The sequence below is a fragment of the Streptomyces sp. NPDC033845 genome, assembly GCF_055576225.1.
The window spans coordinates 222931-334495 of the sequence record NZ_JBVIRI010000008.1; the positions used below are offsets into that span (position 1 = coordinate 222931).

Annotated in this window: 100 protein-coding genes and 1 pseudogene (2 of these 101 running past the window's edge); 53 read left to right on the forward strand and 48 right to left on the reverse strand. The window is 74.8% G+C overall.

Annotated elements, in window-relative coordinates:
• Positions 1 to 167 carry the end of a geranyl diphosphate 2-C-methyltransferase gene (locus ACZ50K_RS19575; protein ID WP_468904443.1) on the forward strand. It extends 724 nt beyond the left edge of the window, so the window shows 167 of its 891 coding nt (coding positions 725-891); the start codon falls outside the window, past its left edge; its stop codon occupies positions 165 to 167.
• Between the two features lie 82 nt (positions 168 to 249).
• Here the strand turns inward: ACZ50K_RS19575 and ACZ50K_RS19580 are convergent, their stop codons facing one another.
• Both ACZ50K_RS19580 and ACZ50K_RS19585 read right to left on the reverse strand, forming a co-directional pair.
• A complete protein-coding gene (locus ACZ50K_RS19580) occupies positions 250 to 756 on the reverse strand; it encodes a nucleoside 2-deoxyribosyltransferase domain-containing protein (RefSeq protein ID WP_468904445.1) in 507 nt (168 codons plus the stop codon).
• Positions 757 to 818: 62 nt separating this feature from the next.
• Positions 819 to 1382 carry a dihydrofolate reductase family protein gene (locus ACZ50K_RS19585; protein WP_468904447.1) on the reverse strand — a complete coding sequence of 188 codons (564 nt, stop codon included), beginning with the start codon at positions 1380 to 1382 and terminating at the stop codon, positions 819 to 821.
• A gap of 112 nt (positions 1383 to 1494) precedes the next feature.
• Between ACZ50K_RS19585 and ACZ50K_RS19590 the strand changes: the two genes are divergently transcribed.
• On the forward strand, positions 1495 to 1896 hold the full coding sequence (locus tag ACZ50K_RS19590; RefSeq protein WP_468904449.1) for a hypothetical protein: 402 nt from the start codon (positions 1495 to 1497) through the stop codon (positions 1894 to 1896).
• Between the two features lie 7 nt (positions 1897 to 1903).
• Here the strand turns inward: ACZ50K_RS19590 and ACZ50K_RS19595 are convergent, their stop codons facing one another.
• Entirely contained in the window at positions 1904 to 2593 is a 690-nt protein-coding gene (locus ACZ50K_RS19595) for a TetR/AcrR family transcriptional regulator (RefSeq protein ID WP_468904451.1), read from the reverse strand.
• 178 nt (positions 2594 to 2771) lie between these two features.
• Between ACZ50K_RS19595 and ACZ50K_RS19600 the strand changes: the two genes are divergently transcribed.
• Positions 2772 to 3764 (forward strand): phosphatase PAP2 family protein, encoded by a 993-nt coding sequence (locus tag ACZ50K_RS19600; RefSeq protein WP_468904453.1) that lies wholly within the window; start codon positions 2772 to 2774, stop codon positions 3762 to 3764.
• Positions 3761 to 4756, forward strand: a complete 996-nt coding sequence (locus ACZ50K_RS19605; RefSeq protein WP_468904456.1) for a hypothetical protein — start codon at positions 3761 to 3763, stop codon at positions 4754 to 4756. Before ACZ50K_RS19600 ends, ACZ50K_RS19605 begins: the two co-directional genes overlap by 4 nt.
• A 38-nt stretch (positions 4757 to 4794) precedes the next feature.
• Here the strand turns inward: ACZ50K_RS19605 and ACZ50K_RS19610 are convergent, their stop codons facing one another.
• Complete coding sequence (locus tag ACZ50K_RS19610; RefSeq protein ID WP_468904459.1) at positions 4795 to 5814, reverse strand: N-acetylglucosamine kinase; 1020 nt, start codon at positions 5812 to 5814, stop codon at positions 4795 to 4797.
• Complete coding sequence (locus tag ACZ50K_RS19615; protein WP_468904461.1) at positions 5814 to 6218, reverse strand: hypothetical protein; 405 nt, start codon at positions 6216 to 6218, stop codon at positions 5814 to 5816. The genes ACZ50K_RS19610 and ACZ50K_RS19615 overlap by 1 nt, the downstream gene beginning before the upstream one ends.
• A 264-nt stretch (positions 6219 to 6482) precedes the next feature.
• Between ACZ50K_RS19615 and ACZ50K_RS19620 the strand changes: the two genes are divergently transcribed.
• Complete coding sequence (locus tag ACZ50K_RS19620; RefSeq protein ID WP_468904463.1) at positions 6483 to 6962, forward strand: hypothetical protein; 480 nt, start codon at positions 6483 to 6485, stop codon at positions 6960 to 6962.
• Positions 6963 to 7088: 126 nt separating this feature from the next.
• A complete protein-coding gene (locus ACZ50K_RS19625; RefSeq protein ID WP_468904466.1) occupies positions 7089 to 8435 on the forward strand; it encodes an LCP family protein in 1347 nt (448 codons plus the stop codon).
• Between the two features lie 140 nt (positions 8436 to 8575).
• Here the strand turns inward: ACZ50K_RS19625 and ACZ50K_RS19630 are convergent, their stop codons facing one another.
• From ACZ50K_RS19630 to ACZ50K_RS19640, 3 genes are all read right to left on the reverse strand, one after another.
• Positions 8576 to 8941: a PRC-barrel domain-containing protein gene (locus ACZ50K_RS19630; protein WP_468904467.1), complete on the reverse strand. Its 366-nt coding sequence runs from the start codon at positions 8939 to 8941 to the stop codon at positions 8576 to 8578.
• Positions 8942 to 9089: 148 nt separating this feature from the next.
• Positions 9090 to 10529 (reverse strand): M1 family metallopeptidase, encoded by a 1440-nt coding sequence (locus ACZ50K_RS19635; protein ID WP_468904469.1) that lies wholly within the window; start codon positions 10527 to 10529, stop codon positions 9090 to 9092.
• Between the two features lie 158 nt (positions 10530 to 10687).
• Positions 10688 to 11359: a DUF4097 family beta strand repeat-containing protein gene (locus ACZ50K_RS19640; RefSeq protein WP_468904471.1), complete on the reverse strand. Its 672-nt coding sequence runs from the start codon at positions 11357 to 11359 to the stop codon at positions 10688 to 10690.
• A 362-nt stretch (positions 11360 to 11721) separates the two neighbouring features.
• On the opposite strand from ACZ50K_RS19640, the gene ACZ50K_RS19645 reads away from it, so the two are divergent.
• The 7 genes from ACZ50K_RS19645 to ACZ50K_RS19675 all read left to right on the forward strand — a co-directional run bounded on the left by ACZ50K_RS19645 (position 11722) and on the right by ACZ50K_RS19675 (position 26204).
• The gene (locus tag ACZ50K_RS19645) at positions 11722 to 12582 is read left to right on the forward strand and encodes a DUF4132 domain-containing protein (protein ID WP_468904473.1); all 861 of its coding nucleotides are present in this window, start codon (positions 11722 to 11724) and stop codon (positions 12580 to 12582) included.
• Positions 12579 to 17609 carry a DNA-binding protein gene (locus ACZ50K_RS19650; RefSeq protein WP_468904475.1) on the forward strand — a complete coding sequence of 1677 codons (5031 nt, stop codon included), beginning with the start codon at positions 12579 to 12581 and terminating at the stop codon, positions 17607 to 17609. Before ACZ50K_RS19645 ends, ACZ50K_RS19650 begins: the two co-directional genes overlap by 4 nt.
• A gap of 126 nt (positions 17610 to 17735) precedes the next feature.
• Positions 17736 to 18911, forward strand: a complete 1176-nt coding sequence (locus ACZ50K_RS19655) for an ATP-binding protein (RefSeq protein ID WP_468904478.1) — start codon at positions 17736 to 17738, stop codon at positions 18909 to 18911.
• A gap of 77 nt (positions 18912 to 18988) precedes the next feature.
• On the forward strand, positions 18989 to 22663 hold the full coding sequence (locus tag ACZ50K_RS19660; RefSeq protein WP_468904480.1) for a DUF5682 family protein: 3675 nt from the start codon (positions 18989 to 18991) through the stop codon (positions 22661 to 22663).
• 2 nt (positions 22664 to 22665) lie between these two features.
• Positions 22666 to 24621 (forward strand): hypothetical protein, encoded by a 1956-nt coding sequence (locus tag ACZ50K_RS19665; RefSeq protein ID WP_468904726.1) that lies wholly within the window; start codon positions 22666 to 22668, stop codon positions 24619 to 24621.
• A 226-nt stretch (positions 24622 to 24847) separates the two neighbouring features.
• On the forward strand, positions 24848 to 25261 hold the full coding sequence (locus ACZ50K_RS19670) for a rodlin (RefSeq protein WP_468904483.1): 414 nt from the start codon (positions 24848 to 24850) through the stop codon (positions 25259 to 25261).
• 154 nt (positions 25262 to 25415) lie between these two features.
• Positions 25416 to 26204 carry a VOC family protein gene (locus ACZ50K_RS19675; RefSeq protein ID WP_468904485.1) on the forward strand — a complete coding sequence of 263 codons (789 nt, stop codon included), beginning with the start codon at positions 25416 to 25418 and terminating at the stop codon, positions 26202 to 26204.
• On the opposite strand, the gene ACZ50K_RS19680 is transcribed toward ACZ50K_RS19675, so the two are convergent.
• Complete coding sequence (locus ACZ50K_RS19680; RefSeq protein WP_468904488.1) at positions 26164 to 27450, reverse strand: MFS transporter; 1287 nt, start codon at positions 27448 to 27450, stop codon at positions 26164 to 26166. The two genes, ACZ50K_RS19675 and ACZ50K_RS19680, sit on opposite strands and share 41 nt — an antisense overlap.
• A 148-nt stretch (positions 27451 to 27598) precedes the next feature.
• Between ACZ50K_RS19680 and ACZ50K_RS19685 the strand changes: the two genes are divergently transcribed.
• Positions 27599 to 28564, forward strand: a complete 966-nt coding sequence (locus tag ACZ50K_RS19685; protein ID WP_468904490.1) for a LysR family transcriptional regulator — start codon at positions 27599 to 27601, stop codon at positions 28562 to 28564.
• On the opposite strand, the gene ACZ50K_RS19690 is transcribed toward ACZ50K_RS19685, so the two are convergent.
• The gene (locus ACZ50K_RS19690) at positions 28524 to 28769 is read right to left on the reverse strand and encodes a helix-turn-helix domain-containing protein (RefSeq protein WP_468904492.1); all 246 of its coding nucleotides are present in this window, start codon (positions 28767 to 28769) and stop codon (positions 28524 to 28526) included. The two genes, ACZ50K_RS19685 and ACZ50K_RS19690, sit on opposite strands and share 41 nt — an antisense overlap.
• Positions 28769 to 29356, reverse strand: coding sequence for a DUF2975 domain-containing protein (locus ACZ50K_RS19695; protein ID WP_468904493.1), 588 nt, complete (start codon positions 29354 to 29356; stop codon positions 28769 to 28771). Before ACZ50K_RS19695 ends, ACZ50K_RS19690 begins: the two co-directional genes overlap by 1 nt.
• Positions 29357 to 29514: 158 nt before the next feature.
• Here ACZ50K_RS19695 and ACZ50K_RS19700 point away from each other — a divergent pair, with 158 nt between their 5' ends.
• Positions 29515 to 30804 carry an RICIN domain-containing protein gene (locus ACZ50K_RS19700; protein WP_468904495.1) on the forward strand — a complete coding sequence of 430 codons (1290 nt, stop codon included), beginning with the start codon at positions 29515 to 29517 and terminating at the stop codon, positions 30802 to 30804.
• Between the two features lie 220 nt (positions 30805 to 31024).
• Positions 31025 to 31432, forward strand: a complete 408-nt coding sequence (locus ACZ50K_RS19705) for a PPOX class F420-dependent oxidoreductase (protein WP_468904496.1) — start codon at positions 31025 to 31027, stop codon at positions 31430 to 31432.
• A gap of 63 nt (positions 31433 to 31495) precedes the next feature.
• On the opposite strand, the gene ACZ50K_RS19710 is transcribed toward ACZ50K_RS19705, so the two are convergent.
• Positions 31496 to 33115, reverse strand: a complete 1620-nt coding sequence (locus ACZ50K_RS19710) for a right-handed parallel beta-helix repeat-containing protein (RefSeq protein WP_468904499.1) — start codon at positions 33113 to 33115, stop codon at positions 31496 to 31498.
• A 55-nt stretch (positions 33116 to 33170) separates the two neighbouring features.
• Positions 33171 to 33713 (reverse strand): cupin domain-containing protein, encoded by a 543-nt coding sequence (locus tag ACZ50K_RS19715; RefSeq protein WP_468904501.1) that lies wholly within the window; start codon positions 33711 to 33713, stop codon positions 33171 to 33173.
• Positions 33714 to 33963: 250 nt separating this feature from the next.
• Here ACZ50K_RS19715 and ACZ50K_RS19720 point away from each other — a divergent pair, with 250 nt between their 5' ends.
• The gene (locus tag ACZ50K_RS19720; protein WP_468904728.1) at positions 33964 to 34584 is read left to right on the forward strand and encodes a CatB-related O-acetyltransferase; all 621 of its coding nucleotides are present in this window, start codon (positions 33964 to 33966) and stop codon (positions 34582 to 34584) included.
• A gap of 440 nt (positions 34585 to 35024) precedes the next feature.
• A complete protein-coding gene (locus ACZ50K_RS19725; RefSeq protein WP_468904504.1) occupies positions 35025 to 36362 on the forward strand; it encodes a hypothetical protein in 1338 nt (445 codons plus the stop codon).
• Positions 36363 to 36383: 21 nt separating this feature from the next.
• Here ACZ50K_RS19725 and ACZ50K_RS19730 read toward each other — a convergent pair whose 3' ends face one another.
• The gene (locus tag ACZ50K_RS19730) at positions 36384 to 37862 is read right to left on the reverse strand and encodes an FAD-dependent monooxygenase (protein WP_468904730.1); all 1479 of its coding nucleotides are present in this window, start codon (positions 37860 to 37862) and stop codon (positions 36384 to 36386) included.
• A gap of 142 nt (positions 37863 to 38004) precedes the next feature.
• Between ACZ50K_RS19730 and ACZ50K_RS19735 the strand changes: the two genes are divergently transcribed.
• The 5 genes from ACZ50K_RS19735 to ACZ50K_RS19755 all read left to right on the forward strand — a co-directional run bounded on the left by ACZ50K_RS19735 (position 38005) and on the right by ACZ50K_RS19755 (position 42514).
• Positions 38005 to 38673: a TetR/AcrR family transcriptional regulator C-terminal domain-containing protein gene (locus tag ACZ50K_RS19735; protein ID WP_468904505.1), complete on the forward strand. Its 669-nt coding sequence runs from the start codon at positions 38005 to 38007 to the stop codon at positions 38671 to 38673.
• Between the two features lie 256 nt (positions 38674 to 38929).
• Positions 38930 to 39946: a winged helix-turn-helix domain-containing protein gene (locus ACZ50K_RS19740; RefSeq protein ID WP_468904507.1), complete on the forward strand. Its 1017-nt coding sequence runs from the start codon at positions 38930 to 38932 to the stop codon at positions 39944 to 39946.
• A gap of 213 nt (positions 39947 to 40159) precedes the next feature.
• Positions 40160 to 40657, forward strand: coding sequence for a SigE family RNA polymerase sigma factor (locus tag ACZ50K_RS19745; RefSeq protein WP_468904510.1), 498 nt, complete (start codon positions 40160 to 40162; stop codon positions 40655 to 40657).
• Complete coding sequence (locus tag ACZ50K_RS19750; protein ID WP_468904513.1) at positions 40650 to 41168, forward strand: hypothetical protein; 519 nt, start codon at positions 40650 to 40652, stop codon at positions 41166 to 41168. The genes ACZ50K_RS19745 and ACZ50K_RS19750 overlap by 8 nt, the downstream gene beginning before the upstream one ends.
• Before the next feature lie 95 nt (positions 41169 to 41263).
• Positions 41264 to 42514 (forward strand): mannosyltransferase family protein, encoded by a 1251-nt coding sequence (locus ACZ50K_RS19755; RefSeq protein ID WP_468904515.1) that lies wholly within the window; start codon positions 41264 to 41266, stop codon positions 42512 to 42514.
• Between the two features lie 2 nt (positions 42515 to 42516).
• Here ACZ50K_RS19755 and ACZ50K_RS19760 read toward each other — a convergent pair whose 3' ends face one another.
• Positions 42517 to 43479: an aldo/keto reductase gene (locus tag ACZ50K_RS19760; protein ID WP_468904517.1), complete on the reverse strand. Its 963-nt coding sequence runs from the start codon at positions 43477 to 43479 to the stop codon at positions 42517 to 42519.
• On the reverse strand, positions 43476 to 44924 hold the full coding sequence (locus ACZ50K_RS19765) for an MFS transporter (RefSeq protein WP_468904519.1): 1449 nt from the start codon (positions 44922 to 44924) through the stop codon (positions 43476 to 43478). The genes ACZ50K_RS19760 and ACZ50K_RS19765 overlap by 4 nt, the downstream gene beginning before the upstream one ends.
• A 137-nt stretch (positions 44925 to 45061) precedes the next feature.
• Here ACZ50K_RS19765 and ACZ50K_RS19770 point away from each other — a divergent pair, with 137 nt between their 5' ends.
• Positions 45062 to 45694 carry a TetR/AcrR family transcriptional regulator gene (locus tag ACZ50K_RS19770; protein ID WP_468904520.1) on the forward strand — a complete coding sequence of 211 codons (633 nt, stop codon included), beginning with the start codon at positions 45062 to 45064 and terminating at the stop codon, positions 45692 to 45694.
• Between the two features lie 70 nt (positions 45695 to 45764).
• Positions 45765 to 46550: an SDR family NAD(P)-dependent oxidoreductase gene (locus ACZ50K_RS19775; RefSeq protein ID WP_468904522.1), complete on the forward strand. Its 786-nt coding sequence runs from the start codon at positions 45765 to 45767 to the stop codon at positions 46548 to 46550.
• A 61-nt stretch (positions 46551 to 46611) separates the two neighbouring features.
• Here the strand turns inward: ACZ50K_RS19775 and ACZ50K_RS19780 are convergent, their stop codons facing one another.
• Together ACZ50K_RS19780 and ACZ50K_RS19785 are read right to left on the reverse strand one after the other, a co-directional pair.
• On the reverse strand, positions 46612 to 48054 hold the full coding sequence (locus tag ACZ50K_RS19780) for a phosphatase PAP2 family protein (RefSeq protein WP_468904525.1): 1443 nt from the start codon (positions 48052 to 48054) through the stop codon (positions 46612 to 46614).
• Positions 48055 to 48204: 150 nt separating this feature from the next.
• Positions 48205 to 48477 (reverse strand): hypothetical protein, encoded by a 273-nt coding sequence (locus ACZ50K_RS19785; RefSeq protein WP_468904526.1) that lies wholly within the window; start codon positions 48475 to 48477, stop codon positions 48205 to 48207.
• 140 nt (positions 48478 to 48617) lie between these two features.
• Here ACZ50K_RS19785 and ACZ50K_RS19790 point away from each other — a divergent pair, with 140 nt between their 5' ends.
• Positions 48618 to 49322 carry a 2-phosphosulfolactate phosphatase gene (locus ACZ50K_RS19790; RefSeq protein ID WP_468904528.1) on the forward strand — a complete coding sequence of 235 codons (705 nt, stop codon included), beginning with the start codon at positions 48618 to 48620 and terminating at the stop codon, positions 49320 to 49322.
• 23 nt (positions 49323 to 49345) lie between these two features.
• On the opposite strand, the gene ACZ50K_RS19795 is transcribed toward ACZ50K_RS19790, so the two are convergent.
• The 3 genes from ACZ50K_RS19795 to ACZ50K_RS19805 all read right to left on the reverse strand — a co-directional run bounded on the left by ACZ50K_RS19795 (position 49346) and on the right by ACZ50K_RS19805 (position 52861).
• Positions 49346 to 50539: a serine hydrolase domain-containing protein gene (locus ACZ50K_RS19795; protein ID WP_468904530.1), complete on the reverse strand. Its 1194-nt coding sequence runs from the start codon at positions 50537 to 50539 to the stop codon at positions 49346 to 49348.
• An 80-nt stretch (positions 50540 to 50619) separates the two neighbouring features.
• On the reverse strand, positions 50620 to 51102 hold the full coding sequence (locus tag ACZ50K_RS19800; protein ID WP_468904532.1) for an RICIN domain-containing protein: 483 nt from the start codon (positions 51100 to 51102) through the stop codon (positions 50620 to 50622).
• Positions 51103 to 51196: 94 nt separating this feature from the next.
• Positions 51197 to 52861, reverse strand: a complete 1665-nt coding sequence (locus ACZ50K_RS19805) for a PLL family lectin (RefSeq protein WP_468904534.1) — start codon at positions 52859 to 52861, stop codon at positions 51197 to 51199.
• A gap of 200 nt (positions 52862 to 53061) precedes the next feature.
• Between ACZ50K_RS19805 and ACZ50K_RS19810 the strand changes: the two genes are divergently transcribed.
• From ACZ50K_RS19810 to ACZ50K_RS19830, 5 genes are all read left to right on the forward strand, one after another.
• Positions 53062 to 54051 carry an alpha/beta hydrolase gene (locus ACZ50K_RS19810; RefSeq protein ID WP_468904537.1) on the forward strand — a complete coding sequence of 330 codons (990 nt, stop codon included), beginning with the start codon at positions 53062 to 53064 and terminating at the stop codon, positions 54049 to 54051.
• Positions 54048 to 55556: a DUF8189 domain-containing protein gene (locus tag ACZ50K_RS19815; protein WP_468904539.1), complete on the forward strand. Its 1509-nt coding sequence runs from the start codon at positions 54048 to 54050 to the stop codon at positions 55554 to 55556. Before ACZ50K_RS19810 ends, ACZ50K_RS19815 begins: the two co-directional genes overlap by 4 nt.
• A gap of 111 nt (positions 55557 to 55667) precedes the next feature.
• Complete coding sequence (locus ACZ50K_RS19820; protein WP_468904540.1) at positions 55668 to 56477, forward strand: FHA domain-containing protein; 810 nt, start codon at positions 55668 to 55670, stop codon at positions 56475 to 56477.
• Complete coding sequence (locus ACZ50K_RS19825; protein ID WP_468904542.1) at positions 56474 to 57904, forward strand: serine/threonine-protein kinase; 1431 nt, start codon at positions 56474 to 56476, stop codon at positions 57902 to 57904. Before ACZ50K_RS19820 ends, ACZ50K_RS19825 begins: the two co-directional genes overlap by 4 nt.
• 38 nt (positions 57905 to 57942) lie before the next feature.
• Positions 57943 to 58671: an SOS response-associated peptidase gene (locus tag ACZ50K_RS19830; RefSeq protein ID WP_468904544.1), complete on the forward strand. Its 729-nt coding sequence runs from the start codon at positions 57943 to 57945 to the stop codon at positions 58669 to 58671.
• Here ACZ50K_RS19830 and ACZ50K_RS19835 read toward each other — a convergent pair.
• Both ACZ50K_RS19835 and ACZ50K_RS19840 read right to left on the reverse strand, forming a co-directional pair.
• The gene (locus ACZ50K_RS19835; protein ID WP_468904546.1) at positions 58668 to 59018 is read right to left on the reverse strand and encodes a DUF6247 family protein; all 351 of its coding nucleotides are present in this window, start codon (positions 59016 to 59018) and stop codon (positions 58668 to 58670) included. The genes ACZ50K_RS19830 and ACZ50K_RS19835 overlap by 4 nt on opposite strands.
• Positions 59019 to 59101: 83 nt before the next feature.
• A complete protein-coding gene (locus ACZ50K_RS19840; protein ID WP_468904547.1) occupies positions 59102 to 59821 on the reverse strand; it encodes a DUF4232 domain-containing protein in 720 nt (239 codons plus the stop codon).
• A gap of 550 nt (positions 59822 to 60371) precedes the next feature.
• On the opposite strand from ACZ50K_RS19840, the gene ACZ50K_RS19845 reads away from it, so the two are divergent.
• Positions 60372 to 60791, forward strand: a complete 420-nt coding sequence (locus ACZ50K_RS19845; RefSeq protein WP_468904549.1) for a subtilase-type protease inhibitor — start codon at positions 60372 to 60374, stop codon at positions 60789 to 60791.
• A gap of 26 nt (positions 60792 to 60817) precedes the next feature.
• On the opposite strand, the gene ACZ50K_RS19850 is transcribed toward ACZ50K_RS19845, so the two are convergent.
• Both ACZ50K_RS19850 and ACZ50K_RS19855 read right to left on the reverse strand, forming a co-directional pair.
• Positions 60818 to 62149 carry a chloride channel protein gene (locus ACZ50K_RS19850; RefSeq protein ID WP_468904552.1) on the reverse strand — a complete coding sequence of 444 codons (1332 nt, stop codon included), beginning with the start codon at positions 62147 to 62149 and terminating at the stop codon, positions 60818 to 60820.
• Entirely contained in the window at positions 62146 to 64038 is a 1893-nt protein-coding gene (locus ACZ50K_RS19855) for a glycoside hydrolase family 15 protein (RefSeq protein ID WP_468904554.1), read from the reverse strand. The genes ACZ50K_RS19850 and ACZ50K_RS19855 overlap by 4 nt, the downstream gene beginning before the upstream one ends.
• A 222-nt stretch (positions 64039 to 64260) precedes the next feature.
• Here ACZ50K_RS19855 and ACZ50K_RS19860 point away from each other — a divergent pair, with 222 nt between their 5' ends.
• Positions 64261 to 64452, forward strand: a complete 192-nt coding sequence (locus ACZ50K_RS19860; RefSeq protein ID WP_468904556.1) for a DUF6381 family protein — start codon at positions 64261 to 64263, stop codon at positions 64450 to 64452.
• Between the two features lie 22 nt (positions 64453 to 64474).
• Positions 64475 to 65050, forward strand: coding sequence for a hypothetical protein (locus tag ACZ50K_RS19865; protein ID WP_468904559.1), 576 nt, complete (start codon positions 64475 to 64477; stop codon positions 65048 to 65050).
• 126 nt (positions 65051 to 65176) lie between these two features.
• Here the strand turns inward: ACZ50K_RS19865 and ACZ50K_RS19870 are convergent.
• Positions 65177 to 66376, reverse strand: a pseudogene (locus ACZ50K_RS19870) (amidohydrolase family protein); the annotation flags it as partial.
• A complete protein-coding gene (locus tag ACZ50K_RS19875; RefSeq protein WP_468904562.1) occupies positions 66304 to 67662 on the reverse strand; it encodes an MFS transporter in 1359 nt (452 codons plus the stop codon). The pseudogene ACZ50K_RS19870 and the gene ACZ50K_RS19875, both read right to left, overlap by 73 nt.
• Positions 67663 to 67764: 102 nt before the next feature.
• Between ACZ50K_RS19875 and ACZ50K_RS19880 the strand changes: the two genes are divergently transcribed.
• Positions 67765 to 68799, forward strand: coding sequence for an ArsR/SmtB family transcription factor (locus tag ACZ50K_RS19880; RefSeq protein WP_468904564.1), 1035 nt, complete (start codon positions 67765 to 67767; stop codon positions 68797 to 68799).
• A gap of 10 nt (positions 68800 to 68809) precedes the next feature.
• Positions 68810 to 69982, forward strand: coding sequence for a UDP-N-acetylglucosamine--N-acetylmuramyl-(pentapeptide) pyrophosphoryl-undecaprenol N-acetylglucosamine transferase (locus ACZ50K_RS19885; protein WP_468904566.1), 1173 nt, complete (start codon positions 68810 to 68812; stop codon positions 69980 to 69982).
• Between the two features lie 35 nt (positions 69983 to 70017).
• On the opposite strand, the gene ACZ50K_RS19890 is transcribed toward ACZ50K_RS19885, so the two are convergent.
• Both ACZ50K_RS19890 and ACZ50K_RS19895 read right to left on the reverse strand, forming a co-directional pair.
• Complete coding sequence (locus ACZ50K_RS19890; RefSeq protein WP_468904568.1) at positions 70018 to 72027, reverse strand: CASTOR/POLLUX-related putative ion channel; 2010 nt, start codon at positions 72025 to 72027, stop codon at positions 70018 to 70020.
• A gap of 118 nt (positions 72028 to 72145) precedes the next feature.
• A complete protein-coding gene (locus tag ACZ50K_RS19895; RefSeq protein WP_468904570.1) occupies positions 72146 to 72886 on the reverse strand; it encodes a hypothetical protein in 741 nt (246 codons plus the stop codon).
• 160 nt (positions 72887 to 73046) lie between these two features.
• Between ACZ50K_RS19895 and ACZ50K_RS19900 the strand changes: the two genes are divergently transcribed.
• Positions 73047 to 73526 carry a hypothetical protein gene (locus tag ACZ50K_RS19900; protein WP_468904572.1) on the forward strand — a complete coding sequence of 160 codons (480 nt, stop codon included), beginning with the start codon at positions 73047 to 73049 and terminating at the stop codon, positions 73524 to 73526.
• Between the two features lie 7 nt (positions 73527 to 73533).
• Here the strand turns inward: ACZ50K_RS19900 and ACZ50K_RS19905 are convergent, their stop codons facing one another.
• On the reverse strand, positions 73534 to 74823 hold the full coding sequence (locus ACZ50K_RS19905; RefSeq protein ID WP_468904574.1) for a YhgE/Pip domain-containing protein: 1290 nt from the start codon (positions 74821 to 74823) through the stop codon (positions 73534 to 73536).
• Between the two features lie 406 nt (positions 74824 to 75229).
• Between ACZ50K_RS19905 and ACZ50K_RS19910 the strand changes: the two genes are divergently transcribed.
• Positions 75230 to 76249, forward strand: a complete 1020-nt coding sequence (locus tag ACZ50K_RS19910; RefSeq protein ID WP_468904576.1) for an AraC family transcriptional regulator — start codon at positions 75230 to 75232, stop codon at positions 76247 to 76249.
• On the opposite strand, the gene ACZ50K_RS19915 is transcribed toward ACZ50K_RS19910, so the two are convergent.
• The 3 genes from ACZ50K_RS19915 to ACZ50K_RS19925 form a co-directional block, all read right to left on the reverse strand.
• Positions 76221 to 77027 (reverse strand): polysaccharide deacetylase family protein, encoded by an 807-nt coding sequence (locus ACZ50K_RS19915; RefSeq protein ID WP_468904578.1) that lies wholly within the window; start codon positions 77025 to 77027, stop codon positions 76221 to 76223. The genes ACZ50K_RS19910 and ACZ50K_RS19915 overlap by 29 nt on opposite strands.
• Before the next feature lie 113 nt (positions 77028 to 77140).
• Complete coding sequence (locus tag ACZ50K_RS19920) at positions 77141 to 77809, reverse strand: response regulator (protein WP_468904580.1); 669 nt, start codon at positions 77807 to 77809, stop codon at positions 77141 to 77143.
• Complete coding sequence (locus ACZ50K_RS19925; RefSeq protein WP_468904582.1) at positions 77806 to 79104, reverse strand: sensor histidine kinase; 1299 nt, start codon at positions 79102 to 79104, stop codon at positions 77806 to 77808. Before ACZ50K_RS19925 ends, ACZ50K_RS19920 begins: the two co-directional genes overlap by 4 nt.
• A gap of 262 nt (positions 79105 to 79366) precedes the next feature.
• On the opposite strand from ACZ50K_RS19925, the gene ACZ50K_RS19930 reads away from it, so the two are divergent.
• Positions 79367 to 81601, forward strand: a complete 2235-nt coding sequence (locus ACZ50K_RS19930) for an MMPL family transporter (RefSeq protein ID WP_468904583.1) — start codon at positions 79367 to 79369, stop codon at positions 81599 to 81601.
• On the opposite strand, the gene ACZ50K_RS19935 is transcribed toward ACZ50K_RS19930, so the two are convergent.
• Together ACZ50K_RS19935 and ACZ50K_RS19940 are read right to left on the reverse strand one after the other, a co-directional pair.
• Complete coding sequence (locus ACZ50K_RS19935; RefSeq protein WP_468904584.1) at positions 81598 to 82137, reverse strand: AAA family ATPase; 540 nt, start codon at positions 82135 to 82137, stop codon at positions 81598 to 81600. The genes ACZ50K_RS19930 and ACZ50K_RS19935 overlap by 4 nt on opposite strands.
• A 10-nt stretch (positions 82138 to 82147) precedes the next feature.
• Positions 82148 to 83062, reverse strand: coding sequence for an MBL fold metallo-hydrolase (locus tag ACZ50K_RS19940; protein WP_468904586.1), 915 nt, complete (start codon positions 83060 to 83062; stop codon positions 82148 to 82150).
• A 100-nt stretch (positions 83063 to 83162) separates the two neighbouring features.
• Here ACZ50K_RS19940 and ACZ50K_RS19945 point away from each other — a divergent pair, with 100 nt between their 5' ends.
• Positions 83163 to 84332 (forward strand): cupin domain-containing protein, encoded by a 1170-nt coding sequence (locus ACZ50K_RS19945; protein WP_468904588.1) that lies wholly within the window; start codon positions 83163 to 83165, stop codon positions 84330 to 84332.
• A gap of 305 nt (positions 84333 to 84637) precedes the next feature.
• Here ACZ50K_RS19945 and ACZ50K_RS19950 read toward each other — a convergent pair whose 3' ends face one another.
• Entirely contained in the window at positions 84638 to 85537 is a 900-nt protein-coding gene (locus ACZ50K_RS19950) for a hypothetical protein (protein ID WP_468904589.1), read from the reverse strand.
• Between the two features lie 196 nt (positions 85538 to 85733).
• Between ACZ50K_RS19950 and ACZ50K_RS19955 the strand changes: the two genes are divergently transcribed.
• Positions 85734 to 90332 (forward strand): AAA family ATPase, encoded by a 4599-nt coding sequence (locus ACZ50K_RS19955; protein ID WP_468904591.1) that lies wholly within the window; start codon positions 85734 to 85736, stop codon positions 90330 to 90332.
• A gap of 7 nt (positions 90333 to 90339) precedes the next feature.
• Here ACZ50K_RS19955 and ACZ50K_RS19960 read toward each other — a convergent pair whose 3' ends face one another.
• Positions 90340 to 90738 carry a VOC family protein gene (locus ACZ50K_RS19960; RefSeq protein WP_468904593.1) on the reverse strand — a complete coding sequence of 133 codons (399 nt, stop codon included), beginning with the start codon at positions 90736 to 90738 and terminating at the stop codon, positions 90340 to 90342.
• 211 nt (positions 90739 to 90949) lie between these two features.
• Between ACZ50K_RS19960 and ACZ50K_RS19965 the strand changes: the two genes are divergently transcribed.
• The 3 genes from ACZ50K_RS19965 to ACZ50K_RS19975 all read left to right on the forward strand — a co-directional run bounded on the left by ACZ50K_RS19965 (position 90950) and on the right by ACZ50K_RS19975 (position 93973).
• Positions 90950 to 92308 carry a hypothetical protein gene (locus ACZ50K_RS19965; protein WP_468904595.1) on the forward strand — a complete coding sequence of 453 codons (1359 nt, stop codon included), beginning with the start codon at positions 90950 to 90952 and terminating at the stop codon, positions 92306 to 92308.
• Positions 92305 to 93225 carry a hypothetical protein gene (locus ACZ50K_RS19970; protein WP_468904596.1) on the forward strand — a complete coding sequence of 307 codons (921 nt, stop codon included), beginning with the start codon at positions 92305 to 92307 and terminating at the stop codon, positions 93223 to 93225. The genes ACZ50K_RS19965 and ACZ50K_RS19970 overlap by 4 nt, the downstream gene beginning before the upstream one ends.
• Positions 93226 to 93310: 85 nt before the next feature.
• Positions 93311 to 93973, forward strand: a complete 663-nt coding sequence (locus ACZ50K_RS19975; RefSeq protein WP_468904598.1) for a helix-turn-helix domain-containing protein — start codon at positions 93311 to 93313, stop codon at positions 93971 to 93973.
• A 274-nt stretch (positions 93974 to 94247) separates the two neighbouring features.
• On the opposite strand, the gene ACZ50K_RS19980 is transcribed toward ACZ50K_RS19975, so the two are convergent.
• From ACZ50K_RS19980 to ACZ50K_RS19990, 3 genes are read right to left on the reverse strand one after another with little or no spacing between them, the layout of a single operon-like run.
• On the reverse strand, positions 94248 to 94568 hold the full coding sequence (locus ACZ50K_RS19980) for a hypothetical protein (RefSeq protein ID WP_468904600.1): 321 nt from the start codon (positions 94566 to 94568) through the stop codon (positions 94248 to 94250).
• The gene (locus tag ACZ50K_RS19985; protein WP_468904602.1) at positions 94562 to 95254 is read right to left on the reverse strand and encodes an Asp23/Gls24 family envelope stress response protein; all 693 of its coding nucleotides are present in this window, start codon (positions 95252 to 95254) and stop codon (positions 94562 to 94564) included. Before ACZ50K_RS19985 ends, ACZ50K_RS19980 begins: the two co-directional genes overlap by 7 nt.
• Entirely contained in the window at positions 95245 to 95832 is a 588-nt protein-coding gene (locus tag ACZ50K_RS19990; protein WP_468904604.1) for an RNA polymerase sigma factor, read from the reverse strand. The genes ACZ50K_RS19985 and ACZ50K_RS19990 overlap by 10 nt, the downstream gene beginning before the upstream one ends.
• A gap of 171 nt (positions 95833 to 96003) precedes the next feature.
• Here ACZ50K_RS19990 and ACZ50K_RS19995 point away from each other — a divergent pair, with 171 nt between their 5' ends.
• The 4 genes from ACZ50K_RS19995 (at position 96004) to ACZ50K_RS20010 (ending at position 99074) form a co-directional block, all read left to right on the forward strand.
• The gene (locus tag ACZ50K_RS19995; RefSeq protein WP_468904605.1) at positions 96004 to 96507 is read left to right on the forward strand and encodes an Asp23/Gls24 family envelope stress response protein; all 504 of its coding nucleotides are present in this window, start codon (positions 96004 to 96006) and stop codon (positions 96505 to 96507) included.
• Between the two features lie 44 nt (positions 96508 to 96551).
• Positions 96552 to 97817, forward strand: a complete 1266-nt coding sequence (locus ACZ50K_RS20000) for a DUF6286 domain-containing protein (RefSeq protein WP_468904607.1) — start codon at positions 96552 to 96554, stop codon at positions 97815 to 97817.
• On the forward strand, positions 97801 to 98394 hold the full coding sequence (locus tag ACZ50K_RS20005; RefSeq protein WP_468904609.1) for a hypothetical protein: 594 nt from the start codon (positions 97801 to 97803) through the stop codon (positions 98392 to 98394). The genes ACZ50K_RS20000 and ACZ50K_RS20005 overlap by 17 nt, the downstream gene beginning before the upstream one ends.
• A gap of 140 nt (positions 98395 to 98534) precedes the next feature.
• Positions 98535 to 99074 carry a DM13 domain-containing protein gene (locus tag ACZ50K_RS20010; protein ID WP_468904611.1) on the forward strand — a complete coding sequence of 180 codons (540 nt, stop codon included), beginning with the start codon at positions 98535 to 98537 and terminating at the stop codon, positions 99072 to 99074.
• A gap of 46 nt (positions 99075 to 99120) precedes the next feature.
• On the opposite strand, the gene ACZ50K_RS20015 is transcribed toward ACZ50K_RS20010, so the two are convergent.
• Entirely contained in the window at positions 99121 to 100542 is a 1422-nt protein-coding gene (locus tag ACZ50K_RS20015) for a lamin tail domain-containing protein (protein WP_468904613.1), read from the reverse strand.
• 126 nt (positions 100543 to 100668) lie between these two features.
• Positions 100669 to 101925, reverse strand: a complete 1257-nt coding sequence (locus ACZ50K_RS20020; RefSeq protein ID WP_468904615.1) for a hypothetical protein — start codon at positions 101923 to 101925, stop codon at positions 100669 to 100671.
• 168 nt (positions 101926 to 102093) lie between these two features.
• Between ACZ50K_RS20020 and ACZ50K_RS20025 the strand changes: the two genes are divergently transcribed.
• The 3 genes from ACZ50K_RS20025 to ACZ50K_RS20035 all read left to right on the forward strand — a co-directional run bounded on the left by ACZ50K_RS20025 (position 102094) and on the right by ACZ50K_RS20035 (position 104437).
• Positions 102094 to 102363, forward strand: a complete 270-nt coding sequence (locus ACZ50K_RS20025) for a hypothetical protein (protein ID WP_468904617.1) — start codon at positions 102094 to 102096, stop codon at positions 102361 to 102363.
• A gap of 49 nt (positions 102364 to 102412) precedes the next feature.
• Positions 102413 to 102823, forward strand: a complete 411-nt coding sequence (locus ACZ50K_RS20030; protein ID WP_468904619.1) for a peptidase inhibitor family I36 protein — start codon at positions 102413 to 102415, stop codon at positions 102821 to 102823.
• Between the two features lie 132 nt (positions 102824 to 102955).
• Entirely contained in the window at positions 102956 to 104437 is a 1482-nt protein-coding gene (locus ACZ50K_RS20035; RefSeq protein ID WP_468904621.1) for a glycoside hydrolase, read from the forward strand.
• Between the two features lie 61 nt (positions 104438 to 104498).
• On the opposite strand, the gene ACZ50K_RS20040 is transcribed toward ACZ50K_RS20035, so the two are convergent.
• The 4 genes from ACZ50K_RS20040 to ACZ50K_RS20055 form a co-directional block, all read right to left on the reverse strand.
• Positions 104499 to 106169, reverse strand: a complete 1671-nt coding sequence (locus tag ACZ50K_RS20040) for a carbohydrate binding domain-containing protein (RefSeq protein WP_468904623.1) — start codon at positions 106167 to 106169, stop codon at positions 104499 to 104501.
• 224 nt (positions 106170 to 106393) lie between these two features.
• Positions 106394 to 106630, reverse strand: coding sequence for a DUF6296 family protein (locus ACZ50K_RS20045; protein ID WP_468904625.1), 237 nt, complete (start codon positions 106628 to 106630; stop codon positions 106394 to 106396).
• A 72-nt stretch (positions 106631 to 106702) separates the two neighbouring features.
• A complete protein-coding gene (locus ACZ50K_RS20050) occupies positions 106703 to 107014 on the reverse strand; it encodes an SCO5918 family protein (RefSeq protein WP_468904627.1) in 312 nt (103 codons plus the stop codon).
• Between the two features lie 87 nt (positions 107015 to 107101).
• Positions 107102 to 108601, reverse strand: coding sequence for a DEAD/DEAH box helicase (locus ACZ50K_RS20055; protein WP_468904630.1), 1500 nt, complete (start codon positions 108599 to 108601; stop codon positions 107102 to 107104).
• Between the two features lie 430 nt (positions 108602 to 109031).
• Here ACZ50K_RS20055 and ACZ50K_RS20060 point away from each other — a divergent pair, with 430 nt between their 5' ends.
• On the forward strand, positions 109032 to 109658 hold the full coding sequence (locus ACZ50K_RS20060; RefSeq protein ID WP_468904632.1) for a TOPRIM nucleotidyl transferase/hydrolase domain-containing protein: 627 nt from the start codon (positions 109032 to 109034) through the stop codon (positions 109656 to 109658).
• Between the two features lie 27 nt (positions 109659 to 109685).
• On the opposite strand, the gene ACZ50K_RS20065 is transcribed toward ACZ50K_RS20060, so the two are convergent.
• Positions 109686 to 110117 (reverse strand): VOC family protein, encoded by a 432-nt coding sequence (locus tag ACZ50K_RS20065; RefSeq protein ID WP_468904635.1) that lies wholly within the window; start codon positions 110115 to 110117, stop codon positions 109686 to 109688.
• Between the two features lie 153 nt (positions 110118 to 110270).
• Here ACZ50K_RS20065 and ACZ50K_RS20070 point away from each other — a divergent pair, with 153 nt between their 5' ends.
• Positions 110271 to 110603: a hypothetical protein gene (locus tag ACZ50K_RS20070; RefSeq protein ID WP_468904637.1), complete on the forward strand. Its 333-nt coding sequence runs from the start codon at positions 110271 to 110273 to the stop codon at positions 110601 to 110603.
• Positions 110604 to 110728: 125 nt separating this feature from the next.
• Here the strand turns inward: ACZ50K_RS20070 and ACZ50K_RS20075 are convergent, their stop codons facing one another.
• A protein-coding gene (locus ACZ50K_RS20075) for a DUF6545 domain-containing protein (RefSeq protein WP_468904639.1) crosses the window boundary here: on the reverse strand, positions 110729 to 111565 show its 3' portion. It continues 402 nt past the right edge of the window; 837 of the gene's 1239 nt are visible here — the last part of the coding sequence; the start codon falls outside the window, past its right edge — the gene reads right to left on this strand; it ends in the stop codon at positions 110729 to 110731.

Sequence of the window (111565 nt, forward strand, 5' to 3'; positions counted from 1 at the left end):
ACAACCGCCTCGTCCCGCAGGCGGTCATCGACCTGACCCCCGAGACCCTGCCCTACTGGGAGCTGCGGGCCACCTCCCAGCTGGTCACCGGGATCGAGGAGGCGTTCATCAACTCCTACAAGGACGGCTCCTTCCAGTACGTCCTGATCGCCGCCGACCGGGTCTGACCCCCGGCGCCCGGAGTCCCACGGCCCGCCGGTCCGCCCGCGCAGGGGTGGGCCGGCGGGCCTTCCGCCTGCCCTTGACCGGTCACCGGGCAGCGCGCGTCCGGAGGAGGTCCAGGGCGGCGGCCACGGTGTCGCGCAGGGTCTCGCGGACCGGCACGCCGTGGCGGTGGGCGACATGGATGAGGTAGCGGTTGCGTTCGGGGTTGGGGCAGTCGGGCGGGCAGCCGAGCACCGCCCGGCCCGTGCCCACGTCCAGGCCGAACTCGACGTTGGTGGTGAAGCCGGGCAGGGAGACCAGGTCGCGGGGGATCCAGAAGAGGATCGCGTCGGCCTGCCGGCGGGCCTCGGTCTCCCAGTCGACCTGGTCGTCGTAGTGGACGGGCCGGAATCCGCCCCGGGACTCGGGGTTGAGGACCGTCAGGGTCCGCCGGTCCTTCCACTGGGCCGCCAGTTCCCCGATGGCATCGGGTCTCCAGGAGGGGACCGGGCCGTTGGAGCGCGGGCTGGGGCCGGCCAGGAAGACGCTGGGCCCCGGGGCGGCGGGGAGGGGTTCGCGGGCGTACACGAGGTTCGGGGTCACGATCGTCATGACCGGATCCTCCCCCGCATCCCGGATCCGCACGCCGCCCCGCGCCCGCCCGTGGGCGCGCCCTAGGAACGGGTGTAGCGCAGCTGGACGACGCCGTTGGCGAAGGTGTGGGTGCCTTCCAGGCGGAGCGGTACCGGTCCGCCGTCCAGTTGCGGGAAGAGCGGTGTGCCGCGGCCGATGCGTACCGGATGCACGTAGATCCGGAAGGCGTCCACCAGGTCGTGGGCCAGGAACTCGGCGGCCAGCCGGGCGCCCCCGAGGCCCAGCGGTCCGCCCGGGGCGGCCTTCAGGGCGGCCACCTCCTCCGGGACGACCCCGCGGACCAGGGTGGCGTTGTGGCCGACCTGCTGGAGGGTGCGCGAGTACACGTACTTGGGGGTGTCCCGCCAGATGCGGGCGAAGTCGGCCATCGGAGCGGTGTCGGCCGGGTCCGTGTCGACGGTCGGCCAGAACTCCTCCATCAGCTCGTACGTGACACGGCCCTCCAGGAAGCCGCCCATCGCGCGGGCCTCGTCGTTGAGGTGCCGGTGCACTTCGTCGTCGACGAGGTGCCAGTCGATCTGCCGTTCGGGCCCTTCCGTGTATCCGTCGAGGGACACCGAGGCCATGAGGATGATCTGCCGCATGGCCCGCCACGCTACTCCGGGCCGGGCTCCCCCGGTGGGACCGGCGCCCGTCGGGCCCGCCTCCGGGCCCCCGGACTACGCTGGTCCGGGGGTCTCGATCAGGGAGGCCGTGGTGAGCGGTGGGAACGACCAGCGGTTCCATCTGGACCAGGACGGGCACTCGATCACCGTCGTCCGGGATGCCGCCGGGCGCCGGACCGAGCTCCTGGTGGACGGCAGGGTCGTCGACTCGGCCCGTACCCGGAACCGGGCGCCGACCGAGCTGCGCGGGGTACTCGACGGGGGCGGCGGCCCGGACGGCGGCCCGCGGCCCTTCAGCATCCGGGTCGGGCGGGCCGACATTCCCGGTGGGGAGCCGCTGTGCAGTCTGGAGAGCGGCGGACGGTCCTATCTGATGCCGCTCGTGCCGCTCACCCGGCGGGAGGAGTGGCCGGCCGAGCCGGTGCCCGATCCGCGCACCCCGGGCGAGCTGCTGGCCCGCTGGCGGGCCCGCCTGCGGCGGCGCCGCGCATGAGACCGGCTCAGGGCCCGTCGGTCACCGGACCGGACACGGGAACCGGAGCCGGAACGGATGCGGGCGCCGGTACGGGATCCGGTGCGGGGGCCGGGGTCAGCCCCAGGGCCGGCAGCAGGGCCGCGTCGACGAACCTGTGGAGGTAGTCGGCGTCCGCGTAGCGGCCCTCCAGGGTCGGCCGGATCCGCATCACGCCCATCAGCTGGGCTGGCAGGAACGCGGCGGCGGGATGACCGGCGGGGATCTCGCCGCGCTCCACCGCCCGCGCGACCATCGTGTCGAAGGCGGCGAGTTCCGGTTCCACCAGCGCCTCGCGCAGGGCGGCCTGGAGTTCCTCGTCGCCGAGTACGGCGTGGCCGAGGGCCTGGGTGAGCAGGGTGTCGCGGCCCGAGGTGCAGGCGGCGATCCGGGCGGCCTCGTGGAGGTCCCCGGCCAGTGAGCCGGTGTCCACGGCCGCCAGGGTGCCCTGGCGGCTGGCCCGGAGGGCGGCGGCGACCAGCCGGGGCTTGGTCTGCCACTGGCGGTAGAGGGTGGACTTGCCGCAGCTCGCGCGGGCGGAGACGCCCTCCATGGTCAGGGCCTCGTAACCGTGCTCGCGCAGTTCCTCCAGGACGGCCGCGAAGAACTCCCGCTCCCGCTCCGGCGTGATCTTGGAGCGGCGCGCGGTGGCCGGCCGCGGCGTCGACGTCGGCGTCATGGTGGTGCGGCTCTCCTCGGTCGAGGTTCGTCTGCGAGTCCGTCCCTCCCAGCATATCGGAACGGCAACGTATCGGTACATTGTCGTATCGATACTTCTGCGTATCGATACAGTGGTGTGTCGATGTGGATGCCATGTCGATGTGTCGACCGTGGGCAACAGGAAGAAGGACCGGGCCATGACCGCCCCCAGCACCGTGGCCGGACCCCCGGCCGCCCGGACCGGAGCCGCGCGTCGCCGACTCATACGCGAGCTGCTGCTCGTCGCCGGACTCTTCGCCGTCTACAAGGCCGGGCGGACGATCTCCACCGGCCGGACCGACGAGGCCTTCCGCAACGCCGACCGGATCTGGGACCTCGAACGCGCCCTGCGCCTGCCGGACGAGGGCTCGGTCCAGCGGCTGCTGCTGCACGGGGACGCCCTCGTGCACACCGCGAACACCTACTACGCGGCCGTCCACTTCCCCGCGACCGTCCTCTTCCTGGTCTGGCTCTACCTGCGGCGCCCCGCCCACTACCTGTGGACCCGCCGGGTGCTGACCGTCCTGACCGGCGCGGCCCTGGTCCTGCACCTGACCCTGCCGCTCGCACCCCCGCGCATGCTGGGGGCCGCCGGGATGGTCGACACCGCCCAGGTCTACGGGCCCTCCGTGTACGGGGCCTCACCCGCCGAGGACACCGTGGCCAACCAGTTCGCGGCGATGCCCTCGCTGCACTTCGGCTGGGCCCTGATGCTGGCCCTCGGCCTGATCGCGGCGACCCGTTCCCGGTGGCGGGCCCTCTGGCTGCTGCACCCGCTGGTGACCCTGCTGGTGATCGTGGGCACGGCAAACCACTACTGGCTGGACGCGATCGTGGCGGCCCTGCTGCTCGGCGCGGCCCTGCTGCTGATCCCCCGGCCGACCGGGGGACCCGATTCCGGAGCCGGTGCCGACGCCGGGGCCTGGGCCGGGGCCTGGGCCGGGGCCGGGGCCGGGGCCGGGGCCGACGACGGGTCCGCGCGCGGCTCCGGCTCCCTGCCCCGATCCCGGACCGTGGACTCCCCGGACAGCCCGGGCAGCATGGGCAGCCCGGGCAGCATGGGCACCGAACCGACCCCGGAGGCCGGACGGGCCCCCGCTCCCGCCCCGCCGCCGGACGGCGCGGCGCTCCCGGCGGGGGCCGTGCGGTGAACGCCACCGCCCTCGCCCTCGTCCTGTGCGTGGCCTCCGCCCTGGCCTACGCGGCGGCCGCCGTGGCCCAGGAGCGGCTCGCCCGGGCCGCCAGGGCCCGTACCGCCCGCACCCTGCTGCGCAGCGGTGGCTGGTGGGCCTCGGCCGGTCTGAACGCCGGTGCCGCACTGCTGCACGCCGCCGCCCTGCGCTACGGGCCGCTCACCCTGGTCCAGCCGCTGGGCGCGCTCACCCTGGTCGCCGCCGTTCCGCTCGGGGCGCGCCGGGCCGGGCGCCGGGTCGCCGCCACCGAGTGGCGGGGCACCCTGGCCACCGTCGCCGGGCTGGCCCTTCTGCTGCTCCCCGCCTCCGGCCCGGCTCCCGAGGACACCCTGACCCTCGCCGAGGCGCTGGCCGTCTCCGGGGCCATGACCGTGGCGATCCTGATGCTGACCGCGGTCCGGGACCCGCGCTCCGGGCTGCGGCACGCCACGGCGTCCGGGCTGGCCTCGGCCGCCGCCTCCGCCCTGACCCAGACCGTGGCCGTGGCGGGCGGCCGGGGCGGTTCGCTGCTGAGTCCCCGGGTGGTCGGGGTGGCCCTGCTGGTGGTCTTCTTCGCCGTCGGCGGTCTGCTGCTGTCGCAGCGCGCCTACCGGGGCGGGCTCGGCGCCCCCCTGGCCGTGGTGAACCTGGCCAATCCGCTCGCGGCGGCCGCGATCGGCATGATCCTGCTCGGCGAACGCCTCCAGGGCGGGGTGATGGGCGTGCTGCTGGCCGTCGCCGGGGCCGCGCTGGCCGCCCGCGGGGTGCTGCTCCTGACCCGCACCCCGGCCACCGCCTCCGAGCCGACCGCACCCGACCCCGTGCCCGTGGCCGTGGCCGCGCCGGTGACCGTGGCCGGCCTGGCCGGGGTCCCCTCCCCCGCGGTCGCTGCCGGCGTCGCGCCCGCCGTCGTCGCCGCGGATCTGCTCGGCACGCTGGTTCCCACCGTTCCGGCGGCGCGCGGCCGCTGACCCGTCACGGCGCCCGACCAGCCCGCGGACCCGCTCGCTCAGGGGGTGCGCACGAGGACGTACGGCGGGGCGTGCGGCAGCCGGTCCGGGGCCTCCACGGCCAGCCGGGCCAGCCGCTCCGCCCCGTCCAGGGAGGACCCGGCGGGCGGCACCAGCAGCGCTCCGGGGGCGGCGGTCCGGACCGCGGCCAGGAACGGTCCGGTGAGCAGCTCACCGGCCTCGAACAGCCGGCCGCACCAGGAGACCACGGGCGGCAGGCCCGGCGGCAGCGCCGAGACCACGGTGTCCGCGAGATGTCCGGCGGCCCGCTCCCACAGGGCGCGGGCGACCGGGTCGCCGCCGTGCGCGGCCTCGGCCACATCGGGGGCGAAGACGGCGGTGCGGCCGGCGATGTCGCCGTACGGGTAGAGCCGCGCGGGGAGCCCGGCGGGCGGTCCGTAGCGGCGTACGGCCCGTTCCAGGAGAGCGGGCGAGCCGCCCGGTCGGCCGTCGTGGGCGCGGAGTGCCGCCCGCAGGCCCTCGGCGCCGATCCAGTGGCCGCTGCCCTCGTCGCCCAGCAGATGGCCCCAGCCGTCGCGGCGCGCCCAGTGAGCGCGGTAGTCGGTGCCGAGGGCCACCGCGCCGGTTCCGGCGGCGATGACGGCTCCGGGCCGGAGGCCGAGGGCGCCGGCGTGCGAGGTGACCGTGTCGGAGGCGAGGACGGCGCGCCGCGTGCCGAACAGCCCGGCGAACCGCGTCAGCAGCGCGGCGGGGTCGGGGACCAGTGACAGCAGCCCGCTGAGTCCGACCGCCAGCGCGTCCACCGGCATGGCCGGGTCCGGGGCGCGCAGCGCGTGCAGGGCGCGGCCGGTGCCGTCGAGGAGGGCCCGTACGTCGATGCCCTCGGGGCCGACGGTCCGGCCGGGGGCCCTGCCTTCCCGGTGGGTGCCGTCGGGGCCGGTGAGCCGGAGCCGGGTGCCGGTGCCGCCGACATCGACGGCGGCGGTCCATCCGGCGGGGGCCGATCCGGCGGTGCGCTGTGCGGGGGCGGGCTGTCCGGCGGGCGCCCGGTGGTCCATCAGGTGCTCCAGATGCGTTCCGCGGCGGCGGCGTTGTGGGCGTTCTCCCGGGTGGTGGCCACGATGTGGGCGCACAGTTCGTCCAGGGTGCCGGGGTCCTCGGCCAGATGGTGTTCGACCACCGCCCAGCCGGGCGTGCCCTCGGGGTTGGGGAGGGCGACGAGGTGGTGGTCGGTGCGGCCGGTGATCAGGACGGCCAGCAGGGCCAGGTACTCGCGCTGCAGGACGGGGCCGAAGCCCTCGCCGTCGGGGCCGGACAGGACCGCGGGGTGCCCGTCGGCGAGGAGGACGCAGGTGGCGTCGGCGGCACGGATGACGGCTTCGAAGGCCGCCGGCCCGAGCCGGGCCAGGGCGCCCTCCAGGTAGACGTCGAGTAAGTCCGGACCATTGCCCGGTGCGTTCATCCCTGCCCCCTGCCCGCACTGCCTCCGTCGACAGTACGCCAGCTCAGGGGCGTCTGTCCGGCGGACGCCCGGCCTGCGCCACGGTGCGCCACCGGGCGGCCGGGGCGCGCGACGGAGTGCGCCGGAGCGCGTGCGCGCCCGCCCGTGCGCCGGTTCGGCCCGGTTCGACACCCGCCGTCGAGGGGGTGAGGATGAAAGGGAAGGACGTGGCCGGCCCCGCCCCCCCTCGCCGCCGTCCCCGTCTCCCGTCCGGGAGGAAGCATCATGAAACGACGCACGTCTCTTCTCCTGCTCGCGCCCGTGCTGGCCGGCGGTCTGGCCCTCGGGTCCGCCGCCCCCGCCCTGGCCTCGGCCCCCGCGGCGGTCCCCGCCGCCACCTGTTCCTCCTCGGGGGTGCTGCCCGACGGGACCGTGAACGTCTCCGGCGGGGGCTTCGAGACCGGGACCGCCTATCTGGAGTCCTCCTCCGGGGTCGGCACCAGCGTCACCATGGGTCCGGGCGGCACGTTCACGATCACCAAGCAGCAGCCGGGCGAGTACTCGCTGCGTCAGGGCACCACGGTGACCAAGTGCAGCGGCGGCAGCGCGACGACCACCACCGGGACCACTCTCAAGGCCGGCATCGTGGCCGGCTGGGACGCGGTCAAGGGGAACTGTTCGGCCAAGGCTCCGGCCTCGGCCAACCAGCAGTTCAGCAACGGCTGGAACAAGGGCGCCGCGGTGGCCCGCGAGGCCTTCTGCTGACCCTTCCCCACCTTCCGCTGACGCGCCGAGCCTTCCGCCGACCGCCGTCGGCGCGTACCGCCTGACGCACACCCCCCAGGAGCTACAGTCCGATTCGGCCTGTTTCCTCCCGATAAAGGGGTGTGCGTGCGTCGGGTTACCGTAGCGATCACTCTGCTGGCGACCGTTCTCTCCGGCACCTACGCGGGCTCGCGGGCCGTGTCGGCGGCGTCCGGTTCCGGCGCCGACGGTGGAGGCGGGGGCGGCCGGGGGACGAACATCCTCGTGGTCGGCGTCGACAGCCGGACCGGTATCTCCGCCGCCGAAAAGCGCCGGCTGCACGTGGGCGGCGAGGGCTGCGACTGCACCGACGTGATGCTGCTGGTGCACCTGTCCGAGGACGAGCGCCGGGCCAGCGTGGTCTCCATCCCCCGCGACTCCTACGTGACGTACGCGGACGGAGCCGTCCCCGCCCGCACCGGCAAGATCAACGCGGCGTACAAGCTGGGCGGCGGCAAGCTGGCGGTGGCCACCGTGGAGAAGGTCACCGGCCTGCACATCGACCACTACCTGGAGACCGGCTTCCTCGGCTTCGAGAAGACGATCGACAACCTGGGCGGTGCCACCGTGTGCACCGACCGGCCGCTCAAGGACGAGAACTCCGGGCTGGACATCGCGGCCGGCCGCCACCACACCGACGGGGACACCACCCTGCGCTACGCCCGTGCCCGGCACGTCGACGTGCGGCCCGGCGACCTCGGCCGGGTGCGCCGCCAGCAGCGGCTGGTGACCGACCTGGTGGACCGGCTGTCCGAGGGCGGGGCGCTGGCCGGGCCGGTGAGCACGGCCCGGACCGTGCGGACCGTGCTGAAGTCGGTGCGCACCGACGAGGGGACCGGCCTGGACGACCTGGTCCGGATCGGCTGGGCGCTGGGCCGACTGCCCACGGACCGGACCGAGTTCGCGACCGTCCCGATCCGGCTCTTCGACCACCGGGTGCCGGGGGTGGGGTCCACCCTGGTCTGGGACGAGGCCCGCTCCGCGGCCCTGTGGAGCGCGCTGGGCGCGGACCGGCCGATCACGGGCGACACCCGGATCCAGCCCGTCGCGGCGGTGGTCCAGCCCGGCACGGTCAGCGTACGGGTGGACGACGCGGCGGTGGCGGCGGCCCTGCGGGGCAGCGGGTTCAAGGTGACCGAGACCGCGGCACCGGCGGTCCGGCCGGCCGGTCCGCCGGTCATCCGGCACGCCCCGGGGCGGGAGGAGGCGGCGGCGAGCCTGGCGGCCGCGCTGCCCGGCGCCCGGCTGCGGCCGGTCCCCGGGCACGGCGCGCAGCTGGACGTGGTGATGGGCACCCGGCCGGTGAAGGTCGGGAAGGTCGCCTACGACCGGAACCTGGCGGACGGCGCCCCCGTCTCCGGGGAGCGGCTGCGGTGTGCGGAGGGCCCGGAGCAGCGGCTCCGGCCGGTCACCACGACGCCCGAGGACGACTGACCCGAGGACGACTGACCCTGGGGACCACCGACCCTGGGAGGACTGCCACCAGGACGGCCGACCGCGCCCCGGCGTGCCGCGGTCCCGCCCCCCGCTCGCTTTCCGCGGGGGGCGGGACCGGGACCGGCATGGTCGGACGGTCAGGCGGGGCGGCCGCCGAACGGCCCGCCGGGGCCGTAGTAGGTGCCGAGTTCGTCGCGGTAGCCGGGGTCGCCGAGGTGCTTGTCCCGGTGGAACTCCGGGGCGTGCTTGATCTGGTCCTTCGTCAGGTCGACGTAGACCTTCTCCTCCAGCGCCTCGATCCGGAGCACCGTGCTGGCCGGCAGCAGGACCTCCTTGCCGAAGATCCACACGCCGGTGTCGACGACCAGGTACGCGTCACCGACCTCGTCGGAGTGCTTGTCGACCTTGCCGATGCTGCCGTCGGTGGCCTCCACCTTGAACCCGGTGAGGTCACCCGCCAGGCGGCCCGCCGTCGACCGGTAGCTCCACACATTCTCAGTCACGCGAAAACAACTCCTCAGATATCGATCGGTTGTTTCTTCCTGTGGCGGGACGTGTGTTACCTCCCGCCACGAGACGCCTGCCCGGCATTCCCCGGCCCACACGCACCCGCCCCCGATGACTTCCGGAACCGGGGGCGGGGGGGCGGGTTCAGCCGGTGGTCGGGCGGATGCGGTGTTCGCGCCAGAAGGCGGTGAGGTCGGTGGAGGTGGCGGCCTGGGCCGCCCGCTGGAACGCGGCGGTGGTGGACACCCCGTACCAGTGGTCCCGCGCGTACTCCTTGAGCATGGCGGCCATCGCCGGGCCGCCCAGCACCTTCTGCAGGTCGAACAGGGCGCAGGCGCCGTAGGTGTAGACGAAGCGGGTCCAGCCGGGGCCGTAGGCCGCCCAGTAGGCAGTCGAGTTGGTGATCGCCTGGGTGTCGTTCTCCCAGTTGACGGCGTCGGCGCACCAGTCGCCGTCGTCGCCGGAGATGAGGAGGTCGGAGTAGGTGGCGAAGGACTCGTCGAGCCAGGGCTCGGCGTACTGGTCGTTCCCGACGATCCCGTACCACCACTGGTGGGCCAGCTCGTGGACCATTCCGCTGCCGTACTCGCCGACCAGGACCAGTACCAGGCCCGGGAACTCCATGCTGCCGATCGGGCCGAACCGGTCGCTGATGATGGTGTCGACCTCGCCGTAGGGGTAGCGGCCGAACCGTTTCCCCAGTTCGTCGACGGCGCGGATACCGTCGGCGCGCGCGGCCGCCAGCTGGTCGGCCGGGGTGCCTTCCGTCCAGTAGGAGCGGATCTTCACCCCGCCCGGGGAGGTGGCCACGGCGCTGTGGAAGGGGCCCGCCGCCCAGGCGAACTCCCTTACCTGGCGGGCGGTGCTGGTGGTGATCGTGCGGCCGGGGGCGCCGGGCCGGGTGGTGGTGGTGCCGGTGGCCGGGACCTTCAGGGCGGCCGGGTGGTCGAGGGTGACCTGGAAGTCGGAGGCCAGCGCGTAGTAGCTCTCGCCCACCGGGAACTGACGGTCCAGGTGCCAGCCGCGCGCGTCGCGGACGGCCAGGACCGGGAGGGCGTTGCCCAGGTAGCGGTGGGCGCCCTCGCGTCCGAAGCGGTGCAGCCGTTCGGGGACGGTGATGGACACGTCGAAGCCGACGGTGGCACGGTCGCCGGGCCGGAGCGGGGCGGGCAGGCGGATCTTCGCGGCGGTGCAGTCGACCGTCAGGGCGCCCCGGGTGCCGCCGGTCACCGCGCCGATGCGGACCGGGGAGGGGGCGGTGGGCGAACCGCAGCCGTCGGTGGCGTTGCCCCAGAGGCGGACGTACACCTCGCGCAGCGGGGTGCCGGACCCGTTGTGGAAGGTGACGGTCTCCCGGCCGGTCCACCGGGCGGCGGTGGCGTCCGCGCGCAGGGTGACGCGGTATCCGGGACGGGAGGGGGCCGCGCCGCCCGGGGTCCCGTCGTCCGGGACGGCCGTTGCGGTGGTGGGGTCCGGCCCGGTGGTTGCGGTGGTGGTGGTGGTGTCCGGCCCGGTGCCGCGGTCGGTGTCCGCGGCGGCCGGGGCGGAGAGCCCGGTCAGCCCGAGCAGCGCCGCGAGCGCCATGGTCGTGAGTTTCCGCCTGGTCCGTTTCACGATCGACCCCCGTTGTCGTGGTGTTCGGTTCACGCGCCGCCGACGCTACGGGACCGGCCGGGGCCTGCCCAGACCCGTGCGGCGGCGGCCGTTGCGGCCCTGCGCGATCGGGTACGGCGCGGTCCGGCTCACAGGCTGCGGGCGGAGATGTCCCCGTAGGAGGTGGTGGCGTGGATGCTCAGGGGGGCGCCGGCCCCGTCGGCGTTGGTGAGCGCGTTCTCGATCCGGCCGTAGGAGGTGGCGGCGTTCAGGGTGCCGGAGACGCCTCGGGCGGCGCCGACGGAGATCCCGCCGTGCTCGGTGCGCAGGGTGACCGTGCCGCCCTTGGCCTCGGCGATCCGGATGTCGCCCTTCTGGGTGCCGATCTCCGCCGGGCCGCCCAGCCGGCCCACCGTGATGTCGCCGGCCTGGAGGGTGAGGTGGGCGCTTGCGGTCTCGTCGAGCTTGACGGTGCCCTGGGCGCCGTCGAAGACCACGTCGCCGAGGCGTCCGACACCCCGGAGGTCGGTGGCGGCCGCCTTGGCCTCGACCCGGGATCCGGCCGGGAGCTGCACGGTGACCTCGACGGACCCGGTGGATCCGAGGATCTGGCTCTTGGGCTTCGGCGCCGTGATCCGCAGGACCCCGGAGTCGAAGGCCACCTCGGTCTGCTCCGCCGCCTTCACGTCGCGGCTCTTGGAGGTGTTCACGGGCAGGATCTCGACCGCGACGTCCGTGCGGTCGGCGGCGATGAACTGGATGCGTCCGGCCGGGATGTCGAGGACGGCGGTGACCGGGGCGGAGGTGTCGAACTTCTGCATGGCGCTGTCCTTTGACTCGTCGTTTCTGTTGACACAAAAGCTACGTTGCATTTCCCGTTTCCACAATCAGATCATTGCGCGATGAGCCCATTGCAGCAGTTCAACGAGCTGCATTCGTTGCATTGGTTCTGAATCTAATGCAACAAACCGAAGGGCATTCGTTGCAATGGGCTGTGCGCGAATGCCATGCGGAAGCTGACGGACGCTCTGTTTCCGGAGCCTGCGCTCCGGTTGCGGCGGCCCGGCCGAGGCGTTGTCGGTGGCTCTGGCTAGTCTCCCGACATACCGCAGCTCACCAAGGGTGTTGGCGCCCTGGTTCCGGCTGCGCGGATTCGCTCGGGACAGGTGGAGGGCAGCGACAGATGGCTTGGCTGGCAGCGGGTGAGGGGTACGAGATCACCCTCGGGGAAGACGGTCGGGTGGCCGCACGGCGCAGTGGGGGCCGGGAGCTGAAGACGGTGCCCAAGGCACTGCGCGACCATCCCGAGGTGGACCGGCTGCGCCGGCTCGGCGAGTGGCTGGACCGCCACGAGGCCGTCTGCGCGGCCCAAGTGGACACCTGGATGGTGTCCTCCCTGCCGGTGCCGACCGGGCTGATCGCCCGGGTGTGGCGGGACGAGGCCTGGCGGTCCGCCCTGCGGGACCTCGCCGTGGTCGGCGACGACCCGGACGAGGTGGGCTTCCTGCGGGACGTCGGCGAGGACGGCGGGCTGAAGGTGGTCGACCTGGACGGGGAGACCGTCCGGCTGTCCCCCCGCACGGTCACCCTCCCCCACCCGGTGCTGCTGCCCGACCTGGAGGACGTCCGGGAGTTCGCCGCCGAACTCGGCATCACCCAGAAGGTGGAGCAGATCCACCGGGCCACCTGGGCCAAGCCCGCCGAGGGCCCGGCCGCCACCGTCACCGAGGTACGGGACTACGCCGGCGGGAAGTACGCCTCCCGGTTCGGCCTGGCCGCCCGGGCCGCCTCGCTGGGCTACCGGGTCTCCGGCGGCTACGCCACCTGCAAGGTGCTGGACGGGGCCCGGTCCACCGAGGCCGCGGTGTGGATCGGCGAGCCGTACTGGGACGGGGAGTCCGAGACCGGCGGTCTGAGCTGGCAGGACGAGGAGGGCCGCACGGTGCGGCCGGCCGACGTGGGGCCGGTCGCCTGGTCCGAGGGGATGCGCATGGCCGCGGCGCTCTACGCCGGCCGACAGATCGAGGAGGGCCGGAACCGATGAGCAGCGCCACCGTCACCACCAGCACCACCGGAAACAGCGCCGGCACCAGCGGGAGCACCGCCGGAACCGCCGACGGGACCGGGCTCGGGCCCGAGGCCCTGCTCTCGGCCGGGGCCGTGCTCCCGCCCGGGACCGAGGGGGCCGGCCCCGCCGCCGTCGAACTGACCGCCCGCACCTACCGGCACCCCGCCCTCGGCGGGGACCGCCTCGTGGTCCGGCTGGCCGCCGCCGAACTCGGCGCCGCCGAGGACCTCGCCGCCGGATTCCTCGGCCTGGAGCCCGCCGAGGCCCCGGCCGTGGTCGGTCTCGGCCGCCGGCAGGCCCTCGGGTTCCCCGAATGGGTCCTGGTCCACCACCCCGGGGACGGGCACCACGCGCTGGCCGTGGTCCCCGAACTGGACCGGCTGGCCCGGCAGGCCAAGCCGAAGCCCAAGGCCGCGCTGGACGCCGCCCACGAGCTGGCCGGGCGGCTGGCCGCCGCCGTCCCGCACTTCCTGCCGGTGTTCTACGAGCAGGTCGCCCGGCTGTTCCTGGCCGTGGAGAACACCACGTACGCGGGCCAGCTGTTCGCCCGCGCCCGGACCAGCGAGGCCCAGCACGGGCTGCCGGTCGACGAGGACCGACTGGACGCCGTCCTGCTGGAGTTCGCGCTCGCCGGCGCCCTCCCGGTGAAGGTGCTCACCGGCTACGCCAAGGAGCTGTCGGCCCGGCTGGAGCCCGCCGTGGCCTTCGAGCGGTTCCGCCGGCTCTGCGTGCGCCGGACCGCGGGCGGTCTCGCCCCCTCCGCGCAGGCCGCCACCGAGCTGCGCCGGCTGGCCCGGGCCGCCGGACTGACCGGCTCCGAACCGGAGCAGGACTATCTGGCCGAACTGCTGCCGCTGCCCGCCACCCTGCGGGCCGCGGCCGGCTGGTGGAAGTCCCACCGGACGGCACTGGTCGCCCTGGCCCGCCGGAACCCGGCCGTCCGCGGCACCCTGCTGGCCATGACCCCGCCCGGCGACGGCGGGGAGCTCACCGAGCTGTGGCTGGAGGTCCTGGAGGAGTCCGGTGCCACCGCCGGACTGATAGACCCGGACCTCCCCGAGGAGCAGCGCTCCCCGGACGGCACGGCCGGCTGGCTGGAGCGCTTCCACACCGCCCGGTACCGCGGCTGGGGCAGCCGTCCCACCCCGCCGGGCCTGACCGACCTGGTCCGGCGGGCCGCCGGCCGGCTGCGGGTCGAGCTCCCGGCACGGCCCGAAGGCGAACGCGCCCTCCGGGTGGGCGTGGAGGACGTCAACCTCCTCGATCTGCTGCTGGCCCTGGACGTCCCGGTCGCCGACCCGCCCGTGCCCGACCGTCCCGGCCGCCGGCAGGAGGCCCTGCGGCTGTCCGACTGGGCCCGCGGCAAGGACCCCCGCGATCTGGTCGCCCTGGCCGCCGACCCGCGGTTCCGGCCGGCGTTCCAGGCCGGCGCGTACTCCTACGGGGACGCCTCCAGCGGAACCGATGTGATGCGGATGCTGGCCGCCTCCCCGGGCGGACGCCCGATGCTGGCGGAATGGATGGAGAAGGTGGCCCGCGAATCGGCGGCCAGCGGACTGCCCGCCCTGCCGGACGCCATCGAGCGGCTGGCCTGGCTGCCCGCCGAGGCGCTGGCCCTCGCCCCGGAGGAGGTGGCCGCCGCTGCCGCCGCCGACGTCGGCGCGATCCTCGCCCGCACCCTGCGCGGCGGCCTGTTCGAGGAACTCTCCTGGTCCGCCTGGGAGGAGGCGATCGCCGCCCTCACCCCCCGGCCCGACCAGCACGGCGCGCTGACCGTCGCCGAGGCCTGGCCCCACCTGATCGTGGCCAACACCGTCCAGGCCCGGGTCATCGGCCCCGAGGGCACCCTCCTCGTCCACGACCTGCGGGTACCGCGCGGCTCCGGCTACCGGTACGGCTACCACTTCGTCGACGGCGCGCTCCTCGTCTTCTGGACCTCCTGGGGCCAGGGCGACGTCCAGGCCTACTGGCACACCTCGCCGAACTCCGTGTTCACCCTCCAGGGCGAGGCCGACCACTGGTCGCTGCGCTCCGAGCACCTCAGCCTGGAACTGCCCGGCGGCGGCCGCACCACCGGCGGCGGGATCCTCTTCCCCGGCGACTCCCGGCTGCCCGGGGAACACGAGCTGCTGTCCGACGGCACCTCGTACTGGGTGTGGCAGCGCGGCGAACACCCCGAGCCCGGCGGCTGGGCCGAGTACGACCCGGTCGGCGGGGCCGTGGGCCGCCGCTCCCGCCCGGCCTTCCTCACCGACGGGGTGGCCGCCGCCAACGACCGCACCGGGGCCACCCTGTCCGAACGCTCCGGACGGCTGCGGCCCGCGCCGCTGGTCGAGGACTCGGCCCTCGGGCCGGCCGTCGGCGGCCTGCTGGGCTGGCGGGCGGTCCGGCTGCCCGGGAACGGCTGGCAGGCCGAGGACACCGGCGGCCGCACCGTCGTCCTCCCCGAGGGCTCCGACGCCCCGCACGCCGCCCTCGCCTTCCCCGGCGACGAACGGCCCCGCGCCCTCACCCGCAAGTGGCGGGAGAACCGGATCACCGACCCGGACGGCGTGGTCACCGCGACCGCAGACAGCGACGGCTCCGGACTCACCCCGACGGCCGGCGGCCCGCTGCCGCCGCAGGACTTCTGGTACGCGCTGCGGCCCCGCGACCCGCAAGGCTCCACCGCCCTGCGCACCGCGGACCCGGTGGTCTGCGGGGAACTCCTGGCGGCGGCCGGCCGGGCCGGGCAGCTCTCCGAACTCCCCGGCCTGGTCTCCGCCGCGTTCCCCGGGATCTCGGCGCCCGAACTGCTGGCCGGCGTGGTCAAGCAACTGCGGTTCGCGCTGCGGCAGCGGAAGTCCCTGGACTCCGTCGCCGCCCGGCTCGACCCCTCCTCCGCCCCCGCCGCGGAACGGCGGCGGGGCCCGGCGGACCGGCTGCTCGCCGAGGCGCTCAGCGGCCTCCTGGACGGCAACTACGGGCGGTACGGCAGCGAAGAGGACGTCACCCACCGCTTCCTGACCACCCTGCGGACCGCGACGGCGGACACCGCCGCCACCCCGGTACCCGGCCGCCTCCACTTCGACCTGCCCTCCCTCCCCTACACCCGGCTGCCGTTCACCGAACTCCTCGACGAACCCGCCGTGCTCGCCTACCGGGCCGTCGCCCCCGGCACCGACGAGGAGCACCGCTCCGCCCTGCTCTCCGTACTCGCGGAGGCCGAGGCCCTCGGACTGACCTCGGCCGCCTCCGCCGCCCCGTACTGGCGCCGGGCGCGGGTCCACCTCGCCTCCGCGCACCTGCGCACCCCGGACGGCGCCGACCACCCGCGCTGGCACCGCGGGGTGCTGCCGCTCGGCGCCGGCGCGGTCCTCGGCATCACCGAGGACTCCGAAGACGTCGCGGACGGAAGGGAGTTCGGGGCCCTGCTGCACGACCCGCAGGGACGGTTCGAGGTCCCCGGCCCCTACACCCTGCGGGGCACCTCGGGGATCGGCGGCGCCCCGGACCGGCCCGCCGACTGGGCGGCCGGTTTCCTCGCGGCCGCCCGCGAACACGGCACCGTGCCGTACCTCCCCGAGTCCGCCGCGGAGTTCTCCCGGCTGACCGGCGTCCCCGGTTCGGTGGCCGCGCTGCTGGTGTGCGGGCTGCCCGGGCTGGACGGCTGGGAGAACAACTTCCTCCCCGCCGAGCTCCGCAAGACCCTCGGCCTGAAGGTGGCCGAGGCCTCCCGGGCCCGCGACGAACTGCGCACCGTGAACGCCGGGGTGCGCCGCGCCCTGGTGGCAGCGCTGCTGCCCGCCGACCCGGCGCGGCTGTGGACCACCGGCCCCGACGTCACCGCCGCCGCCGAGCTCTGGAACGCCCGCGTGGGCCGCCGCACCCCGGTCCCCGACTGGCTCGCGGCGGAGGCGGTGCGCGCCGTCCCGAGCGGGTGGCCGGTGCACCGGGCACTGCCCGCACTGCTGGATCCGGCCGGCAGCGGGACGCTGACCACGGACGTGGAATGGCGGATCCACGAGGACCGGGCCGCGACCGCCGAACCGGCCGAAGCCCCCTTCACCTCCTCGGTGCTGACCGGGGCGGTGGCCGCGGCCGGCTGGCTGGCGCACCGGCTGCCGGTCGGGGACCCGCACCGGGCCGCCCTGCCGGCCGCTCTGGCCGCGCTCCGGGACCGGCTGTCCGCACCGGGCCTGCTGCTGCCCTACCCGCACTACGTGGGCCTGGCCGAGTTCCGGAAGGTGGCCGGCACGCCGACCGAGACCACCCCCGAGTACGAGCGGTACGGGGCGGTGCTGCTGGCCACCCACGACGACCGGCCCCAGCCCGCCGTCCGGCCCGCCCTGCTGGACTCCACCGGCTCGGACCCCTATCTGCCCGCCCTGCGCGGGGAGGACCAGTTGCCGGGCGCTCTGGAGACCGCGCTCCGGCTGGCCCGGGACCCGGCGTTCGCCCGCCTGCTGGCCGGACCGGACACCGCGACGGACGGGACGGCCGCGGCCGGGACCTCCGCTCCGGCTCCGGCTCCGTCGGCGGAGGCGGACGGCACCTGGTGGCCCCAGGACCCCTCCCGTTCGGTCCCCGGGCTGGTGGCCGAGGCCGCCGCGAAGTTCGGGCTGGCCCCCGACGAGGCCGTGCTGTACCTGATGCTGCTCGCCATGCCGGACCCGACCGACCGCAACACCGCGCGCTGGACGGGCTGGAAGCCGGCCCGGCTGAAGGCCGCCCGGGCCGGGCTGGAGGCCGGCCCCCTCGTGGTGCCGGGCGACCGGCGCCGGGCCGGACGGTCCCTGTTCCTGCCCGGCGGCTGGGCCGACCTGGCCGCTCCCGCGCTGCCGGTCGAGGCCTGGAAGCTGCCGATGTTCGCGCCGCTCGCGGCCGGCCGGCCCGTGTTCGGATCCCTGGTGCCGCTGGAGCCGGCCGCCGACCTGTACGCGCGGGCCTGGCAGCGGATCCTCGACGGCGACCTGCCCCGGTTCGAGGAACTCAAGGTGAAGCGCACCCGCCGCCGCCGCTGACCGGCCCGGCCCGCACCCCCGCGCCGTACGGACCGATCCGTACGGCGCGGGGCCCCGGCCGGACCGCCTCACCGCCACGCCCCACCCCCGCCATCGATCACCGAGACATCGCCCGAAGGAACCCGCGTGACCCAGACACAGCCCGACACCGCCGCCCTCGCCGCCGCCGTGCCCGCCCGGCAGACCCTGCCCGCCGAGGAGCGGTACGCCGCCGAACTGGCCTTCCTCGCCGCCCAGGACACCGGTCCCCGACCGCCCGGCTGGGCGCTGACCCCGCGCGCGGTGGTCACCTTCGTCTGCGGCAGCGACGGCCGTGAACTGCCGCTGCCCGAGAAGCGCGAGGGCCTGCCGTCCAAGCTGGCGATCGCCCCCAAGTTCGTCGGCGAACGCGCCCTCGTGGAGCGCTGTGTGATCACCCTGGCCGGGGAGCGCGGGCTGCTGCTCACCGGCGAGCCCGGCACCGCCAAGTCGATGCTGTCGGAACTCCTGTCCGCCGCCGTCTGCGGCACCAGCGCCCTGACCGTGCAGGGCACGGCGGGCACCACCGAGGACGCCTTCCGGTACGGCTGGAACTACGCGCTGCTGCTGGCCCAGGGGCCCACCCCGCAAGCCCTGGTGGACTCCCCCGTGCTCTCCGCGATGCGCTCCGGCCGGGTGGTCCGGGTCGAGGAGATCACCCGCTGCCTCCCCGAGGTGCAGGACGCCCTGGTCTCGCTGCTCTCCGACCGGCGGATCACCGTGCCCGAACTGACGGCCACCGAGGACGCGGTGGTGGCCGCGGCGCCCGGGTTCACCGTGATCGCCACCGCGAACCTCCGCGACCGCGGGGTCTCCGAGATGTCGGCCGCGCTGAAGCGGCGCTTCAACTTCGAAACGGTGGAGCCGATCGCGGACGCGGACGCGGAGGCGACGCTGGTGCGGCGGCAGGCGGTCGCCGCCGTGCAGCGGGCCGGGGCCGCCTTCGGGGTGGACGACGCGGTACTGGACGCCCTGGTCACCGTCTTCCGCGACCTGCGGTCCGGCCGCTCCACCGAGGGCTGGGACGTGGAACGTCCCGGTACGGTCATGTCCACGGCCGAGGCGGTGCAGGTGGCGGCCTCACTGGGGCTGGCGGCCGCCTACCTGCCGTCCGGTGACGTCCTGGACCTGCTGCCCGGCCATCTGCTGGGCGTGGTCCGCAAGGACGACCCGGCGGACCACGCACGGCTGCTGGGCTACTGGGACGGGCCGGTGCGCCGCCGGGCCGAGGACGGTTCCGCGATGTGGCGCCGGCTGTGGGATCTGCGCGGGAGCCTGCGGTGACGGCGCCGACCCGAACCGCGGCGGAGCCGCGAACCCCTGCCGGGCCGCGGATCGCGGCGGAGGAGCCGCGGGCGGCCGTGGAGGCGTTGGCCGCGGCCCGCGAACCGTACCTGCTGGGGGTGCGCCACCACAGTCCGGCGCTCGCCGCGGTGGTGCCGGCCCTGCTGGACGCGGCGGCGGCCGAGGTGGTCTGCGTGGAACTGCCCGCCGACTTCCAGCCCTGGCTGGAGCACCTGGCGGACCCCGAGACCATCGCCCCGGTCGCCCTCGCCGGGGAGGGTGAGGGCGGGCGGCTGGCCTTCTACCCGTTCGCCGACTTCTCGCCGGAACTGGCGGCCGTGCGCTGGGCGCGGGAGCGCGGGGCGGAGGTGCTGTGCTGCGATCTGCCGCTGGCCGACCCCGGCTGGTCGCACCCCGACCTCCCCGGCGATACGCCGGAGGCGGACGGGCCCCGTGCGTACGCGCGGGCGCTCGGCCGGGCCGGCACCGGCCGGGAGGGGGACGACCTCTGGGACCGGATGGTGGAGGTCCTCGCCCCCGGCTGCACCCCGGAGGCGGTCCGCCGCGCGGCCCTCGGCGTGGGCTGGGCGCTGCGTTCCGACGCGGCGGTCCCGGCCACCGATCTGGCCCGCGAGGCCAGAATGCGCGAGGTGATCGCCACAGCGTCCGCCTCGGGCCGCCGCGTAGCAGCCGTCATCGGCGCCTTCCACGCCCCGGCCCTACTGCCCGCACCCTCCGAGCCGGACGGCTGGGCCGGGCCGGACGGCTCGGGTGTTCGTACGCCCGGGCCCGGGGCGGGGCGGGCCGTTACCTCCTTCGTGGGGTACTCCTTCGATCTGCTCGACTCCCGGTCCGGGTATCCGGCCGGGATCCGGGATCCGCTGTGGCAGCAGGCCGTGTTCGAGGCCGGTGGGGATCCGGGGCGGCTGCGGGAGGCCGCCGGGACGGCGGTGACCGGGGTGTGCCGGGAGTTGCGCCGGGCCGGGCACACGGCCGGGACCGGGGAGGCCGCCGAGACCCTGCGGCTGGCCTGTGATCTGGCCGCGCTCCGCGGCCTGCCCGCCCCCGGCCGGGGCGAGCTGCTGGAGGCCGTCACCACCGTCCTCGGTCAGGGCGAACTCCTCGGCAGAGGTCGCGCGTTGGCCCAGGCCCTGTCGGCGGTCTGCGTCGGGACGGCGCGCGGCCGGATCACCCCGCGGGCTCCGCGTTCGGGGCTGGGGCCTTCGGTGGAGGAGGAGTTGGCCGGGCTGCGGTTGCCGTGCCCGGCGGAGCCCGAGCCCCGGGAGCTGCGCCTCGATCCGCTGCGGTCCCCGCTGGACGGCCGGCGCGAGGTGCTGCTCCAGCGGCTCCGGGTGATCGGTGCGGGCTACGGCGAGCAGTCGGCGGTGGCGGCGACCGGCGACGGCACCGCGCTGGGCAGCAAGTGGCGGCTGTCCTGGTCGCCGTCCGTTCCGGCCCGGCTGGATCTGGCCGGGGTACGCGGGGTCACCGCCGAGCAGGCCGCCGCCGGCACCCTGCGGGAGACCGCCCGCCGGGAGGCCGCGGAGGGTGGGCCCACCCCGGCGGGGATCCTGGCCGGGCTGACCGACGCGGCGCGCTGTGATCTGCCGGAGCTGGTGCGGGTGCGTCTGCGGGAGGCCTCCGAGGTACTGCCCGACAGTGCCACTCTGCCGGAACTGCTGGAAGCCCTCGACCTGTTGGAGTCGCTGCGGCGCGGTCACCTGCCCGGGGCCGGTGAGGAGGAGCGGGCCGAGGCCGGGCATCTGAGCGGGGATCTGCTGGACGCGGCGGTGCGTTCGCTGCCCGGGCTGGCCGGCAGCGAACGCCCCGCCGACGCGGCCGCGTTGGTGGCGCTGGCCGACCGGGCGGCCGCCCGTCGGCTGGGGATGCGGCTGGAGGGCGCCCTGGCGGGGCTCGCCTCCGGTGCGAGCCCGATGATGCAGGGCGCGGCGGTGGCGGTCCGGGTGCTGCTGGATCTGGATCCGGCCGCCGCGCTGGGCAGCCGGGTGGCGGGCTGGATCGACGCGGCGGGCTCTCCGGAGGCCCGGCGGGCGCTGTCGCGCCGGCTCGCGGGGACGCTCACGGCGGCGGGGCCGCTGCTGCAGTCCTCCCCGGCGGCCCTGGATCCGCTGCTGGACCGGGTGGAAGGGCTGGCCGACCGGGAGTTCCTGGCCCGGCTGCCGGCCCTGCGCGGGGGTTTCGACGCGCTGGCACCGGCCGCGCGGGAGCGGCTGCTGGCCACGGTGGCCGAGCGTCTCGGGGACCGGGTCGACGTGTCGCTGGACGCCGCGCCGGAGCTGCTGGCCCGGTGGGCGGCGGCCGACGCGGCGGGTCTGGCCGCGGTCGGCCTGCTGGCCCGGGCCCTGGCGGTGCCGGTCCCGCCCGTCTCGCCGGTCCCGCCCGTCTCGCCCGTCCCGGCGGACGCCCGGGTCGCGCCGGGACCGGCCGAGGGCGCGGCGGATGCCGTGACCGGCCCGGTTCCCGCCCGGACACCGGCATCGCCGGAAACGGAAACGGGAACGGGAGTGGGAGCGAGGACGGGGGCCGAGCCGGAATCGGAGCCGAAGTCGGCGGCCGAGCCGGCGGCGGAGGCGAGGGCCGGGGCGGTGCCGGAGACCGCGGCGGACGACGCGGTGGTGCGGCTCGTTCCGGCCGACCGCTGGCGGCTGCTCCTCGGCCGCCACCGGGACCGGCTCTCCGCCGGTGCCCGCCCCTACGCCCGGGCCCTGGACGAGCTCTACGGCGCCGGGCGCGGCGAAGGGTCCGCGGACCAGGACGGCGGCGCCGGTGGCGGGTCGGAATCCTCGTTCCCCACCGCGCGGGAGTGGTCCGAGGACCTGGAGGCGCTGTTCGGCGCCGAGGTCCGGGAGGAGGTGCTGGCGGAGGCCGCGGACGCCGGCCGTACGGATGTGCTGGCCCAGCTCGACCCGGCCACCGTGCGCCCCTCGGTGGAGCTGCTGGGTTCGGTGCTCGCGCTGGCCGGCGGGTTGCCGGAGGCCCGGATCGCCCGGTTGCGGCCGCTGGTGAGGCGCCTGGTCGAGGAGCTGGCCCGGGAGCTCGCCACCCGGCTGCGCCCGGCGCTGTCCGGGCTGGCCACTCCGCGGCCCACCCGCCGGCCCGGCGGCCGGCTGGATCTGTCCCGTACGCTGCGCGCCAATCTGGCGCACACCCGCCGTACCGGCGACGGCCGGGTGGTGGTGGTGCCGGAGCGGCCGGTGTTCAGCACCCGGGTGAGCCGGGAGGCGGACTGGCGGCTGGTCCTGGTCGTCGACGTCTCCGGTTCGATGGAGGCCTCGGTGATCTGGTCGGCGCTGACGGCCGCCGTGCTGGGCGGGGTGCCGACCCTCTCCACGCACTTCCTGGCGTTCTCCACCCAGGTGGTGGACCTGACCGACCGGGTCAGTGATCCGCTGTCCCTGCTGCTGGAGGTCCGGGTCGGCGGCGGTACGCACATCGCGGCGGGCCTGGCCCAGGCCCGGTCGCTGGTCACCGTGCCGAGCCGCACCCTGGTCGTGGTGGTGAGCGACTTCGAGGAGGGGGCCCCGCTGGGCGGGCTGCTCGGCGAGGTCCGGGCGCTGGCCTCCTCCGGGGTGCACCTGCTGGGCTGTGCCGCGCTCGACGATTCCGGCAACCCCCGGTACTCGGTCCCGGTGGCCCGGCAGCTGGTCGCGGCCGGTATGCCGGTGGCCGCCCTCAGTCCCCTCGCCCTCGCCCGCTGGGTGGGCGACCGTCTCCGTGGAGAGTCCCGTTGACCGTGCCCCGCGATCCGCTCACCGAGCCTTCGCCTTCACCATCACCATCCTCGCCGCCGCCGTCCCTGCCGCCCGTCGCCCCCGAGGTGCTGGCCGAGGCGGTGGAGCAGTTGACCGCCCGGTTGCGGAAGAAGCTGGATGCCGCCGTGGCGGACTGCCCGGCCGGGACCCCGTTGCCGGACGGCGGGATCGCCTTCGCCTTCGGGGCGGACACGGTGGTGGTGCTGCGGCCGGGCCCGTCGGGGACGGTCGGCACGGCCGCGCAGGCCGAGTGCAGTTGTCTGCTGGCGCCTCGCTGTCTGCACCGGGCGGCCGTGCTGGGCGCGGCCCCGCTCGCGGATCCGGCCTCCGCCGGCGCGGATCCGGCGGCCGGTCCGACGGGCGAGGCGTCGGAGGCCGGGTCCGGGCCCGGCGCCGTGCCGGACTCCCCCGACGCCCTCGGCACCCCTGACACACCCGGCACCCCTGGCACACCCGGCACCCCTGACTCCGCGGCCTCCCCGGATCCCGTCCCGGCCGGGCCCACGCCCGCGCAGGTGCGGGCCGCGGCCGGGCTCTGGGAGGCGGCGGCCGGGGCACTGGCCGCCGGGGTGACGGCCGGCGGGGCGGTCGTCCAGGCCGAGTTGCTGCGCGCCGCCCACACCGCGCGGCTCGCCGGGCTGCACCGGTCCGAGGCGAACGCCCTCCGGGTGGTCCGGGGACTGCGGGCGGCCCGGGAGCGCAGCCCCGAGCAGCGGCTGACCGATCTGGCGGCCGCGTTCCGGGAGTTGCTGACCGGGGCCGCCCTGGTCGCGGCGGGCTCGGCCGGACCGGACGCCGGCGGTGCCCGGCGCGCGTACGGGGACGGCGGCAGTCTGCGGGTGCACGGGCTGTGCCGGGAGCCGGTGCTGACCGCCTCCGGGTACGGGGGCGTGGTCACCCATCTGCTGGGCGCGGACGGCTCCCCGTACTCGGTGTCCGATGTGCGGCCGGGCGGCCTGGCTCGGGCGCGGGGTGCCGGTACGGCCTCGGTGGCCCTGGGCGGGGCCGTCCTGGACCATGCCGGGCTGGCCCGGGGCGGGTTGCGGATCGTCGGTGCCACGGTGTCGGCGGACGGGCGGCTCGGGGCGGGCCGCTCGGTCCGGGCGACCCCGCTGCCGGGCGTGGACTGGGCGTCGGAGCCGGCGGCGGCGCTGTTCGCCCGGCCGGTGGGCGAGGTCATGGCCGGGCTGCTGTCCCGGCCGGAAGGCCCGGACCAGGAGGGGCCCGCCGCCCTGCTGGGCTGCACGGCGGAGGTGATCGGTCCGGCCGGGGAGGACCTGCTGGTACGGGTGGCCGGTGGCGGGCCGGTACTGCGGCTGCGCCCGGCGCATCCGCACCCCGAGCTGCCGCACGCCGGGAACCTGCGCCGGATCGGCGCGCACCCGGGGCTGGAACTGCGGGTGCTGGGCCGGCCGGACCTGGACCGGGCCGCCGCCCTGCGACCGCTGGCCGTGGGCCCGGTGCCGGGTTCCGGGTACACGCTGCGGCTGCCCGAGGAGTGGCTGGGCCGTGCCGATCTGGGCTACGACCGGCTCCAGGGCGAGCACTTCCCGCCCGCCGACGGCGCCCCCGCCCCGGCGGGTCCGGTCGCGCCGGCCGCGGCGGCTCCGCCGGACCCGCTGGCGGAGTCCCCGCTGTGGCGGGTGCGGCGGCTGCTGGAGACCGGGGTCGCGGGCGGGCGGCGGGCCGTCGCCGAGGCGGCGCGCGGCGAGGCCGCGGCGGCCCTGTCCGCCCCGCTGCGCCGGGCGGGTCTCGGCGGGGCCGCGGATCTGGCCGCCGTGCTGGCGGCGGAGGCCGACCGCCGCCCGAGGGACGCGTTCGGCCGCCTCGCCGACCCGTCCCCGGACGCCTACGCGCGCGCCTGGCTGTCCTCCTCGGTCCATCTGGCGGCGGCCGAGCGCTCCCTGGTGTCCTCGTCCTGGGCGGCCGACACCTGAGGCCCCCCGGCGGCCCGGGGCAAGGGTGGCCCCTGGGCCGCGCGGCGCCGCGTCCGGCGGCGGGGCGGGCGGGCGCGCGGTGGCGCGGGGACGCGGTGGGTGGGGGGGACGGGGGTTGACGGGGGTTGGGCCGTATGGGTGAGGGGCGATAACCGTGGGCTTCCCCGCGAGTTGATGGAGGGTGTCCCGCAGGGGACAGTTCCACCCGACCAGAAGGATCCACACGATGCTCAAGAAGTTCATGGCCACCGCAGCGGTCACCGCCTCCGTCCTCGCCACGGGTGCCGTCGTGGCCTCCCCGGCCATGGCGATCGGCAACGACGACGGCGTCAACACCGTCAACGGCAACAACTCCGCGCAGATCTACGGCAACGCCGCGACCGAGGGCGCGATGAGCCCCCAGTTCAACGCGATCCAGGGCTCGCTGAACAAGCTCTGCGTCGGTCTGCCGGCCAAGGTCAACGCGCAGTCGCTGGTGGCGATCCTCGCCAACGTCGGCGTCCAGGACGTCAACGTCCTGGCCAACCCGCAGAACCAGCAGTGCGCCGAGAACTCCACCCAGGCCAAGGGTGACGAGCCGCTCTCCCACCTCGCGGAGAACATCCCGGTCCTGTCGGGCAACCTCTCCGCCCTCAGCTGACCCACCCCGGACGGCCGGGCCCCCGGACCGCGGCCGCGCCGCGGTCCGGGGCCGAAACCCGGATGCGGGTGCCCCGCCGCCGCCCGTAGGCTGCGCCGACGGTGGTGGCAGGGTGCCGCTTCCGGCGCCGACCGAATCGGAGACGCACCCCGGTATGACCAGTCGACTTTCCGCGATCTGCTTCCACGCCACCCGCCCCGCGGAACTGGCCCGGTTCTGGTCCGGGCTCCTGGACCGGGAGTCCGTCGAGGGGCCGGACGGCGCCCTCACAGTCCTGCCGTCGGAGGCCACCGGCTTCCCCCTTCGCGTACTGCCCGGCGGGGGGCCGAGGAACGGCCGCAACCGGACGCACTTCGATCTGACCAGCGCCTCCCCGGAGGACCAGTCGCGGATCGTGGCCCGGGCGCTGGAGCTCGGCGGGGAGCACCTGGACGTCGGTCAACTCCCCGAAGAGGGGCATGTGGTGCTCTCCGACGCGGACGGCAACGAGTTCTGTGTGATCGAGGCGGGCAACAGGTTCCTCGCCGACACCGGCGCCATCGGGGCGCTGGCCGGTGACGGCACCCGGCAGGTGGGCCTCTTCTGGAGCGCGGCGCTGGGGTGGCCGCTGGTCTGGGACGAGGGCGAGGAGACCGCGATCCAGTCCCCGGACGGTGGCACCAAGTTCACCTGGGGCGGTCCTCCGGTGGCGCCGAAGACGGGTGTGAACAGGCTGTTCTTCGAACTCTCCGTCCCCGGTGGCGCCGACCCGGAGACGAGGCCGGCGGCTGGTCCGGGGGCCGCTCTGGAGGCCGAGGTGGAGCGGCTGGTGGCGCTCGGCGCGACCCGCATCGCACCCGGCGAGACGTCTCCGGGATCTCCGGGATCTCCGGTGCTGATGCTGGACCCCGACGGCAACGAGTTCACCGTACGCGGCGAGTCCGGCGCTCCGGCGTCCCGGTAGCGGCGGCGGCCGGTCGCGGGAGCAGCAGCGGGGTGGCCAGCAGCAGGGCCCCGGCCAGGCCGATGGCGGGCCGCGGCCCGAGCAGCCCGCCCAGCAGGCCCCAGACCGCGGTCAGCAGCGCGGTGGCGGCCTTGGTGGTCACCGCCCAGGCGGTCAGGGTACGGGCCACCCGGTCGGTCCCGGTGCGTTCCAGGCGCTGGGTGGCGCAGACCGGGTTGAAGATCCCGCAGCAGAGGATGAGCCCGAGTTCCACGGTCACCACCAGCACCAGCCCGGCGGTGCCGGGCCCCAGGAAGGCCAGGCCGACGGGCCATACGGCGCGCAGGGTTCCGGAGGCGAGCAGGATCCGGCGCGGTCCGTAGCGGGTGACCAGCGGCCGGGCGAGCAGGGAGCCGAGCAGCCCGCCGACCGAGGGCAGGGCGAAGGCGAGGCCGTACTGCCAGGGGGCGAATCCGAGCGGGCCGAGCATCAGGAAGGCGAGCAGCGGCCCGGTGGCCATCACCAGGCCGTTGAACAGGGCGGTGTTCAGGAACAGCGGGCGCAGGACCGGGTCGGCGAGGATGTGCCGCCAGCCGTCCAGCAGGTCCGCGGCCCGGGCACCCGGGCGGCGCCCGGGATCCGGATCGGCATCCGGATCCGGTACGGGTTCTCGTACCGGTTCCGGTTCCGGTCCTCCGCCCATGGCCCGCAGGCCCAGGGCCGACAGGAGATGGCTGAGTGCGTCGGCCGTGACGGTGGCCACCGGGCCGAGCAGGGCGACCGCCGCGCCGCCCAGGGGCGGGCCGATGATCGTGGCGGTCCAGGAGGTGGCCTCGAAGCGGGCGTTGGCGACGAGCAGTTCCCCGGGCGGCAGCAGGGTCTTCAGATAGGCGCCGGAGGCGGCGCGGAAGGAGATGTCGGCGGCGGCCGTCACCACCGACACCAGCAGCAGCTGGAGGAAGGTGAGGGCGCCGAGCGCGTGGGCGGCCGGGACGGTCAGCAGGGCCGCGCAGCGCACCAGGTCCATGGTGATCAGTACCGGCCGTTTGCGGCGGACCTCCATCCACGGCCCGAACGGCACCGCCACCAGCGCACCCACCGCCGCGCCCGCGGCGGAGAGCGCGGCCACCCGGGCCGGTCCGGCCCCCAGGACCTCGACGGCGATCAGCGGGAACGCGCCGAAGGCGAGCCAGGTGCCGAGGGCGCTGGTTCCGTAGGCCCCCCAGAGCCAGCCGAAGCGCCGGTCCGGCCGGTGCCCGCTCTTCATCCCGTCACCTCTCGTCTCCACCACCGATCCGCGTACCGGTACGCACCGGTCCGCCCAGGCACGCATCAAAGCGAGCCGGGGTACCGGCGATCAAACAACCGGAGCGCCCCGAGCCCACAACGATTCGTTGTGGGACTAGGCTGAGGACATGGACCTCGACGCCGTACGGACCTTCGTCGTGGCCGCCGACACGGGGCGGTTCCAGGAGGCGGCCGCCGAGCTGGCGGTCACCCAGCAGGCGGTCTCCAAGCGGATCGCCGCACTGGAGCGGAACCTGGGCGTGCGGCTGTTCACCCGCACCCCGCGCGGCGCCGAGCTGACCATCGACGGGCAGGCGTTCCTGCCGCACGCCCGGGAGCTGCTGCGGGTCGCCGAGCGGGCGGTGGACTCGGTACGTACGGGCCGCCGGCCGCTGCGCGTGGACGTGATCTCCTCGCGGACGGCGCCGTCCGGTCTGCTGCGCGGCTTCCACCGGGCGCACCCGGAGATCGAGCTCGACGTGGTGATGCTGTTCGACGTGGAGACGGCGGTGGCGGCCATCCGGTCCGGGGCGATCGACGCCTCCTTCCGGGCCGTCGCCATGCCGGGCCGGCCGCTGCCCGAGGAGATCGGGTCCGTCCGGGTACTGGACGAGGCGCTCCAGCTGCTCACCGGTCCGGCGCACGCGCTGGCGGGCGCCCGGTCGGTGCGCCCGGCCGAGCTCGCCGGGCACCGGATCTGGATGCCGGGCATCGTCCCCGGCACCGAGTGGGCCGCCTACTACGAGGCCCTGGTGGCCGAGTTCGGTCTCTCCATCGAGGCGACCGGCCCCAACTTCGGCTCCGACGCGCTCCTGGACACCGTGGCCGACACCCCGGCGCTGTCCACCTTCATGGGCGCGCAGACCCGGCTGGTGTGGCCCGCCGGGCACGGGTTGCGCCGTATCCCGGTGACCGGGCCGACCCCGGTGTACCCGCATTCGCTGCTCTGGCACCGGGACAACCCTCATCCGGCGCTGACCGCCCTTCGGGCCCATCTGGCGGGCTTGGAAGGCGAGTTGGGTGCTGCCGGGACCTGGTCTCCGGCCTGGACGGTCATGCGGCAGGGCCGGCCGGTCCGCCCGGATCGTGGGTGATGAGCTCTCCCGGCTGGCATCCGAGGACCTCGCAGATCCTCGACAGGGTCGAGAAGCGGATGGCCTTGGCGCGTCCGTTCTTGAGCACGGACAGGTTGACCACGGTGATGCCGACCCGCGCGGACAGCTCCGTCAGGGTCATCCCGCGTTCGGCGAGCACCCGGTCCAGATGGATGTGGATCGAGTGGAGCTCTTCCTCCGACATCAGATGGTCCCTTCGAGGTCCTCCCGCATGCGCACGCCCTCGCGCATGATCCTCCCCATGATCACCGCGGCGAGGCCCGCGAGGACCAGAACCAGCGGACCGGACAGTTCGGGGCCGGATCCCACGATGGGCGCCATGCTCGCGACGAGCCAGGACTGCGACCAGCCGGCGGTCAGACCGGCCACCGGGGCGCCCAGGGTGACGAACCAGCCCAGCAGGGAGAGCCGGCCGGCGAACTCGGTGGTGAACGGGCCGTGCCGCAGTGCGGACTTGAGCAGCAGGGAGAAGAGCAGCAGGGCGAGGGTGCCGAAGAGCAGCCAGGGCAGCTCCACGCCCAGGTCGGCGGCGCGCTGGGCGCCGGAGGGGCCGTCCTGGCAGAGTCGGGTGGCGCTCGCGGAGGCCTGCACCCCCTCGGCGACGGGCAGGCCGCCGGGCGCCAGCGTGGCATTGCGCCAGAAGTCCGTCTGCACGCAGACGGCGCCGTCGTCGAACAGGTGCGTGACGCCGGTGCCCAGGAAGGCGATGCCGCTGAGCAGCGCGAGTCCGAAGGTCACCGAGGCCAGGGTCCTCGTCAGTCGGGTGTTCACCACAGCCCCCTCATATCGATATTCGATAGCCCGGAGATTAGAGGACCATATCGACATTCGACAAGTCCAGTGGATCGCGAGCCCCGCGCGTCTTGACGTGGGCATGACGCACACCTTGAATCAAGGAGTGAACTAAGAGGCTCCCGAACCCCGAGACGATGGTGATCACCGTGCACCTCATCCGGCACCGGCGCACACGCTTATGCGCCCTGGCCCTGACCCTCGCCCTCGCCTGCGGGGGCGGGCTGCTGGCCGCCCCCGCCACCGGGGCCGCCGCAGCGGCCCCCCGGCCCGCGGCCGCCGCCGCGGCGCTGACCTTCTCCGACGAGTTCGACGGACCGGCCGGGGCCGCCGTCGACCCCGGCAAGTGGCAGGTCGAGACCGGGGACAACGTCAGCAACCACGAGCGCCAGTACTACACCGCGGGGAACCGCAACGCCGCCCTCGACGGACAGGGCCATCTGGTCATCACCGCCCGCCGCGAGAACCCGGCCGACTACAGCTGCTGGTACGGCCGCTGCGAGTACACCTCGGCGAGGCTGAACACCGCCGGCCGGTTCACCCAGACCCACGGACGCGTGGAAGCCAGGCTCAAGGTGCCGCGCGGCCAGGGCATGTGGCCCGCTTTCTGGATGCTCGGCAACGACATCGGCCAGGTCGGCTGGCCGAACTCCGGCGAGATCGACGTGATGGAGAACGTCGGGTTCGAGCCCTCCACCGTGCACGGCACCCTGCACGGGCCCGGCTACTCCGGCGCCGGCGGCATCGGGGCCGCGTACTCCCTGCCCGGCGGCCAGGCCTTCGCCGACGCCTTCCACACCTTCGCCGTCGACTGGGCCCCCGGCTCGGTCACCTGGTCCGTCGACGGGGTGGTCTACCAGCGGCGCACCCCCGCCGACCTGGGCGGCCGCAGCTGGGTCTTCGACAAGCCGTTCTTCCTGATCGTCAACCTCGCCGTCGGCGGCTACTGGCCGGGCGACCCCGACGGCAGCACGGTCTTCCCTCGGCAACTGGTCGTGGACCACGTCCGGGTCACCGCGTACGAGGGCGGGTCCGGCGGCCGGACCGGACAGATCAGCGGGTTCGCCGGGAAGTGCGTGGACGTGGCCGCGGCGAACCCGGCCAACGGCACCCCGGTCCAGCTGTACGACTGCAACGGCACCGGAGCCCAGCGCTGGACCCTCGGCACCGACGGGACCATCCGGGCGCTGGGCAAATGTCTGGACGTGACCGGTGGCGGCACCGCCGACGGCACCCCCGTCCAGCTGTACGACTGCAACGGCACCGGGGCCCAGCGGTGGGCGGTCTCCGGGGCGCGGGACATCGTGAACCCGCAGGCGGACAAGTGCCTGGACGTGACCGGCGGCAATCCCGCGAACGGGACCCGGCTCCAGCTGTGGACCTGCACCGGTGCCGCCCGGCAGAAGTGGACGGTCCCGGCGGGCTGAGCCGCCCGGTCCGGTCGTACGGTCCGGCCGCCCGCCCGGGCCGGCCGCTCCGGTCGTACCGCCGAACGGCTGAAACACCCGCGGCGCCCTTCCTCCGGGGCGCCGCGAGTTGCCGGGAGGGGCCGTGGCTGCGCAGGCTGGGCACTGCCGGTCTCCACCGGAGACGGCACAGACAGCGAAACCGACAGCGACAGCGACACCCGAGGGAAGGAACCGCCCCGTGTCCGCCGAACTCTCCGACCAGTTGAAGCAGCTGATCGACGACAGCCCGGTCTTCGCGACCGTGGCCACCATCCAGCCGGACGGCAGCCCGCAGCTGTCGATCACCTGGCTCACCCGGGACGGCGACGACCTGCTGTTCTCCACGACCGTGGGCCGGCGCAAGGAGAAGAACCTGCGCGCCGACCCGCGGGTCACCGTCATGATCAACCCGTCGGACGCGCCCTACAGCTACGCCGAGGTCCGCGGCTCGGCCACGCTGACCACCCAGGGCGGGCAGGAGCTGATCGACGCCCTGTCCCGGAAGTACACGGGCAAGGGCTACGCGGAGTTCAACCCGGCGTCGAAGGACGATGCCGACCGGGTCGTCGTCCGCATCACGCCCCGCAAGGTCGTCGGCTCGATCTGACGCTCCGCCCCCGTGAGCCGGGCCCCGGCCCACGGGGCCCGGCCCACGGGGCCCGGCCCACGGTCAGAGGGCGTTGCCGTTGGCCACCGTGCCGGCGGCCCGGTCCAGGACGGCGGCGGTCCCGCCGCCCCAGCCCCGCAGGTCGTTGCCGGTGATCCAGGTGCCGGTGCAGCCCGGGAGCGCGACCACGGCGGCCTCGGCGGGCACCGCACCGTCCCCCTTGCGCACCACGTTGCCCTGGCAGGACGCGTCGGCGGCGTTCCCGCCGAAGCGGATGCCGTACGTGGCCGGGGTCCCGGCCCGGTTGGCGCCGGTGATCCGGTTGTCGCGCAGGGCGATGCCGTCGGTGCCCGCCGCGATCCCGTGCCCGGCCGGGTCGAGCACCGTGTTGTGGGCGATCAGCACGCCCGGCGCCTCGGTGTCCACCCCGATGCCGTCGCCCTGGGCACCGGTGACCGTGTTGCCGCTGATGACCGCGTGCGGTGCGTACCGGACGTGGATGCCCTGGGAGTTGGCACCCGGGCGGGAGGTCCCGGTGACGGTGTTCCCGGAGATCGTCACCCCGTCGCTCTGGGCCACGTAGATCCCGGCCTCGCCCTTGACCGTGCGGATCGTGTTGTCGGTGACGGTGATGCCGGTGTGCCGGTCCCCGCTGCTGGAGATGACCACGGCCCCGCCGCCGGAGGAATCCGTTCCGGTGTTGCGGATGATGTTGCCGGTGATGGTGATGTCGTTCAGGGAGTTGCCGGCCGGGGAGCTGACCTGGATCCCGGTGACTCCCGCGGATTCGATGGTGTTGCCGGAGATGACGGACTGCTGCCAGTCGGTGGCGCGGATGCCGTAGGCGGCGCTGCGTTCGATGTGGTTGCCGATGACCCGGACGTTCCGGTGGACCACGCCCTTCAGCCCGCCGTGGTCCCCGGCGAGCGCGCCGAACGGGCTGCCGCCGTCCGCGCCGGCCCGCAGGGTGCAGCCGGTGATCAGGACGTCCTGGCAGGGGGTGTTGTCGTACGCGGGCGCCGGGAGGCTGGCCGCCGAGACGGCTCCGGTGATCTGCACGGCCTCCCGGTTGGCGGGGGTGTCGGTGCCCTCGCCGCTCACGTGCAGCCCGTCGAAGAGGCAGTCGACGATCCGGGCCCGGCGGACCGCGTTCAGCTCCACCGCGTGGGCGGACGGGGTGTCCAGGACCGTGCAGTCCCGGACCAGGATCCCGTCGGCGTGGGCGAAGCCGATGGCGTCGCTCTGCTGCGGGTACTGGCTGCCCCGCATGTCCCAGATGCCGCCGAGCAGGGCGATGTCCCCGGCCCCCGCGTACCCGGCGGCCGGGGTGACCGAGTCGAAGTTCTTGACCAGGGCCCCGCAGTCCCTGGTACGGAAGACATGGGCGCCGTACGCCCACACGGTCATCCGGGCACCGAGGACCAGGCCCTTGGTGACCGGGTAGCGGCCCGGCGGGATCCGCAGGACCGCACCCGCCGGGACGGCGCGCGCGGCGGCCAGGGCCGCCTGGAACGCGGCCGTGTCATCGGTGGTTCCGTCGCCCTTGGCCCCGTACTCCAGCACGTCGTACACGCTGCGCGGGTCCCCGAACCCGGCGGCGGCCGGCCCGGCGGCCGCCAACTGACCCGCTCCCAGAGCCCCCATCAGTCCGCCCGCCGCCAGCATCAGCCCGCGTCGCTCCACTTGCTCTCCCCCGTCGATCCGTCCGGACATGCGGAACATGCCGGTGCACGGGCCCTCACGGCCCGGAGGGGAGGATATCGGCGATCTTGCGGCCACCGTCCGCGGGGAGCGGCAGCGGGGTGCCGCAGCGGCTGCAGAACCGGGCGTCCGCCTCGATCGCATGGCGGTGGCAGCGGGCGCACACCCGGTGGATCCCGCAGACGGGCAGCTGCCCGGCCGCCGGCCCCGGACCGGGGCGGATGGTCAGCCCGGCCCTTCTGCGGTGGACGGTCAGCAGGACCAGACCGTCCGCCGAGGCCGCCAGCGCCCGGGGAGTGCCACTGGGCAGCACCGTGAGGGAACCCCGGCGGACCTCGCGCGGCGCACCCGGCCCGGTGAGCCGTCCGGTGCCCTCGATGATCAGCAGCAGGACGTCCACCTCGGGCTCGGTGTGGGCCGCGACCTCCGCGCCGGGCGGCAACCGGATGACATTGGCGTCCAGTTGGCGCCCGGGATCGCCCAGCCGCCAGAGGGAGCCCCGGCTGCCATCCGCGGCGCCGCCGACGATCTCCGCCAGACTGGTTCCCTCGACGTCCGGGTTCTCGGACTTCACTGGCATCGCGAGCTCCCGCCCTGCACCTGCACCTGCACCTGCACCTGCATCACCTGTCCCGGGCCGACCTGTGCATGATCCCCCAAGCCGCCGGGCGGGGTGGCACGTTCAGGCCATCCCGCCGCCGGGTCCGCCGCCGGCCTCGCCGTTGCCCGGCCCGGCCCACGGCCCCCGCAGAATGGGAGTGCGCACCGCCGCACACCGTCCCGTCGCCGCACCGAAAGCGAACGCCGTGAACCCGCTGCCGCCCGACCCGATGACGCTCCACCCGATCGCCGGCCAGCCGCGCGTGGTCCTGCTGAAGCCGCTGGTGACCTCACCGCTGATCGAGGTCGGGGAGTTCTCGTACTACGACGACCCGGAGGACCCGACCGGCTTCGAGACCCGGAACGTGCTCCACCACTACGGGCCCGAGCGGCTGGTGATCGGGAAGTTCTGCGCGCTGGGCACCGGGGTGCGGTTCATCATGAACGGGGCCAACCACCGGATGGACGGCCCCTCCACCTTCCCGTTCCCCGTCATGGGCGGCGCCTGGTCGGAGCACCTCGACCTGCTCGGCGGTCTGCCGAACCGGGGCGACACGGTCGTCGGCAACGACGTCTGGTTCGGCCACGGCGTGATGGTGATGCCCGGTGTCCGCATCGGCCACGGTGCCGTCATCGCCTCCGGCAGCGTGGTCGTCGACGACGTCCCCGACTACGCGATCGCCGGCGGGAACCCGGCCCGCGTCATCCGGCACCGCTACGAGGCCCCCGACGTCGCCCGGCTGCTCCGGCTCGCCTGGTGGGACTGGCCCGCCGAACACCTCTCCGCGCACGTCCGGGTGCTGATGTCCGGGACGGTCGACGAGCTCGAAGCGATCGCCCCGCCCGCCTGACCGGCGAGGTGTGGCCGGGCACCACGGACACCCCGTCGGGCTACGGCCTCGCGGTCGACCTCACGGTCTCCCTGCCGGGCTGGACGGCCGCGGACCTGCTGCCGCTGCTGCACCGGGCCGATGCGGTCTGCCCCTACTCCCAGGCGGTCCGCGGCAACATCGAGCTGTCGCTGCTGGCCGTCGACGGCTGGGCCCGGGTCCGGTCCGGGGATCCCGCTGCCCGAGTGCGGCGGCTGGCTGCGGCGCGGCACCAGCCGGGCCGGAACAGGGCCCGGGAGAGCGGGGTTTCCGGCCACGGCAGGGGTGTCCGCCGGACACACCGCCCGGAGAGGGTGATGCCGTGGCCGTTCCGGGTTCCCGGTGCGCCCCGCGCTGACACAGTGACGGGTGCGCTCCGGCAGGGCCCCTGCCGGAGCCGCCCTACTCCGGAGGTGTCTTCCGTGCTCCATCCCGTACGCCGTCCCGCCCGGCGCTCCCGTCCCGCCGGGCGGCCGGTCGCGGCCGCCGCGGCCCTGGCCCTGGCCGCCGCGGCGGCCCTCGTCCCGGTGACCACGGCACAGGCCGCCTTCCCGGGCGCCAACGGCAAGGTCTACTACAGCGCGGCGAGCGCCTCCGGGAACACCGATGTCCACGCCATGAACGCGGACGGCAGCGGCGCCACCCGCCTGACCGGGGACGAGGGCACCGACACCGGTGCCGTGGCCTCGCCCGACGGCGGCAGACTCGCGTTCGTCAGCGACCGCGGCGGCCGCTTCCAGGTGTGGACGATGAACGCCGACGGCAGCGGCCCCGCCCAGGTGGGAACCCGGGGGGCGAGCGGCGGCCCCGCCAACTTCGGGCTGTCCTGGTATCCGGACGGCAGCCGGATCTTATTCACCTCCGGGGACGGCGAGATCACCCGGGTCGACGCGGACGGCACCGACGAGACCGGCACCGGACTCGTCGGCGACGACCCGGCCGTCTCCCCGGACGGCAGGACCATCGCCTATGCCACGTACGACTACGACAACGACGAGTCCGACCTGTGGACGGCGGGCATCGACGGCGGGAACCCCGTGAAGGTCCTCGACAACGGCCCGGGCGGGCTGTCCGTGCACCCCGAGTGGTCGCCCGACGGCCGCCGGCTGCTCTTCGGCCACCAGCACGGCGACCGGGCCGTGGTCCGCTCGATGAACCCCGACGGGACCGGGATCACCACCCTGACCCCCGAGACCCCCGGCAAGCTGTACCTGCTGCCGCAGTGGTCCCCCGACGGCACCAGGATCCTCTACACCGACCACTCCGACGGCACGATCCGCGTCAGCCCGGCGAACGGCGGCGCCGCCACCGTGCTCAGCCCGGGCGCGAACATCCCCGCCCAGGCCACCGACTGGGCGGTCGGTGACCTGGCCGATGTCGCCATCACCCTGACCGCCGCCCCCACCCATCTGCTGAGCGGCTCCCTCACCTACACCGTGAAGGTCACCAACAACGGCCCCGCCGCGACCACCGGCACCACCGTCGCGGTCTCCGTGCCCCCGACCACCGTGTCCGTGTCCGGGCTGCCGGCCGGCTGCTCGTACGACCCCGCCGCCAAGAAGGTCGGTTGCGCGATCGGCGCCCAGGCCGACCGCACCAGCCAGACCCGCACCTTCCACGCCCGGCAGGCCCTCCTCACCATCGGCCACACCCTCGCGGCCAGCGCGGTGACGACGAGCTCGCCCACCGACCCGAACCCGGCCAACAACACCGCCCGCGCCACCTGCCACGCCCTGACCAGCCTGCTCATCATCTGCTGACCCGGTGCCGCGCGGGCGTCCTCACGCCCGCGCGGCCCGTCCGCCGCCGACGGCGGTGCCGAGGCCGACGCGCGCCAGGTAGGGCACCAGGCCCTCCGGGCCGTGGCCCGCCCAGCCGAGGTACCCGTCGGGGCGGACCAGGAACAGGCCGTCGCCATAGGCCCCGTACGAGGGGATGCCGACGCGGTGGACACCGGGCAGCGGCGGCAGCGGCACACCGGAGTCCGTACCGGGGGCCGTGCCGGGGCCCGGGCCGCCGACGGTCAGCAGGGTCCAGTGCGGGCCGCGGAACTCGTCGAAGAGACGGATGCCGTCCAGCAGGCCGTCCGGTGCCCGGTCGCCCGCCCGCAGGGCCCGGTCCGGGAGGCCCGTACGGGTCTCCTCGGCGAGTACGGAGTCCCGGTAGCCGAGGCCCAGTTGGCGGGTCTCGGAGCCTCGCCGGGCCTCGCCCCGGTGGATCCTGGTGGAGAGGCCGAGCATATCGGCGGCGACGGGCCGCCGTTCCTCCTCGTAGGTGTCGAGGAGGGCTTCGGGGGCCCCGCCGCGCAGCACGGCCCCGAGCTTCCACCCCAGGTTGTAGGCGTCCTGGACACTGGTGTTGAGTCCCTGCCCGCCGGCCGGCGAGTGCACATGGGCGGCGTCCCCGGCGAGGAAGACCCGACCGGACCGGAACCGGTCGGCCAGGGCGGCCCTGGGACGGAACTCCGAGGCCCAGCTCAGCGAGACCAGGTCCCCGGGGGCGAGGTGGGAGCGGGCGGCGACCACCGCGCGGACCCCGTCGAGGGTGAGGTCCGGCTCGGCGCCCTGCGGGAACCGGGCCACGATCTGGAAGTCCCCGGTCCCGGCCAGCGGGCAGACGGCGAGCAGGTCGTGCTCGGCCGTGGGCGGGAAGATGTGCCAGTGGTCGCGGTCGAGGCCGTCGATCCGGACGTCGGCGACCAGGACCGGGTTCGGGTCCACGGTCTCCCCGGTCATGGGGACGCCGAGGGCGCGGCGCACGGTGGAGCGGCCGCCGTCGGCGGCCACGGCATAGCGGGCGCGGACCGGGGGCCCGGAGGAGAACACCGCCGTCACCCCGTCCCGGTCCTGTGCGAGTCCGGTCAGCCGGCGCCCGAAGGCCGGCCGGGAGCCGAACTCCGCGAGGCGGTCGGCGAGGATCCGCTGGGTGCGCCACTGGGGCAGCATCCAGGGGTCCCGGTAGGGGGAGTACGCGCTGCCCTCGTCGCTCTCGTCGAACATCCGGTGCTCCCCCTGGCGCCGGCCGTCCTGCCAGATCACGCCGACCGGATAGGGGCCGCCGGCCGCCCGGACCGCCTCCCCCACCCCCAGGTCGTCGAAGACCTCCTGGGTGCGGGGCTGGATCCCCTTGCCGCGCGAGCCGGGGAACAGCGCTTCGGCCCCTTCCACCAGCAGCGCGGGCACCCCGCGCCGGGCGAGGTCCACGGCCAGGGTGAGCCCGGTGGGCCCGGCGCCCACGATGAGCACCTCGATGTCCGGCACCTCGATGTCCGGCACCTCGATGTCCGGCACCTCGGTGCCCGGTACTTCGTCAGCGGTCTGCACGGCCACGGCGCATCTCTCCTTAACGTCGTTAAGTGACTACTTCCCGAAGGATTGCCTTAACGGTGTTAAGCTGTCAAGCGTGACGACGGCCAAGGACAAGCCCCCCAGGAAGGCTCCGGGACTCGACAAGCGACTCGTCGTGGACACCGCCCTGCGGCTCCTCGACACGGGCGGCCTCGACGGACTGACCCTGCGCGCCATCGCCCGCGAACTGGACGTGCAGGCACCGGCCCTGTACTGGCACTTCCGGAACAAGCGGGAGCTGCTCGACGAGATGGCCACCGAGATGTACCGCCGGATGGTCGCGGACACCGCGCTGCCGCCCGACGCGACCTGGCAGGAGCGGCTCACGACCGGCAACCGCGGGCTGCGCAAGGCGCTGCTCGCCTACCGGGACGGCGCGAAGGTCTTCAGCGGCTCCCGGTTCACCGGCATCGAGCACGCCGTCGAGCTGGAGGCGGCCCTCCGGTCCTTCGTGGAGGCGGGATTCAGCCTGCCGCAGGCGGTCCGGGCCACCACCACCGCCTATCTCTTCACCCTCGGTTTCGTCACCGAGGAGCAGGGCGTGGAACCGATGCCGGGCGACCGCCGCGAGGGGTTCGACATCGGGGAACGCGCCGGCCGGATGGCCGCGTTCCCGCTCGCAGCGGCCGCCGGCGCCGATCTGTTCCGGAACTTCGACGACGGCTTCGAGGAGGGCCTGGCCTTGGTGGTCGCCGGGATCGAGGCCCGCTACCGGGCCGGTTGAGCACCCCGCCGGAACGGACCGGCGGGTCCCGCTCCGTCAAACGGGACCCGCCGGAGCGGGGCGGCCGGCGCCGCGGGGGCCCTGCTCTCCCCCCGACCCGCGGCGCCGGCCGCACCCAGTCTCGGGGCGCCCGGGTCCGGCGGGCGACACCCTTCGACCGGTCCCGAATCCGGACAGCCGCCACCTAGGCGGCACGGGCGCGCCGGGCACCGCCTAGGGTGCTGGCGGGGCCGTCGGCCGTCGGGAGGAGAGCACGGTGTTACGCGTCCACTTCACGCCCGAGGACCTGGCCCGGGTGCGGCTGGCCCCGGCACCCGACCCGCTCGCCGAGACGGTCCTCAGCCTGTCCACCCTCCAGGACGGCGGAGCCCGCACCGCGGCCCTGGAGGGATGGCGCGAGCGGACCCGGGCGGAACTCCGGCCCGCGATGCGGCCGTTGCTCGAACTCGCGCCCGCCGGGCCGGGCGAGTACCTGCCGGAGGTGTTCACCCACGCCGCGACCGACGCCCTCGGGGACAGCCTGGACCACACCTGGTCGCTGCCCCGCCGCCAGTGGCACGCCGACTTCCGCGCCACCGAGCAGCTGCGCCCCGGGGCGCCGCGCTGGATCCACGCCCTGCACCACCAGGACCGCACCTGGGGCACGGTGGTCCGCCGGGCACTCCGGCAGTACCACTCCGTGGCCGTCGCCCCCTACTGGGCACAGCTGCTGGCGGCCGCCCAGGGGGACCGTGCCCGGCGGGCGCTGGTCCTCGCGGACACGGGGGTGGACGGGCTGCTGGCCGCCCTGCACCCGGAGATCCGCTGGACGCCGCCGGTGCTGCACGTCCCGTGCGGGATGGACGCGGACCTGCGGCTGTCGGGGAGCGGTCTGCTGCTGGTCCCGACGTTCTTCTGGCCGGCGCCGCTGGCCCTGCGGGACAACGCGGACCCGGACCGGCCGCTGGTGCTGCGCTTCCCGGTGGCCCTGGACGCCGCCGGGTACGGGGCGGTGTGGTCGGCCTGCCCGCCGCACGGCGGGGCGGACGGGGCGGACGGGGCGCTGGCCGCGCTGCTGGGCACCACCCGGGCGCGGCTGTTGAGGGCGGTCGAGTCTCCGGCGAGCACCGCCGAGCTGGCCCGGCGCACCGGCACCTCCCCGGCGACGGCCAGCCATCACGCCACCGTGCTGCGCACCGCGGGCCTGCTGACCACGGAGCGCGCCGGGGGCGGGGTGCGGCACGCGCTGAGCCCGCTGGGCCGGCTGCTGCTGGCCGGGCAGCGGGGCTGCTGACCTGCTGGCCGGGCAGCGGGGCTGCTGACCGGGGCCGGCGCCCGACGGCCGCCCCGGGGGTGCGACCGACCGGGCGGAGCCGCGGCGCCCGGCGCGTGTCCCCTTCGGTACGTGTGACCGCACTCACAACACTTCCCGGTGTCCGGTGTCGACCGAACGCGGCCCGGTGGGCGTATGCCCCGTGAGTGGGACACATGGATCCAGGAGCGATTTTTGACGGTCGAGGAGTTCGAACAGTTCTATGCGGAAACGGCACGGAGTCTGACCGGCCAGCTGTACGTGATGCTCGGCGATCACCACGAGGCCCAGGACGTGGTCCAGGAGGCCTTCGTCAAGGGGTGGGCGCGCCGCCGCCAGCTGGACCGGGACGGCCGCCCCGAGGCGTGGATCCGTACGGTGGCCTGGCGGTTGGCGGTGAGCCGCTGGCGGGGCCGGCGGCGGACCGCCGAGGCCTGGCGGCGGACCGGCGCGCAGGCCCGGGTGGAGGGGCCGGGGCCGGAGACGGTGGCCCTGGTGGCGGCGCTGGGGCATCTGCCGCCGAAGCAGCGCCGCACCCTGACCCTGCACTACGTCTGTGATCTGACCGTGGAACAGATCGCCGCCGAGACCTCGCTGTCGGCGAGCACGGTCAAGACGCATCTGGCGCGCGGTCGCGCCTCGCTCGCCCACCATCTGCGGGACCCCCGCGCCGAGGAGGCGCCCGATGCCTGAGTCCACCGATCCCACGGGATCCCCCGATCCCACGGGATCCCCCGATCCCACGGGTTCCGCCGGTCCCACCGGGTCCCCCGATCCGCTGCGCTCCCTGTTCCTGGAAGCGGCCTCCGCCGCCCGGTCGGAGGCGGTGTTCCCGGACGTCTCCGTGATCGTCCGGCGTGGTGAGCGGGTGCGCCGCCGCCGGATCGCGGGGTTCGCCCTCGCCGCCTGTCTGGTCCTCGCCGGTTCCGGCGCGCTGGTGGCCTCGCTCGTACCGGACGGGGGTTCGCCGACGCTCCCGGCGACCAGCCCCTCGCCGGGCGTGCCGACCCCGGCGCCCTCGCCCGGAGGCCCCTCGCCGGTGCCCACCACCGGCGGGCCGACGCCCACCTCGTCCGCCACCCCGACCGGCCCGCCCGAGGGCGGATCCCCGCCGCCCAGTGCGACCGGCACGGCCACCTCCACCACCGGGCCGACCGGGGAACCGTCGAGGAAACCGCCCGAAACGGGCTTCCCGCAGCCCTAGGACACCCCTCGACCCCGTACCGCGACAGGCGGATCCGCGGTCCGCGAGCCGGACCGGTGGTTCCGTGCGCCCTTCGTCCGAGCAGGAGTTCCCCTATGTCCCTCTTCGCCCCCGAGCGGCCGGCCGCCACCGGTACCCGCCGGCCCTTCCCCCGGGTCCATCAGGGGGAGGGGCCGGCCCGGTGGTGGTGGCGGTTCCGGTTCCGGCTCCGGCCGGCCGACCGCGAGGTGCTGTGGCTGTACGCGGCGACCCGCGCCGGGATCTGGGCCACCGCGCTGGCCGTCCGGTGGCTGTTCCCCGAGGACGGCGAGGCCCGCCGGCCCGGCGCGCTGCTCGCGCCCTGGCAGCAGTGGGACTGGTGGCACTACCTCCGGATAGCCGAGGAGGGCTACTTCCCCGGTACGGCCGGGCCGTGGTCCCCGGAGTGGGACAACCGGGAGGCGTTCTTCCCCGGTTTCCCGCTCGCCCTGCGCGCCGTGCACACGGTGGTCCCGGACTGGGCCGCCGCCGGGGCGCTGATCTCGTTCCTGGCGGGCGGTGTCGCCGTGCTCGCGCTGGCCCGGATCGCCCGGCTGTGCCTGCCCGGGAGCGGGGTCGGCGGTCCCGATCCGGGTCGGCGGGCGGTGCTGTTCCTGCTGCTGTCCCCGTGTGCGGTGTTCCTCGCGGCCGGCTATACGGAGGCGCTGTTCCTGGCGCTGGCGCTGCCGGCCTGGCTGGCCGGTCTGCGCCGGAACTGGCCGCTCGCGGCGGTGCTGGCGGCCCTGGCCTGTTCGGTGCGGGTGAGCGGACTGTTCCTGGCGGCGGCGCTCGCGCTGCTGTTCCTGCTCCGCGTCCGGGGGCGGGCGGGCTGGCGGGCGGCCCCGTGGCTGCTGCTGCCCGCGCTCGCCCCGCTGCTGTTCTGCTGGTTCCTGTACGCGCACACCGGGGACTGGTCGGCCTGGCAGCACGCCCAGGAGCGCGGCTGGTACCGGGAGTTCCACGCCCCGTGGGAGGCCTGGTCGAACACCTGGGAGGCGGCGAGCCGTTACTCCGAGCCGACCGGCTACGCCTGGATGTGGCAGGCCGAGCTGCTGGCCATGGTGGTGGGGGCGGCGCTGGCGGCCGTGCTGCTGGTCCGCCGCCGGTGGCCCGAGGCGCTGTACACGGTGCTGACGCTCTGGGCGCTGGGCACCTCGTACTGGTACACCTCGATCCCCCGGTCCACGCTGCTGTGGTGGCCCCTGTGGGTCGCCCTGGCGGGCTGGAGCCTGCGCCGGCCCCGTCTGGTGGGCGCGTACCTGTGCGTGGCGGCCCCGCTGTCCACGCTGGTCGCGATCACCTTCCTGACGGGGCGCTGGGCGGGCTGAGTTCAGGGCAGCGGGACGCCCCGGGCGGTGGTCCAGAGCCGGTACCACTCCTCGTGGGTGAGCTCGGGTTCGCGGAGCGCCGCGTCCCGGCAGGCGCGGATGCGGTCGGGGCGGGCGGTGCCGATGACCGGTGCCACCTGCGCGGGATGGCGCATCAGCCACCAGAGCAGGACCGTTTCGGGGGTGGTGTCCTTGCGGTGGGCGAGCTCGGTCAGGAGCTCGGCGGTGGCCCGTTCGGCGGGGGTCTCCTGGCGGCCGGTGAAGCGGCCCTGGGCCAGGGCGCCCCAGGCCTGGAGCCGGATGCCGTGGGCCCGGCAGTGTTCGAGGGTGCCGAAGGGGAAGCCGTTCCCGGCCGCTCCGGGGGTGTTGACGAGGACTCCGGCCTCCACCCAGTCCCGGCTGTGCAGGCTCATCTCCAGCTGGTTGGCGACCAGGGGGACGTCGAGTGCGGCCTGGAGGGCGGCGATCTGCGGGGCGCCCATGTTGGAGACGCCGAAGGCGCGTACCAGGCCCTGGCGGTGCAGGGAGTCCAGTGCTGCCGCGATCTCGTCGGGGTCGGCGAGCGGGTCCGGGCGGTGCAGGAGGAGGACGTCGAGGGTGTCGGTGCGGAGCCGGGTGAGGCTCTCCTCGACCCGGCGCAGGATGCTGGGGCCGCGCAGGTCGTAGTGGCCCGGGTGCTCCTGGTCGCCGAGCCGGATCCCGCACTTGGTCTGGAGGGTGATGCGTTCGCGGAGTCCGGGGGTGCGGGCGAGGACCTCGCCGAAGACGGCTTCCGCCTTGCCGTGCCGGTAGATGTCGGCGTGGTCGAAGTCGGTGATCCCGCTGTCCAGGGCCGCCTCGACGACGGCCTCGGCCGCGTCGATGTCGGCGGGGGTGTGGGGTCCGGGCTCCCAGTCGCCGCCCAGTCCCATGCACCCGTACAGCACCCGGGTGCCCTTCGTCTGTGTGTTCGCGTTCGCCGTCACGGGGTCACCCTAGGGGGTGTGCGGACCGGGGCGGGGAGCGGGGACGCCGGGGCGGGGCGGGGTGCGGGGATGAGGGTGGCGACGGCGCCGGAGAGCAGGGCCAGGCAGCCGCCGAGGAGGAGGCCGGTGCGGAAGCCGGCTTCGGAGGTGAGGGTGGTGCCGCCGGCGGTGACGGTCATCTGGGCCAGCACCACGCCGACGACGGCGGCGCCGACCGAGGTGCCCAGGGAGCGCATCAGGGCGTTGAAGCCGTTGGCGGCGCCGGTCTCGGTGACCGGTACGGCGCTCATGATGAGGGCGGGCATGGCTCCGTAGGCGAGGGCCACACCGCTGTTGACGACCATGGCGGCGACCATCAGCCCGGGGGCGGTGCCGGCCAGCAGCAGGGCGGCCCCGTAGCCGGCGGCCAGCAGCAGGGCTCCGCAGACCAGGGTGGTCTTGGGGCCGCGGGCGTTGGTGAGGCGGCCGCCGAGGGGGGACACCACCATCATCATCAGGCCGCCGGGGAGCATCCAGAGGCCGGCGGCGAGCATGGACTGGCCGAGGCCGTAGCCGGTGGACTCGGGGTACTGGAGCAGCTGCGGGATGACCAGCATGCTCGCATACATGCCGAAGCCGATGAACACGGAGGCGAGGTTGGTCAGCAGGACCCGGGGGCGGACGGTGGTGCGCAGGTCCACCAGCGGGTGGGTGGTGCGCCATTCGAAGCAGCCCCAGGCGGTGAGGACCAGCGCGGCTCCGGCGAACAGCGCGAGGACGGTGGCGGAGCCCCAGCCCCAGTCGGCGCCCTTGGAGACCGCGAGGAGCAGGCAGACCAGTCCGACGGCCAGGCCCAGCGCGCCGGGGTAGTCGAAGCGCTGTCCCCTGGCGGCGGCGGGGACCTCGGGGACGAAGGCGAGGATCATCAGGGCGACCAGGGCGGCGAGGCCGGCGGAACCCCAGAACAGGAAGCGCCAGTCGGCGTACTGGGCGATGGCGGCGGACAGCGGCAGGCCGATGCCGCCGCCGATGCCCATGGAGGCGCTGACCAGGGCGATGGAGGAGCTGAGCTTCTCGGCGGGCACCAGGTCGCGGAGCAGGGCGATCCCGAGGGGGATCATGCCCATGCCGATGCCCTGGAGGCCGCGGCCGACGATCATCGGGACGACCCCGCCGGACAGCGCGCAGACCACGGATCCGAGGATCAGCGGCACCGCGCAGGCCAGCAGCATCCGGCGCTTGCCGATCATGTCGCCCAGCCGGCCGCTGATGGGGACGCACACGCCCGCGACCAGGAGGGTGGCGGTGACCACCCAGGCGGCGTTGGAGGGGGAGGTGTGGAGGATGTTCGGGAGGTCGGCCAGGAGCGGGGTGACCAGGGTCTGCATGACGGCCGCGGTGACCCCCGCCAGCGCGAGGGTGGCGATCACTTTGCCGTTCTGCGGAGCCGTGGACGGCTGGGGCATGGAGGTTCCCGGGGTGCGAGGGCGTGGGTGCGGGAGGAACGCGCTATTCAGTAGTCAACTATCAGTTCGTTGTATGCAGCATGTCAACTCGAACCGATGGTCGCCTCTCGTTTGTCGAGACCCCCTACGCTGGGACGGTGCTGCCTGCCGATACGCCTCCCGACTCCCCCAGACCGCTGCGCGCCGACGCCCTGCGCAACGCCGAGAAGATCGTCCGGGCCGCCCGGGACGTCTACGCCGAGCAGGGACCCGAGGCCCCCCTCGACGAGATCGCCCGCCGCGCCGGGGTCGGCATCGCCACCCTGTTCCGCAGGTTCCCGGACAAGGCGGCCCTGCTCGGGGCGGTACTGGACCAGCAGTTCACCCAGGACGTGCTGCCCGCCATCGACCGCGCCCTCGCCGACGAGGACCCGCGCCGCGGACTCACCACCGTGATCGAGGCCGCCCTCACCTCCGCGGCCCAGGAGCACCACGTCCTGACGGCGGCCCGGAACGCCGGGATCTTCACCGCGGAGACCAGCGCCCGCTTCTTCGACGCCCTGGACCCGCTGGTGGCCCGGGGCCGGCAGGCCGGGGTGATCCGGGAGGACCTGGTCCCCGACGACCTGAAACGGATCATGGGCATGCTGGTGAGCGTCCTGTGGACCATGGATCCGGCCGGGAACGGCTGGCGGCGCTACGTCACCCTGGTCCTGGACGGACTGACCCCCGCCGCGGCCACCCCGCTGCCCAACCCCTCTCCCCCGCTGCTCCGCAGACAGCCGAACTGACAGCCCAACCGACAGCCGAACCGACCCCCGGCCCGCGTACCGCCGGGACCGGCCGGGTAGGGGAGCGGCCATGAGGCGCTTCGAGGGGTACGGGGTACTGATCACCGGCGCGGGCCGCGGCATCGGCGAGGCCACCGCCCGCCGGCTGTCCGAGGAGGGCGCGCGGGTCCTGGTCACCGATCTGGACGGGGACCGCGCCGAGAGGGTGGCGGCAGCCCTCCGGGAATCCGGCGGCACCGCCTCGGCACTGCCCTGCGACGTGGCCGACCGGGCCGCCGTGGAGCACGCCGTGGCCCATGCGGTCCGCCTGCACGGCACGCTCGACGTCCTCGTCAACAACGCATACGCCTGCCAGCCGGACACCCCGCTCTTCGAGGACGGGACGGACGAGGACTGGGCGCGGGACCTCGACATCACCCTCACCGGCGCCTACCGCTGCGCCCGGGCCGCCCTCCCGCACCTCGCCGCCGCCCCCGGCCGCAGGGGAGCGGTCGTCAGCATCGGGTCGGTGAACGGCGAGCAGGACTTCGGGAACCACGCCTACAGCGCGGCCAAGGCGGGCCTCGCCGGACTCACCCGCACCCTCGCCGGGCACGCGGCCCCGCGCGGGGTCCGGGTGAACCTGGTCGCCCCCGGCACGGTCCGCACCGACGCCTGGGCCGGCCGGGAGGCCGCCCTGGAGGCCGCCGCCCCGCACTATCCGCTCGGCCGGGTCGGCCTCCCCGAGGACATCGCGGCGGCGGTGGCCTTCCTGGCCTCCCGGGACGCGGCCTGGGTGACGGGTGTGACCCTCCCGGTCGACGGCGGCATCCTCATCGGCGGACACGGCCTGCGCCGGGCCCTGGGCCAGGAATGAGCCGAGCGCCGGCGGGGAGGTACCCCGCCGGCGCTCGGCCCGGACCCGGACGGCCCGGAACTCAGACCAGTTCGGACTCGGCCTCGGCCTGCGCCCCGGCCGGCCGGGAGGCGGCGCTCCGCTGCTCCGGCAGGCGCACCGGCTCGGGCTCCCGCTGCCAGTTCTTGTCGGCCCGCCAGTAGCCGTAGATCACCGAGCACATGGACAGGATGATCAGCGGCCCGAACAGCCACGGGAGGGCGGCCAGCTCGGTGGACAGATAGCGGTACGACACCAGGAGCGCCAGGAAGACCACGGTGCCGTAGACGACCAGCCGGATCCCGTCCCGGTCCCAGCCGCGGCTCTGCGAGCGCAGCCCGGCCTCGATGGTGAGCGTGAACACCACGCCGGCCACGATGTCCGCGCCGTAGTGGTAGCCGAAGCCCATGGTGGCGCCGAGGGTGGCGATCAGCCAGAACGTCCCGGCGTAGCGCATGGCCCTGGGCGCCCGTCGGGAGTGGATGAAGATCGCGGTGGCCCAGGCGGTGTGCAGACTGGGCATGCAGTTGCGCGGGGTGAAGTCGTCGAACGGCATCGAGGCCGGAATGTCGAACGAGGTGGGGGTGTGCGGCCACAGGTTGGCCAGCGCCCACTGACCGCCCTCGGCCCCGAAGGCGTAGATCGGCCCGACCACCGGGAAGATCATGTAGATGCCGGGGCCCAGCAGGCCGATCGTCAGGAAGGTGCGCACCAGGTGGTGGCGCGGGAACTTCCGCTCGACCGCCACGTGGCGCAGCTGGTAGAGCGAGACGAGGACCGCGGCCACGGCCAGCTGGATGTAGACGAACTCCAGGACGAAGTGGCCGACCGCACCGGTGGCCTCGACCATCCGGCCCACCACCCAGGAGGGGTTGCCGAGCGCGTGGTCGGCGGTGGCCACGTACTGGTCGACGACCATCGGGCGGGACTTCGAGGTGATCAGCAGCCAGGTGTAGCCGGTCTTGCGGCCGGCCACCAGCAGCAGGGCCAGGGCCACACCGGTCAGCAGCAGGGTCCGTTCACGGCCGGTGCGCCGGGTGACGGCTATCACCGCGCAGGCCAGGGTGACCCAGAGCGCGCCGGTGCCGAACATCATCTCCGCGCCGACCAGCCAGCGGACCAGCCAGAAGACCAGGTCGATGGCGATGGCGGCGCCGACCGCGACGAACCGCTGCCGCCAGGTGAGCACCACCATCATCAGGGTCATGCCGGCGTACAGCACGGTTCCCGACTGGGGGGCGAAGATCACCTCGCGCCACTGGTTGGTGATCGGCCCGATCACTCCGTACTCGCGCGCGGTGAACTCCAGCGCGATCAGGAACCCTATGGCCACGACACCCACCGCGGACCACGCGAGCACGCGTGGTCGACGCCAGGCGTTCACATCGTTTCTGCCGTCTATTCGCGAAAGCACCCGCGCTACCCTAGATATCTGTTGTTCAGCGGATTTGTCATGCTTCAACGGGATCGTTGCAAGCTCGAACATGCTAACGGAGCCCCGGGACGGCCGATCACGGCTCCACCGAATCCGCCGATCGGCGGCGGACACCGCGGGCGGCCGAAATGACGGCGAACACTGTGCGAACGGCCCGGGGCGGGCCGGCCGGATCCCCGCGGCGGCCGGCCGGCCCGCGGGTCAGCCGTCCTGCCGGACCTTGACCAGGTAGTCGGCCTCCTCGCGGAGCCGTAGGCGCCGCTCGTCCTCCTGGGCGTGCCGCAGCTCCTCCAGGAGCGCGGCCTCGCTGCGCAGGATCGTGGCCCGGGGCACCGGCACCCGCTGGCCGGGACGCTCGGTGAAGGGCTGCAGCTCCTCGGCGTGGGCCCGCGCCCCGTCGGAGGAGCCGCGCCGCAGCGACAGGAACACTCTGGCCAGCCAGTCGGCCGGGACCTGCACCATCAAGTCAGTCATGACAGACGCAACGAGCCGGGGCCCGAAGCGTGACGGTCGGTACCCTGCCCGGCCCCACCGGGCGCCGGCTCGCACCCCACGGCCCGGGATCCCCGCGAAATTCCCGGGCGCTCCGGTCCGCCGTCACCGATCATGATCCGATGAGACCCCGATTCCTCGGCATACCCGAACTGACCGCGACCCCGTCCGTGGCGGTCGTCGTGGACGTGATGCGCGCGTACACGGTGGCCGCCTGGGCCTTCGCCCGGGGGGCGGAGAAGATCGTCCTCGCGGAGTCCCTGGACGCGGCGCTCGCCCTCAAGGCCGCGCATCCGGACTGGGTCGCGCTCAAGGACGGCCCGGCCGCGCCCGGGTTCGACCTGGTCAACTCGCCGGGCCTGCTGAGGACCGCCGAGCTCACCGGACGGACCGTGGTGCAGAAGACCACGGCGGGCACGGTCGGCGCCCTCGCGGTCAGGGAGGCCTCGCTGGTGCTGTGCGCGGGGTTCGTGGTGGCGGAGGCCACGGCGCGGGTCCTGCGGGCGCACGGCGGCGACCGCGTCACCTTCGTGGTCACCGGCGAGGACGGGCGGGCCGACGAGGACCTGGCCTGCGCCCAGTACATCGCCGCCCGCACCGCCGGTCCGGCCGCGGCCCCCGGAACCGGACCGGAGGCCGGCCCGTTCCTGCGCCGCGCCGCCGGCTCCCGGGCCGCCACCGAGCTGGCGGAGGGGATCCGCGAAGGGGTCCACCCCGACGACGTGGCGCTCTGCCTGGAACTGGACCGCTTCCCCTTCGCCATGGCGGCCACCCGGGAGGACTCCCTGACGGTCCTGCGCCGCCACGACCCCCCGCCCGCCGGCTAGCCGGTGCCGGGCCCCTCACACGGTCAGGACGGCTGCTCGCACAGGGCGCTGAACAGGGTGTTGTACATCTGGGTGCCCGGGACGTTCGTGGCGAGGTGCGCGTTGGTCATGACGGAGGCGTGCCGTCCGTCCTCGGTCACGAGCGTCTGCGAGTAGTAGCCGGGGACGGCTCCGTCGTGGCCCCAGGCCGTGCCGCCGCAGGGCAGGGCCACCTTCATCATCCCGAGGCCGTAGCCGTTCCCCCCGCCCGGCTGCCCGAGCTCGAAGGTCCTGCGCATCTCGGCGAGGTTCGCGGGCGAGAGCGCCGTGCCGTCGATGATGGCCCGGTAGAAGGCGGTCATGTCCCGGAGCGTGGAGATGACGGCGCCGGAACCGTAGAAGGTGGACGGTTCGAAGGCCGTCCCGTCCAGCCAGAAGAAGAACCCGCCGATCCGGGTCCCCCGGTAGCCGTGGATCGCGGGACCCGGCACGGCGCGGTCCGCGGGGGCGGGGAAGCGGGTGTGGGCCAGACCGAGCGGCTGGATCACCAGTTGGGTGACGGCCTGGTGCAGGGGCAGGCCGGTGAGCCGTTCGACCAGCATCCCGAGGATCTCGTAGTTGGTGTTCGAGTAGTGGAAGGCGGCACCGGGCGGGGAGGCCGGGGCGAACCGCAGTCCGTCCTTCACCAGGGCGGCGAGGGTGTACGAGCCGTCCGGGCGGGCCTGCGCCAGCGGCAGGCCGTTCCCCGGTATGCCGCTGGTCTGCTGGAGGAGGTGCCGGACGGTGATCCGGTTGCCGTCGTGGCCGTTCACCGAGACCACACCGGGCAGGTGCCGCTCGATCGGGTCGTCGAGGCCGATGCCGTTCGCCTCCGCGAGCTTCAGCACGGCGACGGCGGTGAAGGTCTTCGACTGGCTCCCGACGCGGTAGTACTCGTCCGGGCCGATCGGATCGTCGGTGTTGACCGTGGCCGTGCCGGTGGAGAGGTTCCAGGAGGAGTCGCGGGACCCCGCGTACACGCCGGCTCCGGGCCCGCCGCCCGCCCGGAGGGAATTCAGGGCGGCGAGCGTCGCGGAGTGGTCCCCGGCCGCCGCCCGGGCGGGAGTCGGTGCCTGGGTCTGCGTCTGGGGGTGTGTCCGCGCCTGTGCCTGGACGGCCGTGGGCACGGCCAGGAGGGCACCGGCCACACCGAGGACGAGCGAGGACCGCAGCGCGCCGGACCTGGACTTGGAATTCATCGAACCTGCTCCTCGTGGAGGGAAGTGGAGTGACAGGGAGGGAAGGAGCCGACGGGCTCCGCCGTGCGTGTCCACCGAGCTCAGGACCAGCTCTGGTAGGTGAGGTTGTTGCACGGCCAGGTACGGAAGCCCTGGTTGCTGTCGTCGATGCAGCGGCCGGTGCTCTGATTCTGGAAGCGGACGGTGCCGTCGTCCCAGACCTTGACCCACCAGCTCTGCTCCGGGCTGGCGTTGCAGACCGCGGTGAGGAAGCTGCTGCCGGTGGCCTGGACGCAGCGGCCGGTGTGGAGGTTCATCAACTGCCGTGTCCCGTCGCCCCAGACGTGGACCCGCCACTGCTGCGGGTTCGAGCCGTTGCAGTCCCAGGTGCGGAAGCCGTTGGGGGTGTCGTCCATGCACCGGTTCGTGGCCTGGTTGCGGAAGGTCTGGGTGGCGGCGTACGTCCCCGCCCCGGACCCGGCGGCGGGGGCCGCGGGGGTGGCGGCGGCCAGGGCGCCGGTCGCCGGGGTGAGGGCGGCGAGGGCGAGGGCTCCTCCGGACAGCAGTGCTCTCATGACGCGCATGTGGTTCCTCGTCTCCTTCGTGGGAGCGGATTCGGGAGGTCGTCGGCACGGCGGCGCGGGCGGCGCGGCGCCGGCGGGATCCGGAAGAGCCGGCCTAGGTGATCGCGGGTCCGGCGTTGTTCAGCCAGGCCCACTCCGACCAGGTGGCGAAGCCGGTCTGCCACTTGTGGTAGACACCGGCCTGGCTGGTGGCGAGGACCTCGATGCGGCCGTCGGCGTTGTTGCCCGCGGCGATCTCGGTACCGCCGCCGCCGAAGGCGGCCCACTGCGAGAACGGGGCGTTGGGGCGGACCTGCCAGGCATGGCCCGCGGCGCCGGCGTTGATCGCGTACACCTCGATCCGGCCGTCGACCGACCGGGCGACGGCCAGCTCGGCGTTGGTGATGCCGCCCATCCCCTCCCACTGCGACCACGAGGCCGGGCCGGTCTGCCAGCGGTGGAACACTCCGTCCGCGTTGGAGGCGAACACCTCCAGCCGGCCGTCCTGGTTGTGGCCGACGGCCATGTCGTGGCCGCCGCCGCCGAAGCCCTCCCAGCCGGACCAGCCTCCGCTGACCGCGGTCTGGTAGAGGTGCTCGAAGGTGGAGCCGGAGAGCGCGAAGACCTCCAGCCGGCCGTCGGCGGCGGTCTCCATGGCCAGCCGGGAGTTCGCCGGACCACCACCGGTGCCCTCCCAGCCGGCCCAGCCGCCGCTGGGCGCGGTCTGCCACCGGTGGTACACGCCCGTCGCGTTGGAGGCGAACACCTCGATGCGGCCGTCGGCGTTGCTGCCCGCGGCGAGTCGGTGGCCGCCGCCGCCGAAGTTCCCCCAGGCCGACCAGTTGCCGCCGGGTGCGGTCTGCCACATGTGGTCGAAGGTGCTGTCCGAGAGGGCGAACACCTCCAGCCGGCCGTCCGCGTTGGCCGCCACGGCCAACTGCGCGTTGCGCGGGCCTCCGGCGAAGCGCCACGGGGACCAGCCGCCGTTCACCTCGTTCTGCCAGGAGTGGTAGACGCCGTCCGCGCCGGCGGCGAAGGCCTCCAGCCGGCCGTCCGCGGACCGCCCGGTGGTCACCCGGCCGGAGCCGTACGGATGCCTGGGGCCGCCCGTGCCCGTACCGGACCACAGGGCGTCGGCGATGAGCGCGGCGTCGCCGGCCTCGATGGCGTACAGGCCGCGCAGGTCCTCCCTCGGCCGCTGGACGTGCCAGCACACCTCGCCGATGGCCTCCTCGTTCCACGAGCCGCCCGGATACATCCGTTCGACCTCGTCGAGGAAGGCGTTGGTGGCATGGGCCGGGTCCAGGCGCTCGGCCCGGGTGCCCCACCAGTCCTGCTGCTGGAACAGTCCGAGGCTGGTGTAGTCGACGGCCTGGGAGTAGTTGTGCAGGTTGGACTCGACGATGACCGTGGCGAGGGCGATGGCCGCGGCCCGGCGGTTCAGGCCCCGGTCCTTCACGGCCTGCGTCACCATGCGCGCGCAGGACACCTTGTAGGCGTCCAGGTAGCCGGCCATCCGGGCCTGCAGCTGGGGGTTGAGCTGGTCGGCCATGGTGGCGTCGGCGGCCGACGGGCCGGCCGGGTCGCACGGCACGGTCGGTATGGCGAAGCCCTGCGGGCCGCCGAAGTACCGGGAGACGCCGGTGCGGTCCCCTCCCGGGCCCGGAACGGCGGTGTGCGCGGCGGAGGCGGTCGGGGCCGCGACGGCGATGACCAGTGCCCATGCGACGGCCGCGAGGGCCAGTCTGGCGAGCCTGCGGCACGAGCCGGATATCGGCATGTTCTTCCCTCGTGTCGTGGAGTGTCGTGGAGTGCCGGGGGGTGCCGGGGGGTGCCGGGGTGCGGTGGGACCCCCCGGCGGCATCCCGAGTCCATCGGGGACCGCGGCCGGTGTCACTCCGGAACTCTCCGGAGTCCCAAGGCCCTTGTGCCGTTGCTACGTTCCGGACGCATCGTCAGGCTCTCGACCAGGAGGACACAGTGAGCGCGCAGCACCCCAGCCGCAGGAGCATCCTGAAGACCGCCGGCGGCCTCTCGGCCGCACTGGCCGTGGGCGGCGCGGGCGTGGTCGCCGCCGCGTCGACCGCCTCGGCCGTCGGGGACATCCCCGGGCTGCGCATCGTCGAGCGGGGCGAGGAGCACCCCCGGATGCGCTACTACCGGTTCCAGACCGCCGCGATCGGCTGGAACCCCGCGGTCAACGTGCTCCTGCCCGATGACTACCACTGGAGCGGACGCACCTACCCGGTGGTCTACCTCCTGCACGGCGGCGGGACGGGTCAGGACTTCATCACGTTCGACCGGGAGCGGATCCGGGACTGGACCGCGGGGAAGCCGATCATCGCCGTGATGCCGGACGGCGGTCACGCGGGCTGGTACTCCAACCCCGTCAGCTCGAACGTCGGCCCGCGGAACTGGGAGCACTTCCACATCAACCAGCTGATCCCGTGGGTGGACGCGAACTTCCGCACGTTCGCGGAATACGACGGCCGTGCCGTGTCCGGGTTCTCGATGGGGGGCTTCGGCGCGCTGAAGTACGCCGCCAAGTACTGGGGGCACTTCGCCTCGGTGAGCGCCCACTCCGGCCCGGCGAGCCTGCGCCGGGACAACGGCCTCGTGGCCCACTGGGCCAACGCCTCTTCCGCGGCCCTGGAGCTGGGCGGCGGGACCGTCTACGGGGCGCCGTTCTGGGACGAGGCCCGGGTGAGCGCGGACAACCCGGTGCAGCGGATCGAGAGCTACCGGCACAAGCGGGTGTTCCTCGTCGCGGGCACCAGCCCCGAACCGCTGAACTGGTTCGACTCGGTGAACGAGCGTCAGGTCCTGGCGACCCAGCGCGAGTTCCGCGGACTGCTGGGCAACGCGGGGATCCCGCACGAGTGGCACGAGCCGTCGGGCGGGCACTTCGTCCGGCACGACCTGCTGAACCGCGACATCGACGGCATCATCGACCGGCTGCGCAAGGCGTGAACGGCCGCCTGGGCCGCGCTCTCGCGGCGGCCGCCGTCCTGCTCGCGGCGCCGGCGGCGCTGGCGGCCACCGGGCCGGCCCCGGCCGTGGCCGCCGGTCCCACCGCGGCCTGCCCGACCACCGGACCGGTGTCCCAGCACTTCCACAGCCGCCACAACGGCGTCGACATCGCGGCCGGTGTGGGGACACCGATCTACGCGGTGGGCGACGGCGAGGTGACCATCTCCGGGTACACCGGCGACTACGGGCAGTGGATCCGCATCCTGCACCCGGACGGCAGGATCTCCGAGTACGGCCACATGTCCCGCCGGGACGTCTTCGAAGGGGACCGTGTGGTGGCGGGCCAGCAGATCGCCCTGGTGGGTGCGGAGGGCACCAACGTCGACGGCCCCCACCTCCATCTGCGGATCTGGTCGGACCCGTCCGCCACCCGCGGCATCGACCCCGAGATCCATCTCGCGGAGCGCGGCATCGTGCTGCCGTGCACCCCGGGCTCCGGCCCGCGTCCCAAACCCCTGGTGTATCCGGCGGAGTCGGGGCGGGTGGTGTCGGCCCGGTCGGCGGACGGACGTCTGGAGGTGTTCGCGGCCGGTGCCGACGGCGTGCAGCACGCCTGGCAGCGGGAGGTGAACGGCGACTGGTCGCCCTGGGAGCCGCTGGGCGGGCCGGGTGGTGCCGAACTGGCGGTCGCGCCCAACGCCGACGGCCGTCTGGAGGTGTTCGCGCTGGCCGGCGACACCTTCCTGCACCGCTGGCAGCTCTCCCCGTCCGGCGGATGGTCGGGCTGGGCGGCCTTCGGCGGCGGAGGGCACGACACGGCGGCCGGGGTGAACGCCGACGGGCGGATCGAGGTGTACGCCTCCAATCCCACGGGGGTGTTCCACCGGTACCAGCTGGCGCCCGGCGGCGGCTGGTCGGGGTGGGAGTCCGCCGGCGGGGGCCCGGCCGACGCCCGGCTGGAGATGGCGAAGTCGCCGGACGGCCGGCTGGAGGTGTTCGCCCTGGGCCGCGGCGCCTTCCAGCACCGCTACCAGACGGCCCCCGACGGCGGATGGTCGGACTGGGCCCCCTTCGGGGGCGGCGGCCACGACCTCACCGTCGATCACAGTGCCGACGGCCGGCTGGAGGTCTTCGCCTCCGGTCCGGAGGGGGTGTTCCACAAGTACCAGACGAGTTCCTCCGGTTGGTCGCAGTGGGAACCGACCGGGGGTCCGGCGGACGCCCAGCTGACCAGTGCGCGTACGGCGGACGGGCGGGTCGAGGTCTTCGCCATGAACAGCAGTACGGCCGTGCACGCCTGGCAGACGGCCGTGAACGCCCCCTACAGCGCCTGGTCGGCCTTCGGCGGGGGTGGGACCGAGGTCACGGCGGCCGTCAACGCCGACGGGCGGATCGAGGTGTTCGGGACCAACCGTTCCGGCACCTTCCACCGATGGCAGACCGGATTCTCCAGCTGGTCCGACTGGGGTTGGATCAACGACACCGCCGGCCCGGGCATCGACTGACGGGTTCCCGCCGTCTCCGGCCGAAGTGGCCGAACTGAGCCCCTGAACTCCCGTTGAAGATGAGTATTGTTCCACTCACGGTCGGGCTCGACGTGGGGGAACGGGGGAGCGGTGAGCGGTGTGGTCGTCCATCTGCCGCCGGGGTGCGGTGGCGCCGCCGGCGGCGAACCCGACGGGGACCCCGTGACGCTGCGTCTCGGACCGGGCGAGGTAGCCCGGTTCGGACGCGGCTCCGCGACCGTCCCCGTGGAGCTCCGGCTCTCCGACGAGGCGGTCTCCCGGCTCGCCGGGGAGATCCATGTCACCGACGACCACTGGCAGTTGACGAACCACAGCAGCACCCACAGCTATCTCGTGGAGAACCCGGAGGGGGCGGGCGAATACCTGCGCGTCCCGCCCCGCCGGGTCGGGGCGCCCGTCCCGTTCGAGTTCTCCCGCGTCGTCCTGCCCAGCCGCGGCGATGCCCCCGTGTCCTTCCAGGTGTTCGCGCCCGACCACGTCTACCTGGATCCTGAGACCGCCGGCACCCCCTGGGGCCGCCGCACGGTCACCGCGTACTGCCTGGACGAGACGGCCACGTACTTCCTCGTCCTCGTCGCCCTTTGCGAGCCGCGCCTGCGCGACCAGTCGCCCGTCGCGGTCCCCACGACCCCCCGGATCACCGAACGGCTCAGGGGCCACGCCGCCTGCGCCGGGCTGACCGCGCGGGCCGTCAGCTCGCACATCGACTACCTCGCCGAGGAGAAGCTGCGCATCGGCGGCGCGGAGCCGCGCGAACCCGGCAAGGGCGACCGCCGCAACGGCAAGCGCGACGAGATCGTCGGGCTCGCGCTGCGGTTCGGCCTGGTCCGCGAGGAGCACCTGGCGCTGCTGCCACCCCTGGCGGGGGGCGGGGGACGGGAGCGGCAGACCGCGCGATGACCACGCCCCGAGCCCCGCACGAGGACACGGACCCGCTCCCACCCGGCCACCGGGTGCAGGGCTGGACGGTCACCGGCCTGATCGGGTCCGGGGGCTGGTCCACGGTCTACGCCGCACAGCCCGCCGACCGGGACCAGGACCGGGACCGCCCGGGCCGGGTCCCCTCGCGCCCGTCCGCGACCCGGTCGGACATCGCACTCAAGATCATCCCGACGGCCGGGTACGCCCCCCGCCAGACGCGCAGGATCGTGGAGTCCGCCCGCCAGGAGGTCGAACTCGGGCGCACGGCCTGGCACGCGCGGCTGATCCGCCTCCTGGACTTCTTCGTCCTGGACGCACCGGACCGCCCCGCCCTGGACGGCGCCATCGTGCTGGTCATGGAGCGGGCCGCGGGCAGTCTGCGGGAACTCCTCGACGCCGGGGCCTCCCAGACCGACCGCGCCCGGCTGGTCGCGGGAATCTGCGAGGGTCTCGCACACCTCCACCGGTCCGGCTGGGTGCACGCCGACCTCAAGCCGGAGAACGTCCTGCTGGACGCCGACGGTTGCGTGAAGCTCTCCGACTTCGGCCTCGCGACCCGGATGACGGGGGCGTACGGATACGCGCCCCCCATGGGCACCTTGGACTACCTCCCGCCCGAACGCTGGCGGGCACCCCTCGACGAGCTGGGCGTGAAGGTCCGGCCGACCGCCGACATCTGGGCCCTGGGGATCATCATCCACGAGTTGTTCGGCTCCGGGGCCTCCCCGTTCTCCGGCACCACGCCGACCGCCCGGGGCGCCGCCGCCCAGGAGTACGCGGACGGTCGCGCGCCGCTGCGCCTGGACCAGACCGTGCCGCCGTTCTGGCGGGCCCTGGCCGCCGACTGCCTCGCCCCCACCCACACGGCCCGGGCCACGCACACCGCCGAGAGCCTGCTCGCCCGGATCACCGCCGAACAGGAGGCGCTCGGGAGGGGCACCGGACGTCTGCGGGGGCGGGCCCGCACCGCGATCCTCACCACCGCGCTCTGCGGGATCGCCGGTACGACCCTGTGGTCGGACACCGCCGGGGCGGGCTCCTCCGCGCTCCACGCCCCCGGCGGCGCGGCGGCCGGGACGATCCGGGTGTTCAACGCGGAGCTGGGCTGCCGGGAGCGGTCCGACCGGGCGCCGGAGTGCAGCCTGGGCCTGGCGATCGACCCGACGCACGCCTACACCTCGGACAACGTCGTGCCCTCCCGGGTGTGGCACGGCGACGCCCTCGCCGTCGACTGCCAGTTGCCCGACGGCCTGACCATCGTGGACGAGGCGGGCCTGCGGTCCACCCGCTGGTTCCACGTCCGTCTCCCGCCCGGCTCGACGCCCGCCACGGCATGGCTGCCCGCCGTCCGGACCAAGGACCGCCCGGCGCTGCGGGGGTGCCCGCGCCCCGCCGGTGGACGCTGACTTCCCCGGATCGGTGGGAAAGGTGGGACAGTGGTGGCATGTGCGGTCGTTATGCCTCTTCCCGGTCGCCGGCGGACCTGGCGGGACTGTTCGATGCCGGGCCGGTCCCGGAGGACCCGCTCGGACCGTCGTGGAACGTGGCGCCCACCGACGAGGTGTGGGCGGTGCTGGAGCGCGCCGACCGGGACACCGGGGAGGTGCGGCGGCAGCTGCGGGCCGTGCGGTGGGGGCTGGTGCCGTCCTGGGCCAAGGACCCGTCCGTGGGATCCCGGATGATCAACGCGCGGGTGGAGACGGTGCACGAGAAGCCGGCCTACCGCCGCGCCCTGGCGAAGCGCCGCTGTCTGCTGCCCGCGGACGGGTTCTACGAATGGGTGGCCGTTGCGGCCACCGGCTCGGCCAAGGCGTACAAGCAGCCGTACTTCATCCGGCCGGAGGCCGGGGCGGTCATGGCGATGGCGGGGCTGTACGAGTTCTGGCGCGATCCCTCGGTCGCCGACAAGGAGGATCCGGCGGGCCTGCTGACCACCGTCACCATCATCACCACCGAGGCCACCGACGCGGCGGGCCGGATCCATCCGCGGATGCCGCTGGCGCTGGAGCCGGCCGACTACGAGGCCTGGCTCGACCCCTCCCACCAGGACACCGCCGGACTGCGCGCCCTGCTGCACACCCCGGGGGACGGCCGGCTGTCGGTGACCCCGGTGTCCACCGCCGTCAACAGCGTCCGCAACAACGGCCCGCAACTCCTGGATCCGGTCGGCTAGTCGGACGGCCGGTCGGCAGGGCGGGGCGCGGATCGGCTCCCGGGATCGGGGGCGGGTGCGGGTGCGAGGAGTTCGTCCAGGTTCCGGAAGGCGGTCTCGTCGCGGCCGGAGTCCAGGTAGGCGTCCACGGCCGGGGCCGCGGCCAGGCGCAGCTCCCAGTTGCGGACCACCTCGTGGAGCGGGCTGAGGCTGTAGCTGTGGCGGGCGTCCTCCAGGGCCCGGCCCCAGTCCCGTTCGAAGGCCGGCACCCACGACTCGGCGCGGCGGTCGGCGCGCAGCGCCCGGAGCAGCCGGGCGGCCGCCGCCGGAGCGGGCGGGGCGGGGGCTTCCTCGGGCCGGGCGCTCATCATGTCCTCCAGGCGGGTCGTACGGACACGTTAGCCCTCGCCGGGTGCGCGGCGGGGGCCTTCGGTCCGGTCCGCTCCCCCGGTCAGTGCGGGTACAGCGGGGAGACGGCGCTCTCGGAGTCCTTCTGCCAGTAGGTCACCCACGCCTTGTTGTCCACGTACACGCCCTTGGCGGGGAGTTCGAGGAGGCTGCCGTCGTGGGTGTCGAGGGGGACGTCCTTGCCGCGGGGGCCGAGGATGAGCTCCTTCTCCAGGCTGCTGACCTCCTTGCTGCTCTGCCGGGCGAGGAGGCCCGCGTACGCCTCCTTGCCGGGGGCGAGGACCAGGACGGAGCCCGGCTTGGAGCTCTTGATGACCGGCAGGGCGGGCCGGTCGTTCGAGAACCGGGCGATCGGGAAGTCGTAGAGCTTGCACGGCTTGTCGCCGATGTTGGTGAGGACGAGGAGGAGCCGGGAGTCGTCCTTCACCGGCGGCAGCGCGTACTCCACGGTGACCTCCGTGGTGTAGTCGTTGCAGATGCCGTCGTCGGGAAGCCCGTCGGGGTCGTCACCGGGCACTCCCCCGGAGCCGGAGCCGCCCGGGCGGGTCGGTGTGGCGGTCGGCTTCGGGGCGGCGCCGGTCGGCGCTCCGGTCGTCGGGGCCTGGGCCGAGGGGGTGGCGGAACCGGTGGGGGCCTTGGCCGGGTCCTCGCCCGCCCGGTCCTCGTCCGGGCCGCAGGCGGTGGCCGCCAGCAGTGCCGCGGCGGTGAGTCCGAGGGCGGCGAACTGCCGGGTCCGGTGGCTGTTCTCGTGGAAGGTGCGCATCTCGATCCCCCGTGGATGTCGGATGTCGGTGGCTCGCGTCACCGTGGTTTCGGCTTCACCAGCATGCGGCGCCGGAGCCCCGAACTCACGCTCCGTGGCGGATCGTTACGGATCAAGGACACGGAAGTCATGCTTCCGTCGCGGCGGGCGCTGGCGAGGAGGAAGAGGAAGGAGCGGTCCATGGGGGCCTCCGGTGGTCGGTTCCCCGCCTCAACCCCCGTGCGGGCGTCCGGCATTCCTCGGTCGGGGGGTCGCCATTCGGTCAGCCTGGGTGGCCGTCCGGTGAACCGCGTGGGGACGAGAGCAGGTCAGCGGCCTTCGTCCGGCCCTGCGTACCGCGTGTCACCGCCTGCTCCCGGTCGGTCGCGGGGCGTGTCGCAGGCCGCTGAGCTGCCCGAACGGCCATTCGGTCGCCGATTATCGAACGATGTGTCTGATAATCGGTCATCGATATGCGAAAGGCCTTCGGACCAGACAGACTCCTTCACGTCCAGCCGATACATCGCAGCCAACTGCTGCGTATCGCCTTCGAATTGAAAGAGAGTTTGTCGTGCATCACCGCATCGCTGCCGTCTCCGCCGCCGCCCTTCTGCTCCTGGCCGGCGCCACCGGCATCGCGGAGGCACAGCCCACCAGCCTGTACGCCCCCTCGGCCGTGGTCCTGGCCGTCGCCCAGGGCGAGGACGAGGCCACCGTCGTACGGGCCTCCACCCTCAGCTGTGCGCCGACCGCCCAGGGCACCCACCCCGACCCGGAGGCGGCCTGCGCCGCCCTCGGCGCGACCGCCGGAACCCTGGACGCGCTGCTCGCCGCCCCGGACCCGGACCGCGCCTGCCCGATGCACTACGACCCGGTCACCGTGACCGTGGACGGCGTGTGGCAGGGCAGCCGGATCGCCTGGAAGCACACCTTCTCCAACGGATGCGCCATGTCCGCGACCCTCAACGGGAACGCCGTCTTCGCGTTCTGAGCCCACGGCGCCGTCCGTCCGGGCCGTCACGGCCGCACCGGCAGCAGCTCCGTGGTGATGAAGGCGATCACCGCCGCGAGGATGGCGATCGGCATCATCGCGGAGCCGCCCAGCAGCAGCACGACCAGCACCACGCTGCTGACCGGCAGCCGCAGGGTACTGGCGGTGGCGGCGGCCATGCCCGCCGCCATGGCCGGTACGACACCGAGCCCCGGCAGCGGGGCCAGCAGCACCCCGACCGCCGCCCCGAGGAACAGCGCGGGGAACACCGGGCCGCCGCGCAGGGACCCCAGACAGAGGGTGTAGGCGGCGCCCTTGAACAGCAGCACCGCCAGCAGCGCCCCCACGCCCCAGGCGTGCGGATCCGCTGCCAGACCGCCCAGGGCGGCCTGGCCCGAGAGGGCCACGTCCGCCGGACCGCGGCCGGTGACCAGCGCGTAGAGACAGGCGCAGCCGGCCGCCCCCAGGGCACAGAGCACGGTCCGGTACACCGTGCCCGACCGGCCGCCGGCCGCGATGTACCGGGCGATCCGCCGGGCCGTCCCGAGCACCGGGTGCAGCAGGACGGCCAACAGCACCGCGACCGGGACCGTCCACAGCACGTCCGCCGCGTCCAGCGCGGGCAGCGGGACCCCCAGATCGATGCCCAGGCTGCCGGTGGACAGTCCGGTCCAGCGCCCGAAGCCGGTGAAGACCAGCGCGCCGATCCCGCTGGAGAGCAGGGCCGGCAGCATCACCGCGAACAGCTGGGGGCCGCCGACCCCCGCCACCTCGATCAGCAGCACCGCGGCGACCAGCGGGTTCCCGAAGATGGCCGCGATGGCGGCCGCGGCCCCGGCCGCGCCCAGCAGGGCCGTGCCCTGCGGGGTGGCGGGCGCCCGGGTGAGGTCCCGCAGCAGCAGGGCCAGCCCGCCGCCCAGGGCGATCAGCGGCGCCTCCGGCCCCAGCACCGCCCCCAGCGGCAGGCTCGCGGCCGCGGCGAGCAGCACCCCGGGCAGTACGACCGGCGCGGTACCGCCGGTGTGCAGCCCGGCGGCGGGCACGTGCCCGCCGGCCCCGGGCAGCCGCGCGACGACCAGGCCGACGACCACACCGGCGACCAGGAGCAGCGGCAGCGGCCACCACCACGGCGGGTCCACCAGGCCCAGGGCCCGCGGCAGCGCCACCCACACGGCGTGCTCCAACTCGTGCAGGGCGACCAGGAACCAGAAGGCGATCAGCGAGACCGGGACGCCGATCAGGGCGGCGAAGACCAGGACCTTGAGGTAGCCGGGTGACCGGAGGATCTCCCGCAGCCGCTCCGCCTCCCGGGGCTGCCGCGACTCCCCCGCCGCCGCGTCCGATCCGGTGTCCGTCATGACCGGCCCCCGTCCCGGCCTCCGTCACGGCCCCAGTTCCTGGCGCCCTCCCGGCATCCGTCACGGGCCCGGTCCAGTTCGGTGTCCAGGGCGAGGGCCGCGGTGATCAGGGCCAGATGGGTGAAGGCCTGGGGGAAGTTCCCGAGCTGCTCCCCGGTGAGGCCGATCTCCTCGGCGAACAGCCCGACGTGGTTGGCGTAGGTGAGCATCTTGTCGAAGGCGTAGCGGGCCTGGTCGGGCCGGCCCGCCCGGGCCAGGGCGTGGACGTAGAGGAAGGAACAGAGGGAGAAGGTCCCCTCGGCCCCTTCGAGGCCGTCCGGGGAGGCCGCCGGGTCGTAGCGGTGGACCAGGCTGTCCGAGACCAGCTCGCGGCCCATGGCGTCGAGGGTGGAGAGCCAGCGCGGGTCCCGGGGGCCGATGAAGCCGACCAGGGGCATCAGCAGCAGGGAGGCGTCCAGTACGGACCCCTCGTACTCCTGGACGAACGCCTGGCGCCCGGTGCTCCAGCCCCGGGTCATCACCTGCCGGAGGATGGCGTCCCGGGCGGCGGTCCAGCGGGGCAGGTCGCCGGGGCGGGCGTTGGCCGCGGCCTGGCGGATCCCCAGGTCCAGGGCCACCCAGCACATCAGCCTGCTGTAGGTGAAGTGCTTGCGGCCGCCGCGGGTCTCCCAGATCCCCTCGTCCGCCCGGTCCCAGTTCTCGCACAGCCAGTCCAGCAGGGTGGCGCAGCGGAGCCAGTCGTCGTAGCCCACCACTTCGTCGACCCGGCCGGCCTGGGCCAGGGCGTAGACGGCCTCGCCGTAGATGTCGAGCTGCAGCTGGTCGGCGGCCCCGTTCCCGGCACGGACCGGGGCGGAGGCCCGCCAGCCCTCCAGATGACCGAGGACCTCCTCGGCCAGGTGCGGTTCCCCGTCCACCCGGTACATGATCTGGAGGGGTTCGCCGTTCGGGGCGGCGCCCTCCCGCACCCGGTCGATCAGCCAGCCCCGGAAGGCGTCGGCCTCCTCGGTGAAGCCGAGGTCGCGCATGGCCCGGACCGACAGGGAGGCGTCCCGCACCCAGGTGTAGCGGTAGTCCCAGTTGCGTTCGCCGCCCTCCTGCTCGGGCAGTGCCATGGTGGCGGCGGCGATCGGGGCGCCGGTGGGGGCGTAGGTCATCAGTTTGAGGGTGATGGCGGACCGGTTGACCATCTGCTGCCAGCGGCCCCGGTAGGTGCAGCGGGCGATCCAGCCGTGCCAGTGGGCGCGCACCGCGTTGAACTCCTCCAGCACCTCCTCCGCGGTCACCGGGGGCGGTGCCGGTCCGGTCCCGTCGCAGACGGTCAGGACGGCCGCCGCACGCTCCCCGCTGGTCAGGGTCACGGTGGCGGCGACATCGGTCCCGTCCCCCTCCAGGACCAGCGGGCCCACCGCCTGGAGGTACGCGGTGACGCCCGGCCCCTCGAAGCGTGCCGTACGGCCGTCGCAGGCGAGCACGTGCGGGGCGCGGCCGTAGTCGAACCGGGGTCGGCACTCCAGGGAGAAGCGGACGGTGCCGCGGACCCCGCGGACGACCCGCACCACCCGGTGCCGGTCGGTGGCGGTGTGCGGATCGTGCACGGGCATGAAGTCGACGACCTCGCCCACGCCCTCCGGGGTGAGGAACCGGGAGATGAGCACGGCGGTGTCCGCCAGGTAGATCTGGCGGACGACGGCCTCGGTGCCGGGCGGGGTGTCGGCGGTGATGGCGAAGTGGCCGCCCCGGTCGTGGTCGAGGAGGGCGGCGAAGACGCTGGGCGAGTCGAAACGGGGTGAGCAGAACCAGTCCAGCACTCCCTCGGAGGAGACGAGGGCACAGGTTTGAAGGTCCCCGATCAGCCCGTGGTCGGCGATCGGCGGATAGCGGCGCATCGGCCCTCCACGGCTCGTGCGGTACCGGGGCGAGGGGTGCAGCCGGCTCGGCCGGCCCTCCCATCTTGGGCCGTCGCCCGGGGGCGCGCCACGCGGGAGCGGGTGACCCGCCCGGGTGGGTTCGGCGGGGGTTCGGCGGGGGTTCGGCGGGTTTGGCGGGCGGAATCGGGGTGAGAAGACGCGTGTACGACTTTGCCCCTCTTGTCACAAGGAGTGAGCTTCGTGTCGGAAAGCGCGAACGGGCCGGGCCGGCGGGCCCGGGAGATGCGGGACAAGGCCGAACAGCTGGAGCAGGCCGCGACCCGGGCCACCGATCCGGTGGAGCGGCGGCGGCTGACGGACAAGGCCCTGCACATCCGGGAGAAGAGCGAGGAGCTCAACGGCCCGGGCAGCGGGACCATGGATCCGATGTAGGCCCAGGATCGGAGGACGAGCGATGAACCGCACCGAGGCCCCACCCCTCCTCGTCGTCTACCTCAACGACCATCTGGCCGCCGCGGCCGGCGGGGTCGACCTGATCCACCGGATGGCACGGGCGCACTCCGGGCGGACCTTCGGTCCCCGGCTGGAGTCGATGGCCCGCGAGGTCGAGGAGGACCGGGACAGCCTGCGCCGGGTCATGGACGACCTGGGCGTGCCCGTGATGCGGGGGCGGCAGGCCGTCGGCCGGCTGGCGGAGAAGGTGGCACGGCTGAAGCTGAACGGCCGGCTGTACCGGCGTTCGCCGCTGAGCGACGTGTCGGAGCTGGAGGTCATGCGTCTGGGCGTGGAGGGCAAGGCCGCCTGCTGGCGGGCCCTGCGCACCGTCGCGGCGGTGGACGGACGGATCGATCCGGCGCTGCTGGACCGGCTGCTGTTGCGGGCGATCCGGCAGGCCGAGGCCCTGGAGGGGATGCGGATGGAGCGGGCCGCGACCGTGCTGACCGGCCGCGGCTACCCCGGGGCCGGCGTCCGCCCGTCCGTCCTCACCGGTCCGGCCCACGGCAACGCCCACGCCCAGGCCCACGGCTGAGACCGGGCCGCGGCCGGGCCGGGTGCCGCTGCGGCGCGGCCCGGCTCGGCCGGGGGTCGGCCACCGCCCGGTGCATTCCGACCGGCCGGGCCGAAGTCCGGCGCCGTACGGGCCGGCTCGGGCCCGCTACGGAGCGGTGGCGGCGGTGAGGTGGCCGTCGCGGGCGACGATCCGGCCCGCCCGGACCACCATGTCCCGCTGCGGCAGGTCCACCACGACCTGCGGCAGGCATTCGCCCCGCACCAGGAAGAAGTCGGCCGGGGAGCCGGGCTCCAGGTCCGCCTGAGGGAGTCCGAGGAGCCCGGCGCCGTCGTCGGCGCCCGTACGGAAGGCCGCCTCCAGCTCCTCGTCGAGTCGGTCGTCCCGGATCCAGGCCAGCAGATGGGACCGGTGGAGCATGTCCGCGTTCCCGAACGGGCTCCACGCGTCGCGGACGCCGTCCGAGCCGAGCCCGACCCGGACCCCGTGTCCGCGCAGCCGGTCGAGCGGCAGCACCAGGTCCCGTGAGGGGGCGACGGTGGTCAGCGAGACGCCGGCCTCGCCGAGTTCCGCGGCCAGCCGGTCCAGTTCGGGTCCGGGGAGTCCCGGCAGGCAGAAGACGTGGCTGACGGTGACCCGGCCCGCCATGGACAGCGCCCGGGTGCGGGCGATGACGGCGCGCAGCGACTCCACCCCGGTGGCGGCCCGTTCGTGCAGATGGATGTCGACGCCCAGGCCGTGCCGGTCGGCGATGCCGAAGACCACGTCGAGGTGTTCTTCGAGGGCCCCGTCGAAGCCGGTCGGGTCGATGCCGCCGATCCGGTCGACGGCCCCGGTGCGGGCGGCCTCTTCCATGAGTTCCCTGGTGCCCGGGGCGCGGACCACCCCGTGCTGGGGGAAGGCCACGATCTCCACGTCCAGGGCGTGGCGGAGCGCCTCCCGGGCGGCGCCGACCCCTTCGACGGCGGCCAGCCCGTAGGCGGGTGCGATGTCCGCGTGGGCGCGCATCGCCCGGGTGCCCCGGGTGACCGCGTGGCCCATCAGGCGCCGGGCCCGGTCCGCGACCGGGGTGGGCAGGGCCCGGTCGAGGGCGACGTCCTCGGCGGTGTACTCGGCGAGGCCGCGGGCCGGGTTCCGGGTGACCCAGGGTTCGCCCCAGGAGGTCTTGTCGGGGTGGATGTGGGCGTCGACGAGGGTGGGCAGGGCGATCCGGCCCTCGCAGTCGACGAGTTCGGAGCCGGGGGGCGCGGGCCGGTCGGTGACGGTCCCGTCGGTCACGGTGAGGTCCACGGGCCGCCCCGAGCCGAAGGGCCTGAGGTTCCGGAAGACCGTGGTGGCGGGCAAGGGGGCTCCTTCGTCGGTGGCGCGTACGGGGCCGAGGGGGCTCCGCCTTCCGTCCGGTGTCCTCCGGGAGGATACGCGCCGCCGCCGGAACGGCCGCTGCCGGTACCGGCGGCACGGGAGGGGCGGGTTTCGCGGGCGGGCCACAGGTGGCGGGCCAGGGCGGCGGCGGCGAGCAGGGCGACGGTGGCGCACACCGCCGTCCAGCCGTACTCGGTGTGCACCCGGACGCCCAGCCAGGAACCGGCCGTCCCGCCGGAGTAGGCGCAGGTCATGTAGGCGGTGTTGAGCCGACTGCGGGCGTCCGGGCGCAGCGCGTACACCCGCGCCTGGTTGGCGACCGTGCCGGACTGCATGGCGATGTCCAGGAGCAGGGTGCCGGCGGCCAGGGCGCACAGTCCGGCGGTTCCGCCGCGGCCGCCCGCGGCGAGGACCGCGGCCGCCGCCAGGATCCCGAGCAGGGAGACCAGGTTGACCGGTCCCGGCCCGTGCCGGTCCACCAGCCGCCCGGCGACCGGGGTGCACAGCATGGTCACCCCGCCCACCAGGGCCAGCAGTCCCACGGCCTCGGCGCCCAGCCCGTACTCCGGGCCGGTCAGCAGCAGGGCCAGACAGGTCCAGACGGCGCAGAACCCGCCGAAGACGGCGGCCTGGTAGAGGCAGGAGCGGCGCAGTTCCGGCTCGGCCCGCAGCAGCCGCAGCGGTTCGGCGAGGATCCGGGCGTACGGCTGGTGGGCGGCGGGCGGGGAGGTGACCGGGACGGCGCGGGCCAGGACGGCGGCCAGCAGCAGGGCGACGGCCGCGGCCACCAGGTAGGGGGCCCGCCAGCCGAGGCGTTCGCCCAGCACCCCGCCGAAGGTCCGGGCCAGCAGCATGCCGCCGGTGGCGCCGCTCAGCAGGGTGCCGAGGACCGCGCCCCGCCGTTCGGGTTCCACCAGGCCGGCCGCCAGCGGGCCGATGATCTGCGCGGCCACCGTGGTGAGTCCCACCAGGGCGCTGGCCGCGATCAGCGGGGGCAGGGCCGGGGCGCAGCCCGCCGCGAGCAGCACCAGCCCGGTGAGCGAGAGGAGCAGGACCAGCAGCGAGCGGTGCGGGAACCGGTCGCCGAGCGGCACCAGCAGGACCATACCGGCCGTGTAGCCGATCTGAGTGGCCGTCACCACCAGGGTGGCGGTGCCGGGTTCGACGCCGAGCCCGTCGGCGATCAGCGGTCCCATGGTCTGCGGGAAGTAGAGGTTGCCCACCGCCACGGCGCAGGCCACGGCCAGCAGCAGCACCAGTCGGCGGCTCATCCGGCGGGCCGGGCGGACGGCACGGGGGCGGGTTTCGGGGTGGTCATGGGGGTAGTCCAGGGCAGGGTTCCGGCGCTGCCAACTGATGTAGCGTGGGGCTTAATGATCAGCTTCGAGCTCGGTGTGGAGGACCTCGCCGACACCCGGTTCGCGCTCTCGCCGCTCGGCGAGACGGTGCTGAGCCTGCGGGTGCTGCGCGATCCGGGGATCGCCCCGCTGCACCTGCCCTGGCGCCGGGAGGTGCTGGCCCGGCTCGACCGGCTGGACACCGCCCTGCTGACGGCCCTGGTGGCGGACCGGCTGACCCTGCCCGACTTCCTCACCCCCCGGCCCACCGGGTTCGAGCCGGAGTTCGGGGCCGAGCTGGCCGCCGTGCGGCGGGCTCCGGCGCGGGTGGTGCGCCGGGATCTGGCGGCGGCGCACTCCCCCGATCCGCTGCCGGGCCCGCTGGCCGCGGCGGGGGCCGCCGAGGACGGTCCGGTCCTGGCGCTCCGGGACCGGGTCGCGGGGCTGCTGAAGGAGTACTGGGAGATCGCCGTGCGGCCGTACTGGTGGCGGATCCGGCTGGTCGCCGAGGCGGACATGACCTACCGGGCCCAGCGGCTGGCCCGGGGCGGTGCCCGGCTGCTGTTCGCGGACATGCATCCCCAACTGCGGTGGGAGGACGGGGGCTCCCGGGGGGTGCTGCACGTCGACCGCACCATCGGCGGGTACCGGGCCCCGGCGTCCGGGCGGGGACTGCTGCTGGTGCCCTCGGTGTTCGCGCACAAGTGCGCGCCGCCGGTCGGCCCGGAGGAGCCGCCCTCGCTGCTGTACCCGTGCCGGGGCGTGGCCACGCTGTGGGAGTCCGGGCCGGCCGCCGGTCCGGCCGGTCCGGCGGCGCTGGTGCCGCTGCTGGGGGCGCCCCGGGCGCGGTTGCTGGCCCTGCTGGCCGAGCCGCTGGCCACCGTGGAGCTGGCCCGCCGGCTGGGGGTGACGCCCAGTGCGGTCTCCCAGCACCTGCGGGTGCTGTACGCGGCGGGGCTGGTCGTCCGGGCGCGTGACGGCCGCCGGGTGCTGTACCGGCGGAGTGCCCTGGGTGACGGGCTGGCGGGCGGCGGGGGCAGCGGCCCCGGGGCGGGTCCGGGCCGCCTGTAGGGTTGCCCGGATGGACATAGCTTCGCTTCCCCGTTCCTTCCGGCTGCTCGTCACGGGCGGAGGGACCGGCGGTCATACGTACCCGGCCCTGACCGCGATCCGTACCCTGCAAGGCCGTCTCGCGGCTTCCGGCCGTTCCCTGGACGTGCTGTGGATCGGCACCGCGGACGGTCTGGAGGCCCGGGTGGCCCCGGCGGAGGGGATCGCGTTCCGGACGGTGGCCACGGGGAAGATCCGCCGCTCGGCGAACCCGTTGAAGATGCTGTCGGCGGCCAATGTGAAGGACATGGCGCGGGTGCCGCTGGGGGTGGCGCAGGCCCGGTCGATCGTGTCGGAGTTCCAGCCGGACGTGGTGCTGGCGACCGGTGGTTACGTGGCGGTCCCGGCGGGTCTGGCGGCCCGGCTGTGCCGGCGTCCGCTGGTGCTGCACGAGCAGACGGTGCGGCTGGGGCTGGCCAACCGGAAGCTGGCGGGTTCGGCCACCCGGATCGCGGTGTCCTCGGAGTCCTCGCTGCCGCTGCTGCCCGCCGAACTGCGCGGCTCCGCGGTGGTCACCGGCAACCCGGTGCGGCCGGAGGTCCTCTACGGGCAGGCCGACGAGGCGGTGCGGGCGCTGAACCTGGTCGGTTTCGACCGGCGGCTGCCCACCGTCTACGTGACCGGGGGCGCCCAGGGCGCGCAGCAGATCAACGGGGTGGTCCGGGAGGTCCTGCCGTGGCTGCTGGGGCACGCGAACGTGATCCACCAGTGCGGTCCGGCGAACGTGGACGAACTTCGGGCCGCGGCCGCGCAGCTGCACCCGGTGCTCGCCGGCCGGTACCACCTGACCGGGTTCCTGGGGGCGGAACTGCCCGATGTGCTGGCCCTGGCCGATGTGGTGATCTCGCGCAGCGGCGCCGGGACCCTGGCGGAGCTGACCGCGCTGGGCAAGCCGGCGGTGTTCGTGCCGCTGGCCAGCTCGGCGGGCAACGAGCAGGCCCACAACGCCCGGCACCTCGCGGAGGCGGGTGCGGCGCTGGCCCTCCTCGGGGAGGTCACCGGGCGCACCCTCCAGGAGGCGGTGGGCCCGCTGCTGACCGATCCGGCCCGGCGCACGGTGATGGCGGAGCGGGCCCGGATGCACGGCCGCCCGGACGCCGCGGACCGGCTGGTGGACGTCCTGCTGGAGGCGGCGGCCCACTGACCGGCCCCCCGCACGGCCCCCCGGCCGGGCGCCTGCTACGGGGCGTTGACGCCGGTGTGGGCTCCGCCGGCGGGGCGCGGGACGGCCGGGGCGCGGCGGGGGCCGGGGGCCAGCACGATCACCGAGTCCTCGGGGCCGAAGCGCACCGGCTGTCGTTTGTCCGGGTTGATCCGGACGCCGTGGGCGGGGTCCCCGGGGCCCGGGCCCGCCTGCGGGCCCTCCGGGTGCAGCCGGTAGCCGATGACGCAGTGGCCCCGGCGGCGGCCGGCCTCCACCACGGTGGCGTAGCCGACGTCGCGGCCGGTCAGCACGTAGTCGGCGGCGGGCCGCAGGTGCAGGGTGTCGCCGGTGGACGCGAACAGGCAGTCGAAGACGGCGGCGAGGTTTCCGTCCTCCGCGATCTGGGTCATCAGCAGGCTGATCAGCCTGCTGCCCACGATGAAGTCGGCGCCCTCCCGGGCGGGTGCGAGCAGCCGGTTGCGGTCGTCGGCCATCTCGGTGACCACGGCCAGTTCCCGGCCGCCCGCCTCCTCCAGGGCCCTGAGGTGGAGCAGGGTGACCAGGGTCCGGTCGTCGCCGCCGAGGGAGGCGCTCCCGGTCTCGGGGGTGTCGTAGCCGAGGACCACGGCCCGGTCGAAGGCCAGGACGTCGAGTCCGGCCAGCACCTCCGGGTCGGTGACGTCCCCGCCGAGGACGGTGACCGGCATCCGGCGTCCGGGCAGCCGGGCGCAGCGGTCCGCCTCCCGGAGGTGTTCCTCGCCCTCCGCCATCACCAGGAGTTCGGAGCCGTCGGGCACCCCGTCGTCGAGCTGTTCGATGATCCGGGGGGCGCGGGGGTTCCAGCCGAGCAGCAGGAAGCGTTCGGGGGGCCCGGCGGCGGGCGGGGCGGCGACGATCGCGCCCTCGTCCACCGGGAGCGGCTCCGCGGCCGGGACGGCGGTGTCGTCGTCCTCGGTGATCACCACGATCCGGTCCCGGGGGCCGAGGACCCTCTCGCAGGGCGGGTTCAGCTCCACCCGGCCGTCGGGCCGCAGCAGTCCGATCACGCTGGAGCGGGCGTAGGCGGAGAGCAGTGCGCCGAAGGTGGTGCCGGCCAGCGGGCCGGCCGGCACCGTGTAGATCTCGTCGCCGTCGAAGTCCAGGAGTTCGCGGTAGACGAGGGAGAGTCCGGGCTCGCAGGAGGTGCGGGCGATCAGCCGGGCGGTGACGTCCTCGATGTTGAGGACGTGGCCGTGGGGTCCGGCGGCCAGGTCGGCGGCCCGTTTGTGGCGTCCGTCGCGGACGGCGGCGACCACCCCGGGGCGGTCCGGTCCGCGGCCGCGGACGGCCGCCTCCACGGCCAGCAGGGTCTTCACCACATGGGCGTCGCCGTCCTCGCCGTCATGGGTGAGGACCAGTACGGCGCGGGCCGTCTCCGGGGTGACCAGGGAGACGACGGCCGGGTCGGTGGTGGTCCCGCTGCGGCAGATCAGCCGGGTCCGGCCGAGCCGTCCGACCGCCGTGCCGATCTCGTCCTCCATCTCCGCCTTGTCCTTGGGGCCGAGGACGGCGAGGACCGCCCGGCGCCGGTTGGCGTTGGCGGCGACCAGCTCGGAGACGATCGGGAAGACCTGGTCGGACCAGCCGAGGAGGACCGTGTGCCCCGATTCCAGGACGGTGGAGCGGCCCCGGCGCAGGGCGAGGACCTTGTCGTTGAGGCCGGTGGTGATCAGGCTGACCAGGGTGGAGACGAACAGCAGGGCCACCAGGGCCAGGACGACCGAGAGGAGGACGTACAGCGGGCTGCCGACGGCGCCGCCGATCTTCAGGGTCTGGCCCACGCTCACCCAGACCGCGAGGATCTGCCCGGACAGGGTGGTGGGGCCGTCGTCGTCGGCCCACACCAGGGCGGCGCTGGCCGGGACGACCACGGCCGTGCACAGCAGCACCAGCCAGCCGATGAGCGCGGCCGTGCCGCGGGCCACGATGGTGTCGAACCAGTAGCGGGTGCGGGCCCAGGCTGCTTCGGGCCGTTCCGCTCGTGCCGGGGGTTTGGGTCCTGACAACGCGTTCCTCGGTCGGACGGCATGGCGGGCGCGCGCCGTGCCACGGACCGCCCGGCACCGACGAGTTGGTGCAGGGTGACTGTAACGGGGTGTCACCGCCCTTTGGGGACGAGGAGGCTTAAACCCACTCGTCGGGGGTGTTCCATGCGGTGGTCAGTCCGTCCAGCCAGGCGGGCGGCAGCTCCGCCGCGTCCCATTCGGCCCGCAGCGCCCCCGGCACGGTGACCAGCCGTTCCAGTACGGCGATGCAGGTGACCGAGTGGATCAGCGAGTAGCGGCCGTGCAGGGTGATGGCGCTGTCCGGTCCGTACGCGGCGAACAGCCGCTCCAGCCGGGCCCGGTGGACGGAGGTGAACTCGGTGAGCCGCCCGGCGTAGCCGGCCCGGCCGCGCAGGCCCATGGTGCCGAGGACGGCGGCCAGCACCTCCTCGGTGACCTCCGGGTCCAGTTCCGACTCCGAGGTGAACGACAGGTGCAGGGGGGTCACCGCGACCCGTGCCCGCTCGATCTCCATCCGGCCGGCCCGGGGGTGCTCCCCGCCGGGGCCGGGCGGGCCGGTCTCCCCCACCACCCGCAGCAGGCTCCGCTCGGTGAGGTCCCCCAGCCCTTCCACGAGTCCGCCGGCCCCGTCGAGCCAGCCCGACTCGTAGGCCTCGCCCTTGTCCCCCGGCGCGGTCCGGGCGCCCGCCGACAACTCCTCGTGGGCCAGGGCCAGCGCGCCCGCCTCCACCAGCACGATCAGTTCCCAGGCGTCCGAGGAGGGGACCCCCGCGCGGGCGAGGAGCTGGAGCAGTGTCGTCCTCGCGTTGTCCACGCTGACCTCGTCCGGCCACTGCCGTCCCTCGTCGGCCGTGCTCATCGGGTCCTCCTCGTCGCTCGGGTGGTGCGGTGCGCGCGGTCTGCGTCCATTGTCCTCGGAGCCCGGACCGGTGACCTTCCCCGGGCATGGCCGGCGCTTTACCCTCCCATGGGCGTGTCACCGGTAACTTTCCACCGTGGCCCCCCTGTCTGCTTCCCTCATGTTCGTCAATGAAGGGATCTTCGGGGTCCTGGACGACGCGGAAGCCCCCATGGACACCGTCCGTTGGGACAACGGACTGGCCGCGCCGATGGACCACGGGGCGTGGATCCTCACCGGACTGGACACCGGGCACGTGCGGATCCGGGCCGAGGCCCATCTCCGGGGGCCCGCGGTGGAGCGGGCGGAGTGGGACGAGATCGTCGAGGTCAGCGTGCGCTCGGTCGAGGGCGAGCTCCGCATCCAGTCCGGTTACGTGATCACCCCCGACGACCTGCCGGCCCTCAACCCGCTGGGGCCCGGCTGGTACCGGATGCGGGTGCACGCCCGGGGCCGCGCCGCGGACCGGGGCGGGGTGGCCCTCGGGCCCTGCGAGAGCTACCTCGTCAGCACCTGGCCGCAGGACCCCGGCCCGTCCGAGGTCCTCCGCAACAGCGCCCTGATCGAGGCCGCCCTGCTCACCAACGCGCTGGTGCGCTGAGCGGCCGTCAGGGCTGCGGGGTGAGGCGCTTGAGGCCCTTGCGGTCGTAGTAGGCGGTCATGGCGAACCCGAAGAGCAGGGCCAGGACCGCCCCGACCGCGATCATGGTCCAGGAGCGGGTGAGTCCGGCGTCGCCCCGGGCGTCGAAGTAGAGGATGGCGCGGACCCCGTCGCTGAGCTGGCGCATCGGTTCGAAGTGGGACAGGAAGCGGTAGAACTCCGGGACCGCCTGGAGCGGCACCGTGGCCCCGGAGGACGGCAGGCCCAGCACGATGAACACGAACATGGACACCAGCTGGCCGATCCCGCCGAAGGCGGCGTTGATGGCCTGTACGCCCAGGCCGACGGCGAGGGCCGCGCAGTAGGAGTAGACCCACAGCAGCGGCAGGTGCGAGGCGTCCATGCCGAGGACGACCACACAGGCGACCAGGACCAGGGTGCTGCTGAGGAGGGTGATGCCGGCGGTCATCACCATCTTGAGCAGCAGCGTCCCGGTCCGGTCGATCGGCACGGTCGGGCGGCGGGTGTGCCAGGGGCCGATCTCGTTGTCGGCGTAGCCGAGGGCGGTGTCCACACCGTTGCTGATGACGTTTCCGCCCATGAACCCGGCGAGGACCAGCAGGAGGGTGTAGTAGAAGGCGGTCAGACCGAGGCCGCTGTGCTGGCCGATGGGGTGGCCGATCTGGGTGACCACCTGGACCGGGTCGGCGAGCAGCAGCCTGGTGGTGGGGGTGGCGCCGGGGCCGGCCGCGGCGTCGAGCTCCTGGCCCACGGAACGGGACGCGCCCTGGGCGGCCCGGGTGGTGATCTGGTTGGCGAGGGAGGAGCCCAGGCTGCCCTTGCCGGGGTTGGTGAGCACGGTGAGGGTCGGCAGCCGGGTGGCTCCGGTGGTGCCGAGCGCGGTCACCGCGTCGGTGAACCCGGCGGGGATCAGCAGGGCTCCGTAGACCTTGCCGGAGTCGAGCTGGTCCTGGGCCTCGGCCCGGCCGAGGACCCGCCAGTCCGCCTTGCCGGCCGCCGGATCGGCGAGGACGGCGGCGGTGATCCGGGCGCCGAGGTTCTCCGACCGCCCCGGCGGCGGCTTGCCGATGTCGTCGTTGACGAGGGCGATCGGCAGCTCGCGGAGCTCCGCGTTGGGGTTGACGATGCCGCCCATGTAGAGGAGGGACAGCAGCAGGGCCAGCAGTCCGGTCAGGATCGTGGGGATCAGCCAGAGCCGGGGGCGGCGCAGCAGGCTCGCGGCGGTGGCCTGCGGCACGGTCGCTGGTACGGGGGCGGGGGCGGCGGGCACGGACATGGGTCTCCGTAGCTTTCCGGCGGGGCCGGTGGCCCGGGACGGCAGGGGATCCCAGGATGGGCCCCGCCGGGGAGCGCGCGGCTGTACGCCTCGCACCCCTCCCTCCGTTGCACCAGTCGGTTCTTCTCCCCCGCACGCTCCCGGCACTGTGCTGACGGCGCCCGACACCCCCGTGTCCGGGCGTCGTCAGCACAGTGCCGGGAGCGGCGGAGGCCCCCGTGGCCGGCCGGGGCGGGTCCGTCCTCCGCCCCCCGCCGGCCCTCGGCGGCCCACTCTGCCAAGCTCCGGCGGCCGGGTCATTGGCCTGGAGTACCCAGCACTTTGACGGAAAGTCGCCTCGCAGGCGGTCCGCCGCGGCCCCGGTGCCGTTTGCGCGGGCCGTCGCGGCCGGTGTAAACCCGTGATCATGCTGCCCGAGACGGTGTTCCGCAGCGCGGAACTAGCGCCCGCCGACCGGTTCGAGAACTGGCGGTCCCTGATGTCGCAGACGCATGCGCCCATGGAGATGCGGAGCGAGTACGCCGCCGACTTCTGGGTCAACCAGCGCACCATCGCCCTGGGCGCGGTCACCGTCTATCCGATGGAGTGCCGGCCCATCACCTTCATCCGCACCCCGAAACTGATCACGAGGTCGGACCCGGAGTCCTTCCACCTCTCGCTGATCAAGCGCGGAGCGGGAGCGGTCACCCTGGGCAAGGACACCGTCGTGCACCACGCCTTCGACATCCACACCAGTGACACCTCCCGCCCGTACGAGATCAGTTCCGGCCCGGGCACCGTCGAGATCATCGGGGTGGAGATACCCAAGGCGCTGCTGCCGCTGCCCGCGCACACCGCGGGCCGGGTCATCGGCAGGAGCATCTCGGCCCGGGACGGGATGGGCGCCCTGCTCGCCACCTTCCTGAACCAGGTGACCAAGGACAGCCGGTCCTACCGGGTGGCCGAGGGGCCGCGTCTGAGCACCGTACTGGCCGACCTGGTGGCCTCCCTCTTCGCCGGCGTCCTGGAAGCCGAGCGGTCCCTGACCCCGGAAACGCACCGGCGCGCCCTGGCGCTCCGCGTGATGGCCTTCATCCGGGACCACGCCGACGATCCGCTGCTCGACGTCCCGGCGATCGCCGCCGCCCACCACATCTCCGTCAGCTACCTGCACCGGGTGTTCCAGCAGGAGGGGGACGGGGCCACGGTCGCGGCCTACCTCCAGGGGCAACGGCTCGCACGGGCCCGCCGCGACCTGACCGACCCGCTGCGCCGGGAGGTGCCGGTCCACGTCATCGGCGCCCGCCGGGGCTTCCGGAACGCCTCCGCGTTCAGCCGGGCGTTCCGCGAGGCCTACGGCCTGCCGCCCGCGGCCTACCGCGGACACGCGCTGGCCGGCCCCGACCCGGCCGGCCCCTCTACGGGGTGTCGCGGGCCGGGAACGTGAACGTGTAGCCCTGGGCGGTGAGCCAGGGCAGGTACTCCTTCAGCGCGGCCACCGTCTCGCTGCGGTCCCCGCCCCCGTCGTGGAACAGGACGGTCGGCTGCTGCGGCAGCGCGCCCTCCACCGTGGCCACGATGGCCGGCAGTCCGGGACGGCTCCAGTCCTTCGGGTCCACGCTCCAGCCCAGCGGCCGCATCCCGCTCGCCGCCGCGATGGCACGGCTCTCCGGCGTGAAGGCACCGCCCGGCGCCCGGTAGTAGTCCACGGTGACCCCCGGCGCCGCCTTCTCGATCATGGCCTTGGCGTCCAGGATCTGCTGCCGCTGGTAGGCGACCGGCTTGTGGTCCATGGTCACGTCGTGGTCCACCGAGTGGTCGCACAACCGGTGGCCCTCGGCCGCGACCGCCCGCACCAGCTCCGGGTGCTTCTCGGCGTTGGTCCCGATCATGCAGAAGGTGGCCTTGACGTGGTTCTCGCGGAGCACCTGGAGCACCTCGGGCGTCCAGCGGGGGTCCGGGCCGTCGTCGATGGTGATGGCGATGTCCCGGCCGGTGCCCTCGGCCAGCCGGGAGATCCCCTGCGGGACCGGGGCGCCGCCGTGGGCGGTCGCCGGCCGGTTCGCGGCCGCGGTGGTGTGACCGGCGGAGCCGTCCGTGGCGGCGAGGGCCGGTGCGCCGGCCGCCGCCAGGGCGCCGAGGACGGCCGCCGCGACGGCGGCGGAGGCCGCGCGCCCACGGCGTACGGAGCTGCTGCGGCGTGCGGAACTGCTGGTGATGCCCATGGACGTGCTCATCCTCGCGCTCGGCCCCCGAGGCCTGCGTTGCCGGTCCAGGTTAGGTCAGCGGCCCGGCCCGTTTCCTCCCCCGAACGGCCACCCGTCGTGTGACACCTGTCTCAGCCCGCGGTCCGTGCGGTGACCAGGCCCGATTCGTAGGCGGCGATGACCGCTTGGGCCCGGTCACGGACGGCGAGCTTGTCGAACAGGCTGGTGATGTGGTTCTTGACGGTGGACGTGCTGATGTCCATGGCCCGGGAGATCCCGGTGTTGTCGAGGCCGGTGGCCATCAGCCGCCACACCTCGGCCTCGCGCGGGGTGAGCTCTCCGCGCACGGCGGCGGCCGGGGCCGGGGCGGCCGCGCCGGGGGCCCGTACGTAGGTGGAGATCAGCCGGGTGAGCAGGCGCGGGGCGACCACCGCCTCGCCCGCGTGCACGGTGCGGATCGCCGCGCCCAGTTCCTCCGGGGAGCTGTCCTTGGGCAGGAAGCCGTAGGCTCCGGCGCGCAGCGCGCCGACCACGTACTCGTCGAGGTCGAAGGTGCTCAGTGCCAGGACCCGGCAGCCGGGCACGGCGCTGGCGAGCTCGCCGGTGGCGGCGACCCCGTCGAGGACGGGCATCCGGATGTCCATGACCACCACGTCGGGGGCCAGCCGGCGGGCCAGCTCGACGGCCTCCGCGCCGTCCCCGGCCTCGCCGACCACCTCGAAGGAGGGGTCCGGGGAGAGGATCAGCGACAGGCCGCGCCGGACCAGCGGCTGGTCGTCCACGATCAGCACCCTGATCATCGCACTGCCTCCCGGTCCGGCCCGGCCGCCGCGTCGGCCGCGGCCTCCTCCTCGGTCAGCGGCAGCTCGGCCAGTACGGCGAACCCGCCGTCGGGCCGCGGGCCCGCGGCGAGGGCGCCGCCGTGCAGGGCGACGCGCTCGCGCATCCCGATCAGGCCGTAGCCGCCGGAGCCGGCCGTCCGTGGCGCCTCCGGCGGCGGGGCGCCCCCGCCGTCGTCCCGTACCTCCACGACGATCCGGTCCCCGTGGTAGGTCAGCAGTACGGAGGCCCGGGCGGGGCCCGCGTGCTTGCGGGCGTTGGTGAGGGCCTCCTGGACGATCCGGAAGACCGTGAGCCCCACCGTCGGCGGCAGCGGGCGTCCCGGCCCCCGGACGGCGAAGGTGGTGGGCAGTCCGGCGAGCCGGGACTCGCCCACCAGCCGGTCGAGGTCCTCCACCCCGGGCTGGGGCCGGGCCGGGGCGGTTTCCGGTTCGTCCCCGGCCCGCAGCACGTCGAGCAGCTGGCGCATCTCTCGCAGGGCGAGCCGGCCCGAGGACTCCAGGGTGACCAGCGCCTCCCGGACCACCTCCGGTTCGCCGAGGTTGGCCCGGGCCCCGCCGGCCATCAGCTGCATGGTGGTGATGTGATGGGCCACGATGTCGTGCAACTCTCGGGCGATCCGGCGTCGTTCGTCGGCCACCGCACGGTCGGCGAGCAGTCGGCGGTTGGCCGCCACCTCCCGCTGCCAGCGGCTGACCACCAGGGCCGCGCCGACGACGAGCAGGGTGGCCAGGGGCGCGCCCGCGGCCTCGGTCCAGGGCGGTGTCCGGCCCGGGCTCTGGCTGAGCACGGTCACCAGCGCCGTCACCACCGCCGCGAGGGCCGTGACCCGGCCCGGACAGGCCCTGGCCACCGTGTAGACGGCGACCACCAGGACCGCGCCGAAGTGCGCGGGCAGCGGGACGGTCAGGGAGGCCGCCGATTCGAGCGCCAGTACGGCGGCGAGCACCGGCACCGGGTGGCGGCGGCGGGCGAGCAGCGGCACGGCCGCCAGGGCGACCAGCAGGATCCCGGCGACGTTCACCTGGTGCCGTTCGGCGGGATCGTCGAAGAGCACGTAGCCGAGCAGGTTGAGCGCGCAGGCGCCACCGGCCACCAGCGCGTCGTTACGGGTCCACGGCGGCTCGGCGGCCGGCTCCGCGGCCGTTCCGTCGGCCTTCCGGTCGGCCCCGGGCACGGTCACGGGCCCGGGCCCGGCCTCGGGTGCGGGCCCGGTCGTGTCGGACTCCGGCCCGGCGTATCGGGTCGTGGGCATGTCGGTGCGTTCCCCCTGTTTCCGGCCTTTCGGGCTGTCCGAACAGGGTGGCACAGCCTCGGGGGCGCCCGCGTCGGCACCCGGGCCCGGACCGGACCCGGGACCAGGGTCCTGGTCGGGGGCCCGGAGGGGAGCCCGGGCCCGGTGCCGGATCATCCGCTGCCCCGACGCCCGAGGGCCCCCCGGCCTGATGGTCTGGAGACCCGGCCGGGAGCCCCCGGCCGCTGTCCGAGACGCACGTCCCCCGAGCCGGAGGAACCCCGTGATCCGCGCCCTGACCGGATACTCCACCAGACACCCGTGGAAGGTGATAGCCCTGTGGGCGGTGCTGGGCATCGCCCTGAGCGGTCTGGCCCCCACCCTCATCGGCCGGGTCACCGAGAACCAGACCGCGGCCTTCCTCCCCCGCCAGTACGACTCGGCCGCCGCGATGGAGATCGCCCGGGACCGGTTCGGGGCCGACCCCGACGCCACCACGGTGACGGTGCTGGTCGCCCGTACCGACGGCAAGGCGTTGGGTGCCGAGGACCACCGGCTGATCCGGGCCGGGGCCGAGGAGCTGGCCGGCCGGCGGGTGGTCATGCCCCGGGACGACGGCATGCCCGCGTTCCTCGTCCCGGACCGCTCGCAGATCCCGCGGATCGCCCCGGCGATGACCGCCCCCGACCGGAGCTTCGCCCTGCTGACCGTCCGGCTGACCGGGAATCCCGCGGACCCCGGACTCCAGGACGTCTACCGGACCTTCCGGGACGACGCCCGGGACCGGTTCGCCGAGGCCGGGATGCGCACCGGGTTCACCGGCGGGCTGGCCGGCACCGTGGACACCACGGACGCCAACGAGACCGCCACCCGGGTGGGCGGCGCCCTGGTGATGGTCCTGATCGTGCTCCTCAACGTGCTGGTGTTCCGCAGCGTGCTGGCCGCCGTACTGCCGCTGCTGGCCGTGGCCCTGATCGGCGGGGTGGCGGCGGGGGCCGTCGCGGGGGCGGCGATGCTCACCGGCATCCGGCTCGACGCGGGCACCCCGGCCCTGATCAACGTGGTGCTGCTCGGCATCGGCGTCGACTACCTGCTGTTCCTGCTGTTCCGGTTCCGGGAGCAGCTGCGGGCCCGGCCCGAGGTCCCGGCCCGGGAGGCGGCCGGGCAGGTCGCCGGCCGGGTGGGGGCCGCGATCACCTCGGCCGCGCTGACCATCGTGGCCGCGTTCGCCACGCTGGGGCTGGCCGCCTTCGGGCAGTTCCGCTCGCTGGGGCCCTCCATCGCGGTGGCCGTGCTGGTCATGCTCCTCGGCAGCCTCACCCTGCTCCCGGCGCTGCTGGCGGCGGCCGGGCGGAAGATGTTCTGGCCCTCCCGGACCCTGCGTCAGCAGCCCCGGGACGGGATGGCCGGCCGGCTGGGCGAGCTGGTCACCCGGCGGCCGCTGGCGATGGCGGCGGGCTCCGTGCTGCTGCTGGGCGCGCTGGCCGCCGGACTCGTCGGCATCCGCATGGACTACGGCCAGGGGGGCTCCGGTGACGGGACCCCGGCCCAGGCCACCGCGGCGGAGATCTCCCGGGCGCTGCCGGCCGGGGTGTCGGACCCGACGAGCGTGTTCGTCACCGCCACGGACGGCCGGGCCCTCACCGTGGCCGGACTCGACGGCCTGTCCCGGGCGCTGGGCCGGGTCGAGGGGGTGGGCCAGGTGGCGCGGACCGTGCTGAACGAGGACCGCCGGGCCGCCCGTATCGACCTCTACCCGACCGCCGACCCGCAGAGCAGGGAGGCCCGCGCGCTGGTCTCGGGGCCGGTGCGGGCCGCGGTCGCCGAGCACGCTCCCGCCGGAACGGCGGCTCATGTGGGCGGCACCACGGCGGTGTTCGCGGACATCGCCACCGCCGTCGACCGGGACCTCAGGATCGTGTTCCCGGTGGCGGCCGCGCTGATCGCGCTGATCCTGCTGCTGCTGTTGCGCAGCCTGCTCGCGCCGCTGGTCCTGATGCTGTCCGTCGGCCTCGGTTTCGCCGCCACCCTGGGGGCCGCCACCCTGCTGTTCCAGCACGCCCTGGGCGAGCCGGGTGTCCAGTTCACCCTGCCCCTGGTGCTGTTCCTGTTCGTGGTGGCCCTGGGCACCGACTACAACATCCTGATCACCGACCGGATCCGGGAGGAGATGCGGCGCCCGGGCCCGGCCCGGGCCGCGGTGGCCCGCGCGGTACGGCACACCACGCCGGCCGTCGCCACGGCCGGGCTGGTGCTGGCCGGCTCCTTCGCCACGCTCGCCACGACCCCGGGCAGCGAGCAGGTGGCCTTCGCCATGGCGCTCGGGATCATGCTGTCGGCGCTGGTCCTGTCCCTGGTGCTGGTGCCCGCCCTGGCCACCCTGCTCGGCCGGAGCCTGTGGTGGCCGGTGCGCCGGCCGCCCACCGCGGACGGCGACCAGCCGCAGCACGGCACGCCCGTGCCGGTTCCGGCGCCCGCGCCCGTGCGGTCACCGTTCCTGGTCGACGGCGGCCGCTAACTCCCGGGAGTGTGCCGGTTGCCGCCGGGCCGGAAGGCCGCCGTCTCGCGCGGGCCGCGCAGCCGGACCACCCGGAGCGGGTGATACCGGGGGTCCGCGGCCCGCCGGGCGATCTCGGCGCGGCGGGCCGCGTAGCCGTTCCAGGCCGACCATGCCGGATGGTCGGCCCGGAGCCATTCCCGCCAGGCCTCCCGGTTGCCGCCGAACAGCCGCTCCCGGCGCAGGCTCCGGCGCAGCGAGCGCCACAGCACACGGCGCATCACCAGGGGGCGGGGGAGGTCGAGCCAGACGACGGTGTCGGCCCGCTCCCACATCCGGTCGCGGACCCCTTCGGGACCCTGCCCGTCGAGGATCCAGCGGTCCCCCGCCACCAGGCGGGCGGTGTCCTCGGCGAAGGTCGGACTGGGTTCCCAGCCGGGCCCGATGTAGTGCAGGGCGTCCAGTTCCTGGAAGGGCAGGCCGAGTTCCCTCCCCAGCCGACGGGCCAGGGTGGACTTCCCGGACCCGCTGATCCCGAGGACGAGCACCCGTTCCACGTCCGGGATCCTATGCGGTGCCGAAGGCGGCCCAGCGGCCGAGGGCGAACCCGCCGCCCTCCTTGCGGACTTCCACGGCCCCGGAGCCGCCGAAGTGCGCGGGGACCAGCAGTTCCCGTTCGGCGGCGGCCCGCTCCAGGATCCGGCGGCGGCTGGCCGCGGCCCCCGCGGGGTCCATGCAGAAGCAGCTGTTGTGGCCGGGGGCCAGGATCTGGACCGGGCTGTGCAGGAGGTCCCCGGCGAACACCGCCCGGTCGCCGCCGGAGGCGAGCCGCAGCACGGAGGAGCCGGGGGTGTGCCCGGGCGCGGATTCCAGGGTGAGGTGCTCGTCGATGCGGTGGCTGCCGTCCCAGAGGATCACCTGCCCGGCCCGGTGGACGGGGGCCACGCTGTCCTCGTACAGCAGTCGGTCGTCCTCCCGGAGCCCGTTCCCGTATCCGTTGTCCGGGCCGAAGTGGAAGTCGTCGGCGGCCGGGACGAGATAGCGGGCGTTGGGGAAGGTCGGCTGCCAGCCGCCGTCCACGGCGATGGTGTTCCAGCCGACGTGGTCGGCGTGCACATGGGTGTTGACGACGAGGTCCACGTCTCTGGGCCGGACCCCGGCCCGGGCGAGGGCGCCGAGGAAGTCGCCCTGCCGGTGGTGGAACTGCGGGGAGCCGGGCCGCTCCCGGCCGTTGCCGACCCCGGTGTCGACGAGTACGGTCCGTCCGCCGCTGCGCAGCACCCATGACTGCAGTGCCATCACCGCCCGGTTCCCCTCCGGGTCCCAGTGGTCGGGCGCCAGCCGGTCCGCGTTGTCCTGCCACAGTTCGGCGCCCGCCTCCGGGATCAGATCGGGGGCGCAGGCGAACGCGCCCTGCCATTCGAGGACCCGGATGACCTCGACCTCGCCGAGCATGATCCCGGAACTGCTCTCGTTGTTCATGACGTCGAGCCTAGGAAGCCCGGATGAGCGGCTCAATGCCCGGACCGCTCATCCGGATACGTGTCCCGCTCATCGGCGACGCCCTCGGTATCCTGCCCCGATGGATGTGGTGAGCGACGCGGTGGCGGCGGTACGGATCGGCCGCCCTTCCTCGAACCGGGTCCGGGTGGGCGGGAGTTGGTGCGCCCGACTGGCTCCGTACGAAGGGGCGGGCTTCCATGTGGTGCTGGAGGGCCGCTGCTGGCTGCTGCCCGACCGGGGCGAGCCGGTCTCGCTCGGACCGGGTGACGTGGTGCTGCTGCCGCACGGCGCCGGACATGTGATCGCCGACGGGCCGGCCGACCCGGAGACCGTACGGCGGGCGGTGCCCTTCGAGCGGTGGTCCGCCGGGACCGGTGCGTCCGCGCCGGGGACCGCGACGGCGCCCGTGCCGGACGGCACGGCCGTGGAACTGCTGTGCGGCAAGTACCGGCTGGACCGCAGCCGCCTCCACCCGCTGCTGGCGGAGATGCCGGAGGTGGTCCATCTGCCGCACCGGTTCGGCGACCACGCCGAACTGCGGTCCGCGGTCGATCTGCTGGGCCACGAGCTGGCGGCGCAGCGGCCGGGCGGCTCCATCGCGGTGCCCGGTCTGCTGGACCTGCTCCTCGTCTACATGATCCGCTCCTGGACGGACCGGGGCAGCGGCTCCTGGCCCGCCGTACTGGGCGACCCGGTGGCGGCGGCCGCGCTGCGGGCCCTGCACACGGATCCGGCCGCGCCCTGGACCACCGACCGGCTGGCGGCCGAGGCGGGCGTGTCCCGCGCCACCCTGGCCCGCCGGTTCACGGCCCTGGTGGGCCGGCCGCCGATGGCGTACCTCACCTGGTGGCGGCTGACCTTCGCGGCCACCCTGCTGTGCGACACCCCGGATCCGCTGGCCTCCGTGGCCCGCCGGGTCGGGTACGGCACCCCGTACGCCTTCTCGCACGCCTTCCGCCGCGAGTTCGGCACCACCCCGGGGCAGTACCGGGCCGCGGCCGCGGGTTCGGCCGCGGGCTCTGCCTCGGCCTCGGGATCAGGGCATTCCGTCGGGGTCGCAGCTGGCGCGGCGCAGCCCGATCACCCGCAGGGCCCTCATCAGGGCCTCGGAGTCGGACTCGCGCACGATGTGGACGGCGCCCTCGACCTCCAGCGCCGACACCGCCGCGGCCGGCCGGCCCGCGGGCGTACGGATCACCACCCCGCTCGGCGGGTCCAGGGCCCGCACCCCGTGGAACACCCGGAGTGAGTCCGGGTCGGCTTCCAGCCGGTCGAGGCCCGCGGGCAGGGACAGGACGGTGATGTCCGGCAGGAGGACCCGGGCGTGGGCGAGCGCGGTGTCGGCGTCGTGGGCGTGCGAGACGATCCTGAAGTGCGGACTGCGCTGGATGCCCGAGCGCAGGAGTTCCAGCTGCTCGCCGTCGGGCACACCGACCACCAGGACCGTCATCACGGGTCCATCCTGCGCCCCGCCGCGCCGTCCGGCCGCCCGGGACACGCGGGGGCGGGACGAGCGGGGCGGGGTCCCGTCCGGACGGCCCGGAGGGCCGCCGGTCAGATCGTGCGGGCCGCGGCGACGGCCTCGGCCACGGCCGGCTTGTCCAGATAGCGGTGGACGTCGTGGGCGCCGAGCCGGCCGTTGTCCACCCGGACGTCCGTGACCCCGGCCGCGAGATGGGCGAGGCCGCCGCCCCGGTTCACCGGGTCGTTCGGGGCGTACAGGTTCGTCCACTCCACTCCGGCGGGGACCGTGAGCGGTGTGCCCGGGGCGTGCACGCCCTTCCTGACGGCCAGCCAGCCCAACGGGGACCCGCAGGTGACCAGGGAGCGCACCCCCGGCCCGCCGTCCGGGGCGGCCGGGACCTCGCCGCGGGCGAGCATGTCGTAGAACACCACGCTGCCGAGGGAGTGCGCGATGACCACCCTTCCTCCGGTGGCGGCCAGCGCCGCCCGGACCTCGGCGCGGACCGCCGCTCCCGTCTCCTCGTCCCGCAGATAGCCGTGCGCCTCGCGGACCAGCCACATCAGCCGTCCGGTCACCCCCTTCCCGGCCACCCGGTCCACGGCCTCCGCCCGCCGCCGGATCCGGAAGGTCAGCCGGCCCTTCCCCAGGGTCTGTCCCGCCATCGGGGTGGGGTCCTCGGCCGCCACCGCGGCCGGTGCGTAGGCGGCCAGGGCCTGGAGGATGAACTCCTCCTCCGCCTCGTCGACCGGCGCCCCGTCCTCCCCGTCCGCGCCGTCCTCCGGGCCGAGCCGCATGAAGCGGGTGGCCGTCTTCGGAAAGACCCCCTGGTACGAGGGGACGGTGATCCGCACCGGGCCGGTCCGGGCGGCCCGCCCGGTCCCGGCCAGCGCGGCGTCCACCGAGGCCTGCCAGGCCCGGCTGAGGCTCTCCGTCGTGGCGGAGGCCCCCTGCCTGATGCCGTGCACACCGATGATCGGGAGCGTCTCCACGCTGCCCCACCTCCTTTTCGCCCGACTCCTGCCCTCTCCGCTCTCCCCGCACCGGCCCCGCCAAACCCGCGGTGGAACACCGGCGTTGGCGGGCGACTGCCCGGATAGGCTGGACCGGCAGGTGGGTGGGGAGGTGGCTGTGGGTCTGGATACGGGAAGTACGGGAAGTACGGGAAGCGCCGGCGATGCGCGGGAGTTGGACGGGATCGTCCGGCGGCGGCTGGTCGTGGTCGCGGTGGACGGCTACCCGGACAGCCCGCCCGGTTTCGACGAGGCCGTCGCCGCCCAGGTGGACCGGATCACCGGCTGGCTGGCCGACCCCGGCCTCGGCGAGGACCGCCGCTTCGAGGTGAGCCGCACCGCCAAGGTCCGCACCGTGGAGGAACTCCGCGAGTTCCTGCGCGGGGAGGACCTCGCCGCGGCCGGGTACCGGGAGGCCGTGGTCGTCTACGTCACCGGCCACGGGATGCGGCGCGGCGCGCCCCGGCACTTCCTGACGCTGGGCGCCACCGACCCGCAGCGGCTGTTCGCCACCGCGTTCCCGACCAGCGAGCTGGTCACCGCGCTGCTGGACAGCCGTTCCGAGCACGTGCTGGTGCTCGTCGACTCCTGCTTCGCCGGGACCCTGCGCAGCGAACTGGCCGGGCTGCTGGAGGCGCTGTGCGCCGAGCGCCGCGGTTTCGAGGGGGCGGCCGTGGTCACCGCCGGGGACCACGAGGAGCAGCCGCTGGTCGGCTCGTTCACCGAACGGGTGGCGCTGGCCTGGGAGCGGATGCGGGACGAGGCCGCCGGATTCACCGCCCCCTACCTGTCCTTCCAGGAGTGGGAGGGTCTGCTGGACGAGGTCGGCCGGGACGAGGAGGGCCGCGAGAAGAACCTGGTGGCCGCCGAGTGGATCGTCCCGCACTCGCGCCGCCCGGTGCCCAGCGCCTGTCTCCCCAACCCCCGCTACCGGGCGCCGGTGGGCACGGCCGGGCCGGCGCTGCGCCAGCTCGCCCTGACCCCGGCGGCGGACTCCGGTGCGGAGCCGGGATCGGAGTCGGGGGCCATGGAGGAGTTCTGGCTGGACCGCGCCTCGGGGCGGGCGGCGGCGGACGACCCGGGCTGGTACTTCCGCGGCCGGGCCGAACCGATGACCCGGATGACGGAGTTCCTGCGCTCCGGTTCCGGGGTGCTGGTCGTCACGGGTGCCGCCGGGTCCGGGAAGTCCGCGCTGCTGGGACGCCTGGTCACCCTCTCGGACCAGCGGTTCGTCGAGGACCCCCGGTACGCGGCGATGGTCGCGGGCATCGCCCGGGAGCTGCGGCCCGATCCGGGAGCGGTGGACGTCGCCGTCCTGGCCCGCAACAAGTCCGCCGGGCTGATCGTGGACGATCTGCTCACGGGACTGGGCGAGCCCGGCGCCGGTCGGGGGCCGGGGGCCGGTCCGGGGCCGGGGGCCGGTCCGGAACTGCCCCTCCAGGCCCTGCTGGCACGGATCCGGGAACGGGCCGGGACGGGGACCGTCACGGTGGTGGTCGACGCCCTGGACGAGGCCGAGGACCCGCTGTCCGTGGTCAACGACGTGGTCCTGCCGCTGGCCCGGCTGCGCGGCCCGGACGGCACCGTCCTCACCCGTCTGCTGCTCGGCATCCGCAGCTCCCCCGGCCTCTCCTACCCCTCCGGCGCGGACCTGGTCGACGAGCGCGCCGACCAGCTGCTGCGGCGGCTGTCCGAGGCCCTGGAGGCCGAGGGGCGGGCCCCGGCGATGCAGCGCTCGGACGGCCCCGACTGCTCCGGCGACATCGCCGAGTACGCGGCCACCCTGCTGCTCGCCCCGGACGGCAGCCCCTACCACCAGGCGCCCGGGGCGGCCGCCGAGGCCGCGCGGATCATCGCGGACTCCGTCGCGCCCTCCTTCCTGGACGCCCGGATCGCCGCCGACCAGCTGCGCCGGGCGGCGGTCCGGCAGGACCTCGCCGAGGACGGCTGGCTGCACCGGCTCGCCGACGGCACCACCGGGCTGCTCCGCGAGGACGTCCGGGCGGTCGCCCGGGGCACCGGGGTGCCGGCCGCGCTCCTGGTCGCCGCGCTGCGGGCGACGGCCCTGGCGGCGGGGGCCGGGCTGCCCTGGGCGGAGGTCTGGCCGGCCGTCACCTCGGCCCTGGCCGCGACCGGACCGGCGCCCGGCGACGGAGCCGCGGCGGGAACGGGCGCAGGCGCGGGCGCGGGCGGTGGGACCGGTTCCGGGGGCGTCGGCGCGGAGGCCGCCGAACAGGCCATCCGGACGTTGCGCGCCAGCCGCCTGACCGGCTATCTGGCCACCGCCGAGGAGGACGCGCGTACCGTTTACCGGCCCGTCCACCAGCGTCTGACGGACCTGCTGCTCGCTGACCAGGCCTGGCTGCTGGCCCCGCCCTCGGCCGCCGCCCCGCCCTCCTGGCAGCCCGGCGGACGGACGGACGGGCTCGCCGCCGCCCATGCCGCGACGGCCCGGGCCCTGGCCGGGCTGGTCGAGCGGTCGCTGCCGCATCCGGCCCATCCGTACGTCCGCAGGCACTTCCTGCACCATGCGGCGGCGGGTGGGGTGCTGGACGATCCGGGGGTGCCGGCGGCCCTGCTGGCCCAGGAGACCTCCGGCAGCCTGCGGGCCCGGCTGGGCCTCCCGCTGCCCACCGCGGACCCGGCGCGGCGGACCCTGACCGCCGCCGCGCTGATCGAGCCGTATGTGCGGGCGGACACCGACCTGGTCACCCGCCTGGGCTCCATCGCCTTCCAGCGGGCCGGCCGGCAGGGCGGGGAGGCCGCGCCCGGCCCCTCCGGGCCGGAGGCCTCCGGCCCGACCGCTTCCGGGTCCACCTTCGTCTGGGGCCGCTGGGAGGCCCGCGCCAATGTGATCGCACCGACCCGGGGACGCACCGGCGACCTCTGCCTGCTGCCCACCCTGGACGGGCGGACGCTGATCGCGGTGCTGTCGATGGACGGCCATCTGGCCATCTGGGACGCGGCGTCGGGCCGTCCGGTCGCCGAGGTCCCCCGCTCGGCCGCCCGCTGGACCACGGCCCTCCGGCCGATCCGGGGCGCGGGCGGCCGCACCTTCCTGGTGGCCCTCGGCTCCGAGGGCGTCACCGTGATCGACCCGACCTCCGGACAGGCCGTGGCCGCCGTCCGGATCCCGGCCAGCCGCGAGGTGCACGTCCTGGAGGACGGGCCCGACCGGTGGCGGCTCTTCGTGCTCACCGCCCGCGGGGCGTCCCTGTGGACTCCCGACACCCGTGACCCGGATCCCGTCGGCGATGGCAGGCCGTTCGAGGCACGGGGGTTCCCGACGGCGTACCAGCGCGCCACCTACGCGGCGACGGCGGTGGTCCGCCGGGCGGACGGACGGCCCGTGGTGGCGGTGGCCACCGCGTCCGGCATCCGGCTGTGGGACCCCGAGACGGCGGACATGGCCCAGCACGCCTTCGCCGGCCCGTGGGCCCGCGGACTGCTGGGCGTTCCGCGGCCGGGCGCGGACGACCTCCTGATCGCCACCGGCGAGCAGGAGCTGACCGCCCCCGCGTACGTCTGGGATCCCTTCCGGGGCGCGCGGCACTCCTCCGCGCCGCTGGTCGGGAACTTCATGACCGCGCTCCCGGGCGGCGGGTCGATCGCCCTGGCCATCGGCAGCCGGGTGGAGGTCCACTCCGTGGACGGGGGACGGACGGACTCCTTCGAGGCGGACGTGCCCGCGGTGGACGCGCTCGCCGCCCTGGACGGCCCGGCCGGGCCGGTGATCGTGTCGACCGGGATGCAGGGCGTCCGCCTGTGGAACCCCGGAGCGGCCGGCGACCGTCCGCCGGAGTCCCCGTACCGCGAACCGTGGGGGCTGCAACGGGAGCGCACATGGCCCATGTTCCGGTCCCGGCAGCCGCATCCCGGCCGGGACTCCGGCCTGGTGGTGGTCGGCACGCCCGAGGGCCTGGAACTCCACGACGCCGCCACCGGGGCCGAGCTGCCGAAGCGGATCGGCGGCGGGCCCCTGGTGCGGGCCGAGCCGGTCCCCGCCCCGCCGGGGCAGGACTACGCGGCGGTCACCGGGATGGCGGAGTGGACGGTCTGGGACCTCCGCAGGCGCAGACTGCTGCGCACCGTCCCGGGAGGCGGGTTCGTGTCCCAGCCCTCGTGCGTCGGGGGGACCGGGGACGGGCGGGCCCTGTTCGTGGAGCTGCCCGAGGACGGGAAGCTGCGGTACACGGTGTGGGATCCGCGGGGCGGCGAGCCGGAGCCGGGGCAGCTGGTGTTCCATCAGGTCGCCCAGCGGGTCAGGGCGGTCGCCACGCTGCCGCCGCGCGCGGATGCCGTCCTGCCCGTGGTCGCCCTGGCCGGCAGCTACGGGGTCGACCTCGTCGACCTGGACGCCCGGGGGGAGCGGACCCGGACGCTGAGCGTCGAGCCCGGCCGCCCCACCACGTACCGCACCGTCGAGGTGTTCGGGGTGGGCGGCCGCACCCTGCTGGCCACCGCCACGGACACCGCCGTGTACGTGTGGGACGTCACCGACGGTTCGGCCGCCACCCTGCTCGCCCGCTGCGACACCCCCGGCACCCTGGTGACCTCGGTGGTTCCGCTGCCCGACGGCCGCACCCTGCTCGCCTCCGGGGGCCGGACCGGGGTCCGGATCTGGGACCCCCTCACCGGCGGACTCCACCACACCCTGCTCACGGGTTCCCCGGTGCACGCCCTGGCGGCCGGGCCGGGCCCGTCGGGCCCGGTCCTGCACCTGCACGGCCCGGCGGGGCTAGCGACGGTGGCGCTCGACGAACGGCTCCTCTGAGGAGCCGTCAGCCGGGCAGGTTCAGCTGCCAGGAGACCCCGAAGCGGTCGTTCACCCAGCCGAACCGGGGGCTGAACCCGTACGACCCCAAGGGCATCAGCTCGGTGCCCTGGTAGGCGAGGGCGGTGTAGAGCCGGTCGAGTTCGGCCTCGTCCTCGCACTGGACGAACAGCGACATCGCCGGGGTGAACCCGAACTCGTGCTTGACATAGCTGTCGATGCACATGAAACGCTGTCCGGCCAGCGCGAAGGTGGCGTGCCGGACGGAGCCCTCCTCGCCCGGGCCCTCGGCGCCGTGGCGGGAGATGTCGACGATCTCGGCGTCCTCGAAGAGGGTGCTGTAGAAGGTCATCGCCTCCTCCGCCCTGCCCTCGAACATCAGGAAGGTCGTGATCTTCTGCGGCATCGAGGCCACGGTACTGCCCTCCGGGAGTCGGTGTGGTTCCGGGAGCGAGGCTAGGCCAAGTCCCCGGCGGCAGGCCGCCGGACGCGCCCGGCACCCGCCCCCGGGAGCACCCCGGGCGGGCGGATCCGTGTCAGAAGTACCCGACTTCCGTACCGGCGGGGGTGGTCCACTGGTGACCGTCCCCATTCCGACACGGCACCGGAGGGCACCCATGCGGCCCTGGCAGTCCATCCTCACCGGCTACGCCTCCCTGCACGACCCCCGGCTGCGCGTGCCCTCGGTGTACGAGATGGCGCGGCGCAACACGACCGCGCTCGGCCGGGCCACCTCCGCCGTCCGGTTCCTGGCCGCCCTCGTCTTCGCCGGGGCCCTCTGGGCGGCCCTGGGGTCCTCCGGCGGCTCGCCCTGGTGGTGGGCGGTCACCGTCCCGGCCTTCGCCGGTTCGGCGCTGGCGATCGTCCACACCCACCAGGACCTGATCGAGGCCATGATGCGGTCGCGGCTGGCGCCCCTGCGGCTGATCGGCCGTGAACTCGACCTGCACGGCTGGCAGAAGGTGAACTTCCCGGCGATCCTGGAGACCTTCGGGCCGCTGGCCCTCGCCTGGGCCGTCGGCGCGCCCTCCGGACCGTTCACCGGACATCCGGGGGCGCAGCTGCCGGCGGCGGCCGCCGCGCTGCTCTACAGCGGGCTCGGCACCCTGCACTGGATCGTCGAATCGGTCTTCTACCAGTTCGAGCCGACGAAGGCCTGGTCGGTGGGGTTCGCCCGGCTCGCCCGCGGCGCGGTGCCCGTGGCGCTCGGGGCGGTCTACGCCCTGCTGCTCTCCCGCAACGCGGGCACCGGCGGGATCCCCACCCTGCCCGCGCTCGCGGCGCTGTTCCTGCTCCTGCACCCCGCGGTCCTCGTCTACGAGAAGACGCTGACCAACGCCCTGAACGAGATGCGTCCGGCGATCGTCGCCCAGCGCCTCAAGGACGCCACGATCGTCCACTCCAGCATCAGCAACCCCTTGCACTACGCGCTGCTGGCCGCCCGCGGACGGACCGCCGAGGAGGCCGAACCGCTGATGGTCTACCTCCGGGGCGAGCTCCAGCGCTGTCTGGACGAGCTCGACCACCAGCATCCGCCGGCCACCATCGGCGAGATCGTGGACGGGGTCCGGGCCAGTCTGCTGCCGGCCGACCGGGACCGGGTCTCCTTCGACTCCCCGCCCACCCCGCGCCGGCTGGGCGCCATGGACGCCTCACTGGCCCGCAGCGTCCTCGCCGACCTGTGCTGCAACGCCCTCAAGGAGGTCCGGGCTGACCACCGGCCGCGGGCCCGGGTGACCGGGACGGTGGAGCAGGAGATGATCACCCTGCGGGTGAGCGACGACGGCCCCGGCACCGGCTCCGGCCACGGATCCGGCCCCGGACCGTCGGGCGCGGGTTCCCCCGGCACCTCCCTGGAGCGCCTGCGGCAGCTCCTCGGCCAGTTGCAGGGCGGGCTCACCATCCGGCCCGGCGAGGACACCGGCACGGTGGTCACCGCCCGCTGGCCGCTCGCCGCCCGCGGGGACACCCCGTGAGCCGCCCGCTGACCGTCCTGGTCCTGGACGACAACCCGGCCACCGCCCTGGGCGCCCTCAACTACCATCTGGCGGACTCGGCCGGACCGGCGGACCGCTTCGAGCTGCGGCATCTCAGCGACCCGGCCCGGCTGGACAACTACCTGGACGCCTTCCACGACGAGATCGACGTGGTCGTGGTGGACGTGGAGTTCGAGCTCACCAGCACCCGGACCTGCCTGACCGCCTTCGACACCGTCCTGCGCCGCGGCGGCCCCAAGGCCATCGGCCTGTCCGCCTCCCAGTACGGGCGGACCCTCTTCCCCTTCGCCGTCTGCCAGTTGCTGCCGCCGCCCACCGCGCAGACCGTCGTGGGCTGGACGTACAAGGACGACCGCCCCGGGCGCGGGTTCCCCGAGCTGGTCCGGATCCTCGACGCCATCGCCGCCGGCACCCCCCTCGCCCCGCCCCGCACCCTCGGGCCCTGCACCCCGGACGCCCAGCCGGCCACCGGACTGTTCCTCCAGCGGATCCTCGCCGGACGCACCGACGTCCGCCTCTGGTCGATGATGTCGCGGACCCACTACGAGGCGGCCGACCTGGCCTCCGGGACCTCCGCCTCGGTCTCCACCGTCCGCAAGCGGTTCAGGAAGTACGTGGAGGCCATCACGGAGTTCGAGAAGGCCATGCAGCACGACTCCGTGCACCCGCCGGGCCCGCAGGCGGTACTGGGGCGTCCGCTCGCCGACGAGCACCGGCCCGGGAAGACCGATCCGACCCAGCGGATCGTGGAGGCCTTCGCCCAGGCCCACCGGTTCTTCTTCCAGGCACCCGAACTGGAGGAGCTCGTCGTGGCCCGGGACAACCGGCAGAGCCGGCAGCAGGGCGGCCGGTCCCGGCGCCGCAAGCCCGAGCCCTGGTGGAAGCCGCACTCCTGACCTTGCCTGACGGGGCATCAGCCGCCGTACGGGTGAACCTCGGAGGCCACCCGTAACGGGGATACGTACGGATTGTCCTACGGTCATGACGACGCCTTCCTCCCCCGCCCTGTCACACGCCCCCGCCATGCCGCACTCCCCCACGCCGTCGCACGCCCACGCCCCCGGACAGGCCCGAGCGCACGCACCCGTCCGTTCCCGGTCCCGGCGGTCGGTCCGGGGCGGCGGCCGGCAGGCGCTGCCCTCGCCCGGCGAGCGCCGCCGGCTCCGCGAACTGTGGGACCTCACCCCGCAGCAGGTGGCGGTGGCCTTCGGCGTGCGCACGGCCACCGTCCGGTCCTGGGAGTCCGGGCGCAGCACGCCCCGGGGCGCCCGCCACGAGGCCTACCGCCGGTTCCTCGGCGGCCTCGCCCAACGCGCCGACCTCCAGCCCCGGTCCGTACCGGTCCCGGCCGGACGCACCCCCGAGTCACCCGTACGGGCCGCCCTCCCGGCCACGCCGGCGGCCGCCGGCCCGGGGCCGGCGGCCGTGGCACCGGAGCGTCCGGGTCCCACCGGGCCCCTGGAGGCCCGTGGGCCCCGGGAGCCCTTGGAGCCTCGTGGGCCCCGGGAGTCGGAACAGCCGGAGCAGGCGGAGCGTCCGGAGGCCGGATGGCTGCCGGGGCTGGGGATGGCGGCCGTGATCCTCGGCGGCTGGGCACTGCTGCTCCTCCTGCTGGGCAGCTGGCTGCCGGACTGGACCGGCTGACCCCCGGCGGCCGCCCGGGCCCGCATGACCGATCCGGCCCCGGTGACCGCTCCGGTCCCAGGGGCTGTTCGCGGCCCGGGGTGGCCGTTCGGGGCGCAGGTGGCCGGTCCGGCCCCGGGCCGTAGCTCCGGCCCCGGATGGCCGTCCGGGGCCCGAGCGGCCGCTCTGAGTCCCCTGCGGCCGCCCGAGACCCGGCGGAGGCACGGGACCCTGGGGTGGCCCGGGACCCGGGGGTGGCCCGGGACCCGGGGGTGGCTCCGGGGTCCTGTTGGCTTCAGACGATCCCGGTCACGGTGACGTGCACCGGGATCGTCCGTGTGGTGGGGCAAATGGCTCGGACCGCGTCCCGGACGGCCTGGGTGACGTCCAGGGCCCGGTACCCGCCCAGCAGCACCACGTGGACTTCGACTGAGGGTCCCGTACCGGGCCGGGACGAGCCGGTGATCCGGACGCCCGCCCCCGGGCGGTGCGGTGTGGCCGAGCCGCGCAGCAGATCGCCCAGGGCGGGGCGCAGGAAGGCGACCCCGCGCACGGCGAGCACGGCCGCGCCGATGTCCTCGCGGATGCGCTCGCCGTCCTGCGGACCCGTCAGCACCGGCCCTCGCCGAAGCCGCCGAACCCGCCGAGGGATTCGTGGTGGAGGTCGGTGATGACCACCTCGATGTCGGCGGTCCGCAGGCCGAGGGCCTGTTCGGCCGCCTCCCCGACGGTCCGGCGGATCCGGTCCGCGGTCAGCCGAAGGTCGTCCGCCAGCGGTACGACCACTTCGATCCGGACCTCGCACGGTGTCCGTGCCCCCGGCGGCTCCCCGGCCCCCGGGCCGATCCGGCAGCTGCCGGCCCGCACCCCGGGGACGGTCTCGGCGGCGGCCCGGAAGGCCCGGGCGGCCACGGCCTCGTGGATCCAGGCCTCGTCCTCCGGCCCGCCCAGTGGGAGGGTCCGGCCGGGGCGCAGTTCGAGGCGGACCACGTCCATGATCCGCTCGGTGAGCGCGGCCGTGTCCACCTCCCAGCCGGCGCCCGTCTCCGGGCCGTCCAGCCGGACGGCTTCCCTGAGCCGCCGGAAGTCCCGGAGCGCCGCGCCGCAGTGCGGGCAGTCCGCGGTGTGACGGTCCGTGCCCTCGGGGGCGGCCGGGTCGCCGGGGGCGGCGGGGTAGCCGAGGTCCCAGAGGTCGGCCAGGTCCCTTCCGCAGGGCAGCAGGGCCTCTTCGCCATCGGTGCCGTGCACACCGTCCGTGGCGTCCCTGCCGTCGGTGTCGCCGATGCCGTCGATCATCGCCATTCGTCCATCGCCTCCGTCAGACAGCGCCGCGCTCGGAAGACCCTGGCCCGTACCGCTTCCCGGCTGATGCCGACCGTCTCCGCGATCGTCTCGTACGGCATCTCCTCGACCTCCCGGAGGACCCAGCAGGCCCGTTGCTCCGGGGAGAGGACGGCCATCGCCTGCTGGAGGGCGTGGACGGCCGCCTGGGATTCCACGGCGCGCACCGGGGAGCTCTGGTGCTCGGGGGCGGCCCGCTCGGGCAGTTCGTCGATGTCGTGGAGCGGGCGCCGGGCCCGCAGCGCGTTGAGGCAGCGGTTGGTCACGATCCGGTGCAGCCAGGTCCCGAAACCCGAGTCGCCCCGGAACTCGGGGAGTTTCCGCCAGGCGCTGACGAAGGCCTCCTGGACGGCGTCCTCGGCCTCGGCCCGGCTTCCGAGCAGATGGGTCGCCAGCCGGAGTATCGCCGGGCCGTGCGACCGGACCAGGGTCTCGAAGGCCTCCTCGTCCCCCTCCGCCGCCCGGACGGCGAGGTGGGCGTCGTCGGGCCGCCCCGCCGCTCCCCGGCACCGTGGCACCCGGTCCCCTACAGCCGTCACTCGGCGACTCCTCTCGCGTTCGCCCTGTTGGACACCCGGGCGGGCGTTCCGTTACGGGCCTCCGGGGGTGAATCCGCATTCCGGTCAGGGTCCGGATCCGGTGCGTCACGGGACCGCCCGGGCCGTGTCGAACGTGAGCCATGTATCGGACGAGGCATCGAAGGAGCGAGGATGACCGCGCAGGAGCTGGCCCCGGCCAACGGCAGCCGCAGGAGCACCCCGACCGTGGGCGGCGGCAGCAGCACGACCCTGAGCAGCGGGCAGAGCGGTGCGTCGGAGCCGGCGCCCACCCGCGGCAGGACCTCCATCGCCGATGTGGTGGTGGTCAAGATCGCCGGAATGGCGGCCCGGGAGATCCCGGGGGTGCACGACATGGGCGGCGGTCTGTCCCGCACCCTGGGCGCGGTCCGCGACCGGGTCCCGGGCGGGCGCCCCAACGTCGGCCGCGGGGTGAAGGTCGAGGTGGGCGAGCGGCAGGCGGCCATCGACGTGGAACTCGTCGTCGAGTACGGCGTTCCGATCACCGATGTCGCCCGTGACGTAAGGGAGAACGTGATCGCCGCGGTGGAGCGGATCACCGGGCTGGAGGTGGTGGAGGTGAACGTCGCCGTGAACGACGTCCGCCTTCCGGGGGACGACCAGACGGGTCTGCCGGCGGAGGCCCGTGTGGAGTGAACGGCCGTGTCCGGTGTCCCCGAGTGGTGAGGTGAGGTGGAGTGATGGGCGAGGCGGTACGGCCGGGGTTCCCGGAGGGCGCCACGGAGCGGGGCAGGACCACGGTCTCCCGCCGGGTGGTCCGCAAGGTCGCGGAACAGGCCGCCCGGGAGGCCCTCGCCGGTTCCGGCGGCCGGGCCGGCCGGGCGGCGGCCGCGCTGCGCGGGAGCACGGCCGAGGTCCGGGTGGATGTCTCGCTGGCCTACCGGGAACCGGCCGGGGAGTCCGCCCTGGCGGTGCGCGAGCACGTCGCCGCCCGGACCGCCGCCCTGACCGGTCTGCGGGTGCCGGCCCCGCGGGTCCGGGTCCGGGCGCTGATCGCCCGGGACTGCGTTCCGGCTCCCGCGGCGGATGTCGGGTGCGGGGCCGGTGTCGGCGCTGGTGTCGGTCTCGGTGGGCCCGGGCTGGTTCGGGGGCGCGGGTGGTCGGAGCGCCGGGTGCCGGTGGCGGTGCTGGCGGCGGCGGTCGCGGCGGGTGCCGCCCTGCCGCTGCTGGCGGCGGCCGCCGACCGGCTGCGGTGGCGTCCGCCGGAGCCGTGGCGGGACTGGCCGCCGAAGCTGTGGCAGGGGTGGCCGCCGGAGGTGACGGCCGGTCCCGGCCCGGCGGGACTGCCCGGCTGGGTGGGGGCCGCGCTGGCCGTGGCCGGCCTGTGGCTGGTCCTGCTGGCCCTCACCCCGGGCCGCCGGGGCGAACTGCCGCTGGCGGGGCCGGGCGACGGGATGCGGGCCGTGATCGGCCGCCGTTCGGCCGCCCGGCTGGTCCGCGGGGCGGTCGAGGGGGTGCCCGGGAGCGCCGGCGCCCGGGTGCGGCTGGGCCGGCGCCGGCTGACCGTACGGACCGGACTCGCCCACGGAGCGCATGGAGCGCCCGGTGCGCCCGGTGCGCCCGGAGACAGCGGGGCGCCCGGAGACAGCGGGGCGCCCGGGGACAGCGGGGCGCATGGAGCCACCGGAGACAGCGGGGCCCAGGGGGCCGACGGGGACGGCGGGGCCCAGGGAACCACCGGAGACAGCGGGGCCCAGGGAACCACCGGAGACGGCAGGGCCCAGGGGGCCGACGGGGACGGCGGGGCCCAGGGGGCCGACGGGGACGGCGGGGACGGCTTCGGGCGCCGGAAGGAGGCCGTGCGGGCGGCGGTCGAGGCGGCCGTCGCGGGCGCGGTGCGGGAGTTGGGCCCGGCGGTGCCGCCGCGGATCCGGGTACGGGTGCGGTCCGGGCCGTCCCGGCGACCGGCCGGAGAGGTGGGTGTCCCCGATGGACCGCACGCGTAACGTCGTCAACCGGCTGGTGCTGCTGGCCGCCGGGGCGCTGCTGCTCGGCGCGGGCACCACCGTGCTCCTCGGGGGCGACACCGGCCGGAGCGGGCCCCGGCGGCTGTGGGCGGCCGCCGCCCGGGAACCGTGGCCCTCCCCCGGTGGATCGCCGGTGGTCGGGGCGGTCCTGCTGGTGGTCGCCGTGGTGGCGGTCGTCCTGCTCCTCCTCCAGTCGCGCCGCCGGGTGTTGCGGCGGCTGCCGTTGCCCTCGCCGGGCACCTCCTTGGACGCCGGTGCGCTGACGGCCGCGGTGGACTCCCGGCTGCGGGCGCTCCCCGGGGTCCGCTCGGTCCGCAGCTCACTGCGCGGCTCGCCGCGCGCCCCGGGCACGGGTCCCGGTCCGGAACTCGGGCTGCGCACCCGGGTGGTGCTGGAGGACACCGCCTCCGCGCAGCGGCTCCTGGCGGTCCTGGCGGAGGGTGTGGTGCCCGAGGCCCGCGGCTGTCTGGCGCCCCGTCCGCTCCTGGTGGAGGTCCGGTTCACCGTGCGCCGTGGCCGGCCCGCCCGCCGGGCGACCGTCCGCCGGGCGCGTTGAGTACGGTGGGCGGCGGCGGGCGATCGGTTTCACGGTGGAGGGCGAGGACAGTGGCGGAATCGGCGGGGACGGAAGAGTCGGGGGCGGCGGCGGCCGGGGCGGGCACGAGGTGGCGCAGCCGGCGGATGCTGGCGGGGGTCATGATTCCCGCCGTCCTGGCGGTGGGTGCCGGACTGTACTGGTTCCAGCCGTGGAAGCTGTGGCAGGACGACACCGTCCGCGAGGCGCTTCCGGTCGCCTCCCCGGACCGCCCGGGCGCCCCCGCCGATCCGTCGGCCGGTCCGTCCGCAGGGTCGTCCGCCGGTACGTCCGGCGGGCCGGCCGCCCTGGAGACCCTGGCCCGGGGCGCGTTCATCAGCCATGAACACGCCACCACGGGCACCGCGAAGGTGCTCCGGCTGCCCGACGGTTCCCGTACCCTCCGGCTGGAGGGCCTGGACACCAGCAGCGGTCCTGACCTGCGCGTCTGGATCACGGACGCGCCGGTCAAGGAGGGCACCGCCGGGTGGCGGGTGTTCGACGACGGCGAGTACCTCAGCCTGGGACGCCTCAAGGGCAACAAGGGCGATCAGAACTACGCCATCCCGGCCGGGGTGGACCTCGCCGACTACACGAGCGTCGCCATCTGGTGCGACCGCTTCGACGTGTCCTTCGGCGCGGCCCCCCTCACCGCCGTCTGACCGACCGGGGTCCGGTCGGACCCCGGTCCCACCGGCTGACCGGCCGTCAGCAGGTGATCGTGCCGCGCCGCAGCGCGTGGCCCCCGGTGTTGCCGTCGTCGGCCCAGAGCACCGGCTTGGTCCCGCCGACGCATTCGGCCGCCCCGGCCAGCGTGAAGCCCTCGTTGTTGAGGTCGGCCATGCCGCTCGGCCGGTTGAAGACCGCCGTGGTGGTGAACGCCCCGGAGGCGTCGACCTTCATGGTGCGGTGCCGGCCCGAGCAGGTGTCGTCGCAGACCACCCACAGCCGGGCGGCCTGCGGCTCCCACTGGAGTTCCATGACCCCGGACATCCCGCTCGCGATGCTCGCCACCCGGGTGAAGCCGCCCGCGTCCAGCAGCACGTAGCCGTGCACGGCGCCGGTGCCCTCGACGCCGACGAAGAACACCCCGCCGGAGTGCGGCCCGTACTGCGCCGGGTCGTAGGCCGCGCCGGTGGCCGCGTCCTTGAAGCCGGCGGCGGTCAGCTGGGCGTCCGGGACCCAGGTGATGGCCTCCAGGCCCAGGTTGGAGCCCACCGACGGCAGGTCCGGGGTCAGGTTCCACTCCTGGGCGGCGGTCAGGGTGCCGGAGGTCCCGCCGACCGCGTACTTCAGGACGGAGAGCCTGCTGGTGCCCGAGGAGGCGCTGTTGCGCTCGCTGGCCACGTACACCCCGGCCGTGGATCCGGCACCGGCCACGGTGACCCCTTCGGCGTCGGCGCTGCCGGAACCGCCGCCGGGGAACCGCAGGGTCTTGCCGGCGGACCAGCCGTTCGCGGTGTCCGGGGTCCAGCCGCCGCTGCCGTCGGGCAGCAGCCGCCACAGCTTCCCGGAGTTCTGGGCGCCCCAGAGCACGCCGCCCTCCTGGTAGAGGCCGCTGAGGTCCGATCCGAAGACGTTCGACCCGTCGGCGTTGGCCACCGAGCTTCCGCCCGGCCAGGCCACCGGGGTGGTGTTCCCGCCGCCGGTGCCGCAGGAGTTGGCGGCGCCCAGGGTCGGCGAGGCCGCCTTGAAGGCGCCGGTGCCGTCGGGGCAGCGGGACCATGAGGGGGCCGAGTGGGTGCTCCAGGTGAAGCTGTCGACCAGGGTGCCGCCGTCGGGCAGGTACAGGCGGGCCTTGTCGGCGGAGCCCAGACCGAAGGAGCCGTGCACGTCGAAGGCGCGGAACGCGCCGGGGGCCAGGGTGGTCCCGGAGGCGATCTTGTACTTGGAGCTGTTGCTGTCGTCCTTGAGGATCCATCCGGAGATGTCGACGGCGGCGGTGCCCTTGTTGTACAGCTCGACCGAGTCCTCGACGTCCCCGGTGGTCACCACCTCGTTGATGCGGACGTCATCGGCCGGCGCGGCCTGTGCCGGGGTGGCGACCAGGGTGGCCGCCGCCAGTGCGGGCACGGCGACGAGGGCCAGGGAGAGGCGGCTGCGCCGCAGGTGGGCGCGCGTTTCGGTCACGGTGTACTTCCCGGGTTCGTGGCTGCTGGTGGGCGGCACGAGGCTCGCCGTCCGGGCCGAATGCGCGCCCTCCGCCAGGGGGTCCTCCGCTGAACACCGGCCGAACTGTGCGCGTCGCCCGCCCGCTCAGACCGGGTGGGGCGCGCCCGCCGGATCGGGGCCGCGGTGCAGGAGTTCCAGGCGGTGCTGGGCGAGCCGGAGGTGCCGGGGGTCGGGGTCGGGCAGCTCCCTGAGCAGCCGGAGCAGGTCGGTTCCGGTGTCGGCGGCCGCCTCCGGGTCCTTCAGCCGGCTCCAGCAGTAGAGCGCGCCGGCGGCCGCGGCCCGCAGCTCGGCGGCGCCCGGTTCCTGACGGCCCATACGGGCGCGGGCGGCGGCGGACCACAGTTGGGTGCCGAGCCGGAAGTCCCCGGCCATCCGGGCGAGATCGGCCCGGATCTCCACCCAGTCGAGCGCTTCGGCGGAGGCCGCCCCGTGGGTCCGGTGGACGTGCTCCTCCCAGGCCCGCGCCAGGTTCGCGGCCTCGGCGTGCCGGCCTTCGGTGGCCAACGCGTGGATGTGCGGCCGGGGGTCGTCGGCGGGCTCCGGGGGCGGCGGAACGGAACCGGGGGCCGGGGCCTGGGCTGGGACGGAGGTGCGGGCGGGTGCGGGGGCCGGAGGGGTGTCCCGGGCCCACGGCGGGCGGTGGCCGGCGTCCGGGACGGCGGCGGCGGCCAGTTCGCGGGCTCCGGGGACCACCAGCACCCCGGGCGGCAGGGTGGCGGTGCCCACCGCGAGGGCGTGCAGCTGGAGGTTGGCCGGCCGGGTCGGGCTGGCCCGCAACTGGTCGATCCAGGCCCGGGTGTAGCCGCTCACCGCCGGTGGCCCGCCGCTCCAGCCGGGCGGGCTGACCACTCCGTAGACCTCCGCGGCCGGGGAGGCGGGCAGGCTTCCGTACTCCTGGAGGAGCGGCCAGGCCGCCTTGTCGGCGGCGAGGTCGATCAGCACGGTGGTCAGCCCGGCGGGACGGTCCCCCAGCTCGGTGCCCAGCCAGTCCCAGGGCAGTGCGGTGTAGCGGACGGAGCCGGCGGTGGTCCCCGCCAGGGCCAGGTGCAGTCGTCCGCCCCGGCGGTCCACGGTGAGCCGCCCGGAGAGGTAGACCAGCAGCGGACCGGGGGTCGCGGCCGCCGCCCGCAGCCTGGTCAGGACCGTCTGGGGATCCCGGGCCCCGTCCAAGTACGTGGTGTCGCAGGCGACATCGCTGTTCAGCAGCGCCGGCACCGGCACCACGGCCAGGGCGGCCAGATTGGCGCTCGGCGCCACCTGGACGCCCCGGCGCCGCAGGGCCGAGTCCCCCGCTATCAGGAGCACGTGGCCCCGCTGCTGTTCCCGTCCGAAGGTGCGCATGGACAGACCGTACTCACTGTACGGAGGTCCCCAGGCCATCCCCCGGCCACCGGCCGTCCGTCCGGGGCGGACCGGACCGGGTCGGACCGGGCGCGCCCGTCCCCCCGGGGAGTGACCCGCGGCCCGCCCTGCCGCCCGGGGGCGTCCTCCCGTGCTTCGCTGGGGCCCATGACCCGCATCGCGTCCGCCCGTTGGCTCCCGCTGCTCACCGTCCCGCTGCTGTTCCTCGCCGCGGGGCCCGGACACGCGGACTCCGCCGATCCCGCCCCCGGGGAGCCGGTGAACCCGTGCGCGGCCGTCACGGTGCCGGTGGGCTACCTGTGTCTGCCCGAACCCAAGCAGTGCGTCACCGCTCCGTGCCCGCAGTACGTGATCGTCCCGGCGGGGGCCGTGGAGCCCCGGGCGGACCGGTGGGGTTCGGGGTGCGATCACGGGTGAGGAGAGGTGGGATGGAGGTCCGGAGAACTCCTTCGCCGGAAGGGCCGTGATGCCCATGCGCGCCGTCCGCCGTGCCCGTGCCCTCGCCCTCACCGTCGCGGGCCCGGCACTCGCCCTGGTGATCGCCCTCGGGGCCGCCGCCCCGGCCGCCCCCGCCGGCCCGGGCGGTCACTGTCCCGAGGGATGGGCCTGCGGGTGGACCGGTCCCGGGTACACGGGTGTGGTGAGCCCCGTGGCGCTGGACACGGCCCGGTTCCCGGAGACCACCGCCTACGTCGGCTTCACCGACGGGGCCTCGGTGTGGAACGCCGCCGGGGGCCGCTGCGTCACCCTGTACGGCGGACCCGGCTACTCGGGGCGACGGCTCACCGTCCCGCCCGGCCACGGCATCGCCCTGCTCCCGGCCTCCTTCGGCCCCGTCCGCTCCGTCCGGTTCCACCCCTGCCCGCCGGCGCCCTGACAACGGCCCCGACCACCGCCCCGGCCCCCGCCCCCACCGGTCATTTGCCGATCTTGGAACGGTCCCGGAAACTGTCCCGGAACCGGGACCCGGACGCGAACGGCCGTCCGGGCGGGGTAAGACGGGGGATCCATGGAACTGGACCGACGGAGCGTACTGCGCGGGCTGGCGGCCGTACCGGCCGGGGCCGCGCTGGCCGGGCTGGGCGCGGGAACCGCGCGGGCGGACTTCGCGACGGTGCTCGACCCGAAGGCGCCGGGCGGCACCTGGGAGGGCTGGGGCACCTCGCTGTCCTGGTGGGCCAAGGCCGTCGGGCCCGACCCGGCGGTGGCGGACGCCCTGTTCGGCCGGGGCACGGTCCGGCTGCTGGGCCAGGACCTGCCGGGCCTCGGCCTGAACATCGCCCGCTACAACGCGGGCGCCTCGGGCACCAACTCCCTCCAGGGCCGCACGATGAAGCCGCAGCCCAGCCTCGCCGGGTACAAGGCGATCGAGGGCTACCAGCTCGACTGGAACAGCGCCGACCCCTCCTCCCCCAGCTGGAACTGGTACGCCGACGCCAACCAGCGCGACATGATGTGGCTCGCCCGGGACCGCGGGGCCGACACCTTCGAGCTGTTCTCCAACTCGCCGATGTGGTGGATGCTGAAGAACGACGACCCCCGGGGCAGCGACACCAAGTGGAGCAGCAACCTCAGGGAGCAGGACTACGGCCGGCACGCCGCCTATCTCGCCACGGTCGCCCGGTACGCCCATGACCACTGGGGCATCGACTTCCGGTCGGTGCAGCCGGTGAACGAGCCCTGTCTGCCGTGGACCCCGGAGGAGGGCCGCGGCCAGGAGGGCTGCTTCTTCGACCCGGCGCAGCAGGCCCGGCTGATCGCGGACACCCGCCATCAGCTGGACGCCCGCGGTCTGTCCTGGATGGAGATCCCGGCCATGGACGAGAACGGCTACGACTACGCGCTGGACACCTGGAACCGGTTCGACGCCGGGACCCGCGCGAAGGTCGGCCGGATCAACGTCCACGGCTACCGTTCCGACACCCGCCGCGACCTGCTGCACGCGGCGGCGGCGCAGGCCGGAAAGCGGATCTGGATGTCGGAGTACACCGACGGCGACGGCAGCGGGATGGCCATGGCGCGCAGCATCGGCTATGACATGCGCTGGCTGCACCCGACCGCCTGGGTCTACTGGCAGGTGGTCGACAACAGCGACGGCGGCGGCTGGGGGCCCCTGGAACTCGTCGGCGGCCGGCTCGGGCTGGTCAACACGAAGTTCTACGTGCTGGCCCAGTACACCCGCCATGTCCGGCCCGGGATGCGGATCGTCGAGTCCGGGCACCCCGACATCGTCGCCGCGTACGACCGGGCCGCGCGCAAGCTGGTGATCGTCGCGGCGAACCACGCGGACGGCCAGTGGATCGACTTCGACCTGTCGCGGTTCACCACGGCGGGGGTGGACGGGGCGCTGGTGGACCGCTGGTGCACCGCCACCGCGGACGGCGAGCGCTACGGCCACCACCAGGACACCTATCTGCACGGCCGCCGTTTCTGGTCCTGGTTCCCGGCCCGGTCCGTGCAGACCTTCGAGGTCGCCGGCGTCGACCTCTGACGCGGACGGGCGGGCGCGCCGGGCGGGAGCCGGTGCGCCCGCCCGTGGCGGGGTGGTGGGGTCAGCCGGTGAAGCCGGCGGTCAGGGAGGTGAACTGCCAGTCGCTCTGGGCGATGCCGGAGCAGGTCTCCTGGAGGCCTCCGCCGGGGCAGCCGCGGTCCCGGTTGACGGACCAGAAGGCGAGCCGGGCGATGTGGTGGGAGTTGGCCCAGTCGCGGATGTCGGTCCAGTTCTGGACCGTGGTGGTCTCCTGGGTGTCGCTGATGCCGTTCATCCCGGAGATGCCGATGTGCGCGTAGGCGGTGGCGTCGTCCCAGCCGAAGGTGGACTTGAGCTTGGCCTTGAGGCCCTCGGTGGCGCTGACCGTGCTGGCGTACATGTCGGTGGAGGCGTTGCCGAAGTCGAAGGGCATGATGGTGAAGACGTCGATGCCGGCGTCCGTGGCGTGGGCCCGCTCGATCAGCCGGTTGCCCCAGGAGGTGGGGCCGGAGGTGCTGGTGCCGAAGGTGAGGATGGTCTTCAGGCCGGGGTTGTTCTGCTTGACGATCTTGAGGGCGCCCAGCACCCGGTCCTGGACGGCCGCGTTCTCGAACTCGTCGGTGTTCTCGATGTCCACGTCGATGGCCTTCAGCGTGTAGGCGTCGATGACCTTCTGGTAGGCGCCGGCCAGGAGTTCGGGGGTGGCGCAGTTCGGTCCCAGCTTGTTGCCCTGCCAGCCGCCGATGGAGGGGACGATGTCGCCGCCGGCCGCGCGGATCGCGGCGATGGTGCTCTGGTCGATGCCGCCGGTGAGCGGGCGCTGGCCGTCCCAGGCGGGGTTGCAGCCGCCGGAGGAGAGGATGAAGGCCATGGTGAACCATTTGACGCCGGTCGCGTTCATCACGGTGGTGGCGCTCGGCGGGTTGCCCCAGCCCAGGTAGAGGTAGGGGGCCGCCTGCTTGAAGCCGGTGGGGGCGGGGCCGTTGTCGGTGGTCACGGTGACGGCGTTCGAGGCGGCGGAGGTGTTCCCGGCCAGGTCGCGGGCGCGGACGGTGAAGGTGTACGCGGTGTTGGCGGCGAGTCCGGTGACGGTCGCCCCGGGGGTCGCGGAGGTGGCCACCTTGGTGGTGCCGCGGTAGACGTCGTAGCCGGTGACGCCGACGTTGTCGGTGGAGGCCGTCCAGGACAGCGAGACGCTGGAGGAGGTCTTGCCGGTGGTGGCGAGGCCGCCGGGCACGGTCGGGGCCACGGTGTCGGCGGAGCCGCCGGGGCCGTCCAGGCTGATGTCGTCGGCGTAGTAGGTGCCTTGGCCGTACCAGCCGTTGACGTACACCTGGGCGCTGGTCTGGGTGGCGCCGGTGGTGAAGGACACGGACAGCTTGGTGTAGTCGGCGGCGGCCGGGGTCCAGGTGGAGGCGCCGCCGGTGACGCCGAGGTAGACGTAGCTGCCGCGGACCCAGCCGGCCAGCGTGTAGGTGGTGTTGGGCTGTACGGCCACGGTCTGGGTGCACTTGGCGTTGTCGCCGGCGGTGGCCGCGCCGGCCAGCGCCTTGGTGCCGCCGTGGACGGGCGAGCCGACGACGGAGCCGAGGCCTCCGGTGCAGGTCCAGCCGCCGAGGGTGCCGGTCTCGAAGCCGCCGTTGGTGAGGATGTCGGCGCCGAATGCCGCGCCGGGCGCGGTGAGTACGGCTGCCGCGCCGAGGACGGCGGCGCCGAGGCCGCAGGCCAGCCGGGTGCGGGTGCGGGTACGCAAGGGATTGCCTCCGTGGGGAGAGGAAGTACCGCTGGTGCGATGGGCTTTGACACGGTGGCCACGCGTCCGCCGGGGAACCTACGCGGCCGCGTCAACCGCCGTCAATAGGTCTGGACCAATCCATGCCGGAGCTTGACGGTCCCCGGGCCGGGACACGGCTCCGCCCCGTCACCTGCGGGTGACGGGGCGGAGGGAGCGGTCGGCGGATCGGCCGGTCGGGCCGGTCAGTCCTCGTCCAGGGGGCGCGCGACGACCCCGAGCGGCGGGTCCTGGCCGCCGCCGGTGGGCAGCACCCGCACCTCCAGCCGGTCGCTGATCTCGGCCTGGACGATGCCCGTGGCGTCCTCGTAGAGCGGATGGCCGCCCGGGCCGGTCCGGCCGGTCCGGGCCACCTCGACCACGTCCGGGGCCCCGGTGCCCTCCGGGCCCTCGGGGAACACCAGCTCGTACCTCCGAGGCATGCCGACTCCTCTCGGTCCGGAACCCGACCCGCGTGGTTCGATTCTCCCACCGGCCGCCCGGTCGCGCTCCGGTCAGACGGCCGCGGGACCGCCCAGCATCGCGGAGGCCCGCTGGAACGGGCTGAGGGACCTTGCGGGCGCGGCCGGCCGGGGCAGGCCCCGGCAGGTGAAACCGAGCCGGGCCATCGCCCGGAGCACTTCGGCGGAGCTGAAGTCGCGGCGGTCCTGCCGGGTGATCACCTCGCCCACCTGCTTCACCGGATAGGTGCGGCGGCCGATGATCACGGACTCGCCGGTGACCTCCTCGGGCTTGACGCCCTTCATCGATTCCAGGACCCCGCTCTTGGTGAGGTCGAACGGGAAACGGGCGATGACACAGCGCATGAGGCCTCACAGGGGCAAGGAGGGGAACGGTCCTCGGACGGCGGGGACTGGGGGTGACGACATCCCCCGGAGGGTGTCGTCAGCCCCCTAGGCAGCCGCGTCGTAGGTGCGGCGGGTGGCGCGCCGGGCGGCGGAGGCGGCGCTGCGCTTCCCGCGCGAGGAGGAGCCGCGCTTGGCCGGCTCGCGCGGCGGTGCGGTGATCTTCACGGGGATGCCCGAGGGGGTCCGGGCGCCGGTGATGCGGTGCAGTTCCTCGTCGCCGGAGCGGACCTGGGTGGTCCGGGGCACGATCCCCGCGGCGGCCATCAGACGGGTCATGTCGCGGCGCTGGTTGGGGGTGACCAGGGTGACGACGCTGCCGGACTCGCCGGCCCGCGCGGTGCGTCCGCCGCGGTGCAGGTAGTCCTTGTGGTCGGTCGGCGGGTCCACGTTGACCACCAGTTCGAGGTTGTCCACGTGGATGCCCCGGGCGGCGACGTTGGTGGCGACCAGCACGGTCACATGGCCGGTCTTGAACTGGCTCAGGGTCCGGGTGCGCTGCGGCTGCGACTTGCCGCCGTGCAGGGCTGCGGCGCGCACTCCGCTGTCCAGCAGGTCCTGGGTGAGGCGGTCCACGGCGTGCTTGGTGTCCAGGAACATGATCACGCGGCCTTCACGGGCGGCGATCTCCGTGGTCGTCCGGTGCTTGTCGGCGCCCTGGACGTGCAGGACGTGGTGCTCCATGGTGGTGACCGCGCCGGCGGAGGGGTCCACGGAGTGCACGACCGGGTCGCTCAGGTAGCGGCGGACCAGCAGGTCGACGTTGCGGTCCAGGGTGGCGGAGAACAACATCCGCTGGCCGTCGGGCCGGACCTGGTCGAGCAGTGCGGTGACCTGCGGCATGAAGCCCATGTCGGCCATCTGGTCGGCCTCGTCCAGGACGGTGATGCCGACCTGGTCGAGGGCGCAGTCGCCGCGGTCGATGAGGTCCTTGAGCCGGCCCGGGGTGGCCACGACCACCTCGGCACCGCCGCGCAGCGCGGAGGCCTGGCGTCCGATGGGCATGCCGCCGACGACGGTGGCCAGGCGCAGCTTCACGGAGCGGGCGTAGGGGGTGAGGGCGTCGGTGACCTGCTGGGCCAGCTCCCGGGTCGGGACCAGGATCAGGGACAGCGGACGACGGGCCTCGGCACGTCGTCCGGCGGTGCGGGCCAGCAGCGCCAGACCGAAGGCGAGGGTCTTGCCGGAGCCGGTGCGGCCGCGGCCGAGGACATCGCGGCCGGCGAGGGAGTTAGGAAGCGTGGCGCCCTGGATCGGGAAGGGGACGGTGACACCCTGTCGGCCGAGCTCGGCGAGCAGCTGCTCGGGCATGTCCAGGTCCGCGAACGCCTCCACGGAGGGCAGCGGCGGAGTGATGGTCTCGGGGAGGGCGAATTCGCCCTGCGCGGCGGAGGGCCGGCGGCCGTATCCACCGGAGCGGCCCTGGCCGCCCGAGCGGCTGGGGGCGGCGGAACCGAAGCGGCTGCCACGGCCGGAGCCGAAGGCGGGGGCGCCACCGGTGCGGGCGCGGGTGCGGGTTGAGCGGTTGTTCGTGCGAGTGGGGTTCATTCAGAACCTTCCTTGATGCGGCACGCGTCAAGGAATTCCGCGGCGGAGGTGCGGCGCGGGAATCTCTGGAACGGGCCGGGAGAATGGGAAAGAAAGCGGATCCGGCCCGCGGAAGTTCCGGATGTGTTCATCGACGAGAGGTCGGCGGGGGGACGGGGCGTCCGCAGGTCTGGTCACTGCGGGCGACACCTGCAGCTGGGGCTGTACACCGGGCCGGCCAAGCACGGCACCGGGTCGCCGCGATGATGTCCCGTCCGGAATCGCCCGGAGCGTTGCGGGAACCATGACTGCAACTGAGATCGACAGTAGCACGCCGGGGCGAAAGCCCCGTCGGGACGGCGCCGGGGAATTCGGTTGCCCCGGGGCGGACGGCGCCGCGAGCATGGCGGGCGTGCCCGCTCCGCCCCCGGCCGAAGGAAGTCCGTCACCCATGCACGACACGAGCCGGTTCGGCAGGGCGGCGGCCGAATGGGCCGCCGGCAGCGCGGAGGCCGGGAGGTCCGCCCGGGAACTGGCCCCCGGGGTCGGCACCGCCGTCCTGGTCGAGGGGGTCAGCGATGTGGCCGCCGTCGAGGCGCTGGCCGCCCTCGAAGGCCGTGACCTGGACGGCGAGGGCATCGCGGTCGTGTCCCTGGGCGGCGCGATGAGCGTCGGCCGGTTCGTGGAGCTGCTGGGCCCGCAGGGCCTGGGACTGCGGCTGGCGGGACTGTGCGACGCCCGCGAGGAACCGTTCTTCCGGCGCGGACTGGCCAGGGCGGGCCTCGGATTCGGCGCCTTCCACGTCTGCGAAGCCGACCTGGAGGACGAACTGATCCGCGCGCTGGGCGCCGACTCGGTGCAGGAGGTCGTCGCCGAACAGGGCGAGCTGCGCGCGTTCCGCACGTTCCAGAAGCAGCCGGCCCAGCGGGGGCGGACCGTGGAACAGCAGCTGCGCCGCTTCCTGGGCACCCACGCCGGCCGGAAGGCCCAGTACGCCCGCGCCCTGGTGGAGCGGCTCGGCGCGGCCGGGGTCCCCCGCCCGCTGGGGCTGCTGCTGCCGCCGCCGGAAGCCGCCTGACGGCACCCGACGAACCCCGGGGGTCCGCTACTGCCCGAAGTCGGGCAGGATCAGCGAGCCGTCCTCGGCGAGGGTGAAACCGGGGTTGTGGGCGATCTCCCAGGGGTGCCCGTCGGGGTCGGTGAACACCCCCGAGTAGAAGCCGATCGCGTTCACCGCGGCGGGCCGGGTGACGGTGCCGCCGGCCCGGGCCGCGGTGTCGAGGAGGGAGTCGACCTCGGCGTCCGTACGGACGTTGTGGGCCAGCGCGATCCCGCCGAAGCCGGCCGCCGGGGCGTCCGGGAGGCCGCAGTCCGCCGCCAGTTTCCCGCGGTCCCACAGCACCAGGGCCAGACCGCCCGCCTGGTGGAAGACGGTCTCCTCCACCTCGGTGCCCCGCCAGCCCAGCGCCTCGTAGAAGGCCCTGGCACGGGCGAGGTCGGTGACGCCGAGGGTGACCAGACTGATCCGCTGCTCCATCCGGACACGGTACCCCCGTACCGGCGACGGCACGGGGTGTCACGGCCGGGATCCGGGGCAGGCGCGCCCTGCGGGCGTACCACGGCCCGTGGAAGCGGGGCCGGCAGGTCCGGCAGGAACCGCAGCGCAGGAACCGCAGCAGAGGAGGCATCCATGACCGCCTACGTGATCACCGTGCCCGGTACGTTCCTCACCGAGGTGCCGGCCGGTGTCCGGGACGAGCTGGCACGGCGGCTGCGCCGGGCGGACCCGGCCCGGTCGGACGTGGACGAGGTCGAGGAGCTGGACCTGCTCACCGTCAACGAGGACGGCACCTTCTGTCTGCGCCTGGCGGTGGAGGCACCGGACCGGGCCCGGGCGGAGGACAGCGCGCTCGGGATCGCGGCCTCGGCGCTGGCCGGAGCGGGTGTAGCGGAGGCGGACGCGCCGCTGGGGCCCCCGGTGGTAACCGGCCAGGTGGCCGCCGACCCCGAGACGGCCGGCTGACCGACCGGCCACGAGCCGGACCCCCGGCCGCAGGACCCGGCCATCCGGCTGCCGGGCGGGCCCGGCCACCCGGCCGCCGACCCCAACACCGACCAGGGCTTCGGCCGCCGGCCCGGACCCCGCTCTCAGACCCGGGCGGGGCCCGGGTCCGCCGGGGTTCCGCCCGCCGGCCCGATGGCCGGGTCGGGGTCCGCGTCCAGGGCGCGGGAGATCCGTTCCGCCAGGTCGCGGTATTCGGCCTCGGCCTCGCGGAGCGCCGCCACCGCCCGGGCGCTGCGGTCCGCCGGGGCCTTCGCCCCGCGCGTCCGGTCCGCGGCCGCGGTCCGCAGCATGGCGGCGAACCCGGCGGCCAGGGCCTCGGCCGGGTCGGCGCCGCGTTCCTCCGCCTGCCGGAGGGCCCGGGCCCGGACCTCGTCGTCGAAGTAGCCGCGCAGCCCCAGCATCCAGTCCTGGATGCTGGTCACCCGGTGGACCAGGCGCTGCTCCGGCCCGGCGTGCCAGGGCAGCCGGAACCGCACCGCACCGCCCGTCCCGGTGGGGGCGGGCCGGACCACCCGTCGCAGGGTGCCCAGCGCCCGGTAGGTCCGCCAGGGCCGCCAGAACCCCTCGATGAAGGGCGGGCCGATCAGCGGGATGAGGAAGCCCGCCGTGGCGAGGAAGGCGACGAAGGAGATGAAGGGGGCGACGCCCTCGTTGAGCAGCGCCGAGTGGGTCAGCACCCCGGTGAGTTTGACCAGGCCGAAGACCAGGTTCATGCCGAAGCCCACGACCAGGATCACCAGTCCGACGCGCAGGCAGACGACCTTCGTGGGGGCCGGGGCGGTGCGGGCCTCCTCCCCGATCTCCAGGGCCCACCGGCAGGACAGCACCATGGCGGCGGCCGCGGCCACGCTGTGCGCGAGCAGGTAGACCACGATCATCTCGCGGATGTACGGGGTGGCCGAGTAGTAGGTGTCGAAGTC

What these genes read in the sequence shown, in the direction of transcription:
- ACZ50K_RS19580 (WP_468904445.1), bottom strand. Translation starts at nt 756, where the DNA reads ATGACGATCGTGACCCCGAACCTCGTGTACGCCCGCGAACCCCTCCCC.
- ACZ50K_RS19585 (WP_468904447.1), bottom strand. Translation starts at nt 1,382, where the DNA reads ATGCGGCAGATCATCCTCATGGCCTCGGTGTCCCTCGACGGATACACG.
- ACZ50K_RS19595 (WP_468904451.1), bottom strand. Translation starts at nt 2,593, where the DNA reads ATGACGCCGACGTCGACGCCGCGGCCGGCCACCGCGCGCCGCTCCAAG.
- ACZ50K_RS19600 (WP_468904453.1), top strand. Translation starts at nt 2,772, where the DNA reads ATGACCGCCCCCAGCACCGTGGCCGGACCCCCGGCCGCCCGGACCGGA.
- ACZ50K_RS19610 (WP_468904459.1), bottom strand. Translation starts at nt 5,814, where the DNA reads ATGGACCACCGGGCGCCCGCCGGACAGCCCGCCCCCGCACAGCGCACC.
- ACZ50K_RS19615 (WP_468904461.1), bottom strand. Translation starts at nt 6,218, where the DNA reads ATGAACGCACCGGGCAATGGTCCGGACTTACTCGACGTCTACCTGGAG.
- ACZ50K_RS19620 (WP_468904463.1), top strand. Translation starts at nt 6,483, where the DNA reads ATGAAACGACGCACGTCTCTTCTCCTGCTCGCGCCCGTGCTGGCCGGC.
- ACZ50K_RS19635 (WP_468904469.1), bottom strand. Translation starts at nt 10,529, where the DNA reads ATGGCGCTCGCGGCGCTGCTCGGGCTGACCGGGCTCTCCGCCCCGGCC.
- ACZ50K_RS19640 (WP_468904471.1), bottom strand. Translation starts at nt 11,359, where the DNA reads ATGCAGAAGTTCGACACCTCCGCCCCGGTCACCGCCGTCCTCGACATC.
- ACZ50K_RS19645 (WP_468904473.1), top strand. Translation starts at nt 11,722, where the DNA reads ATGGCTTGGCTGGCAGCGGGTGAGGGGTACGAGATCACCCTCGGGGAA.
- ACZ50K_RS19650 (WP_468904475.1), top strand. Translation starts at nt 12,579, where the DNA reads ATGAGCAGCGCCACCGTCACCACCAGCACCACCGGAAACAGCGCCGGC.
- ACZ50K_RS19670 (WP_468904483.1), top strand. Translation starts at nt 24,848, where the DNA reads ATGCTCAAGAAGTTCATGGCCACCGCAGCGGTCACCGCCTCCGTCCTC.
- ACZ50K_RS19675 (WP_468904485.1), top strand. Translation starts at nt 25,416, where the DNA reads ATGACCAGTCGACTTTCCGCGATCTGCTTCCACGCCACCCGCCCCGCG.
- ACZ50K_RS19680 (WP_468904488.1), bottom strand. Translation starts at nt 27,450, where the DNA reads ATGAAGAGCGGGCACCGGCCGGACCGGCGCTTCGGCTGGCTCTGGGGG.
- ACZ50K_RS19685 (WP_468904490.1), top strand. Translation starts at nt 27,599, where the DNA reads ATGGACCTCGACGCCGTACGGACCTTCGTCGTGGCCGCCGACACGGGG.
- ACZ50K_RS19690 (WP_468904492.1), bottom strand. Translation starts at nt 28,769, where the DNA reads ATGTCGGAGGAAGAGCTCCACTCGATCCACATCCATCTGGACCGGGTG.
- ACZ50K_RS19700 (WP_468904495.1), top strand. Translation starts at nt 29,515, where the DNA reads ATGGTGATCACCGTGCACCTCATCCGGCACCGGCGCACACGCTTATGC.
- ACZ50K_RS19715 (WP_468904501.1), bottom strand. Translation starts at nt 33,713, where the DNA reads ATGCCAGTGAAGTCCGAGAACCCGGACGTCGAGGGAACCAGTCTGGCG.
- ACZ50K_RS19720 (WP_468904728.1), top strand. Translation starts at nt 33,964, where the DNA reads ATGACGCTCCACCCGATCGCCGGCCAGCCGCGCGTGGTCCTGCTGAAG.
- ACZ50K_RS19750 (WP_468904513.1), top strand. Translation starts at nt 40,650, where the DNA reads ATGCCTGAGTCCACCGATCCCACGGGATCCCCCGATCCCACGGGATCC.
- ACZ50K_RS19755 (WP_468904515.1), top strand. Translation starts at nt 41,264, where the DNA reads ATGTCCCTCTTCGCCCCCGAGCGGCCGGCCGCCACCGGTACCCGCCGG.
- ACZ50K_RS19765 (WP_468904519.1), bottom strand. Translation starts at nt 44,924, where the DNA reads ATGCCCCAGCCGTCCACGGCTCCGCAGAACGGCAAAGTGATCGCCACC.
- ACZ50K_RS19775 (WP_468904522.1), top strand. Translation starts at nt 45,765, where the DNA reads ATGAGGCGCTTCGAGGGGTACGGGGTACTGATCACCGGCGCGGGCCGC.
- ACZ50K_RS19780 (WP_468904525.1), bottom strand. Translation starts at nt 48,054, where the DNA reads ATGTTCGAGCTTGCAACGATCCCGTTGAAGCATGACAAATCCGCTGAA.
- ACZ50K_RS19785 (WP_468904526.1), bottom strand. Translation starts at nt 48,477, where the DNA reads ATGACTGACTTGATGGTGCAGGTCCCGGCCGACTGGCTGGCCAGAGTG.
- ACZ50K_RS19790 (WP_468904528.1), top strand. Translation starts at nt 48,618, where the DNA reads ATGAGACCCCGATTCCTCGGCATACCCGAACTGACCGCGACCCCGTCC.
- ACZ50K_RS19795 (WP_468904530.1), bottom strand. Translation starts at nt 50,539, where the DNA reads ATGAATTCCAAGTCCAGGTCCGGCGCGCTGCGGTCCTCGCTCGTCCTC.
- ACZ50K_RS19800 (WP_468904532.1), bottom strand. Translation starts at nt 51,102, where the DNA reads ATGCGCGTCATGAGAGCACTGCTGTCCGGAGGAGCCCTCGCCCTCGCC.
- ACZ50K_RS19805 (WP_468904534.1), bottom strand. Translation starts at nt 52,861, where the DNA reads ATGCCGATATCCGGCTCGTGCCGCAGGCTCGCCAGACTGGCCCTCGCG.
- ACZ50K_RS19825 (WP_468904542.1), top strand. Translation starts at nt 56,474, where the DNA reads ATGACCACGCCCCGAGCCCCGCACGAGGACACGGACCCGCTCCCACCC.
- ACZ50K_RS19830 (WP_468904544.1), top strand. Translation starts at nt 57,943, where the DNA reads ATGTGCGGTCGTTATGCCTCTTCCCGGTCGCCGGCGGACCTGGCGGGA.
- ACZ50K_RS19835 (WP_468904546.1), bottom strand. Translation starts at nt 59,018, where the DNA reads ATGAGCGCCCGGCCCGAGGAAGCCCCCGCCCCGCCCGCTCCGGCGGCG.
- ACZ50K_RS19840 (WP_468904547.1), bottom strand. Translation starts at nt 59,821, where the DNA reads ATGCGCACCTTCCACGAGAACAGCCACCGGACCCGGCAGTTCGCCGCC.
- ACZ50K_RS19850 (WP_468904552.1), bottom strand. Translation starts at nt 62,149, where the DNA reads ATGACGGACACCGGATCGGACGCGGCGGCGGGGGAGTCGCGGCAGCCC.
- ACZ50K_RS19855 (WP_468904554.1), bottom strand. Translation starts at nt 64,038, where the DNA reads ATGCGCCGCTATCCGCCGATCGCCGACCACGGGCTGATCGGGGACCTT.
- ACZ50K_RS19865 (WP_468904559.1), top strand. Translation starts at nt 64,475, where the DNA reads ATGAACCGCACCGAGGCCCCACCCCTCCTCGTCGTCTACCTCAACGAC.
- ACZ50K_RS19875 (WP_468904562.1), bottom strand. Translation starts at nt 67,662, where the DNA reads ATGAGCCGCCGACTGGTGCTGCTGCTGGCCGTGGCCTGCGCCGTGGCG.
- ACZ50K_RS19880 (WP_468904564.1), top strand. Translation starts at nt 67,765, where the DNA reads ATGATCAGCTTCGAGCTCGGTGTGGAGGACCTCGCCGACACCCGGTTC.
- ACZ50K_RS19885 (WP_468904566.1), top strand. Translation starts at nt 68,810, where the DNA reads ATGGACATAGCTTCGCTTCCCCGTTCCTTCCGGCTGCTCGTCACGGGC.
- ACZ50K_RS19895 (WP_468904570.1), bottom strand. Translation starts at nt 72,886, where the DNA reads ATGAGCACGGCCGACGAGGGACGGCAGTGGCCGGACGAGGTCAGCGTG.
- ACZ50K_RS19900 (WP_468904572.1), top strand. Translation starts at nt 73,047, where the DNA reads ATGTTCGTCAATGAAGGGATCTTCGGGGTCCTGGACGACGCGGAAGCC.
- ACZ50K_RS19905 (WP_468904574.1), bottom strand. Translation starts at nt 74,823, where the DNA reads ATGTCCGTGCCCGCCGCCCCCGCCCCCGTACCAGCGACCGTGCCGCAG.
- ACZ50K_RS19910 (WP_468904576.1), top strand. Translation starts at nt 75,230, where the DNA reads ATGCTGCCCGAGACGGTGTTCCGCAGCGCGGAACTAGCGCCCGCCGAC.
- ACZ50K_RS19915 (WP_468904578.1), bottom strand. Translation starts at nt 77,027, where the DNA reads ATGGGCATCACCAGCAGTTCCGCACGCCGCAGCAGCTCCGTACGCCGT.
- ACZ50K_RS19920 (WP_468904580.1), bottom strand. Translation starts at nt 77,809, where the DNA reads ATGATCAGGGTGCTGATCGTGGACGACCAGCCGCTGGTCCGGCGCGGC.
- ACZ50K_RS19925 (WP_468904582.1), bottom strand. Translation starts at nt 79,104, where the DNA reads ATGCCCACGACCCGATACGCCGGGCCGGAGTCCGACACGACCGGGCCC.
- ACZ50K_RS19940 (WP_468904586.1), bottom strand. Translation starts at nt 83,062, where the DNA reads ATGAACAACGAGAGCAGTTCCGGGATCATGCTCGGCGAGGTCGAGGTC.
- ACZ50K_RS19945 (WP_468904588.1), top strand. Translation starts at nt 83,163, where the DNA reads ATGGATGTGGTGAGCGACGCGGTGGCGGCGGTACGGATCGGCCGCCCT.
- ACZ50K_RS19960 (WP_468904593.1), bottom strand. Translation starts at nt 90,738, where the DNA reads ATGCCGCAGAAGATCACGACCTTCCTGATGTTCGAGGGCAGGGCGGAG.
- ACZ50K_RS19965 (WP_468904595.1), top strand. Translation starts at nt 90,950, where the DNA reads ATGCGGCCCTGGCAGTCCATCCTCACCGGCTACGCCTCCCTGCACGAC.
- ACZ50K_RS19975 (WP_468904598.1), top strand. Translation starts at nt 93,311, where the DNA reads ATGACGACGCCTTCCTCCCCCGCCCTGTCACACGCCCCCGCCATGCCG.
- ACZ50K_RS19985 (WP_468904602.1), bottom strand. Translation starts at nt 95,254, where the DNA reads ATGGCGATGATCGACGGCATCGGCGACACCGACGGCAGGGACGCCACG.
- ACZ50K_RS19995 (WP_468904605.1), top strand. Translation starts at nt 96,004, where the DNA reads ATGACCGCGCAGGAGCTGGCCCCGGCCAACGGCAGCCGCAGGAGCACC.
- ACZ50K_RS20000 (WP_468904607.1), top strand. Translation starts at nt 96,552, where the DNA reads ATGGGCGAGGCGGTACGGCCGGGGTTCCCGGAGGGCGCCACGGAGCGG.
- ACZ50K_RS20005 (WP_468904609.1), top strand. Translation starts at nt 97,801, where the DNA reads ATGGACCGCACGCGTAACGTCGTCAACCGGCTGGTGCTGCTGGCCGCC.
- ACZ50K_RS20010 (WP_468904611.1), top strand. Translation starts at nt 98,535, where the DNA reads ATGATTCCCGCCGTCCTGGCGGTGGGTGCCGGACTGTACTGGTTCCAG.
- ACZ50K_RS20020 (WP_468904615.1), bottom strand. Translation starts at nt 101,925, where the DNA reads ATGCGCACCTTCGGACGGGAACAGCAGCGGGGCCACGTGCTCCTGATA.
- ACZ50K_RS20025 (WP_468904617.1), top strand. Translation starts at nt 102,094, where the DNA reads ATGACCCGCATCGCGTCCGCCCGTTGGCTCCCGCTGCTCACCGTCCCG.
- ACZ50K_RS20030 (WP_468904619.1), top strand. Translation starts at nt 102,413, where the DNA reads ATGCCCATGCGCGCCGTCCGCCGTGCCCGTGCCCTCGCCCTCACCGTC.
- ACZ50K_RS20035 (WP_468904621.1), top strand. Translation starts at nt 102,956, where the DNA reads ATGGAACTGGACCGACGGAGCGTACTGCGCGGGCTGGCGGCCGTACCG.
- ACZ50K_RS20045 (WP_468904625.1), bottom strand. Translation starts at nt 106,630, where the DNA reads ATGCCTCGGAGGTACGAGCTGGTGTTCCCCGAGGGCCCGGAGGGCACC.
- ACZ50K_RS20050 (WP_468904627.1), bottom strand. Translation starts at nt 107,014, where the DNA reads ATGCGCTGTGTCATCGCCCGTTTCCCGTTCGACCTCACCAAGAGCGGG.
- ACZ50K_RS20055 (WP_468904630.1), bottom strand. Translation starts at nt 108,601, where the DNA reads ATGAACCCCACTCGCACGAACAACCGCTCAACCCGCACCCGCGCCCGC.
- ACZ50K_RS20060 (WP_468904632.1), top strand. Translation starts at nt 109,032, where the DNA reads ATGCACGACACGAGCCGGTTCGGCAGGGCGGCGGCCGAATGGGCCGCC.
- ACZ50K_RS20065 (WP_468904635.1), bottom strand. Translation starts at nt 110,117, where the DNA reads ATGGAGCAGCGGATCAGTCTGGTCACCCTCGGCGTCACCGACCTCGCC.
- ACZ50K_RS20070 (WP_468904637.1), top strand. Translation starts at nt 110,271, where the DNA reads ATGACCGCCTACGTGATCACCGTGCCCGGTACGTTCCTCACCGAGGTG.